This is a genomic window from Cryobacterium flavum, from assembly GCF_900103805.1.
Lineage (GTDB): Bacteria > Actinomycetota > Actinomycetes > Actinomycetales > Microbacteriaceae > Cryobacterium > Cryobacterium flavum.
The window spans coordinates 55717-169127 of sequence record NZ_FNIB01000004.1 but is presented as its reverse complement, the minus strand read 5'-3'; the positions used below and the strand labels follow the sequence as shown (position 1 = coordinate 169127).

The 113411-nt window shown below is 65.5% G+C and carries 102 protein-coding genes, 7 tRNA genes and 2 pseudogenes (1 of these 111 running past the window's edge); 40 read left to right on the top strand and 71 right to left on the bottom strand.

Features of this window, described 5'->3' with window-relative positions; all coding sequences use genetic code 11:
- Position 1: 1 nt before the first annotated feature.
- The 13 genes from yajC to BLS91_RS07000 form a co-directional block, all read right to left on the bottom strand.
- Entirely contained in the window at positions 2-388 is a 387-nt protein-coding gene (yajC, locus tag BLS91_RS07060) for a preprotein translocase subunit YajC (RefSeq protein WP_092340030.1), read from the bottom strand.
- 105 nt (positions 389-493) lie between these two features.
- Positions 494-1558, bottom strand: coding sequence for a Holliday junction branch migration DNA helicase RuvB (gene ruvB, locus BLS91_RS07055; protein ID WP_092340029.1), 1065 nt, complete (start codon positions 1556-1558; stop codon positions 494-496).
- The gene (ruvA, locus tag BLS91_RS07050) at positions 1555-2220 is read right to left on the bottom strand and encodes a Holliday junction branch migration protein RuvA (protein WP_092340028.1); all 666 of its coding nucleotides are present in this window, start codon (positions 2218-2220) and stop codon (positions 1555-1557) included. Before ruvA ends, ruvB begins: the two co-directional genes overlap by 4 nt.
- Positions 2217-2843 (bottom strand): crossover junction endodeoxyribonuclease RuvC, encoded by a 627-nt coding sequence (gene ruvC / locus BLS91_RS07045; protein ID WP_092340027.1) that lies wholly within the window; start codon positions 2841-2843, stop codon positions 2217-2219. The genes ruvA and ruvC overlap by 4 nt, the downstream gene beginning before the upstream one ends.
- 4 nt (positions 2844-2847) lie before the next feature.
- A complete protein-coding gene (locus tag BLS91_RS07040) occupies positions 2848-3612 on the bottom strand; it encodes a YebC/PmpR family DNA-binding transcriptional regulator (RefSeq protein WP_092340026.1) in 765 nt (254 codons plus the stop codon).
- Positions 3613-3687: 75 nt separating this feature from the next.
- Positions 3688-4242: a DUF1697 domain-containing protein gene (locus BLS91_RS07035; RefSeq protein ID WP_092340025.1), complete on the bottom strand. Its 555-nt coding sequence runs from the start codon at positions 4240-4242 to the stop codon at positions 3688-3690.
- 74 nt (positions 4243-4316) lie between these two features.
- Positions 4317-4943, bottom strand: a complete 627-nt coding sequence (pdxT, locus tag BLS91_RS07030; protein ID WP_092340024.1) for a pyridoxal 5'-phosphate synthase glutaminase subunit PdxT — start codon at positions 4941-4943, stop codon at positions 4317-4319.
- Positions 4944-4969: 26 nt separating this feature from the next.
- Positions 4970-5872, bottom strand: a complete 903-nt coding sequence (gene pdxS / locus BLS91_RS07025; RefSeq protein WP_092340023.1) for a pyridoxal 5'-phosphate synthase lyase subunit PdxS — start codon at positions 5870-5872, stop codon at positions 4970-4972.
- 102 nt (positions 5873-5974) lie between these two features.
- Entirely contained in the window at positions 5975-6592 is a 618-nt protein-coding gene (locus BLS91_RS07020) for an HIT family protein (protein ID WP_369827338.1), read from the bottom strand.
- 1 nt (position 6593) lies between these two features.
- Positions 6594-8579: a threonine--tRNA ligase gene (gene thrS / locus BLS91_RS07015; RefSeq protein WP_241983145.1), complete on the bottom strand. Its 1986-nt coding sequence runs from the start codon at positions 8577-8579 to the stop codon at positions 6594-6596.
- A 202-nt stretch (positions 8580-8781) separates the two neighbouring features.
- Positions 8782-8853: transfer RNA gene (locus tag BLS91_RS07010), tRNA-Val, on the bottom strand.
- 60 nt (positions 8854-8913) lie between these two features.
- Positions 8914-8987: transfer RNA gene (locus BLS91_RS07005), tRNA-Cys, on the bottom strand.
- 73 nt (positions 8988-9060) lie between these two features.
- Positions 9061-9132: transfer RNA gene (locus tag BLS91_RS07000), tRNA-Gly, on the bottom strand.
- A gap of 442 nt (positions 9133-9574) precedes the next feature.
- Here BLS91_RS07000 and BLS91_RS06995 point away from each other — a divergent pair.
- The 3 genes from BLS91_RS06995 (at position 9575) to BLS91_RS06985 (ending at position 11140) form a co-directional block, all read left to right on the top strand.
- Positions 9575-9650 (top strand) — tRNA-Val (locus BLS91_RS06995).
- A 95-nt stretch (positions 9651-9745) separates the two neighbouring features.
- Positions 9746-10459, top strand: a complete 714-nt coding sequence (locus tag BLS91_RS06990; RefSeq protein ID WP_092340021.1) for a M50 family metallopeptidase — start codon at positions 9746-9748, stop codon at positions 10457-10459.
- Positions 10460-10495: 36 nt separating this feature from the next.
- Positions 10496-11140 (top strand): SDR family oxidoreductase, encoded by a 645-nt coding sequence (locus BLS91_RS06985; protein WP_092340020.1) that lies wholly within the window; start codon positions 10496-10498, stop codon positions 11138-11140.
- Positions 11141-11160: 20 nt separating this feature from the next.
- On the opposite strand, the gene BLS91_RS06980 is transcribed toward BLS91_RS06985, so the two are convergent.
- Entirely contained in the window at positions 11161-11892 is a 732-nt protein-coding gene (locus BLS91_RS06980; RefSeq protein WP_092340019.1) for a YqjF family protein, read from the bottom strand.
- Between the two features lie 166 nt (positions 11893-12058).
- Between BLS91_RS06980 and BLS91_RS06975 the strand changes: the two genes are divergently transcribed.
- Positions 12059-13240, top strand: a complete 1182-nt coding sequence (locus BLS91_RS06975) for a MarP family serine protease (protein WP_092340018.1) — start codon at positions 12059-12061, stop codon at positions 13238-13240.
- Positions 13241-13365: 125 nt separating this feature from the next.
- On the opposite strand, the gene BLS91_RS06970 is transcribed toward BLS91_RS06975, so the two are convergent.
- From BLS91_RS06970 to zapE, 3 genes and pseudogenes are all read right to left on the bottom strand, one after another.
- A complete protein-coding gene (locus BLS91_RS06970) occupies positions 13366-14592 on the bottom strand; it encodes an ammonium transporter (RefSeq protein WP_092340017.1) in 1227 nt (408 codons plus the stop codon).
- A 248-nt stretch (positions 14593-14840) separates the two neighbouring features.
- Positions 14841-15482 (bottom strand): annotated as a pseudogene (locus tag BLS91_RS06965) (ammonium transporter); the annotation flags it as partial.
- A 230-nt stretch (positions 15483-15712) separates the two neighbouring features.
- Complete coding sequence (gene zapE, locus BLS91_RS06960; RefSeq protein ID WP_092340016.1) at positions 15713-16765, bottom strand: cell division protein ZapE; 1053 nt, start codon at positions 16763-16765, stop codon at positions 15713-15715.
- Between the two features lie 134 nt (positions 16766-16899).
- On the opposite strand from zapE, the gene BLS91_RS06955 reads away from it, so the two are divergent.
- Both BLS91_RS06955 and BLS91_RS06950 read left to right on the top strand, forming a co-directional pair.
- Complete coding sequence (locus BLS91_RS06955; protein ID WP_092340015.1) at positions 16900-17805, top strand: sulfurtransferase; 906 nt, start codon at positions 16900-16902, stop codon at positions 17803-17805.
- Positions 17802-18230 carry a SufE family protein gene (locus BLS91_RS06950; RefSeq protein WP_233197312.1) on the top strand — a complete coding sequence of 143 codons (429 nt, stop codon included), beginning with the start codon at positions 17802-17804 and terminating at the stop codon, positions 18228-18230. Before BLS91_RS06955 ends, BLS91_RS06950 begins: the two co-directional genes overlap by 4 nt.
- A 3-nt stretch (positions 18231-18233) precedes the next feature.
- Here BLS91_RS06950 and BLS91_RS06945 read toward each other — a convergent pair whose 3' ends face one another.
- Positions 18234-19445 carry an alpha/beta hydrolase family protein gene (locus tag BLS91_RS06945; RefSeq protein ID WP_092340013.1) on the bottom strand — a complete coding sequence of 404 codons (1212 nt, stop codon included), beginning with the start codon at positions 19443-19445 and terminating at the stop codon, positions 18234-18236.
- A 64-nt stretch (positions 19446-19509) separates the two neighbouring features.
- On the opposite strand from BLS91_RS06945, the gene BLS91_RS06940 reads away from it, so the two are divergent.
- The 4 genes from BLS91_RS06940 (at position 19510) to BLS91_RS06925 (ending at position 24794) form a co-directional block, all read left to right on the top strand.
- Complete coding sequence (locus BLS91_RS06940; RefSeq protein WP_092340012.1) at positions 19510-20100, top strand: DUF3000 domain-containing protein; 591 nt, start codon at positions 19510-19512, stop codon at positions 20098-20100.
- Entirely contained in the window at positions 20093-21316 is a 1224-nt protein-coding gene (locus BLS91_RS06935) for an HRDC domain-containing protein (RefSeq protein ID WP_092340011.1), read from the top strand. Before BLS91_RS06940 ends, BLS91_RS06935 begins: the two co-directional genes overlap by 8 nt.
- 110 nt (positions 21317-21426) lie before the next feature.
- Positions 21427-22632 (top strand): thiolase family protein, encoded by a 1206-nt coding sequence (locus BLS91_RS06930; RefSeq protein ID WP_092340010.1) that lies wholly within the window; start codon positions 21427-21429, stop codon positions 22630-22632.
- Positions 22629-24794, top strand: coding sequence for a 3-hydroxyacyl-CoA dehydrogenase NAD-binding domain-containing protein (locus BLS91_RS06925; RefSeq protein ID WP_092340009.1), 2166 nt, complete (start codon positions 22629-22631; stop codon positions 24792-24794). The genes BLS91_RS06930 and BLS91_RS06925 overlap by 4 nt, the downstream gene beginning before the upstream one ends.
- A gap of 143 nt (positions 24795-24937) precedes the next feature.
- On the opposite strand, the gene dxs is transcribed toward BLS91_RS06925, so the two are convergent.
- The 5 genes from dxs to dut form a co-directional block, all read right to left on the bottom strand.
- Positions 24938-26887 carry a 1-deoxy-D-xylulose-5-phosphate synthase gene (gene dxs / locus BLS91_RS06920; RefSeq protein ID WP_092340008.1) on the bottom strand — a complete coding sequence of 650 codons (1950 nt, stop codon included), beginning with the start codon at positions 26885-26887 and terminating at the stop codon, positions 24938-24940.
- A 130-nt stretch (positions 26888-27017) separates the two neighbouring features.
- Positions 27018-29864: an aconitate hydratase AcnA gene (acnA, locus tag BLS91_RS06915; protein ID WP_092340007.1), complete on the bottom strand. Its 2847-nt coding sequence runs from the start codon at positions 29862-29864 to the stop codon at positions 27018-27020.
- A 209-nt stretch (positions 29865-30073) separates the two neighbouring features.
- A complete protein-coding gene (locus tag BLS91_RS06910) occupies positions 30074-30892 on the bottom strand; it encodes a DUF3159 domain-containing protein (RefSeq protein ID WP_092340006.1) in 819 nt (272 codons plus the stop codon).
- Between the two features lie 18 nt (positions 30893-30910).
- Entirely contained in the window at positions 30911-31501 is a 591-nt protein-coding gene (locus BLS91_RS06905) for a DUF3710 domain-containing protein (RefSeq protein ID WP_092340202.1), read from the bottom strand.
- Positions 31502-31536: 35 nt separating this feature from the next.
- A complete protein-coding gene (dut, locus tag BLS91_RS06900; protein ID WP_092340005.1) occupies positions 31537-32034 on the bottom strand; it encodes a dUTP diphosphatase in 498 nt (165 codons plus the stop codon).
- 38 nt (positions 32035-32072) lie between these two features.
- Between dut and BLS91_RS06895 the strand changes: the two genes are divergently transcribed.
- A complete protein-coding gene (locus BLS91_RS06895; protein WP_092340004.1) occupies positions 32073-32525 on the top strand; it encodes a DUF3093 domain-containing protein in 453 nt (150 codons plus the stop codon).
- Positions 32526-32534: 9 nt separating this feature from the next.
- Here BLS91_RS06895 and BLS91_RS06890 read toward each other — a convergent pair whose 3' ends face one another.
- Positions 32535-32828 (bottom strand): DUF4193 domain-containing protein, encoded by a 294-nt coding sequence (locus tag BLS91_RS06890; protein ID WP_092112645.1) that lies wholly within the window; start codon positions 32826-32828, stop codon positions 32535-32537.
- A 200-nt stretch (positions 32829-33028) separates the two neighbouring features.
- On the opposite strand from BLS91_RS06890, the gene sepH reads away from it, so the two are divergent.
- Positions 33029-34162, top strand: a complete 1134-nt coding sequence (gene sepH / locus BLS91_RS06885) for a septation protein SepH (protein ID WP_092340003.1) — start codon at positions 33029-33031, stop codon at positions 34160-34162.
- 14 nt (positions 34163-34176) lie between these two features.
- Here sepH and BLS91_RS06880 read toward each other — a convergent pair whose 3' ends face one another.
- Both BLS91_RS06880 and BLS91_RS06875 read right to left on the bottom strand, forming a co-directional pair.
- Positions 34177-34863 (bottom strand): response regulator, encoded by a 687-nt coding sequence (locus BLS91_RS06880; protein ID WP_167552420.1) that lies wholly within the window; start codon positions 34861-34863, stop codon positions 34177-34179.
- Positions 34856-36529 carry a sensor histidine kinase gene (locus tag BLS91_RS06875; protein ID WP_092340001.1) on the bottom strand — a complete coding sequence of 558 codons (1674 nt, stop codon included), beginning with the start codon at positions 36527-36529 and terminating at the stop codon, positions 34856-34858. Before BLS91_RS06875 ends, BLS91_RS06880 begins: the two co-directional genes overlap by 8 nt.
- Positions 36530-36709: 180 nt before the next feature.
- On the opposite strand from BLS91_RS06875, the gene BLS91_RS06870 reads away from it, so the two are divergent.
- The 5 genes and pseudogenes from BLS91_RS06870 (at position 36710) to BLS91_RS06845 (ending at position 42131) form a co-directional block, all read left to right on the top strand.
- The gene (locus BLS91_RS06870) at positions 36710-37708 is read left to right on the top strand and encodes a Bug family tripartite tricarboxylate transporter substrate binding protein (protein ID WP_092340201.1); all 999 of its coding nucleotides are present in this window, start codon (positions 36710-36712) and stop codon (positions 37706-37708) included.
- Positions 37709-37710: 2 nt separating this feature from the next.
- Positions 37711-38250, top strand: a complete 540-nt coding sequence (locus tag BLS91_RS06865) for a tripartite tricarboxylate transporter TctB family protein (RefSeq protein WP_092340000.1) — start codon at positions 37711-37713, stop codon at positions 38248-38250.
- Positions 38251-39855 (top strand): tripartite tricarboxylate transporter permease, encoded by a 1605-nt coding sequence (locus BLS91_RS06860; RefSeq protein ID WP_092339999.1) that lies wholly within the window; start codon positions 38251-38253, stop codon positions 39853-39855.
- 42 nt (positions 39856-39897) lie between these two features.
- A pseudogene (locus BLS91_RS20530) lies at positions 39898-41040 on the top strand (winged helix DNA-binding domain-containing protein).
- 47 nt (positions 41041-41087) lie between these two features.
- The gene (locus BLS91_RS06845) at positions 41088-42131 is read left to right on the top strand and encodes an FUSC family protein (protein ID WP_092339996.1); all 1044 of its coding nucleotides are present in this window, start codon (positions 41088-41090) and stop codon (positions 42129-42131) included.
- A gap of 132 nt (positions 42132-42263) precedes the next feature.
- On the opposite strand, the gene BLS91_RS06840 is transcribed toward BLS91_RS06845, so the two are convergent.
- From BLS91_RS06840 to BLS91_RS06825, 4 genes are all read right to left on the bottom strand, one after another.
- Positions 42264-43007 carry an amino acid ABC transporter ATP-binding protein gene (locus BLS91_RS06840; protein ID WP_092339995.1) on the bottom strand — a complete coding sequence of 248 codons (744 nt, stop codon included), beginning with the start codon at positions 43005-43007 and terminating at the stop codon, positions 42264-42266.
- The gene (locus BLS91_RS06835) at positions 43004-44479 is read right to left on the bottom strand and encodes an amino acid ABC transporter substrate-binding protein/permease (protein WP_233206227.1); all 1476 of its coding nucleotides are present in this window, start codon (positions 44477-44479) and stop codon (positions 43004-43006) included. The genes BLS91_RS06840 and BLS91_RS06835 overlap by 4 nt, the downstream gene beginning before the upstream one ends.
- A 175-nt stretch (positions 44480-44654) precedes the next feature.
- Positions 44655-45689, bottom strand: coding sequence for an NAD(P)H-dependent flavin oxidoreductase (locus BLS91_RS06830; RefSeq protein ID WP_241983129.1), 1035 nt, complete (start codon positions 45687-45689; stop codon positions 44655-44657).
- A gap of 149 nt (positions 45690-45838) precedes the next feature.
- A complete protein-coding gene (locus tag BLS91_RS06825) occupies positions 45839-46426 on the bottom strand; it encodes a DinB family protein (protein ID WP_092339993.1) in 588 nt (195 codons plus the stop codon).
- Positions 46427-46553: 127 nt separating this feature from the next.
- Here BLS91_RS06825 and BLS91_RS06820 point away from each other — a divergent pair, with 127 nt between their 5' ends.
- Both BLS91_RS06820 and BLS91_RS06815 read left to right on the top strand, forming a co-directional pair.
- Positions 46554-46844, top strand: a complete 291-nt coding sequence (locus BLS91_RS06820; protein ID WP_092339992.1) for a DUF4287 domain-containing protein — start codon at positions 46554-46556, stop codon at positions 46842-46844.
- Between the two features lie 207 nt (positions 46845-47051).
- Positions 47052-47906: a phosphotransferase family protein gene (locus BLS91_RS06815; protein WP_092339991.1), complete on the top strand. Its 855-nt coding sequence runs from the start codon at positions 47052-47054 to the stop codon at positions 47904-47906.
- A gap of 50 nt (positions 47907-47956) precedes the next feature.
- On the opposite strand, the gene BLS91_RS06810 is transcribed toward BLS91_RS06815, so the two are convergent.
- The gene (locus BLS91_RS06810) at positions 47957-48517 is read right to left on the bottom strand and encodes a YceI family protein (RefSeq protein WP_092339990.1); all 561 of its coding nucleotides are present in this window, start codon (positions 48515-48517) and stop codon (positions 47957-47959) included.
- Between the two features lie 218 nt (positions 48518-48735).
- Here BLS91_RS06810 and BLS91_RS06805 point away from each other — a divergent pair, with 218 nt between their 5' ends.
- From BLS91_RS06805 to BLS91_RS06780, 6 genes are all read left to right on the top strand, one after another.
- Positions 48736-49509, top strand: coding sequence for an oxygenase MpaB family protein (locus tag BLS91_RS06805; RefSeq protein ID WP_092339989.1), 774 nt, complete (start codon positions 48736-48738; stop codon positions 49507-49509).
- A gap of 6 nt (positions 49510-49515) precedes the next feature.
- Positions 49516-50004: an Lrp/AsnC family transcriptional regulator gene (locus tag BLS91_RS06800; protein WP_092339988.1), complete on the top strand. Its 489-nt coding sequence runs from the start codon at positions 49516-49518 to the stop codon at positions 50002-50004.
- Between the two features lie 109 nt (positions 50005-50113).
- A complete protein-coding gene (gene pdhA, locus BLS91_RS06795) occupies positions 50114-51256 on the top strand; it encodes a pyruvate dehydrogenase (acetyl-transferring) E1 component subunit alpha (RefSeq protein WP_092339987.1) in 1143 nt (380 codons plus the stop codon).
- Entirely contained in the window at positions 51253-52272 is a 1020-nt protein-coding gene (locus BLS91_RS06790) for an alpha-ketoacid dehydrogenase subunit beta (RefSeq protein WP_092339986.1), read from the top strand. The genes pdhA and BLS91_RS06790 overlap by 4 nt, the downstream gene beginning before the upstream one ends.
- Positions 52272-53696, top strand: a complete 1425-nt coding sequence (locus tag BLS91_RS06785; protein ID WP_092339985.1) for a dihydrolipoamide acetyltransferase family protein — start codon at positions 52272-52274, stop codon at positions 53694-53696. Before BLS91_RS06790 ends, BLS91_RS06785 begins: the two co-directional genes overlap by 1 nt.
- Before the next feature lie 400 nt (positions 53697-54096).
- Positions 54097-55491, top strand: a complete 1395-nt coding sequence (locus tag BLS91_RS06780; RefSeq protein WP_092339984.1) for a DUF2079 domain-containing protein — start codon at positions 54097-54099, stop codon at positions 55489-55491.
- Positions 55492-55580: 89 nt separating this feature from the next.
- Here the strand turns inward: BLS91_RS06780 and BLS91_RS06775 are convergent, their stop codons facing one another.
- The 7 genes from BLS91_RS06775 to BLS91_RS06745 all read right to left on the bottom strand — a co-directional run bounded on the left by BLS91_RS06775 (position 55581) and on the right by BLS91_RS06745 (position 65663).
- On the bottom strand, positions 55581-56591 hold the full coding sequence (locus tag BLS91_RS06775) for a hypothetical protein (RefSeq protein ID WP_092339983.1): 1011 nt from the start codon (positions 56589-56591) through the stop codon (positions 55581-55583).
- A gap of 214 nt (positions 56592-56805) precedes the next feature.
- On the bottom strand, positions 56806-57552 hold the full coding sequence (locus BLS91_RS06770) for an enoyl-CoA hydratase/isomerase family protein (protein WP_092339982.1): 747 nt from the start codon (positions 57550-57552) through the stop codon (positions 56806-56808).
- A complete protein-coding gene (locus BLS91_RS06765; protein ID WP_092339981.1) occupies positions 57549-58070 on the bottom strand; it encodes a hypothetical protein in 522 nt (173 codons plus the stop codon). Before BLS91_RS06765 ends, BLS91_RS06770 begins: the two co-directional genes overlap by 4 nt.
- Positions 58071-58128: 58 nt before the next feature.
- Positions 58129-59883, bottom strand: a complete 1755-nt coding sequence (gene treZ, locus BLS91_RS06760; RefSeq protein ID WP_092339980.1) for a malto-oligosyltrehalose trehalohydrolase — start codon at positions 59881-59883, stop codon at positions 58129-58131.
- Positions 59880-62288 carry a malto-oligosyltrehalose synthase gene (treY, locus tag BLS91_RS06755; RefSeq protein WP_241983128.1) on the bottom strand — a complete coding sequence of 803 codons (2409 nt, stop codon included), beginning with the start codon at positions 62286-62288 and terminating at the stop codon, positions 59880-59882. Before treY ends, treZ begins: the two co-directional genes overlap by 4 nt.
- A gap of 10 nt (positions 62289-62298) precedes the next feature.
- Positions 62299-64485, bottom strand: a complete 2187-nt coding sequence (gene glgX, locus BLS91_RS06750) for a glycogen debranching protein GlgX (protein ID WP_092339979.1) — start codon at positions 64483-64485, stop codon at positions 62299-62301.
- A 119-nt stretch (positions 64486-64604) separates the two neighbouring features.
- Positions 64605-65663 (bottom strand): LLM class flavin-dependent oxidoreductase, encoded by a 1059-nt coding sequence (locus BLS91_RS06745; RefSeq protein WP_092339978.1) that lies wholly within the window; start codon positions 65661-65663, stop codon positions 64605-64607.
- A gap of 179 nt (positions 65664-65842) precedes the next feature.
- Here BLS91_RS06745 and BLS91_RS06740 point away from each other — a divergent pair, with 179 nt between their 5' ends.
- Positions 65843-66223, top strand: coding sequence for a hypothetical protein (locus BLS91_RS06740; RefSeq protein WP_092339977.1), 381 nt, complete (start codon positions 65843-65845; stop codon positions 66221-66223).
- A gap of 17 nt (positions 66224-66240) precedes the next feature.
- Here BLS91_RS06740 and BLS91_RS06735 read toward each other — a convergent pair whose 3' ends face one another.
- The 14 genes from BLS91_RS06735 to rplU form a co-directional block, all read right to left on the bottom strand.
- A complete protein-coding gene (locus BLS91_RS06735) occupies positions 66241-66576 on the bottom strand; it encodes a TIGR02611 family protein (RefSeq protein ID WP_092339976.1) in 336 nt (111 codons plus the stop codon).
- Between the two features lie 9 nt (positions 66577-66585).
- A complete protein-coding gene (locus BLS91_RS06730; protein WP_338061553.1) occupies positions 66586-66996 on the bottom strand; it encodes a YchJ family protein in 411 nt (136 codons plus the stop codon).
- A 98-nt stretch (positions 66997-67094) separates the two neighbouring features.
- Positions 67095-67436 carry a histone-like nucleoid-structuring protein Lsr2 gene (locus tag BLS91_RS06725; protein WP_092339975.1) on the bottom strand — a complete coding sequence of 114 codons (342 nt, stop codon included), beginning with the start codon at positions 67434-67436 and terminating at the stop codon, positions 67095-67097.
- Between the two features lie 192 nt (positions 67437-67628).
- Positions 67629-67704 (bottom strand) — tRNA-Ala (locus BLS91_RS06720).
- 73 nt (positions 67705-67777) lie between these two features.
- Positions 67778-68191, bottom strand: coding sequence for a ribosome silencing factor (gene rsfS, locus BLS91_RS06715; RefSeq protein ID WP_092339974.1), 414 nt, complete (start codon positions 68189-68191; stop codon positions 67778-67780).
- A gap of 118 nt (positions 68192-68309) precedes the next feature.
- Positions 68310-69428 (bottom strand): hypothetical protein, encoded by a 1119-nt coding sequence (locus BLS91_RS06710; protein ID WP_092339973.1) that lies wholly within the window; start codon positions 69426-69428, stop codon positions 68310-68312.
- On the bottom strand, positions 69425-70018 hold the full coding sequence (gene nadD / locus BLS91_RS06705) for a nicotinate-nucleotide adenylyltransferase (protein WP_255409998.1): 594 nt from the start codon (positions 70016-70018) through the stop codon (positions 69425-69427). The genes BLS91_RS06710 and nadD overlap by 4 nt, the downstream gene beginning before the upstream one ends.
- Before the next feature lie 15 nt (positions 70019-70033).
- Positions 70034-70249: a hypothetical protein gene (locus tag BLS91_RS06700; protein ID WP_092339972.1), complete on the bottom strand. Its 216-nt coding sequence runs from the start codon at positions 70247-70249 to the stop codon at positions 70034-70036.
- A 131-nt stretch (positions 70250-70380) separates the two neighbouring features.
- Complete coding sequence (locus BLS91_RS06695) at positions 70381-71649, bottom strand: glutamate-5-semialdehyde dehydrogenase (RefSeq protein ID WP_092339971.1); 1269 nt, start codon at positions 71647-71649, stop codon at positions 70381-70383.
- Positions 71650-71693: 44 nt separating this feature from the next.
- Positions 71694-72500, bottom strand: coding sequence for a glutamate 5-kinase (gene proB / locus BLS91_RS06690; protein ID WP_092339970.1), 807 nt, complete (start codon positions 72498-72500; stop codon positions 71694-71696).
- 146 nt (positions 72501-72646) lie between these two features.
- The gene (gene proB, locus BLS91_RS06685; RefSeq protein WP_092339969.1) at positions 72647-73453 is read right to left on the bottom strand and encodes a glutamate 5-kinase; all 807 of its coding nucleotides are present in this window, start codon (positions 73451-73453) and stop codon (positions 72647-72649) included.
- A complete protein-coding gene (gene obgE / locus BLS91_RS06680) occupies positions 73450-75111 on the bottom strand; it encodes a GTPase ObgE (RefSeq protein WP_092339968.1) in 1662 nt (553 codons plus the stop codon). The genes proB (BLS91_RS06685) and obgE overlap by 4 nt, the downstream gene beginning before the upstream one ends.
- A 158-nt stretch (positions 75112-75269) precedes the next feature.
- Entirely contained in the window at positions 75270-75527 is a 258-nt protein-coding gene (gene rpmA / locus BLS91_RS06675) for a 50S ribosomal protein L27 (protein ID WP_035836705.1), read from the bottom strand.
- A gap of 18 nt (positions 75528-75545) precedes the next feature.
- Positions 75546-75854 carry a 50S ribosomal protein L21 gene (rplU, locus tag BLS91_RS06670; RefSeq protein ID WP_092339967.1) on the bottom strand — a complete coding sequence of 103 codons (309 nt, stop codon included), beginning with the start codon at positions 75852-75854 and terminating at the stop codon, positions 75546-75548.
- Positions 75855-76103: 249 nt separating this feature from the next.
- Between rplU and BLS91_RS06665 the strand changes: the two genes are divergently transcribed.
- Complete coding sequence (locus BLS91_RS06665) at positions 76104-76376, top strand: DUF4031 domain-containing protein (RefSeq protein WP_092339966.1); 273 nt, start codon at positions 76104-76106, stop codon at positions 76374-76376.
- A gap of 6 nt (positions 76377-76382) precedes the next feature.
- Here the strand turns inward: BLS91_RS06665 and BLS91_RS06660 are convergent, their stop codons facing one another.
- The 4 genes from BLS91_RS06660 to BLS91_RS06645 all read right to left on the bottom strand — a co-directional run bounded on the left by BLS91_RS06660 (position 76383) and on the right by BLS91_RS06645 (position 82607).
- A complete protein-coding gene (locus BLS91_RS06660; protein WP_134505308.1) occupies positions 76383-77870 on the bottom strand; it encodes a hypothetical protein in 1488 nt (495 codons plus the stop codon).
- The gene (locus BLS91_RS06655) at positions 77860-78633 is read right to left on the bottom strand and encodes a TIGR03943 family putative permease subunit (protein ID WP_092339964.1); all 774 of its coding nucleotides are present in this window, start codon (positions 78631-78633) and stop codon (positions 77860-77862) included. The genes BLS91_RS06660 and BLS91_RS06655 overlap by 11 nt, the downstream gene beginning before the upstream one ends.
- Positions 78623-79597, bottom strand: a complete 975-nt coding sequence (locus tag BLS91_RS06650; RefSeq protein WP_233197307.1) for a permease — start codon at positions 79595-79597, stop codon at positions 78623-78625. Before BLS91_RS06650 ends, BLS91_RS06655 begins: the two co-directional genes overlap by 11 nt.
- Positions 79598-79688: 91 nt before the next feature.
- Positions 79689-82607 (bottom strand): Rne/Rng family ribonuclease, encoded by a 2919-nt coding sequence (locus BLS91_RS06645; RefSeq protein ID WP_241983144.1) that lies wholly within the window; start codon positions 82605-82607, stop codon positions 79689-79691.
- Positions 82608-82946: 339 nt separating this feature from the next.
- Between BLS91_RS06645 and BLS91_RS06640 the strand changes: the two genes are divergently transcribed.
- The gene (locus BLS91_RS06640; protein WP_233206231.1) at positions 82947-83546 is read left to right on the top strand and encodes a vitamin K epoxide reductase family protein; all 600 of its coding nucleotides are present in this window, start codon (positions 82947-82949) and stop codon (positions 83544-83546) included.
- 59 nt (positions 83547-83605) lie between these two features.
- Here BLS91_RS06640 and ndk read toward each other — a convergent pair whose 3' ends face one another.
- From ndk to ileS, 4 genes are all read right to left on the bottom strand, one after another.
- The gene (ndk, locus tag BLS91_RS06635; RefSeq protein ID WP_092339961.1) at positions 83606-84028 is read right to left on the bottom strand and encodes a nucleoside-diphosphate kinase; all 423 of its coding nucleotides are present in this window, start codon (positions 84026-84028) and stop codon (positions 83606-83608) included.
- Positions 84025-84471 carry a DUF4233 domain-containing protein gene (locus tag BLS91_RS06630; protein WP_233197305.1) on the bottom strand — a complete coding sequence of 149 codons (447 nt, stop codon included), beginning with the start codon at positions 84469-84471 and terminating at the stop codon, positions 84025-84027. The genes ndk and BLS91_RS06630 overlap by 4 nt, the downstream gene beginning before the upstream one ends.
- On the bottom strand, positions 84468-85838 hold the full coding sequence (locus tag BLS91_RS06625) for a bifunctional folylpolyglutamate synthase/dihydrofolate synthase (protein WP_092340197.1): 1371 nt from the start codon (positions 85836-85838) through the stop codon (positions 84468-84470). Before BLS91_RS06625 ends, BLS91_RS06630 begins: the two co-directional genes overlap by 4 nt.
- 70 nt (positions 85839-85908) lie before the next feature.
- Positions 85909-89316 carry an isoleucine--tRNA ligase gene (gene ileS, locus BLS91_RS06620; protein WP_092340196.1) on the bottom strand — a complete coding sequence of 1136 codons (3408 nt, stop codon included), beginning with the start codon at positions 89314-89316 and terminating at the stop codon, positions 85909-85911.
- 392 nt (positions 89317-89708) lie between these two features.
- Here ileS and BLS91_RS06615 point away from each other — a divergent pair, with 392 nt between their 5' ends.
- The 9 genes from BLS91_RS06615 to BLS91_RS06575 all read left to right on the top strand — a co-directional run bounded on the left by BLS91_RS06615 (position 89709) and on the right by BLS91_RS06575 (position 99808).
- The gene (locus tag BLS91_RS06615; protein ID WP_092339959.1) at positions 89709-91367 is read left to right on the top strand and encodes an ABC transporter substrate-binding protein; all 1659 of its coding nucleotides are present in this window, start codon (positions 89709-89711) and stop codon (positions 91365-91367) included.
- A gap of 80 nt (positions 91368-91447) precedes the next feature.
- The gene (locus BLS91_RS06610; protein ID WP_092339958.1) at positions 91448-92389 is read left to right on the top strand and encodes an ABC transporter permease; all 942 of its coding nucleotides are present in this window, start codon (positions 91448-91450) and stop codon (positions 92387-92389) included.
- Complete coding sequence (locus tag BLS91_RS20295; RefSeq protein ID WP_092339957.1) at positions 92386-93264, top strand: ABC transporter permease; 879 nt, start codon at positions 92386-92388, stop codon at positions 93262-93264. Before BLS91_RS06610 ends, BLS91_RS20295 begins: the two co-directional genes overlap by 4 nt.
- The gene (locus BLS91_RS06600) at positions 93261-94949 is read left to right on the top strand and encodes a dipeptide ABC transporter ATP-binding protein (protein WP_198412808.1); all 1689 of its coding nucleotides are present in this window, start codon (positions 93261-93263) and stop codon (positions 94947-94949) included. The genes BLS91_RS20295 and BLS91_RS06600 overlap by 4 nt, the downstream gene beginning before the upstream one ends.
- Before the next feature lie 122 nt (positions 94950-95071).
- Positions 95072-97681 (top strand): valine--tRNA ligase, encoded by a 2610-nt coding sequence (gene valS, locus BLS91_RS06595; RefSeq protein WP_092339955.1) that lies wholly within the window; start codon positions 95072-95074, stop codon positions 97679-97681.
- 8 nt (positions 97682-97689) lie between these two features.
- Positions 97690-98136 carry a GNAT family N-acetyltransferase gene (locus BLS91_RS06590; protein WP_092339954.1) on the top strand — a complete coding sequence of 149 codons (447 nt, stop codon included), beginning with the start codon at positions 97690-97692 and terminating at the stop codon, positions 98134-98136.
- A gap of 3 nt (positions 98137-98139) precedes the next feature.
- The gene (locus BLS91_RS06585; RefSeq protein ID WP_092339953.1) at positions 98140-98409 is read left to right on the top strand and encodes a hypothetical protein; all 270 of its coding nucleotides are present in this window, start codon (positions 98140-98142) and stop codon (positions 98407-98409) included.
- A gap of 78 nt (positions 98410-98487) precedes the next feature.
- Positions 98488-99441 (top strand): hypothetical protein, encoded by a 954-nt coding sequence (locus BLS91_RS06580; RefSeq protein ID WP_134505307.1) that lies wholly within the window; start codon positions 98488-98490, stop codon positions 99439-99441.
- Positions 99416-99808: a GntR family transcriptional regulator gene (locus BLS91_RS06575; protein WP_233197303.1), complete on the top strand. Its 393-nt coding sequence runs from the start codon at positions 99416-99418 to the stop codon at positions 99806-99808. The genes BLS91_RS06580 and BLS91_RS06575 overlap by 26 nt, the downstream gene beginning before the upstream one ends.
- A gap of 14 nt (positions 99809-99822) precedes the next feature.
- Here BLS91_RS06575 and BLS91_RS06570 read toward each other — a convergent pair whose 3' ends face one another.
- The gene (locus BLS91_RS06570) at positions 99823-100656 is read right to left on the bottom strand and encodes a methyltransferase domain-containing protein (RefSeq protein ID WP_092339950.1); all 834 of its coding nucleotides are present in this window, start codon (positions 100654-100656) and stop codon (positions 99823-99825) included.
- Positions 100657-100718: 62 nt separating this feature from the next.
- Here BLS91_RS06570 and BLS91_RS06565 point away from each other — a divergent pair, with 62 nt between their 5' ends.
- Both BLS91_RS06565 and BLS91_RS06560 read left to right on the top strand, forming a co-directional pair.
- Positions 100719-102782, top strand: a complete 2064-nt coding sequence (locus tag BLS91_RS06565) for a M3 family metallopeptidase (protein ID WP_092339949.1) — start codon at positions 100719-100721, stop codon at positions 102780-102782.
- Positions 102783-102849: 67 nt separating this feature from the next.
- Complete coding sequence (locus BLS91_RS06560; RefSeq protein ID WP_092339948.1) at positions 102850-103620, top strand: hypothetical protein; 771 nt, start codon at positions 102850-102852, stop codon at positions 103618-103620.
- 116 nt (positions 103621-103736) lie between these two features.
- Here BLS91_RS06560 and clpX read toward each other — a convergent pair whose 3' ends face one another.
- The 5 genes from clpX to BLS91_RS06535 all read right to left on the bottom strand — a co-directional run bounded on the left by clpX (position 103737) and on the right by BLS91_RS06535 (position 108150).
- Positions 103737-105014, bottom strand: coding sequence for an ATP-dependent Clp protease ATP-binding subunit ClpX (gene clpX / locus BLS91_RS06555; RefSeq protein WP_092340195.1), 1278 nt, complete (start codon positions 105012-105014; stop codon positions 103737-103739).
- A gap of 133 nt (positions 105015-105147) precedes the next feature.
- Positions 105148-105831 (bottom strand): ATP-dependent Clp protease proteolytic subunit, encoded by a 684-nt coding sequence (locus BLS91_RS06550; protein ID WP_092339947.1) that lies wholly within the window; start codon positions 105829-105831, stop codon positions 105148-105150.
- A 27-nt stretch (positions 105832-105858) separates the two neighbouring features.
- Positions 105859-106461, bottom strand: coding sequence for an ATP-dependent Clp protease proteolytic subunit (locus tag BLS91_RS06545; RefSeq protein WP_092339946.1), 603 nt, complete (start codon positions 106459-106461; stop codon positions 105859-105861).
- Positions 106462-106626: 165 nt separating this feature from the next.
- Positions 106627-108033: a trigger factor gene (tig, locus tag BLS91_RS06540; RefSeq protein WP_158252797.1), complete on the bottom strand. Its 1407-nt coding sequence runs from the start codon at positions 108031-108033 to the stop codon at positions 106627-106629.
- A gap of 43 nt (positions 108034-108076) precedes the next feature.
- Positions 108077-108150, bottom strand: a tRNA-Pro gene (locus BLS91_RS06535).
- 183 nt (positions 108151-108333) lie between these two features.
- On the opposite strand from BLS91_RS06535, the gene BLS91_RS06530 reads away from it, so the two are divergent.
- A tRNA-Gly gene (locus BLS91_RS06530) sits at positions 108334-108404 on the top strand.
- A gap of 402 nt (positions 108405-108806) precedes the next feature.
- Here BLS91_RS06530 and BLS91_RS06525 read toward each other — a convergent pair.
- The 5 genes in view from BLS91_RS06525 to cpaB are tightly spaced (at most 41 nt apart) and all read right to left on the bottom strand, a layout consistent with a single transcriptional unit that may run on beyond the window.
- Positions 108807-109685: a type II secretion system F family protein gene (locus BLS91_RS06525; protein WP_092339944.1), complete on the bottom strand. Its 879-nt coding sequence runs from the start codon at positions 109683-109685 to the stop codon at positions 108807-108809.
- 10 nt (positions 109686-109695) lie between these two features.
- Positions 109696-110652, bottom strand: coding sequence for a type II secretion system F family protein (locus BLS91_RS06520; RefSeq protein WP_092339943.1), 957 nt, complete (start codon positions 110650-110652; stop codon positions 109696-109698).
- Entirely contained in the window at positions 110649-112103 is a 1455-nt protein-coding gene (locus BLS91_RS06515) for a TadA family conjugal transfer-associated ATPase (RefSeq protein ID WP_198412807.1), read from the bottom strand. The genes BLS91_RS06520 and BLS91_RS06515 overlap by 4 nt, the downstream gene beginning before the upstream one ends.
- Positions 112100-112993, bottom strand: a complete 894-nt coding sequence (locus BLS91_RS06510; protein WP_158252796.1) for a CpaE/TadZ family protein — start codon at positions 112991-112993, stop codon at positions 112100-112102. Before BLS91_RS06510 ends, BLS91_RS06515 begins: the two co-directional genes overlap by 4 nt.
- 41 nt (positions 112994-113034) lie before the next feature.
- Positions 113035-113411, bottom strand: partial view of a Flp pilus assembly protein CpaB gene (gene cpaB / locus BLS91_RS06505; protein ID WP_092339940.1) — the 3' portion only. The gene runs 349 nt beyond the window's last position; the window shows 377 of its 726 coding nt (coding positions 350-726); its start codon lies off the right edge, out of view; it ends in the stop codon at positions 113035-113037.

The following is a 113411-nucleotide window of genomic DNA, read 5'->3' as shown; positions in this document are numbered from 1 at the left end:
ACTACGCGTCACCCTTTTTGGGCTGGTCGGTCGTGTCGGTGTCAAGGTCGGCAACGCGCTGGCCGAATTCCGGCTCGTTCAGCGAGTCGATGGCCTGAACGCTCTCGTCGTCGAGTTCGTCGGCGACAACCGGCTCAACCACGCGAGCGATGGTCTGGCGGTGGATCTCGACGATGACGCCGGGCGCGATCTGCAGCTCGACCTTGTTGGCTTCTTCATCGATGGCAATGATCGTGCCGTACATGCCGAAGTTGGTCATGACGTCGGCGCCGGGAACCATGGTGGCCTGCAGGGCCTCCTGGTCCCTCTTGCGCTTGCGGCCGTTGCGGAACATGAAGAAGACGAGTACGGCCAGGACGGCCAGCATGACGAGAGTCAAAGAATCCATAGAGCGGTGAAACCTTTCGATTGCGGCGCGGGTGGCCGAAGCTGTGAGTGAAGACCCGACAGCAGGCCTAGAGAATATGCCTCTAGACAGGCGGGCCAAATTGAATTATAGGTCAAGAAGGGTCGTACTGCCCTGTGCAGTCGAGCCCGGGGGCGGCACGAGGCCAAAATGTTGCCACGCTGCGCTGGTGGCAACGCGCCCTCGCGGGGTACGCGTGAGGAAGCCTATCCGCACCAGGAAAGGCTCGACGACCGCTTCGACAGTTTCGGACTCTTCCCCCACCGACACGGCCAGGGTATTGAGCCCCACCGGTCCGCCGCCAAAACGAGTCAAAATGATCTTCATGACCTCCCGGTCGAGCCGATCGAGGCCGATCGCGTCGACGTCGTAGAGTTCGAGGGCTGCGTGCACCGCGGCGATGTCGGCAGCTCCCCCGTGCACGAGCGCATAGTCGCGCACGCGGCGCAGCAGGCGGTTCGCGATGCGCGGTGTGCCACGGCACCGTCCGGCGATCTCGGCGAGGGCATCCTTCTTGATCGGCAGCTCGATGAGCTGCGCTGCCCGGGCCAACACCTGTTCGAGCTCGCTCTCGGCGTAGAACTCGAGGTGGGCGGTGAAACCGAAACGGTCCCGCAGAGGGTTCGGCAGCAGGCCAGACCGGGTCGTGGCACCGACCAGGGTGAATGGGGCCAGGTCGAGTGGAACGGAAGTGGCGCCAGCACCCTTTCCCACCATGATGTCGATGCGAAAGTCTTCCATAGCGAGGTAGAGCATCTCCTCGGCGGAGCGTGCCATGCGGTGGATTTCATCGATGAACAGCACCTCGCCGGGAACCAAGGACGACAGCACGGCCGCTAGATCGCCGGCGTGCTGGATGGCCGGACCACTCGACATGCGCAGCGGGCGGTTGCCCTCGTAAGCGACGATCATGGCCAGGGTGGTTTTGCCGAGGCCGGGAGGGCCAGCCAGGAGGATGTGGTCTGGCGTGCGATTCTGCATGGTCGCGGCGGTCAGCAGCAGCTGCAACTGCCCACGTACCTTTTTCTGGCCGACGAATTCGGCCAGACTCGCCGGGCGCAGAGCGCCCTCGAAGGCTAGCTCGGACTCACTTTCGAGCGAGGGGCTGACCAGTTTGATGGCGGAGTTTTCGACAGCGGGATCAGTGCTCATGAGCGCCCCGTTCCGTTGCTCGCGGCCGCCGACCCGGTGGCGTGGTGCGCTGCCGGACCCAGGCGGCCGAGGGCCAACCGAAGCACTGCGGCCACCGCCGGCGGCGCAGCGTCGTCATCGGCGACATCCGCCAACTCGGTGAGGGTATCGTCGACGGCCTCGGCCGCGACGCGCTCCGACCAGCCGAGGCCGATCAGCGCGGCCTGCACGCTGACAGCAACCGAGGTGGCATTTGGCTGGCGGGTTGGAGACGTCGCCGCGGTGACGGCGAGCTTGCCGGCCAGGGAGAGAACGATGAGTTTGGCGGTTTTCGGTCCAATGCCGCTGACCTTGCGGAAGGCGCCGTCGTCGTCGCCGGCGACGGCCTGCGCGATCTGGTTGGGGCTGAGCACCGCGAGCACGCCCAGGGCGGACTTGGGACCCACACCGGTCACACCGACGAGGAGTTCGAAGACCGCAAGCTCATCGGCAGTGGGAAAGCCATAGAGAGTGAGCGAATCTTCACGCACGATGAGGGTGGTCACCAGCCGGGCTTCGTCATTGATGCGCAGGCCGAGTGCGGTGGCCGGCGTCACCTGGATGCCGAGGCCGACTCCCCCAACCTCGATCACGACGGTTGAGCCGACAGCTGAAAGGACAAGGCCACGTACGGAAGAGATCACCGCTTAAGACTACGGGGCACCGCTGACGCTGCTGGCACCGACCCACGTTCGGCGGCACGCCAGGCCCTCTGCGCTGGCGTCAGCGCGCCCGTCGTGACCGTGGCAGCTTTTACCGAGGCGACGGTCGGCAGGGTGCCACCGGATGCTCCGGTGCGCCAGGCGTGGCAGATCGCGAGGGCGAGGGCATCCGCTGCGTCAGCTGGTTTGGGAATCTCGGTCAGCCCGAGGATGCGGGCGACCATGGTGCCGACCTGCTTCTTATCGGCGGCACCGTAACCGGTGATGGCGGCCTTCACCTCGCTCGGAGTGTGCAGGGTTACCGGCAGACCGCGCTGCGCGGCGAGCAGCAGGGCGACCCCGCTGATCTGCGCTGTGCCCATGACGGTGCGCACGTTGTGCTGGGCGAAGACCCGCTCAATGGCGATGAACTGCGGCCGGTGGCGGTCGAGCATCTCTTCCAGACCCTGGGACAACAACAGCAGCCGCCGCTCCAGCGGAAGGTCGGCGGCGCTCCGCAGCACGGTCACATCGACCAGACGGGCGGAGCGGTTGCCCTCGACATCGACCACGCCCACACCGCAGCGGGTGAGGCCCGGGTCGATGCCGAGAACCCTGACCGCCATCGAACTACTCGGACTCGGCTGCGAGTGCGGCCTGAACCTCGGCCGACAGGTCGTAGTTTGAGTACACGTTCTGCACGTCGTCGAGGTCTTCCATCGCGTCGATCAGGTGGAACACTTTGCGGGCGGTTTCGGCGTCGACCTCAATCTTGAGCGACGGAATGAACGCGATGTCAGCTGACTCATAGTCGATTCCGGCGGCCTGCAGCGCGGTGCGGGTGGCGACGAGATCGCCAACGGAGGAGTGGACCTCGAAGGTGTCCCCCTCGTCGATGACCTCTTCGGCGCCGGCATCGAGAACGGCGAGCATGATGTCGTCTTCGGTGAGTGTCGGCAGGTGCTTGACCACAACGACGCCCTTGCGGTGAAAGTTGTAGGCGACACTGCCCGGATCGGCCATGGCGCCGCCATTGCGGGCCATTGCTGTGCGCACCTCGGCTGCGGCACGGTTTTTGTTGTCGGTGAGGCACTCGATCATGATCGCGACACCGTGCGTGGCGTAGCCCTCGTACATAATCGTCGTGTAGTCCACCTGCTCGCCCGACAGCCCGGCACCGCGCTTGACTGCGCGGTCGATGTTGTCGTTGGGGACCGAGGTCTTCTTGGCCTTCTGGATAGCGTCAACCAGCGTGGGGTTACCCGAGAGGTCAGCGCCGCCCAGTCGGGCCGCGACCTCGATGTTCTTGATGAGCTTGGCGAACGCCTTGGCCCGCCTGGAATCGGTGACCGCCTTCTGGTGCTTGGTAGTGGCCCATTTGGAATGCCCGGACATACATCTCCCGTTGTTGTGCTACGTCAAAATTAAGTGAGCGCTGCGAAGTCGGTGCACGCTTAGTGCCGGATCAGTCTATCCCGGAGTGACTTCCAGCAGCTTGTGCAGCGTGTGCAGGTTACGGGTGGTCGTCGTGTCACGGTACTTGAGCTTGGCGCTCTTCTTGCTGAAGGCGCTCTTGATGCCCACGGCCTTGCGAACCTCCCAGTACAGCACGCCGTGGCCGAGTTCGATGCGTTCGTCGGACGGCTCGAGCTCCTTGGCGTGACCGGCCAGTTCACTGAGATGACCGGGGTCGGAGGAGAACATGACATAGGAATGCCAGCCGTCATGATCGGCGGTGAAGGGAAAGGCACGCACGATCCGGTCGAGCGATTCGGCGTCGACCAGCACGATCCAGGCCTCGTACTCGAACCGGGCGGTCAGGGCCGCTTCGATGCGCGCCTTGAGGGCCGCGGCATCCGCTTTGTCGACGAGCGGACTGTCGATGCTGAAAATGACGTTGCCGCTCGCCAGCACGGTTTTGACGTCGGTGTAACCGAGGTCGTGAAAGGTGTCGGCAAGATTGGCCATGGCGATGGTGATGCCGTTGACGTTGATGCCACGGAGCAGTGCTACATATCGGGTCATCGTTGACCACCGGGTGTCTGAGTCATGTCTGAACCCTAGCCACACTCGCGCGCCCGGCACAATTGGGCCTGGCATCAGCGGGCGGCGGCGACCAGTTTCCGCAGGAAATACTGATGAAAACGGTATTCACCGGTGATCTCAGGGTGAAAGGACGTGCCGAGCAGGTTTCCCTGTTCCACGGCGACGCACCGGCCGTCGTCGAGGGTGGCCAGGGCGGTCGCCAGCGGGCCGACGGTTTCGACCACCGGGGCGCGAATGAACACCGCGTGCACCGGTTTGTCACCGAGCGCTGCAATGTCAAGGTCGGTCTCGAAGGAAGCGGTCTGCGAACCGAAGGCGTTGCGGCGCACGGCGATGTCAAGTCCGCCGAGGCTCTGCTGGCCGTTCATGCCATCGAGAATCGTGTCGGCGAGCATGATCAGCCCCGCGCAGGTTCCATAGACGGGCAGCCCGCCGCGGATGGCTGCGCGGAGCGGTTCGGCTAGGCCGAAGGTACGGGCGAGCTTGTCCATGACGCTCGATTCGCCACCCGGAATGACCAGACCGTCGACCTGGAGCAATTCTTCCGGACGGCGCACCAGGGCGACGTTCGCGCCGAGCTCGCGCAGTACCTGCGCGTGCTCACGAAAATCGCCCTGCAGGGCGAGCACCCCAACCCGCAGTCCTGCCGTTACAGCAGCCTCTGCCGGTCGGGTGCCCATCGAGAGAATCGTCACGAACGGTCTGGCTACCAGCCGCGCGTAGCGAGGCGGTGCGGTGCGGGGATGTCCGACACGTTGATACCGACCATGGCTTCACCGAGGCCGCGGGAGACCTCAGCGATGACCTTGGCGTCGTCGTAGAAGGTGACAGCCTTCACGATGGCGGCGGCACGCTGTTCGGGGTTGCCCGACTTGAAGACGCCGGAGCCAACGAACACACCGTCAGCGCCGAGCTGCATCATCATTGCGGCGTCGGCCGGGGTGGCCACGCCTCCGGCGGTGAACAGAACCACCGGCAGCTTGCCGGTGGTGGCGATCTCGGCGACGAGCTCGTAGGGAGCCTGGAGTTCCTTGGCGGCGACATAGAGTTCGTCACGGCTCATCGAGGTGAGGCGCTTGATCTCGCCGTTGATCGTGCGGATGTGCTTGGTGGCTTCGGAGACGTCGCCGGTGCCGGCCTCGCCCTTGGATCGAATCATGGCCGCGCCCTCGTTGATGCGGCGAAGCGCCTCACCGAGGTTGGTAGCGCCACAGACGAAGGGAATGGTGAAGTTCCACTTGTCGATGTGGTTCATGTAGTCGGCCGGGCTAAGCACTTCGGACTCGTCGATGTAGTCGACGCCGAGCACCTCGAGAATCTGTGCTTCGACGAAGTGGCCGATGCGGGCCTTCGCCATGACCGGAATGTTGACCTCGGCGATGATGCTGTCGATCAGGTCGGGGTCGCTCATGCGGGCCACGCCACCCTGCGAGCGGATGTCGGCGGGAACGCGTTCGAGAGCCATGACGGCGACAGCGCCGGCGTCTTCAGCAATACGAGCCTGGGCAGCGGTGACGACGTCCATGATGACGCCGCCCTTGAGCATTTCGGCGAGTCCACGCTTGACGCGGCTCGATCCGAACTGCTCGGCAGAGGTTGATTCAGTCATAACTACGATCCTATTCCTTGCATGGTGGTGGTCTGGTCGGAGCCTGGTGGGTGTGAGCCGAAGACCGGGGCGCACCAGCACGCGCCCGGCCGTGAGAAAAAGCTAGAGAGTGCTTGTGGCGGCAGCCGTAGGCGCCCCGGCGACGGGCCAGACCTCGGCGATTTCCCGACGCACGTCGCCGAGCAGGCGCGGGATGGCCTTGGTACCGGCGATGATCGGAAAAAAATTAGAGTCTAGGGCCCAGCGCGGAACGATGTGCTGGTGCAGGTGCTCGGCGATGCCTGCCCCCGCGATACGTCCCTGATTCATACCGATGTTGAAGCCGTCACAGTTCGACACCTGCGTGAGCACCCGCATGGCGATCTGGGTGAACTCGCCGATTTCGGCGATCTCCTCCGGCGTGGCCTGGTCGTAGGTGGCGACGTGCCGATACGGACAGACCAGCAAGTGGCCGCTGTTATACGGAAAAAGGTTGAGTAGCACGTAGGCGTGGGTACCCCGCGCCACGATCAGCGCCTTCTCATCGTCCAGGGTCGGCGCGATGCAGAACGGGCAGTCGTCGGGGTGCGGCTGCTGCCCATCCTGGATGTAAACCATCCGATGCGGCGTCCACAGCCGTTGAAAGGCATCCGGAACACCGGCGAACTCGGCAGCGGTCTCCCCCGCGCCGGCGTCGACGGCGTCGGAACCGCGCAGTCGATCTGCGGGAATGGCCGGCACGCTACGCCTGCACTTCGGTCACAGCAGGGGCGACCGGGGCGACCGGAGTCGTGGTCACCTGCGCGCGGTCCTCGATCGACTCCACGATAATTTGCACGGCCTCGTCTACCGGCACCCCGTTCTGCTGCGTACCATCGCGAAAGCGAAAGCTGACCGCGCCGTTGGCCTGGTCATCTTCGCCCACGATGAGCTGATACGGCACCTTGGCCTTGGTGTGCGTGCGGATCTTCTTCTGCATGCGATCGTCAGAATGGTCAACTTCGGCGCGCACGCCGGCCCTCTTCAGGGTGGCGATCACGTCGTCGAGGAAGGGACCGTACTGCTCCGACACTGGAATTCCGACTACCTGCACCGGGGCCAGCCACACCGGGAAGGCTCCGGCGTAGTGCTCGGTGAGCACGGCAAAGAAACGCTCGATCGAGCCGAACAGGGCGCGGTGGATCATGACCGGGCGCTGGCGGCTGCCGTCATTCGCGGTGTATTCGAGGTCGAACCGTTCGGGCAGGTTGAAGTCGAGCTGGATGGTCGACATCTGCCAGGTGCGCCCGATGGCATCCTTGGCCTGCACCGAGATCTTGGGGCCGTAGAACGCGGCTCCGCCCGGGTCGGCGACCAGATCGAGACCGGATGCCTCGGCAACCTCGCGGAGCGTTACGGTGGCTTCCTCCCACGCCTCGTCGGTGCCGACGAACTTTTTTGGGTCTTTGGTGGAGAGCTCGAGGTAGTAGTCCTGAAGACCGTAGTCGGCGAGCAGCTGCAGCACGAAGTTGAGGGTGCTGGTGAGCTCCTCCTTCATGCCTTCCTTGGTGGTGTAGATGTGGGCGTCGTCCTGCGTCATGCCGCGGACGCGGGTAAGGCCGTTGAGCACGCCGGACTTCTCGTACCGGTAGACCGATCCGAATTCGAACAAGCGCATCGGCAGTTCGCGGTAGCTGCGACCGCTGGACTTGAAGATGAGGTTGTGGAATGGGCAGTTCATCGGCTTCAGGTAGTAGTCGACGCCCTGGCGGGTGACATGGCCGGTGTCGTCGCGTTCCTCGTCGAGGTGCATCGGGGGGAACATGCCCTCGCGGTACCAATCGAGGTGGCCCGAGGTTTCGAACAGCGTCGACTTGGTGATGTGCGGCGAGTAGACGAAGTCGTAGCCAGCCTCGGTGTGGCGCTTGCGGGAGTAGTTCTCCATCTCCTGGCGGATGATGCCGCCCTTGGGGTGGAACACCGCGAGGCCCGAACCGATCTCCTCTGGGAAGCTGAACAGGTCGAGTTCGGCGCCAAGCTTGCGGTGATCGCGCTTGGCAGCCTCTTCCTGACGGGTCTGATACGCGCGCAGCTCATCTTTGGTGGGCCAAGCGGTGCCATAGATGCGCTGCAGCTGAGGGTTCTTCTCCGAGCCGCGCCAGTACGCTGCGGCCAGGCGGGTGAGCGAGTAGCCGTTGCCGATCATGCGGGTGTTCGGCAGGTGCGGACCGCGGCAGAGGTCCTTCCAGACCGTCTCCCCCGTCTTCGGATCGACGTTGTCGTAGATGGTGAGTTCGGCACCGCCGACCTCGACCGATTCTTCGTCGGCCGTCGGACTGTTGTTGGCGGCAGCCTCGCCGCCCTCCCCGGGGCCGCCCTTGATGCCGATGAGCTCAAGCTTGTACGGTTCGGCAGCCAGCTCGGCGCGTGCCTCATCGTGGGTGACCACTCGGCGCACGAAACGCTGGCCCTGGCGGATGATGCGGTCCATCGCCTTTTCGAGTGACTTGATGTCGTCGGGCGTGAACGGGTCGGCCACGTCGAAGTCGTAGTAGAAACCGTCGGTGACGAACGGGCCGATGCCGAGGCGGGCGGCCGGGTTGACGGTCTGCACGGCCTGGGCCAGCACGTGGGTGGCAGAGTGGCGCAAAATGTTGAGGCCGTCGGGAGAATTTATGCTGACCGGTTCGACAGCATCCGTCGGCAACACGGTGGCCGCCAGATCTTTCAACTCACCGTTGACGCGCATCGCGACAACAGATCGATCGGTGAAAAGCGCAAAGCCGTCAGCCACGTGTATAACTCCCTATTGATTGCCTACCCGTCAACTTTAGCGGCGCGCGTGGGGTTGTTCGTCGGTCGGCATCGAGACGGGGCGTGCGTTCGTGCACCGGTGCGGTTTGGGTACAAAAAAACCCCGGCGAACCGGGGTTTCTGTGGGAAGTGCTCTGTGGGCGATACTGGGATCGAACCAGTGACCTCTTCCGTGTCAGGGAAGCGCGCTACCGCTGCGCCAATCGCCCAAGATTCTGGGAAGTGCTCATTCTCTCGTACATGCTCATCTTTAGGACGTGCTCAAAGAATGGAGGTGGATACGGGATTCGAACCCGTGTTAACGGCTTTGCAGGCCGCTGCCTCGCCTCTCGGCCAATCCACCATGTGGGTTCACACCATATGGGTTCATACCAAACGAATTGGAACCGGCCAATTGGCCGATTCCAGTTCATTTGAGCGGATGACGAGATTCGAACTCGCGACCCTCACCTTGGCAAGGTGATGCGCTACCACTGCGCCACATCCGCAACTGTCCGCATTTCTGCGTACTCAGAGACTCTAGCTGAATAGCAAGACGGAAACCAAACCGAGCCGTCTACGGCGTGTTGCGCCGTGTGGTGCGGGCGGGATCGGGGCGGCCCGGTTGCCCCTGAGGTCGCCTCCGGGCCGGCACTGGAGTTGCGTCAGTACGCGGGACTTAGGCCAGTACGCGCGCGTGCGGTCCTGGCCGCAATACCCGCGTAATGCGAGGCGCTGGAGCTGCGCCGCTGCGCACCAGTTCCGCCTCGCGCGCAGCGACGTAGCTCCCGCGCGCCCGAAAATTGTGGTCGACCGCGCCCGAAACACGGCCTTCACCGGGCCAGGGGCGCACGCGCCACACCCGGCTCGGGGTCGATGTGCGGCGACACTCCAGTCTGGGCTAGTATCAAAAGTCGCAAGATAAACTTCGGTTTCCCTGCGACTGCAATTGGGCGATTGGCGCAGCTGGTAGCGCGCTTCCTTCACACGGAAGAGGTCGTGGGTTCAAGTCCCGCATCGCCCACCACGAAAACCCCCTGTTACGAGGGGGTTTTTTGCGTTGCCTACCCCCTGCGTGCACGAGAGCGGGGAGAGCGGCCTGGGCAACCTAGTCTGAGGGACATGGACGTGCTTCTTGACATCTGGCTCCGCATGACGACACCGCATACCGGATTGGAACCGATAGTCGCGTGGCGGACCGTTGCAGCGGCCGCCGTGATCGTGCTGTTTCCGCCGGTGTGGCGCCTCGCCCGTCACGCCGTCACCATCGTGCACGAGGGCGGCCACGGCGTCGTCGCACTGCTCTGCGGGCGGCGGCTGGGCGGCATCCGATTGCATTCGGACACGTCAGGGCTCACGGTGAGTCGAGGGCGACCGAGCGGACCGGGCATGATCTTCACCCTGCTGGCCGGCTACCCGGCCGCTGCGCTGCTCGGTCTGGGCGCCGCCTGGCTGCTCAGCCTCGGCTACGACGTGGGCCTGCTCTGGGTACTCCTGGTGCTGTTGGCCCTGCTCCTCGTGCAGATTCGCAACTGGTTCGGACTCTGGTCGGTGGCCGTGACCGGCGCCGCGGTTTTCGGTGTCTCCTGGTTTGGCTCCCCCCAGGTGCAGGGGATTTTTGCATTGCTGGTCACGGTGTTTCTGCTCCTCGGTTCGCTGCGAACGTCGCTGGAGCTGCAGCAATCCCGGTCGCGGCGGGCTGGTTCCTCATCGGATGCCGACCAGCTTGCGAGGCTCACCCATATTCCGGGGATCGTCTGGGTAGTCGTTTTCGTCGTCGTGCAGGTGGGCTGTCTGGCTTTCAGCGCGCGCCTGCTCGGCTTCATCCAAATCTGAGTACCGTACGCAGCCAACCGTGGCAAGGTTGATGACATGACAAAAATTGCGATCATCGGCGGGCACGGAAAAGTTGCCCTCCACCTTGCCCGTTTGCTGACGGCTGACGGCCACGACGTCAGCTCGCTTATTCGCAACCCCGAGCACGCCGCCGACGTGAGCGCGACCGGTGCTACGCCGGTCGTAGCGGATGTCGAGAATCTGACCACAGACCAGCTCGCTACTGCACTGGCCGGGCACGACGCTGTGGTCTGGTCGGCCGGCGCGGGAGGAGGCAGCGCGGACCGGACCTACGCGGTCGACCGTGACGCGGCCATCCGCTCGATCAATGCGGCCGCGCAGACCGGCATCTACCGTTACATCATGGTGTCCTATAAAGGGTCACGCGCCGACCATGGCGCCTCCCCCGACGACGGCATGTTCGCCTACTACGAGGCCAAGGCCGCAGCAGACGACTACCTGCGCGCTACGTCGCTAAGCTGGACCATTCTCGGCCCGAGCGCGCTGACCCTGGACGCCGCGACCGGCGCCATCACGGTTGGTTCCGACGCCTCCGGCACGACGTCACGCGAGAACGTGGCACTCGTAGCCGCCGCCGTGCTGGCCAACGACAACACCGTGGGCAAATTCATCGAATTCACCGACGGCGACGTGCCGATCATCGACGCCATCGCCGGTTAGTCCGGGGCTCAGATCCAGAGTCAGGTGCCGCGACCGAACCAGGTCGTGACGCCGGGCGAATAGAGCACGGAATCCGGCGCGCGATCGGCTAAGCCAGCGAAACTGGCCGCGGCCAACAGAGTGTCATCGAGGCTCACGAGCTCGGCACGGTACAACGGCCACGGCTCGTGATGGTTGCGGAGATGCACGGTGCGACCACGGATGCTCGTGAACAGCGCCCAGCGCGCCGTCAGAAAGTCAGCCAGCGGGTCATCGACCACGGCGACAACTCCAGGGCGAGCTACGACCTCGGTGCGCCTGGTGGCGTCACCGTGGCGCGTCGACGTGTACCGGTACTGGCCGGAATCCACCCGGAGGCGGGTGCGCGACCAGACGTAGGGCAGCGAGAACAGAGCCCGGGCGGCCAATACGGCCGCGAGGCGGCTCGCCTCGAGCGACACGAACACGACACCGCGACGGCCCCGGGAGTCTTTGGCATACAGCCGCACATTCACTTCGACGAAGGTGCCCACGTATGGGATAGGCGGGCTGCCGAGGATGGTCGCGCGATCGAGCACGAACGGAATCAGGCCGACCCAGCTCGAACCGTCGTATTCATCGGGCACCAGGCCGGCCGGCAGGAGCGGCGCGACCAGCGCAGCATCTACTCGCCAGTGCAGAAATACAAGGTGCGACCAGCGCTGACTCGCCACGGCCCGTCCGGCCAGCGGCGGCGCAATCGCTGAAATGGGGTAAGCCCCGGCGTTCGTCACGTAATTCCTCTCTCACTGGTCTCACGGTACTCGCTGGGCACCCACTGCGCCTGTTGATCGCCCGGGAATGCGGGCCCCGAGGCCGCCCCGCTCAGCAATAGCGGAGGCGGTCTGTGTAAACATGAAGAAGACGGAATCGTCGATATAAACCAGATGAGGGAGACGAATGCCGGGCTCGACCGTTCTCGACCTCTTTCTGATTCTGGTCTTATTCGTTGCCCTCGTTAACGGCTACCGGAGCGGGCTGCTGCAGAGCCTCACCGGAATCGTCGGAGCAGTGCTCGGCGGCATCGCCGCTTTCTTCGTGGTTCCGCTCGTCGGAGGCTGGATTCCCGCCCCGGAGTGGCGCACCCCCGGCACCATCGCGGTCGCTGTTCTGCTCGTGCTCATTGGCCACTCTCTCGGTGCATCGGCCGGCGGCATGGTCGGACGCCGAAAGAAGCGTTCGCCCCTCGGCACGATCAATCGGGTGCTCGGCGCCGCCTTCGCTGCCGTCGCCTCCGCCCTGGTCGCGTCGATGGTGGCTTTCAGCATCGGCGCCCTCGGTATTCCTTTCCTCTCCCCCGCGATCGCCTCATCCACCGTCGTCTCCGGTATTGACTCGCTCACCCCTGACCCGGTGAAGTCACTGATGGCCGAGCTGCGCTCGGTAGCAGTGCAGCAGGGGCTGCCGCGCATCGTCGACGCGTTCACCGGACCGACACCGGATGCAGCCGAAGCCGATACCAGCAGCCCGGCACTGGCCGTGGCCGCGCAGTCGGTCGTGCGCATCACCGGAACGGCCTATGCCTGCGGACAAAGCCAGTCCGGCAGCGGTTTCGTGGTCTCTGACGGCCGCGTCATCACCAACGCGCACGTGGTCGCCGGAGTAGGCCAGCCCGTCGTGGAAACCCCGGCGGGCGAATCGATGGCCGGGGAGATCGTGTATTTTGACCCGGTCGACGACCTTGCCATCATTTCGGTGCCGGGCCTCGGCGCTGCACCACTCACCGTCGGTGCTAATCTCGCTGCGGGCAAAGGAGCCGTCGCCGACGGGTATCCCTTTGGCGGACCGTATGTCTCCGACCCGGCGCAGGTCATCTCGATCGGCACCATCAGTGTCGCCGACATTTATGGCCAGGATCCGACGCCCCGCCAGGTCTACACCGTGGCGTCCGACGTGCAGCAGGGCGAATCGGGCGGGCCGCTGCTCAGCGAATCCGGTCAGGTCGTTGGCGTCATCTTTGCCAAGGCCAGCAACACCGAGAACGTCGGCTATGCCCTCGCGCTCGAAGAGGTTCAGCCGGTCATCAGCCTCGCGCCCAGCCTCGACGCCCCGGTCTCCTCCGGAACCTGCGTTCGCGGCTGAGCCGCGGCATCCGCTCGTCCCTGGAGCAGTAGAGCGGGCCTGCACCCAAACGGGGCGGTACCGAGCCGGGATCAACCCGAACTCTGTACCGCCCCGTTGCCCGAGAGCCGGGCGGGAGTCAGAAGCTAGACACGCTCGAGGGCGTAGCCCTCTTCGCCGTGCACGCTCGTGTCGATTCCGGCCAGTTCGTCTTCGTTCTTGATGCGGAAGCCGATGGTCTTCTCGATTGCGAAACCGAGAACATAGGCAACGACGAAGGAGTAGGCGAGAACGGCGAAGGCTGCGATGGCCTGCACAAGGAGCTGACTCAGGTCACCGCCGGTGAGCAGACCGGTACCGATGGCAAAGAAGCCGAGGTAGAGGGTTCCGATGACGCCACCGACGAGGTGGATGCCGACCACGTCGAGCGAGTCGTCGAAGCCGAACTTGAACTTGAGTTCGACGGCAAGGGCGCAGACGGCACCGGCGACGGCACCGAGCAGCAGTGCCCAGCCAGGCTCGAGGTTGGCGCAGGCCGGGGTGATGGCGACCAGGCCCGCGACCGCGCCGGACGCGGCGCCGACCGACGTGGCCTTGCCGTCCTTGAACTTCTCGACGAGCATCCAGCCGAGGATGGCCGCGGCCGTGGCACCCAAAGTGTTGACGACGATGATGCCGACATTCTCGAGGCCGTTGAGCCATTCAGCTCCGGCATTGAACCCGAACCAGCCGAACCAGAGGATGGAGGCGCCGATGAGCACGAGCGGCACGTTGTGCGGCTTGGTGATGCCCTTCTGAAAGCCGACGCGCTTGCCGAGTACCAGGGCGAGAGCGAGTGCTGCAGCACCGGCGTTGATGTGCACGGCGGTACCACCGGCGTAATCGATCACAGCGATATCACCGAGGCCGAGAGTCTCACCGAGTTTCATGATCCAGCCACCGCCCCAGACCCAGGCTGCGACGGGGAAGTACACGAGGGTTGCCCAGATGCCGGCGAAAATCATCCACGAGCCGAACTTGGCCCGGTCAGCGACGGCACCGCTGATGAGGGCGACCGTGATGATAGCGAAGGTGGCTCCGTAAGTGGCGCCGAGAAGGTCGATACTTCCGGTCTCGCCCATCGCCAGCTTGCCGAGGCCGAAGTCGGAGAACGGGTTACCAGCGAATTCCGTGGGGCCGTTGACGGCGCTCATATTGAAGCCGTACAGGATCCACAGGACGCTGATCAGGCCCAGCGCGCCGAAGCTCATCATCATCATGCTGATGACGCTCTTGGCCTTGACCAGTCCGCCGTAGAAGAAGGCGACACCTGGTGTCATAAACAACACGAGTGCGGTGGCTGTGAGCCCCCATGCGATGCTTCCGGTATCCATAGATTGTCCTTACGCGTCTCGAATGTGCAGGGTGTTGATCAAATGCGGTAGCGCAAGGACTAATTTCACAAACGGATCGTTCGCAGCCCCATCCTCGGCTGGCATTAGTATTACCGCTCGACGTTTCAGCAAACACACCGGGGTGTTTCGCGCAGGTTACGGATTGAAAATGCCTGGTTGACTCCCCTGTGATCACTCAGCCGGCATCGAGTACGTACCCCTCTTCACCGTGCACCGTGGTGTCGACGCATGGTCAGCGGCACGTTGTGCGGCTTGGACAGACCCTTCTTGGACCCGACCCGTTTGCCGAGCACGAGCGCGAGGGCGAGCCCGGCTGCTCCGGCATTGATGTGCACGGCCGTGCCGCCGGCGAAGTCGTTGACGCCGAGCAGAAACACCGACCAGCCGCCATCGGTCATCTTGCCGTCGCTGCCGACGGTGAAGTTGAACACCCAGCTCGCCACCGGGAGGTAGACGAGCATGGCCTAGAACCCGGCGAAGACCATCCACGGACCGAATTTGGCCCGGTCGGCGATCGCGCCGAAAATTAGCGCGACGGTGATGATCGCGAACGTCGCCTGAAAACCGGCGAAGGCGAGAGCGTTGGTGCCTGCAACATCCGCTGTGGCCAGAAAACCGTCACCGTCGATGCCGAGAAAACGGCTGAGCCCCAGATTGGCGAACGGATTGAGCAAAACGTGGGGAATCAGCCAGTCATCACCCGCCCCAAACGACAGGGAGTAGCCGTAGGCGACCCACAGCACGCCGATCAGGCCCAGGGCACCGAAGCTCATCATCAACACGCTGATGACGCTCTTCGCCTTGACCATTCCGCCGCAGAAAAACGCGACGCCGGGCGTCATGACCAGCACCAGGGCGGCGGCCACCATCAGCCACAACGAACTCAAATTGGTGTTGGTGTCGGCTGCCGCGTCAGCCCGAACGCTTATCGGAAAAGCTGTGAAGTCGACCATCAGCCCAGTTGCCTTTCGCCCGAAAAAATGAATTGGGCGAAACTATTCCGGCAGTTGGTTTCAGCCGCCAACGACGAATGTTTCCGGCAGGTAACAGAAATGAGCTCAATGTTAAAAGCGTGTTTCGTGCACCTCGACTGGCGTGGTCAGTCGGTGTGCGGCGGCAGTTCTCCCGTGGTGAGCGCGACCATGCGCGACTGGGAGCGCTGGTATTTCTTGCGGTACCCGCCTGCCATCATCTCGTCGTCGAAGACCTCATTGAGTGGGCGCCCACTGGCGACGATCGGAATCTCAGCGTCGTAGACCCGGTCGATGAACGCCACCAGCCGCAGGGCGTCTGACTGATCGGTCAGCAGGAAAACGCCGCGCAGGGCGATGACCTCGACGTCGCGAATGACCTTGACGTACTTCGACGGATGCACCGTGCCGAGGTGACGAATCAGGGATCCGAAATCGTCTTCGGTGACCTTGGAACCGCGCCCGAGCAGCGTGTTAACCAGGTGTTCACGTGCCTCAGGCTCCACAGCCACGGCCTGACCGGTGACATTGCGGCGACGGTAGTCGAGGCCGTCGATGCGCAGGGTCTCGAAGTTGGCACTCATGGCCGAGATCTCGCGCAGAAAGTCCTGGGCGGCGAACCGGCCCTCGCCGAGCGAGTTGGGCGGGGTGTTCGACGTGGCAGCGACGCGGGTGCCGGTGGCGACCAGTTCGCCGAGCAACCGGGTCATCACCATGGTGTCGCCCGGATCATCGAGCTCGAACTCGTCGATGCAGATGAGCTCCGCGCTGCGCAGCTCCTTGATGGTCTCCTGGTAGCCCAGCGCCCCCACCAGGGCCGTGTACTCAATGAAAGTTCCGAAATATTTCGGGCCGGTCGCGGCATGCCAGAGCGCGGCGAGCAGGTGCGTCTTGCCGACACCGAACCCACCGTCCAGGTAGATGCCGGGCAGGTCGTCCTTGGCCTGGCGGCGACGAGAGAAGAACCCGGCCGGCCGGGGATTCACGAACTCCTGCAACTTTTCGACGGCCGCGACCTGAGATGGGTAGTCATGATCGGGCCGGTAATTCTCGAACGAGGCGTGTTCAAACTGGGGAGGCGGCACCAACTCGGCCACGATTTCCCGGCCCGTGATGCTGGGGGTGCGTTCGGCCAGTTGCGGAACCGTGTGCTGTGCCTTCTGGTGGGCCTCTGGTGCCATTGGAAACGCCCGTTCTCGTTCTGCTGCTGCGAATGCGCTGGATGCCGGCACCGCGTAAGTTTAAGTGGTGGGCCAGATAAGCCTAATCCGCGGTCAACCCGAATCCGTATGCATCCGGTCCACATGGAGGTTACATGTCTGCCCCGTTCGACCCGACCGAAAAGTTTGCCGCCTACGCCCACCCATCCAAACTGGTTTCGACCCAATGGCTGGCCGAACACCGCGGTGACGCCGGACTGGTCGTTGTGGAGTCCGACGAAGACGTTTTGCTCTACGAGGTGGGGCACATCCCCGGCTCGGTGAAGATCGATTGGCACACCGACCTCAACGACAAGGTCAACCGTGACTACATCGACGGTGCTGCCTTCTCCGCGCTCATGACCAGCAAGGGCATCACCCGCGACAGCACGGTCGTCATCTATGGCGACAAGAGCAACTGGTGGGCCGCCTATGCCCTCTGGGTGTTCACCCTGTTCGGCCACGACGATGTTCGCCTGCTCGACGGCGGACGCACCAAGTGGCTCGCCGAAGACCGCGAGATCACCACGACGGCATCCCCGGTCACCCGCACGGATTACCCCGTGATCGAGCGTAATGATGTCCCGATTCGTGCGTTCAAAGCGGATGTTCTCGCTCACTTCGGTAACCCGCTCATCGACGTGCGCTCCGACGAGGAATACAGCGGCGCCCGCACGACGATGCCCGCCTACCCCGAAGAGGGCGCCCTGCGCGGCGGCCACATTCCTTCCGCCGCCTCTGTCCCGTGGGCCAGGGCCGCGGCCACCGACTCCACTTTTCGTACCCGCTCCGAACTCGACGGCATCTACCTAGGCGAAGCTGGACTCGCCGCGGGCGACGACGTGATCGCCTATTGCCGCATCGGCGAGCGGTCGAGCCACACCTGGTTCGTGCTGACCCACCTGCTCGGCTTCGACAACGTGCGCAACTACGACGGTTCCTGGACCGAATGGGGCAACGCCGTGGCCGTGCCGATCGCGGTCGGCAGCGCGCCCGGAACTGCACCGGCGCCGCGCCCGTGAGCACGGACCTGCTGAATGAGATTCGCGAGGACTTTCTCGCGCTCGAGCAGAAGGACCGTTTGCTCCTGCTGCTGGAGTTCGCCAACGAGTTGCCCGAACTTCCGCAGAAATTTCAGGACCACCCCGATCTGCTCGAACGAGTCATTGAATGCCAGTCCCCAGTGTTCATCTTCGTCGAAGTGGATGCCGACGGCGCGTTTCACCTGCACGCGACAGCACCGCGAGAGTCGCCGACCACCCGCGGGTTCGCGTCGATCCTGGCCCAGGGCCTGGACGGCCTTAGCGCCGAGGAGGTGCTGGCGGTTCCCGACGACTATTCGCAGTCGATCGGTCTGAGCGAGGCAGTGTCTCCGCTGCGCCTGCGCGGCATGAGCGCGATGCTCGGCCGGGCCAAACGTCAGCTCCGGGATCGCCTCGCCGCCTGATCCTCAGACCGCGGAACTCGGCAGCGCGGCCAGCCAGGCCGCGATCTCGGCGTTCCACCGGGCGGGATCGTAGTTCCACAGTTTGGTATGCCGGGCTTCGCTGAACGCCACGAAGGTCACTGTGTCGGGCCGGAGCCCGGCCAGCCGGCGCGACCCGGTGGCCGGCACGAAGCCGTCGTCGTCGCTGTGCAGCAGCAGAATGGGCCGGTGCAGGTCGCGCGCCCTGGCCACAAAGTCGAGCCGCTTGAAATCGATCGGCTCGGTCTGCCCGGTGAGGCGCCTGGCCCAGCCTGCGCCCATAACTGCGACCGCGCCGCGGGCGATCAGAACCGGCAGCCGCCGGTCTCTCGCCTGCGCTGCGACAACGTCGGTCCAGTCGATTACGGGAGATTCCAGCACGACACCGCTGATCCGGTGCGGGTGCGCGCTGCGGGTGAGGGTCTGCAACACCACGGCGCCGCCCATCGACCAGCCCATCAGCACGATGCTCGTCGCACCGTGCGCGGCGGCGTAGTCGATCGCGGCGTCCACGTCGGGCCATTCGGTGTCGCCGAGGCCGTACCGACCGTCAGCGCTCGCGGGGGCGTCGCCGTCGTTGCGATAGGAGACGAGCAACGACGTGTAACCGGCCGCGCGAAAGACCGGCACCGCCCGCAAGGCCTCCTCGCGGCGCACCGCCCGACCGTGCACCTGGATCACCCACCGTGTCGACCGGGCCTCGGCATCCGCTGGAAAGAGCCACGCGGGAGCGAGTCCGAGGGGTGCGGGAACGGCGACCTCGGTCCATTCGAAGCCCAGATCGGCAGGGCCCTGATAGAGCCAGCCGCTGAACCGGCCACGGCGGGCCACCTGGAGGTCACCGTAGTCGACAGCGAGGATGCGCCGGGTGACGGTCGTCGCCGTGCGCGCGGTGATCTCACCGACCCGGGCGTGGCCGGTGCCGGCGCTGAAGAAGAAGCTGTAGTCGCCAGGCAGCACGGAATCGCGGTGGCGTTGCAGCGTGATGGTCGCGTTCGGCAGGTCGACCGCGACGACCCTGGTGTCGTCGGTCCGCGCTGTCGGCGGGGTGACGATGGTCTTTGCCATGACCGCAGAGAGCACACCGACGGCGCTCACGACAGCTACGGCGGAGCCCGCGACGACGATACCGGTGAGGCCGAGAATCGCACGCAGAACGTGGTGGTGGCGCTCGTTTGGGGGCTGTGGGTCGTGCATGTGCACCTCCGACTGGTCGGCGTGCCTCACGGACAACACCCAGAAAAAACTCTAGTCTGCAGACGTGCCCGAAACAGATCAATCGCTCCCCGCGGAGTTTGCCGCGGCATTGACCGCGATTCGCCGCGCCACGAGCCGGGCCGAATTAGTCGTCACCGAAATTGCCGCGCCCGCCCAGCTCGCCCCGTATTCGATCGCCCTGGCCGCGAATATCCAGCCGGTGCGGCACGGAAGCGATTCCGACCTGGGTACCGGTCGCTTCATTCTGCTCTATGACCCGGAGGAGCCCGAAGGCTGGAACGGAGCCTTTCGCGTGGTCTGTTTCGCGCAGGCACCGCTCGAAGTGGAGATCGGCCTCGACCCGTTTCTGGCCGAGGTCACCTGGGCCTGGCTCGTCGACGCTCTCAACTCCCGCAAGGCCCGGTACACCGCGGCCTCCGGAACGGCGACTAAAATAATCTCGTCAGGCTTTGGCGAACTCGCCAAACAGGGGGATGGCGCGCAGATTGAGCTGCGCGCGTCGTGGACACCCCTGGATCACAATCTCACCGCCCACGTCGAGGGCTGGGGCGAGCTGCTCTGCATGCTGGCCGGCCTCCCTCCCGCTGGGGAAGGAGTCAGTATGTTGTCAGCACGCCGAGCAGCCCGTGGCTGAATTGCAGTCCAAGCAGAGCACCGTCCAACACCAGGTCGTTGACACCCGCGAGGCCTACCTCGCCGCCACCGCCGCCCTGGCCGCCGGTAACGGGCCGGTCGGGGTCGACGCTGAGCGGGCATCCGGTTTCACCTACTCGCAACGCGCGTACCTGATTCAGATCTATCGCCGCGGCGCTGGCACGTTTCTGTTCGACCCGCCGCCGATCGGCGATTTCTACGAGCTGAACGAAGCGCTGGCCGATGAGGAATGGATCCTGCACGCCGCGAGTCAGGACCTCGCCTGCCTGCGTGAGGTCGGCCTCGACCCGGCACACATCTTCGACACCGAGCTTGCCGCGCGGCTGCTCGGTATTCCGCGGGTCGGCCTCGGCGCCGTGGTGGAAGAGCTGCTCGGAATTCACCTCGCCAAGGAACATTCAGCGGCGAACTGGTCGACGAGGCCCCTGCCCGAATCCTGGCTGGTTTACGCCGCCCTCGACGTCGAGCTCCTGCCCGACCTGCGCGATCGCATGGTCGACCTGCTGGTCGAGTCCGACAAGACCGAGATTGCCGCCCAGGAATTCGCCGCGACCCTGTCCAAGGAGGCCAAGGCCGCCCGAGTCGACCCGTGGCGGCGACTGTCGGGTCTGCACTCGCTGCGCAGCCAGCGCAACCTCGCTGTCGCCCGGGAACTCTGGTTGGCCCGCGACGAGTTCGCGCGCGACGTGGACGTCTCCCCCGGCCGTCTCGTGCCCGACGCCTCCCTGCTCGCTGCCGCCCGGGTTCTTCCGGCGACCCGGCAGGCGCTCTCCGACCTGCGCGAGTTCAATGGTCGGGCGAGCCGCAACGAGCTCGACCGCTGGTGGGCTGCGATCCAGCGCGGCCGCGCCACCACTGACCTGCCCGCGCTCAAGGCGAGCAACGACACCCTGCCACCGCCTCGGGCGTGGGCCGACCGCAATCCGGAAGCCGACGTGCGCTACAAAGCGGCACGCGCCGCACTGCAGGCCCTCTCAGACAAGGTCGAGATTCCCCTGGAGAATCTGCTCACGCCCGACTACCTGCGTCGGGTGGCCTGGACGCCGCCGGAGCCGCTGGATGCGGCATCCGTTGGACAAGCCTTGACCAATTTGGGAGCACGGCACTGGCAAGTTGACGTGACCGCACAATTAATAGCGGATGCTTTTGTAGAAGTTCCACAAACGGCCGACCCGGCCTCGGATCTGGAGTCGTAGAAACCGGCAAACGATTCGGGCGGCCATTTTTGCCACTCTAGGATCGGACCAGACCTTGCAGATGCGATGCCAAGCGGCCGCGTCTGCGTGAATCATCTACGGGAGGCATTGTGGCCGAGAGAGCAGAAGTCGTTTTTGTGGACGGAGTTCGAACCCCGTTCGGACGCGCCGGCGAAAAGGGCATGTATTGGAACACCCGAGCCGATGACCTCGTGGTCAAGGCGATTATCGGGCTGATGGAACGTAACCCCGGCGTCCCGCCGGAACGAATCGACGACGTCGCGATCGCGGCCACGACCCAGACCGGCGACCAGGGACTGACCCTGGGGCGCACGGCCGCGCTGCTGGCCGGCCTGCCGAAATCGGTTCCCGGTTTCGCCATCGACCGGATGTGCGCCGGGGCGATGACCGCCGTCACCATGATGGGATCATCGATCGGTTTCGGCGCCTACGACCTCGCCATCGCCGGCGGCGTCGAGCACATGGGCCGCCACCCGATGGGGTTCGGGGCCGACCCGAACCCGCGGTTCCTCTCCGAGCGGCTGGTCAGCGAGGACGCCCTCAACATGGGCGCGACCGCCGAACGCATTCACGACAGGTTCCCGTCGTACACCAAGGAACGCTCCGACCGGTTCGCACTGCGCAGCCAGCAGAAGGTCGCCGCGGCTTACGAGGCCGGAAACATTCAGCCGGACCTGATTCCCGTTGCCACGCGCAGCGAATCCGGCTGGGGCCTCGCGACCCGGGACGAGGCACCGCGCCCGGAGACCACACTCGAGGGCCTCGCCGGTCTGCGCACGCCGTTCCGTTCGCACGGCCGCGTTACGGCCGGCAACGCCTCCGGCCTGAATGACGGCGCATCCGCTTGCCTGCTGGCCAGCGGCGCCACGGCCGAGGAACTTGGCCTCGGCGTGAAGATGACCATGAAAAGCTTCGCCTTCGCCGGCGTTGAACCGGAGGTCATGGGCCTCGGGCCGGTGCCCTCCACCGAGAAGGCGCTGCGCAAGGCGGGCCTGTCGATCACCGACATCGGCCTGTTCGAGCTCAACGAAGCCTTTGCCGTGCAGGTCATCTCCTTTCTCGACCACTTCGGCATTGACGACGAAGATCCCCGCGTGAACGAGTATGGCGGGGCGATCGCGCTGGGGCATCCGCTCGCCTCCTCGGGCGTTCGCCTGATGAACCAGCTCGCCCACCAGTTCGAGTCGCACCCCGAGGTGCGCTACGGTCTGACCGCCATGTGCATCGGCCTCGGCCAGGGCGGCACCGTGATTTGGGAAAACCCGCACTTCAACAAGAAGGCAGCCAAGCGATGACCGACTACAGTTCCCTCGATTTCTCCTCGCTCGTCGCGATCTCGGCCGACGAGGTCGTCACGCATTCCTTCGTGCGCGACGTGCCGCTCGGTGGCGGCCGCACCCTGGCCCTGGTCACTCTCGACAACGGGCGCGACCACACCCGGCCAAACACGCTCGGCCCGGTCACCCTGCTCGAATTCGCCGCCACCATGGACGAGCTGACAGCCCGTGCCGGACGCGGCGAGATCCACGGTGTCGCCGTCACCGGCAAGCCGTTCATCCTGGCCGCCGGCGCCGACCTCAGCAAGGTGGCCGAGATTCCCTCGCTCGAAGCCGGCAAGCTGCTCAGCCAGCTCGGTCACCACGCCCTGGGCAAGCTCGACACTCTCGGCGTACCCTCGTTCGTGTTCATCAACGGGCTCGCGCTCGGCGGCGGCCTCGAAATCGGCCTGAACGCCGGCTACCGCACCGTCGACGCGGCCGTGCCAGCGATCGCGCTGCCCGAGGTGTTTCTCGGCCTGATCCCCGGCTGGGGCGGATCCTACCTGCTGCCCAACCTGATCGGCATCGAGAACGCCCTCAAGGTCATCATCGAGAACCCGCTCAAGAACAACCGCACCCTCACCGGAGCGGATGCCCTCGCCCTCGGAATCGCTGATGTCATGTTCACGTCGGCGCGGTTCCTCGAAGACTCCATCGATTGGGCCGACGGCGTCATCGCTGGCACGACGACGGTGGCCCGCCCGAATGTGCCCGGCAAGATCGAACGCCTGGTGAAGTGGGACGTCGCCGTCGGCATCGCCCGCAAGATGCTGGTGAACCGTATTGGCGAGGTCGCGAAGTCGCCGTACGTGGCACTCGACCTGCTGCAGGCGGCCAAGAGCGGCACGCGCGCCGAGGGCTTCGAGCGTGAGGACGTGGCCCTGGCCGGTCTCATCGCCGGAGACCAGCTGCAGGCCAGTATCTACGCCTTCAACCTCGTGCAGAAGCGCGCCAAGCGCCCCGCCGGAGCGCCGGACAAGAAACTGGCCCGCCCGATCACCAAGGTCGGCGTTATTGGCGCGGGCCTCATGGCCAGCCAGTTCGCGCTGCTCTTCGTGCGTCGCCTCCGGGTGCCAGTGGTCATCACCGACCTCGACCAGGCACGCGTCGACAAGGGTGTGGCGTACATCCACGGCGAGATCGCGGCCCTCGAGACCAAGAGCCGCATCTCAGCGGATGAAGCCAACCGGCTTCGCGCGCTCGTCACGGGAACCACCGACAAGTCGTTGTTCTCCGACGCCGACTGGGTGATCGAGGCCGTCTTCGAAGAGCTCGGCGTGAAGCAGTCGGTGTTCGCCGAGATCGAGAAGTACATCTCGCCCGAGGCCATTCTGGCCACGAACACCTCGTCGCTCTCGGTCGAACAGATCGGGTCGAAGCTGGCCCACCCGGAGCGCCTGGTCGGGTTCCACTTCTTCAACCCGGTGGCGGTCATGCCGCTCATCGAAGTGGTCAACACCCCGCAGACCGACGAGGTCACCCTCGCGACCGCGATGGTGATCGCCGGCAAGCTGCGCAAGAACGCGGTGATCACCAGGGACACACCCGGCTTCGTGGTGAACCGGGTGCTGGCCAAGCTGCTCGGTGAAGCGATGCACGCCGTCGACACCGGAACCCCGTTCGAGGTCGTTGAGGCCGCTGTGGCGCCGTTCGGGCTGCCGATGACCCCGTTCGAGCTGCTCGAGCTGGTCGGCCTCACCGTGGGCGCTCACGTGCTCGACACGCACCATGCGGCGTTCCCCGACCGGTTCTTCGAGAGTGACAACCTGCACAAGCTCGCCGAACACGGCAAGATCCTCGAGCGCGATGGCAAGGGCCGCCGCACGGGCTTCGACAAGGGCGCGCTGAAGATCGTCGCCGGCGGAAGCACTCCAATGACGGCCGAGCAGATTCTGCAGCGGGTCGAAGATGGCCTGGTCGACGAGATCAAGCGGATGCTGGACGACGACGTGGTGCACGCGGCCGAGGACATCGACCTGTGCATGATCCTCGGTGCCGGCTGGCCGTTCCAGATGGGCGGGATCACCCCGTACCTCGACCGGGTCGGCGCGAGCGAGCGGGTCTTCGGCGGAACGTTCCACACCCCGCCGATCCGCGGGATCGGTGCTGCGGTCGGGGCGGCATCCGCTCAGAACTAGCGAGCACTGCACTAACGAGAACAGGGCCCGGTCTGCACGACCGGGCCCACCCTATGGCCACGGGCCCAGTTTATAAGCTGGGCCCGTGGACGGGGCCTGGGCCCCGTCCCGTCCGTATTCGGGACGCGCGTGCCGGGCGGGAGTTAGTCGCGGCGGGTTACCTGGATGGCACCGGTGTCGGTGTGATCGGCCGGCAGCGGTCGGGCGTTTGGAATCTTGCTGCCGAGCACCATGGCAACGACATCGCGAGCGATGCGTTGCGGGGTGAGGCCGACCCGCTCGAGAATCTCGGCCCGGGTACCGTGATCGAGGAACTGGTCGGGCAGGCCGAGTTCGGTCACCGCTGTGTCGACGCCGGCCTCGCGCAAATCCTGACGAATTCGCGTGCCGATCCCGCCGACTCGAATGCCATCTTCGATCGTGACGACGATGCGGTGAGCGGCGGCGAGGGTGATGATGCTCTGCGGCACGGGAACGACCCAGCGTGGGTCGACGACCGTTGCGCCGATCCCCTGCGCTGCCAGCCGGTCGGCCACGTCGAGCCCCATCGCCGCCATCGGACCGACCGTCACGATGAGGACATCCTGCTGGGTCGCCTCCTGGAGCACGTCAACGCCGTCGTCGAGACGGCGAATGGCATCGTATTCGTGGCCGACCGTGCCCTTGGGGTTGCGCACCACCGTTGGTCCGTCGTCGACCGCGACGGCCTCAGCCAGTTCTTCACGCAGTCGCGTGGAATCGCGCGGCGCGGCCAGGCGGATATTGGGTACGACCTGCAAAATGGCGAGGTCCCACATACCGTGGTGGCTGGGACCGTCCGGCCCGGTGACGCCGGACCGGTCCAGCACGAAGGTGACGCCGGCTTTGTGCAGGGCCACGTCCATGAGCACCTGGTCGAAGGCCCGGTTGATGAACGTTGCGTACAGTGCCACGACGGGATGCAGGCCACCGAAGGCGAGCCCGGCCGCACTGGTCACCGCGTGCTGCTCGGCGATTCCCACGTCGTGCACGCGGGACGGGAAGCGCTCGGCCATCTTGTGCAGCCCGGTGGGCCGCAGCATGGCGGCGGTGATCGCGACGATTCGATCGTTCTCGATAGCGAGCTTCAGCAGCTCGTCGGCAAAGACCGACGTGTACGACTGGGCGCCGGGTTCTTCGACCGATTCCCCGGTCTCCGGGTCGATCTGTCCGACGGCATGAAACTGGTCGGCCACGTCCTGCACGGCTGGGTCGTAGCCCTTGCCCTTTTGGGTGATGGCGTGCACGATGACCGGCGCTCCGTAGCCCCTGGCCTGGGCCAGGGCCTCTTGCATCGCGTGCACGTCGTGGCCATCGATGGGGCCGATGTATTTGATGTCGAGGTTGGAGTACAGGGCCTCGTTGTTGGTGACGCGGGCGAGGAACCCGTGCATGCCGCCGCGTACGCCGCGCCAGACGGCCCGCCCGGGCGCACCGAGGCGATCGAATACGTCCTTGCTGGTGAGGTACGCATCCCGGTAACTGGCGCGAGTGCGGATGGTGTTGAGGAAGCGGGCCATGCCGCCGATGGTCGGCGCGTAGGAGCGCCCGTTGTCGTTGACCACGATGATGAGCTTGCGGGTGTTGTCATCGCTGATGTTGTTGAGCGCTTCCCAGGTCATTCCCCCGGTCAGTGCTCCGTCGCCGACGACGGCGACGACGTGGCGGTCGTTCTGGCCGGTGATCTCGAAGGCCCGGGAGATTCCGTCTGCCCAGGACAGCGAGCTGGAGGCGTGGGAACTCTCGACGATGTCGTGTTCGGACTCGGAGCGCTGCGGGTAGCCGGCCAGGCCGCCCAACTGCCGCAGCTTGCTGAAGTCCTGCCGCCCGGTGAGCAGCTTGTGCACGTAGGACTGGTGCCCCGTGTCGAAGACGATCGCGTCGGTCGGCGAGTGAAAGACCCGGTGGATGGCGATGGTCAGTTCCACCACGCCGAGGTTCGGCCCGAGGTGGCCACCCGTCTTGGAGACCTCGCGCACCAGAAAGGCGCGAATCTCCGCGGCCAGCTGCGGCAATTGCTCTTTCGAGAGACCATCGAGGTCCCGGGGACCATGAATCGTCTCCAGAAGAGTCATCCGTCGTCCTTTCACGTCGTGCGTTCCCACGACTGCTCATCAAACCAAACCAGCGCGCAGACTCGAATGAATCGAGTCTACGCGCCGCTGTCGTACTGGTGGAGCGCCCACCAGCAGTGCGCGTGCCGGTCTAGACGAGCGAGCGCAGAACGTACTGCAGGATGCCGCCGTTGCGGTAATACTCGGCTTCGCCTGGGGTATCGATGCGCACGATGGCGTCGAATTCGACCGCTGCCTTGCCGGCGGCCGAGAATTCACTCGGAGCGCAGGTCACGTGCACGGTCTTCGGGGTCGTGCCGTTGTTCAGCTCGGTGATGCCCGAGATAGAAACGATCTCGGTACCATCGAGGCCGAGCGAGTCGGCGCTCTGCCCCACCGGGAACTGCAGGGGCACAACGCCCATGCCGATGAGGTTCGAGCGGTGGATGCGCTCGAAGCTCTCCACGATGACGGCCTTGACACCGAGAAGGCTCGTGCCCTTGGCTGCCCAGTCACGGCTGGAGCCCGAACCATACTCCTTGCCACCGAAGATGACGAGGGGGGTACCGGCGGCCTGGTAGTTCTGGCTGGCATCGTAGATGTCGGCCTTCGGGCCTCCGGCGACGCTGAAGTCACGGGTGAAACCACCCTCGACGTTGTCGAGGAGCTGGTTGCGCAGACGGATGTTCGCGAACGTTCCGCGAATCATGACCTCGTGGTTGCCCCGACGCGAGCCGTAGGAGTTGTAGTCGCCGCGCTCGATGCCGTGCTCGGCCAGATAGCGACCGGCGGGGCCGTCTGCCTTGATCGAACCAGCGGGGCTGATGTGGTCAGTGGTGACGGAGTCGCCGAGCTTGGCGAGCACCCGAGCACCAGAGATGTCGACAACCGGGCTGGTTTCCAGGCTCATGCCGTCAAAGTACGGGGGCTTGCGGACGTACGTGGACTCGGCGTCCCAGGCGAAGGTATCGCCGACGGGAGTCTCGAGCGACTGCCAGCGCTCGTCGCCGTCGAAGACGCCGGCGTACTGGGTCTCGAACATGTTCGAGTCGATGGACTCGTCGATGGTCTTCTGCACCTCGTCGGCGTCGGGCCAGATGTCCTTGAGGAACACATCGTTGCCCTCGTGGTCTGTGCCGAGCGAGTCGGCGTCGAAGTCGAAGTTCATCGTGCCGGCGAGGGCGTAGGCGATGACGAGCGGCGGGCTGGCCAGATAGTTCATCTTCACGTCGGGGTTGATGCGTCCCTCAAAGTTGCGGTTACCGGAGAGCACGGCGGTAACGGCGAGGTCATTCTCCTGCACGGCAGAAGAGATTTCGTCTTCGAGCGGGCCCGAGTTGCCGATGCAGGTGGTGCAGCCGTAGCCAACCAGGTAGAAGCCGAGGTCTTCGAGGTAGCCGTTGAGGCCTGCCTTCGCGTAATACTCGGTGACGACCTTGGAGCCGGGAGCGAGCGTGGTTTTGACCCACGGCTTGCTCTTGAGGCCCTTGAGGCTCGCGTTGCGGGCCAGCAGGCCGGCCGCGAGCATGACGCTCGGGTTCGACGTGTTGGTGCAGGAGGTGATGGCGGCGATGGCAACCGAGCCGTTGTCGATCGTGAACTCACGGCCGTCGGCAAGGGTGACGTCGGTGGGCTGCGGGTGCGACTGCGTCGGGTGGCTGGTGTGACGGGTCAGACCGCTTTCGAACGCGTGGTTGTGCGCGCTGTGTTCGTCCTGGGGGGTGAGGCCGATCGGGTCGGAGGCCGGGAAAGTACCCTCTATTGCCGCGTCCACGAGGGAGACGGGCGCGTTGGCGTAGTTGTCCAGGTCGCGTTCGAACTGGGTCTTGGCTTCGGAGAGGATGATGCGGTCCTGCGGGCGCTTCGGTCCGGCGATCGAGGGGACGACCGTGGAGAGGTCGAGCTCGAGGTACTCGCTGAAGATCGGCTCCTGGTCGGGGTTGTGCCAGAGGCCCTGCAGCTTCGAGTAGGCCTCGACCAGCGCGACCTGCTCCTCGCTGCGACCGGTGAGGCGCAGGTAGCCGAGGGTGACATCGTCGATCGGGAACATGGCGGCCGTAGAGCCGAACTCGGGGCTCATGTTGCCGATGGTGGCGCGGTTCGCGAGCGGAACGGATGCCACACCCGATCCGTAGAATTCTACGAACTTGCCGACTACTCCGTGCCCCCGGAGCATCTGCGTGATTGTGAGCACGACATCCGTTGCGGTGACGCCGGCCGGGATGATGCCCGAAAGCTTGAAGCCGACAACCTTGGGGATGAGCATGGAGACCGACTGGCCGAGCATTGCTGCTTCTGCTTCGATTCCGCCGACGCCCCAGCCGAGCACTCCGAGGCCGTTGACCATGGTGGTGTGCGAGTCGGTGCCGACGCAGGTGTCGGGGTAGGCCTGCAGGACGCCACCCACCTCGCGGGTCATGGTGACGCGGGCGAGGTATTCGATGTTGACCTGGTGCACGATGCCGGTTCCCGGGGGAACGACCTTGAAGTCGTCGAACGCGGTCTGGCCCCAGCGGAGGAACTGGTAGCGCTCACCGTTGCGCTCGTATTCGATCTCGACGTTGCGCTCGAACGAGTCGGACGTTCCGAACAGGTCGGCGACGACGGAGTGGTCGATGACCATTTCGGTCGGGGCGAGCGGGTTGATCTTCTTGGCGTCGCCGCCGAGTTCGACGAGTGCCTCTCGCATTGTGGCGAGGTCGACGATGCAGGGAACGCCGGTGAAGTCCTGCATGACGACGCGAGCCGGCGTGTACTGGATCTCGGTGTCGGGCTCCGCGGTGGGTACCCACGCGCCGAGGGCACGAATGTGCTCGGCGGTGATGTTGGCGCCGTCTTCGGTGCGGAGGAGGTTCTCCAGCAGCACCTTCAGGCTGTATGGCAGCTTTTCGTAGCCGTCGACCGCGTCCAGACGAAAGACTTCATAGTCCGTCGAACCGACGCGCAGGGTGTCTTTGGCTCCGAAGCTATTAACCGCGGTCTTTGTTGATTCCGACACAATGCCCTCTCCGTTGTGGGAGCCGACGGGATACCGGCGGCAGTCCTCAATTCTTGTGGCAGGCACAGCCTCGTGCCAGCAAGGCAAGCCTAACCAGCGGATGCCAGGGGCTGCCTTTTTCCATCGAGTTGCGCTGGCGACTTCTCACCGAACAACTATCTTGACGTCAAGATAACTCTAGCAGGGCGCGGGGGTCTCTCCGTCGTCATTCAGACCGCGTCAGCGGCATCCATTCTGCGATAAACCGATCGCACCATGAGCCAGGAGACGACGAGTAGCGGCGCGTAGAGCGGGATGCCCATGAGCAGCTTCATCGAGGCGAGCAGTTCGACGTTGTCGGCCAGGTAGAGCGGCAGCTGAACGGCGAGGCGGCCGAGAAACAGTCCGGTCCAGCACAGAGTCAAAATGGTCAGGACCCGACGCTTGCTCGCGTCGAGGCGCCAGGCCACGCCGTCGCCCATCAAGAACCCGACGGCCACGCCGATGAGTGGCCAGCGCACGAGCACCGAGATGAGCAGGGCGGCGCCGTAACCGGCGTTGGTCCACAGGCCGACCAGAAAGAAGTCGGACGGTTTGCCGGAGAACAGTGCGAGCGCAACGCTGATAATGGTTCCGACCAGGCCGCCGAGAGCCGGGGTCGTGGTCTGCTTGGTGATCGCGCGCAGCGCGACGAAGATGACGCCGATCACGAGGGGTGCAATCAGCGACGGCAACAACGTGCCGATCGGATCGCTCGTCACATCGGTCGACGGGTCGATGGTGATCGAATAGGTGACCAGAAAAACCAGGCCGGGCAGCACTGCTTCGATCAAGCCGCGGATGCCGCCCATCGCCTTCAGCAGGGCCTGGCCGCTGATCGGCTCGCCCTCCGTCGCCGCACCGAAGCCGGCGCGGCGGGCCGCTCCGGCCATCGACTGGGCGAACAGCGCGGAGGTGGACGGCGGGACGTCAGTGTCCGGCGAGCCTGCTTCACCCGGCACGGTTGGCAGCTCCGGCTGATCGGGCTGGTCTTTGGCGGTGTCACTCATGGCGTGGCAAGACGCCGGTCAGACTGCGGCGGTTTCGGTTGTGCCAGCGGGGGTGGCCGGCATGCGCAGCGGAATCAGGTCGCGCGGCGGCATCGGGGTCGAACCGCGCACCACGACGATGCTGCGGAACAGGTCTTCGATCTGCAACGCGGCATCGGGATCGATGGCGCCCTCACCGGCGATCACGCCGCGAAGAAACCAGCGCGGGCCGTCGACGCCGATGAAGCGGGCAAGGCGCGTGACGCCACCGGCTTCCTGGCCGGCCGCGACCGGGATTTCGGCGACGAGTTCGGGGCCGAACGGGCCTTCGCGCGGAGTGGTGGTGCCGCCCTGCTTGCCGATCTGGTCGGCGATCTGGTCGCGGATCTCGTGCCATAGGCCGCTCGAACGCGGCGCGGCGAACGGCTGAACCTGCAGGGTGGAGCCGGCGAAGTCAAGTCCGATGGCCACGACCCGCTTGCTGCCCTCTTCAATTTCGAGGCGCAGGTGCAGTCCTTCGCGCGGCAGAATCTTGATACCGCCGAGGTCGACGTATGGACGCACCGGGTTGGCCTCTGACTCGTCGAGCGGGCCCTCGGTCTCGCGGTCTTCGGGTGCCGATTTCGGCATGGATTCGGGGATCTCTCCCGAGTTCGTGAGGTCACTCACCGGTTATCTCCTGTCTGCGGGGCGGCTGCGCCCGACATTGGTGCATTGTCTTGAGTGCGCGGCAGAACGCCGGTCGATCCGAAACCGCCCTCACCACGCTGGCTGCCAGGCAGCTTGTCGACGGCGATGAAGGTGGCGCGGGCTACCGGCATGACGATGAGCTGGGCGATACGATCGCCCACCGCGATGGTGAACGATTCGCTCAGGTCGGTGTTGAGCAGGGCCACCTTGATTTCGCCGCGGTAGCCGGCATCCACTGTTCCGGGAGCGTTCACGATGGTGATGCCGTGCTTGACGGCCAGACCGCTCCGGGGAACGACGAACGCCGCAAAACCATCGGGAAGGGCGATCGACACGCCGGTAGCGACCAGTGCACGGCTTCCAGGGGCGAGCACGAGAGCCTCGGCCGCGTGCAGGTCTGCCCCGGCATCACCGGGGTGTGCGTAGTTCGGGAGGATGGATGCCTGGATCAGGACTTCGACGCTTTCTGCCACGTGTCGAGGGTAGTGCAGTTATCTGATCGAATAGAGCCATGCCTGATTACCGTGAAAAACTGTGGCCCAACGCCTGGGCCTTCATCGTCACCGCTCTGGTGATACCAGCGAGCATTCTCGTGCTCGTGCCGATCTCCCTGTTCGCCGGAATTGTTACGGCCGCCGTATTGTACGGCGGCTGCGTGCTGCTGCTCGTGCTGGCGTCACCGGTCGTTCGCGTGCAGAACGGCGAGTTGATCGCCGGCCCCGCCACAATTTCGACCACGTTGCTCGGCCAAGCGACGGTCTTCGACGGGGCCGAAGCCACGCAGGAGCGGGGTCCTCGGCTGGATGCCAGGGCCTGGCTGCTCATTCGCGGCTGGATCAAGCCGGTCGTACGCGTGCCCATCGTGGATGCGACCGATCCGGCCCCGTACTGGGTCATCTCCAGCCGCCACCCAATAGAGTTGGCCGCCGCGATCAATGAATCGCGAACGGCCAACGTGGGGTAGAGCTGAGCTTTAGGAGTCGCACTCCAGACAGACGGTGCCGAGCTTGGTCTCGTGTCCCATCTGCGAGCGGTGCTTCACGAGGAAGCAATTCACGCAGGTGAACTCGTCGGCCTGCGCGGGCAGAACGACGACATCAAGGTCCAGGTCGGACAGGTCGGCGCCCGGAAGGTCGAACCCACCGGGGTTGTCGGAGTCATCGACATCAACGCTGCCGGACATCTTGTCTGGCACACGTTCCTTGAGGGCCTCGATCGACTCAGAGTCGTCTTCAGTCTTTCGGGGTGCGTCGTAATCGGTTGCCATGCCCATCCATTTCAGTTACGCCGATAAACGAAATCGGCGGGCACAGTTTCCAACAATCCAGACGGAATAGCAAACCGTCCGCCAATGTTTTTATTCGGACACGAAGAAACAACTTGCGGCACGCCCGGCGTATTCCCGCAAAAAGGCATCAACCCGTGGCAGTCTTGCAACCAACGGTAATCGCGAGAGGGCTTGTCTTCATGCAGGAATTGAAGGTTATTGGGGTTGAGAACGGTGCGCTGCTCGCAGCGTCCGAAGATGGCGACCGGTATCGCATCGCCATCGACGAGGTTCTCCAGTCCCGGCTTCGCCAAACCCAGACGGAACGCGTCAACGCTCCCAAGCTTTCCCCGCGGGAAGTTCAGGCGCACATTCGCTCCGGCATGTCCGCCGAGGATGTCGCCGCGGTCACTGGCGCATCGCTCGAGTACGTGCGCCGTTTCGAAGGCCCGGTCGTGGCCGAACGGGAGTACATCGTCTCCTCGGCGTTGAGCGTTCCGGTGCACACCGCCATCGATCCGGACCCGATCGACGAGAATGTCAACTTCGGTTCGGTTATTCGGGAACGCCTCGCCTCACTCGGTGCCACCGGTGAGCGCTGGGCGAGTTGGAAGGAGCCCGGCGGCGGGTGGATCGTCAAGTTGTCGTTCACCGCCGACGAGATCGACCACGACGCCCGCTGGGGTTTCGAACCGAAGAAGAACTCCCTGTCTCCGGTCGGCAGCGAGGCCGTCGCACTGTCGCAGCAGGGCGAACTCAAGGGCTCCTTGATTCCGCGCCTGCGCGCCGTCGGCTCCGAGACGAGCGCCGCCGACGTGTCCCGGTTCGACAGCAACGCCTTCAACTTCAAGGAATCCCTCGCCGACGAGATTCTGAACGACACCAGCCCCAACCTGGAGGTAGTGCCGTACTCCCGCTCACTGAGCCGGGACGACGCGGTGTCGAAAGCTGCGATCAAGCGCGCTGCAGAGCCGGCCTCGAACATGAGCGAAACCGCCGACCTGCTGGAGTCTCTGCGTCGCCGCCGCGGCGAACGCGAGGCGGCGTCGAGCGGGGAGACGGCATCCGTTTCGGTGCCCGCCCCAGCACAGCCGTTGCGCCCGCGTCGGGCGACGCCGGTCGACGCTGCACTCACGGATGCCGCGGCCACCGATGAGTCCAGTGCTGCTCCGGCCACCACACCGGAGCCAACCGGCAACGCCTGGGCCAACCAGGCGGCCAGGGCCCAGGAACGCACCAACCACGGTCGCACCACGCCCAAGCGCGGCCGAGCCTCGATGCCGAGCTGGGACGAGATCGTGTTCGGTGCCCGCACCGACGACGACCTCAGCTGAGCCGTAGCCGGCGTTCAGCCGGCCAGCCAGGCGTAGCGACGCTGCGGCCGGCCGGTCTGGCCGTAACGCAGGCTGACCGCAGCCTGCCCTATCGTCACGAAATACTCCAGATATTTGCGAGCGACTACGCGCGACAGGCCGAGAAGTTCGGCGCACTCCGAAGCGGCCAGGTCGGGGTCGCTGGCCGACAGGGCGGCAGCGGTCAGCGCTGCCGTCTCCTTGCTCAGGCCTTTCGGCAGCGCGGAGACTGCCTTGTCGATCGAAAGAGCGGATGCGCGCCCGAGCGCCTGGTCGAGATCGCTCTGGCTCAAATCACCGGTGCCATCGAGCAGTCGGCGCCGCTCGGCGTATGCGGCCAACCGGGCTTGCAGCTCGGTAATCTTGAACGGTTTGAGCAGATAACTAACGATGCCGCCCTGCAGCGCCGCGGTGACCATTTCGGCCTCCCGGGCGGCGCTGAGCACGAGAAAGTCAACATCGCGTCCGGCTTCGCGTGCCCGGCGGATCACGTCGAGCCCGGTCATATCGGGCAGGTACATGTCGAGAAGCACGAGGTGCGGCGCCTTCTGGGCAATTTGAGCCAGCGCGTCCGACCCGGTCGCCGCAACACCGACCACGGTGAAACCGCGCTGCTCGGAAACAATGCGTTCGTGGGCACGCGCCACCATGAAATCGTCGTCGACGACCAGCACGTCACACACGGGTCGGTTCCTCGCTCTCGACCAACCCGGCCGCGTCGTACGGCAGCACGGCCTCGAACACGGTGCCCTGATCGGCCCGATAGCCCACCGTGCCCCCGCGACGCGTCGCGATGAGGCGCACGATAGCGAGTCCGTAACCATGGGCGTCCCCCCCGGCGAGTGCCGATTTGCTCGTGACTCCCACCTCGAACACCCGGTCGATGAGGGCGACGTCGATGCCCGGCCCTGAATCCCTCACCCTCACCCGCACGGCGCGGACGCCAGGGTCGGTCTGCACATCGATCCGCACATCGCGTTCCCGAGCGCCGGTGACGGCGTCGAGGGCGTTGTCGACCAGGTTCCCAAGCACGGTGACCAGGTCGGTGGAGAGCTCGGCATCGACCCGGCCCAGGTTCGATTCGGGCGATAAGACAAGCGTCGCGCCGCGTTCGCGGGCCAGGGACGTTTTGGCGATCACGAGCGCGGCTACCGCCGGCTCCTGGAGCCGAGTCAAGACCGAATTGTCGAGCTCGGTGCGGTCACGGGTGACGGCGTCAACGTATTCCACCGCCGCTTCGGTGTCGCCGAGCTGCATGAGCATCGAAATGGTGTGCAGCCGGTTGGCGAACTCGTGGGTCTGCGCGCGCAGGGTGTCGGTCGCCTGTCGGCTGCTGCCCAGGTCGTGCTGCAGCGTGACCAGCTCGGTGCGGTCACGCAGGGTCGTCACAACCTCCGGCCGGGACCGAGGCGGGTGGATAAGCGTCTGGTTGAGCACGAGCAGCACCCCGCGGTTCACGAACACCGTATCGATTTCACCGACCTCCAGCGGGCGCAGCGCCCGCACCGCCTCGTCGTCGAGGCCCACCGTGTCGATCGCCCGGCCTTCTGCATCAGCCGGCAGACCGAGCAGTGTGCGGGCGCTGTCGTTGGCGAGTGTGATGAGCCCGTCGGTGTCGACGGCGATCATTCCCTCCCGGATGCCGTGGATCATGGCATCCCGGTGCTCCACCAGCCGGCCGATCTGCTCCGGCTCGAGCCCGAGCGTCTGCCGTTTCACCCGCGCGGCCAGCAGCAGCGACCCCGTCACGCCGAGCACCCCCGCCACCCCGACATAGGTCAGCAGGTTCGGCACCGCGCTCGCGAGCAGATCGGCTAGGGCTGGGAACTGGCGGGCGGCGACCACGGAGCCCACGACCTCCCCGGCATTGGACAGCACCGGAACCTGCGCGACCACATAATCATTGGTGCCGATCGGCGCGATGCCGGCCCACGCGGCGTCCGACTCGTCGGGCGTCGGGTCGATAGCCAGGTCAGTGGTGAGCAGCCGCGGATCGGCGGGTGAGGCGATCACGCGGCCGTCAACATCCGTTATGAGCAGTTGGTCTACCCCCGTGGTGGTACGGAGGGACTCGACCGGCACCGAGAACTGCTGGGGCACCGCCTTACTGGAGAGCAGGCTGCGTACGAGCGGGTTGGCTGCGGTGTATTCGGCGACGGTGAGCATGCGACGTTGGGCGCCGCTCTCGAAGCTGGTGCGGGTCTGTTCCAGCGAGATGGCCGTGACAGCGACCAGAACGAGCCCGATCAGGCTGAGTTGAAACAGCAAGAGCTGGCGGGTGAGGCTGAGACGGCTCGAACGGAAGCCCGACCCGCGCCGGGTCAGCTGCTCTCGATCGTCTTTGGCCATAAGAGATAGTGCCCCATGCAAGGGGCAAACCGAAATCACTGATCGCAACCGCAAGCTACACAACGTTCACTAAGGCCACAAGTTGTGTCCGACCGGCCCACCACACAGGCTGATCTCGGCCAGCAAAGAGGCTCGCCAGAAATCGAAGAGGATTCAAGCATGCCAATCACAGCACGCACCATGCGTTCACGCCGCACGGCCGGCACCGTTGTTCTCGCCGGGGTCGTGGCACTCGCCCTCAGCGCCTGCGGAGTCACGAGCGCGAAGAACACCGAGGCCGCCGACAGCGGCCCGATCGAGAACCTGCAGGTCATGATCCCCAATGCCGCGGGCAGCGGTTATGACGTCACCGGCCGCGCCGCGGTCAAGGTGATGGACGACCTGGGTTTGGCCACCGGTACAGAGGTCACCAACCTGGCCGGTGCCGGCGGAACCGTGGGCCTGGCCCGCACCCTGACCGAAACCGGTAACGCCAACTTTCTGCTCATGATGGGGCTCGGCGTCGTCGGCGCCGCGTACACCAACGAGGGCGATGCCAAGGTGGCCGACGCGACCCCGATCGCCGGACTCATCGAAGAAGCCGGCGCCATCTTCGTCGCCGCTGACTCCCCCTACCAAACCATCGACGACCTCGTCACCGCGTGGAAAGCCGACCCGGCCACCTTCGCCGTCGGCGGCGGTTCCTCCCCGGGCGGCCCTGACCACCTGCTGCCGATGCAGCTCGCGGATGCCGTCGGCATCGACCCGACCGCCGTCAACTACGTGGCCTACGACGGCGGCGGCGAACTGCTGCCGGCCATCCTCGGCGGCAAGCTGCAGTTCGGCGCCTCGGGTTACGGTGAATTTCTGGAACAGGTGAAGTCGGGCGACCTGCGGGTACTCGCCGTCACGAGCGAGGAGCGCGTTCCCGTCATCGACGCCCCCACCCTCACCGAAGAGGGCATCGACCTGGTCTTCACGAACTGGCGCGGACTTTTGGCCGCACCCGGACTGACCGACGCTGAAATCGCGCGCCTCGTCGGAGCCGTCACCGCCATGCACGACAGCCCGGAGTGGAAGCAGGTTCTGGAGGACAACAGCTGGACCGACGCATTCATCACCGGCGACGACTTCAGCACCTTCCTTACCGAGCAGGACACCCGCGTCGCGGACGTGCTGAAGACCCTGGGCCTAGTCTAAGAATGACCGCCCCCACTACAGACGCACAATCCGGGCTACGAGGACGCCTGCAGGCTCGCCTGCACGGTCGCTCCGAGCTCGGAGTCGCCGCCCTGCTCGCCGTAATCGCGATCGTGATCGCGGTCGATACCGCGAACATCCGTCACACCGCCATCAACGCCGGCGTGATGGGACCGCAGGTCGTTCCCACGATCATCGCGATCGGCCTGGGCCTGTGTGCGATTGCCCTCGCGATCTCTGTACTGCGGGGCGGCCACGCTGAGGCCGAAGACGGTGAGGACATCGACCTCTCACAGAAGGCCCACTGGCCGACTGTCTTCGGCCTCGGCGGCCTGATTCTGGTCTTCGCCCTCACCATGGACTTTCTCGGATTCGTGATCGGCAGTGCGCTGCTGTTCTACGGCTCCGCCCTGCTGCTCGGCTCAAGGCGCTTCGTCTGGGCGCTCGTGATCGGCATTCTGCTCGCCGTCGGCACGTTTTACGGCTTTGTACTGGGCCTCGGCATCAATCTGCCGGCCGGCCTGTTGACGGGAATTCTCTAAATGGACAACCTCACCCTTCTGATGGAGGGCTTCGGCAACGCGCTGACCCTGCAGAACCTGCTGTTCGCCCTCATCGGCGTGCTGCTCGGCACCGCCGTCGGCGTGCTGCCGGGCATCGGCCCGGCCATGACCGTTGCCCTGCTGCTGCCGCTCACCTACGCGCTCGACGTGACCGGCTCTCTCATCATGTTCGCCGGCATCTACTACGGCGGCATGTACGGCGGGTCGACGACCTCGATTCTGCTCAACACCCCCGGTGAATCCTCCTCGGTGGTCACGGCGCTCGAAGGCAACAAGATGGCCAAGGCCGGGCGCGGTGCCCAGGCGCTGGCGACGGCCGCGATCGGCTCCTTCGTTGCCGGCACACTGGCCACCGGAGCGCTCGTACTCGTCGCCCCCTTCGTTGTGGCGGTCGCCATCGGCCTTGGAGCTCCCTCGTACTTCGCACTGATGGTGTTCGCGTTCGTTGCGGTGAGCACCGTGCTCGGTTCCAGCCGTATTCGCGGGCTCGCCTCGCTCTTTATCGGCCTCACGATCGGACTCGTCGGACTCGACGCAACAACCGGCCAGGCACGGCTGACCTTTGGGCAGCCGTTGCTCTCCGGCGGCATCGACGTCGTCGTGATCGCCGTGGCCCTGTTCGCGATCGGTGAAGCCCTCTGGATCGCCGCCCACCTGCGCCACGGCACGCCGGCAACGATTCCAGTCGGAGTGCCGTGGATGGGCAAGGACGACTGGAAGCGTTCCTGGAAGCCATGGCTGCGCGGCACCGTCATCGGCTTTCCGTTCGGTGCGATTCCGGCCGGCGGCGCGGAGATCCCCACATTTCTCTCCTACGTGGCCGAGAAGAAGCTGTCCAAGCATCCAGAGCAGTTCGGCCACGGCGCGATCGAGGGCGTCGCCGGACCGGAAGCAGCCAATAACGCCTCCGCCGCCGGAACTCTGGTGCCGCTGCTGACGCTCGGCCTGCCGACCACGGCGACCGCCGCGGTCATGATCGCCGCGTTCAACCAGTACGGCATCCACCCCGGTCCGCTGCTGTTCCAGACCGAACCGGTGCTGGTCTGGACCCTGATCGCGAGCCTGTTCATCGGCAACACCCTGCTACTCGCGCTCAACCTGCCGCTCGCACCGCTCTGGGCCAAGCTCCTGCGCATCCCGCGGCCGTATCTCTATGCTGGCATCCTGTTCTTCGCGACCCTCGGCGCCTACGCGGCCGGCATGCAGACCTTCAACATTCTGATCCTGCTGCTGCTCGGTGCGCTCGGCTACATGGCCCGCCGCTTCGGGTTTCCGGTGCTGCCGATCATCGTCGGTGCCATCCTCGGCCCGGAGATGGAACGCCAGCTGCGCCGCGCACTGCAGATCAGCGCCGGCGACCCGGCAGCGCTGCTGAGCGAACCGCTCGCGGTCGTCGTGTACACCGTGATCGTTCTGTTCCTCGTGGTTCCGCCCGTGATCAAGGCGCTGCGCCAGCGGTTCGGTCGTGGGGCCGGGCCGACCGACGGTCCCCCTGAGGACCAGTTCGATGCCTTCGGCACCCAGACCTCCGATGGCAGTGCCCGGGTGATTCGGGCGGTGCGCCCGAGTCGGCGCGGAAACTAGCCCAACCGGCTACGACGGCGCGGGAGTCGGCATACTGGTGTCATGCCAGCTGCCCTCTCCCGCGCCGACGTCGTTCGCCTTCGCCTCGGAGCCCAGGGGCTGGCCGGGCAACCGCTGGCCGATGCGATCGCGGTCACCGAGCGGATGCTCGCGGTGCAGGCCCAGGACTACCCGGCCGGACAGTGGGCCCTCGGGGTGCGCTCCCCCGGCACGACGCGCAGCCAGCTGCAGGCATCCGTTTCGGCCGGCGAGATCGTGCGATCCTGGCCGATGCGCGGCACCCTGCACTTTGTGCCGGCCCGGGAACTGGGCTGGATGCAGGGACTGACGACCCCGCGCCTACTCCAGAAGACGCGCACGATCAATGAGCGGCTCGGACTCGACGCAACCGTGCTGGAGCGGGCGCGGGAGGCCGCTTTCGCCGCCCTGACCGGACAGAAGCAACTCAGCCGCGCCGAATTCATGACCATGCTGCAGGCAGCCGGGCTGTCGACCGAGAGCCAGCGCGGCTACCACACGATCGCCCACCTCGCCCTGACCGGAACCCTGTGCTGGGGCCGTCAGATCGGTACCCAGCAGGGGCTCGTGCTGCTCGATGAATGGGTACCGAACCCGCGCCGCCTCGAACGTGACGAAGCGCTCGGTGAATTCGTCTACCGCTATTTTCTGGGCCACGGCCCGGCGACCCTGGTCGACTTCGCCTGGTGGTCGCAGCTGACGGTCGCCGACGCGAAAACCGGCCTCGCCGTGGCCAGAGAGCGGCTCACCGAAGTTTAGGTCGACGGCGTCGCCCACTTTCTCTCTGACGAGACAGCGGATGCCGGAGTGCCGGCCGGCCTGCGCCAGCACACGCCGGTGCTTGCGCTGCCCGGGTTCGACGAGTACCTGCTGGGGTACCGGGACCGCACGCACGTGGTCTCCGCGGAGAACCTCCTGCGGGTCGTGCCGGGGCTGAACGGCATCTTTCTGCCGCTCGTGGTCACGAACGGGCAGATCGTGGGCACCTGGCGCAAGAAGATTGCGGCGTCGGGGGTCACCTGCGAGGCCTCGCTGTTCGAGGAGCCGGGCACTGCCGCGGCACGGACGCGGGCGGAGAAGACCCAGCGCGACTTCGAACGGGCCGTCGCCGACTACGCCCGGTTTCTCGACCTGCCGGTTCGGCCGGAACCGACTCCGAACAGGTAAGAGCCGGCATCCGTCTCACTCTGCGGTCTACGGGTTAGCCTTGACCAGTGAAACTAACCTCGGCCCTGCGCATCTCCAAACGACTCCCGATGCTGCAGGTCGTCAAGATGGCCGTCGCCGTCGGACTGGCCTGGCTCGCCTCCCAGTTGCTCCTGCCGAGCGACCTGCCCATTTTCGCTGCGATCGCAGCCCTGCTCGTGGTGCAGCCGAGCGTCAACCAGACCCTCGGCCGCGCGATCGAACGCACCGCCGGGGTCATCGGTGGCGTCATCATCGCCTCCTCGATCGGGTTCTTCCTGGGCCAGTCCAGCTGGGTCGTGCTCGGCACGATCGTGGTGAGCATCCTCGTAGCCTGGGCGCTGCGACTCTCCCCGGTGTCGGCCAGTCAGATTCCGATCAGCGCCATGCTCGTGCTCGCCCTCGGTGCCACGACGCCCGGCTACGCCCTCGACCGCATCATTGAGACCTTCATCGGCGCCGGAATCGCCCTGATCATCAATGCGCTCATCGTTCCCCCGGTGCTGGTCGCGCCCGCGCGCGACGCCGTCGGCCTGCTGGCACGCGAGCTGGCAGACACTTTCGATCGCATCGCCGAGGCCCTGCGCACCCCGCAGACCCCGATCGACCTGATGGAACTGATGATCAAGGCCCGGCTGCTGCGGCCGATGCTGGTGTCGGCGGAGAAGGCCATCGCCCAGGCCGAGGAGAGCCTCATGCTCAACCCGCGCAAGGCCAAGCTGCGGGTAGCACTCGACGCCGATCACGACATGATCGAGCGGTTGCCGACGCTTGTGACGCGCGCGATCGGCATGACCCGGGCCCTGCACGATCACTACGACGAGTCGCTGCAGTACGAGCCGAGCGTTCAGGCCTTCTCCCGGGAGCTGGCGCGGGCGGCGCACGACCTCGCGCTGCTCGCCCGAGCCGAGGGCGACCTCTCGGTCGTGCCGGAACCGCCGGCGCCCGAAGTTCTCGCCCTGACCGCGCCGCTGCGCATCGTGACGCCGCACCCCGACCACTGGATTCTGATCGGTTCGCTGATGGAAGACCTACGCCGGGTGCGCGAGGAGATCGTCGGCGACCGCGCCTAAACGCGGTCGCACTGGCCGCGCGGCCATGAACGCGCCCGAAACGGGTGACCGCTACGGCGGTTCCGTAGCGGCCACCCAGTATCGGGCGCGGCCATGAATGAGCGACGCCGAAGCGGGCGCGGTCGGAACCCGCTAGAGCACCTTGGAGAGGAAGTCCTGGGTGCGCGGTTGTTGCGGGTTGCCGAACAGCTCGGCCGGGGTGCCCTCCTCGACGATGACGCCGTCGGCCATGAAGATGACCCGGTCGGCGACCTCGCGGGCGAATCCCATCTCGTGGGTGACGACGACCATGGTCATGCCCTCGGCGGCGAGGTCCCGGATAACCTGCAATACTTCGCCGACCATTTCGGGGTCGAGCGCGCTCGTCGCCTCGTCGAACAGCATGATGTCGGGGTTCACGGCGAGCGACCGGGCGATCGCAACGCGCTGCTTCTGGCCGCCGGACAGCTGCGCGGGGCGGGCCGTCGCTTTGTCGGCGAGGCCTACCCGGTCGAGCAGTTTCAGGGCGCTGGCGCGGGCATCCGCTGTGGATTCCTTCTTCAGCTCGACCGGGGCCAGCATGATGTTCTGCAGCACGGTCATGTGCGGAAACAGGTTGAAGTGCTGGAAGACCATGCCGATGTGCTGACGCACCTCATTGAGATCGACCGTCTTGTCGCTCAGGTTGAAGCCGTCGACGATGACCGTGCCCGCGCTCAGCTCATCGAGCTTGTTCAGGCAGCGTAGAAAAGTGGACTTGCCGGAACCCGACGGGCCGATCACGCAGACGACCTCGCCCTCGATAATCTCGACGTCGAGGCCCTTGAGCACCTCGTTGGAGCCGAACGACTTGCGGAGACCACGTACTGAAATCTTGCTGACGCTGATCTTGCTCATTTGTTGAACCTCTTGTCGAGCTTGTTGGAGAGCATGGTGAGCAGGTTGATGACGATGAAGTACAGCGCGGCCACGATCAGCAGGGTCTCACCGGTGCGGAAGTTCGCGGCGTAGATCTGCTGGCCCTGGTAGGTGAGTTCGGCGAATCCGATCACGGCCAGGAGCGAGGTGTCTTTCAGGGTCATCACGAACTGGTTGATGAAGGACGGCGTCATGATTTTCACGGCCTGCGGCAGTACGACGCGGCGCATGGTGGTCACGTAGCCGAGACCGAGGCTGCGGCCGGCTTCGGTCTGGCCGGGGTCGACTGACTGGATGCCACCGCGCACGATTTCGGTCATGTAGGCACCGGCGTTGAGGCTCAGGGTGAGCACACCGGCGGTGAGCACGTCGATGGACTGCCCGGTGAGCTGCGGCAGGCCGAAGTAGAAGAAGAACGCCTGCACCAGCAGCGGGGTGCCACGGAAGATGCTGACGTAGACGCTCGCGATACCGCGCAGCACGCGGCTCTCCGAGACCTTGAAGAATCCGAACAGCACGCCCAGCACGAGGGCAATCACAATGGAGAGCGCGGTCGCGAGCAGGGTGAGCCCGAGGCCCTTCATCAGGGCGGGCAGGCTGTCGCTGAGCAGGCCGAAGAATCCCGATGACGCGGCCGGTGCCGGCTGCTCCAGGTAGGTATCGAGAATGTCCTGGTACTCGCCGCTGGTCTTCAGTTCGGCGAGGCCGGTGTTGAATGCGGCGAGGAGTTCGGGGTTCTGGCCCTTGTTGACGGCGAAGCCGTAGGAACTGCCCTGCTCCTTCTCGGTGACCGACTTCAGGCCGTTGTTCTGATTGATGCCGTAGGCGAGCACCGGATAGTCGTCGAAGACCGCAACGGAGTTGCCGGCCTTGACGTCGTCGTACATCGTTGCCGAGTCGGCCAGAGCCTTGACAGTGAAGCCGTACTCGTCCTTGATCGAATTGGCGAAGGTCTCGCCCTCACTGCCCCGCTTGGCGACGACGTTCTCGCCGGCCAGGTCGGCGTACCCGGAGATCTTCGTGTTGTCTTCGGCGACGGCCATCTGCACGCCGGAGTCGAAGTACGGGTCGGAGAAGTCGAAGATGAGCCCCCGTTCATCGGTGATCGACATGCCGGCGATGACGCCGTCGACCTGGTTGGACTGCAACGCTTGCAGAGCGGCGTCGAAGCCGAGCGACTTGATCTCGACGGTGAAACCCTGGTTCTTTGCGATGTCGCGAATGAGGTCCATGTCGATGCCGGTCAGTTCACCGTCTTTGCGGTACTCGAACGGCGCAAAGGTCGTATCGGTTCCGATGACGTAGGTTTCGCCGGTGACCTCGGTGTTCGGTTTAGCCTGGGGCTGGCTGGCGGCTGCGGCGCTGATGCCGACGAATCCGCCGGCGAGAGCCAGCAGCGCCGTGACGGCGACCGTGAGCTTTGCCGCCCGGAATTTAGTTATTTTGCGCAAAGGAGAGCCATTTCTTGTCGTACGATCTGATCGCACCTAGCGGCCAGAGGGGTGTTTCGCGCCGATCGACGCTGATCTACCGGGTAGCGGATGCTGCACACCCTGTCGAACGAGCCTACCTTGGGGTGCACGCCGCTCAGGTTTTCAGCGGACCTCAGGCCGGTCAGGCATGTGTCTACGAGCTGACGGCAGCGCGCGCATCGATCCAGAGACCCAAGAGCACCGCTGCCGCGGGGCCGGTGCTCGCCTCACGAAAGCCGGTGCCGGCCCAGAGAGCGAGGCCGTGGGGGTCGCCGCGACGGGCGGCATCCGCTCGGAGGCCCTTGGTGAGGTGATGCACCTGCGGATACTCGTGCGGCGCGCTGGCATCGTGGGCGGTGATGAACGCGTTGCTCAGGCCTCGCGCCGGCCGGCCGGAAAAGGCCCGGGTGATAACGGTCTCGGTGAAGCGCGGGTCGAGGAGGGCGCTCTGGTGCGCCGGGTTCGCGCCCGACTCGTCGGTACGGAGGAACGCCGTGCCGAGTTGCACGGCCGCGGCGCCGTTGGCCAGCAGCGACGCGATCTGCCCGCCAGAGTGGATGCCGCCCGCCGCGATCAGCGGCAGCGTCACGACCTCGCGAATCGCGATCAACAGCTCCCCCAGTGCCAGGGTGCCCGGTTCGTCGCTCGTCGTGAATGTTGCCCGGTGCCCACCGGATTCCGGCCCCTGCACGCAGAGCGCGTCGACGCCACGGTCCACGGCCTGCAGGGCTTCGGCCACCGATGTCACGGTGGCGATCAGGAACGAACCGGCCGTGTGCATCCGCTCTGCTGCATCTCGCGGCGGCAGACCGAAGGTGAAGGAGAGCACGGGGACCCGGTGCTCGATGACCACGGCCACCTTCTCAGCGAACCAATCGTCGTCGGCGTCGGCGATCTCGCCGAACGTGGCGGCGGAGTACTCGCGACCCAGCGCATCGCGGTAGGTCTCGACGGCGGCGCGGTCGGTCAACGGTGGCTGCGGAATGAACAGGTTGACGCCGAACGCGTGGTCGGTGCGCTGCTGCACGTCGACGATCTGCTCAGCGAGAGCCTCTGGCGTCTTGTAGCCGCCGGCCAGAAAGCCCAAGCCGCCGGCCTCACTGACGGCACAGGCGAGGTTCGGAGTCGAGGCTCCGCCGGCCATCGGGGCCGCAATGATAGGAATCTCAAGGGCTGTCAGGGTGAACACGGGGCTCCTCAATAGATTAGACCGTTGTTCCAGCAGCTGGAATGATGATCTATTTGGCGTCGGACTGTAGCGGCGGGCCCGAATCAGCCGTTCCCCTCTTGCACCTTGGCACAGATCGGGGCGGTGCCACGACCGCTGGGGCATCCTCTCTAGAGTCGTACCGACCGGGCCGCCGCTTCCAGCCGTTCCCGATAAGCCTGCCACCAGGCAGCATCACCGGGCGGGAGGTTGCTATTGTCGGCGCGCAGGCCCATAGCGCCATCGATGAGTTCGCGCACGATGTCGGCGTGCCCCGCGTGCCGGTGCGTCTCGGCGAGGATGTGCACGACAATCTGGTGCAGCGTCACGTTGCTGCGCTCCGGCGGCCACCAGGCCACGCGTCCCGGCGCGTTGAGCGGCAGCGCCTCAATGGTGGCGGCGGAGTGCTCGCCGACCCTTCGGAACAGGTCGATCACCCAGCCCCTGGATTGCTCGGGCGTTGCCCACATATCCGCATTGATCTCGGCCTCATCGTCGAGCCAGGGCAGCGCCTCCCCGAACGGTCGCCCGAAGGTGTCGCCCAAGTAGCCGGCCTCGACGCTCGCGACGTGTTTGATCAGGCCCAGGAGGTTGGTGCCGGTCGGCACGAGCGGGCGCCGCACGTCGTACTCGCTGAGCCCGTCGAGCTTCCAGATGAGGGCCTCACGACCAGAAGCCAGGTAGTGCATGAGCGTCGTCTTCTCCGCAGAATCGTCCATGTCCTTAGCTTTGCAGTATGCCTCGGTCCCGCATAGGCCGGAAGCGGACGCCTGCCGTCGCCATCACCCGGTCGGGCGCGAAATCTGCGTACTATCTGACAACAGGCTGTTCACTCAGGAGGCTCCCATGTCGTTTCAGGCTTACCTCGACGCGATCGAGGAGAAGACCGGGCTGACGCCGCGCACCCTGGTCGGCATCGCCCACCAACGGGGTTTCGATGACCCAGCGACGAAGGCCGGCACCATCATCGACTGGCTCAAGTCCGATTACGGTCTGGGGCGCGGCCACGCGATGGCGCTCGTCTACGTGATCAAGAACGGCACAACGATCAGCGAGAAGCACGTCGGAACCGACGGCGTGCACCGCGACGAGTCCGTCGAACTGTGGCTCGACGGCAAGTCCTCCCACCCGGCGTGACTCCTGCGAGGGGGCGCGGTCGGGCTCACCGACGCGGGGAACGTTCGCGGGGCCAGACGACACGTTCGGCCCCATGGACGTTGGACGTCAACGTCGAGACGACACCTTCGGCCCCGTGGCCAGGGACAGCACGGAACCGAAGTTGTCATCTCGCGGTGCCTCAACTCGACCGCAGGTCAGGCAGCTTGAGACGCGTAGCTTTAGAGCATGAATTCCGTCTCCGTCTCCCCCGGCGTGCTCGAGTGGGTCGCCCGGCAACTCGCCGTCTCCGAGCTGCACTGGGTGCGCACGCTTCCCGGCGGCACCCACGCCACAACGAACGTCGTCGGAACAGTCGATGGCGCCGAGTTCGTGCTGCGCGAGTTCCCGCCCGGTGACAACGCTGTGCGCCGCGAGATTCAGGTGCTTGCAGGGCTGGGCGATCTTGGTGAGCTGTCACCGCAACTGCTCGCCGCCGACCCAGACGGCACGGCGAAAGTTGACGGGATACCGAACGGATGCCCGCTCATCGTCACGACGCTGCTTCCGGGTCGGGCTTCGATTACCCCGCAGGACCCGCAGGACTTCGCCCGGCAACTCGGGCAGGCGCTTGCGCGCATCCACTTTATGGCCGTTGACTCGTCGCTCCCCGAGCTGTTCACCGAGCCAGCGGCCACGTCACCGATGCATCCGGTCTGGACAGAGCTCCACGACGAACCGCGAGTGCTCACCCACAACGACTTCTGGTCGGGCAATACTGTCTGGCATGAGGGCCACCTCACCGGGATCGTGGATTGGTCGGGAGCCGGCCGCGCGCCGCGCGGCTACGACCTGGCCTGGTGCCGCCAGGACCTCGTGTTTCTCTACGACGTGACCGTGGCCGAGGAATTCACCCGCGCCTACGACGATGCCTTCGGCTCCCCCACCCCCGAGGTTGCCCGCTGGGACCAGTTCGCCGCCCTGAAGGCCTACCCCCGGGTGGAAACCTGGGCGCCCAACTATCAGGACCTCGGTCGCATCGACCTGGATGGTGCCGGGCTGCGTCGACGCCTGACCGAATGGATACTCCTGCTGGCTCGTTAACGAAGCAGGGCCCCACCGAAGTGGGGCCCTGCTCACGAGAAAACTACGGGTTACGCGTTGAGCGCGGCCTGCAGTTCGAGGGTGATCGTGACCTTGTCGCCGAGCAGCATGCCGCCGGTTTCGAGGGCAGCGTTGTAGGTGAGGCCGAAGTCTTCGCGGTTGACCTCGGTCTTGGCCGTGGCGCCGAACTTGTAGTTGCCGTAGGGGTCTCCGCCGAAGCCGCCGAACTCGAACTCGAAGGTGGCCGGCTTGGTGACGCCCTTGATGGTGATGTTGCCGTCGACAAGGTACTCGTCCTTAACCACGCGCACGCCGGTCGACACGAAGCCGATAGTCGGGTAGGTCTCGGCGTCGAAGAAGTCGCCAGTGCGCAAGTGACCGTCGCGGCCCGGCTCGTTGGTGTTGATCGAGACAACCTGGGCGGACGCGGTGACGCTCGTCTGGAGCGGGTTCTCGCCGGTGACGAAAGTGGCGTCGAAGTCATCGAAGGTGCCCTTGACCTTGCTGATGACGATGTGGCGAATGCTGAAACTGACGGAGCTGTGGGTCTTGTCGATGGTCCAGGTTCCGGCCTTGTAGCCCGGGATGCTCAGTACGTTAGTGTCGCTCATAAAAGTTCTCCTCAAGTGTGTGGGCCCAGGATTTGTCGCCCTCGGATACATGCAAGCGCATAGAAGACGGTGGTATTCCCCGAAAGACAAATATTCATGTCCCCCTATTCGGGCGTTCAGACGAGACCTAAACTCAGCCCGACCGAATAGGCTCACCCTGTCACGGGGTTCTGCGTGTTTATTGGGAGGTAGCTGTGAGACAACGAGGCGCACCGAACATGCAGGGGGTCGCTGGCGAGGGCATCCTGATCGCTGCCGGAGGCCGCGCCATCCTGCTACAGCTGGCCAATCCGGCGATCGGACACGGTGTGGCCGACCACAGCAACTTCGCTGCCCGGCCGCTCGACCGACTGAACGGCACCCTCAGCTACGTCTACGCGATCGTGTTCGGCGATGCCGACCAGGCCGAAGCGATGACCGCACGGGTCAACCACGCGCACGGTCCGGTGCATTCGCGCGGCACGAGCCCTGAGTACAACGCATTCACCCCCGAACTGCAGCTCTGGGTCGCCGCAACGCTGTACGAATCGGCCACTCACCTGCACGGCCTGGTCTACGGGCCCCTCGATGACGACACCGCCGATGCGGTTTACCGGGAGTATTCACGCCTGGGTACGTCGCTGCAGGTGCCGCCGGAGCTCTGGCCGAGCGACCGGGCAGCATTCGGCCGCTATTGGAATGAGCAGTTGACGCTCCTCACCACGGATGCCGCCACCCGCACTGTCGCACACGACCTGTTGCACTCCCGCAGGGCGCCGCTCTGGTATCGCGCCGCCCTCCCCCTGGCCCGTCTCATGACCGCCGGGTTACTCCCCCCGCACGTTCGCACACTCTTCCAACTGCCGTGGTCGACCCGGCGGCAGCGACGATTTGAGCGGGTGCTGGGCGGCATCCGCTTGGTCTATCCGCGGCTGCCTCAAGCGCTGCGACACTGGCCGAAGAATCACTACCTGCGCGCCCTCCACGCTTCCGCGCTGGCGCCGGTAGTGTGAAAACTCATGACGCAACCGCAGACTCCCCACCCCGGACTCGACAGCACCGATCGCCAGATCATCGCCGAGCTCAGCCGTGACGCCCGCCTCTCCATGCGCCAGCTGGCCCTGCAGGTGCACATCTCGCGCACCGCAGCCCACACCCGGGTACAGAAGCTGGTCAACCACGGCGTGATCACCGGGTTCGGCGCCCAGACTGACCGCAAGGCGCTCGGTCTCAACGTGTCAGCGCTGGTTGTCGTGAAGATCGGCGACGTGGCCTGGGGTGAAATTGCCGCGCAGCTGGCGCAACTCCCCTTCGTCGAGAAGGCCCAGGCCGTGAGCGGCGACATCGACATTATCCTCACCGTCAGCGCGCCCGATCACGAGCAGCTCAGCCAAGCCATCCTCCGCGATATCCACACCATGCCGGGAGTGATCTCGACCCGGTCACACCTGATTCTCGACGAAATCACCGGGCACGCTCCCGGAGCCACCCCGGACGCCTGGCACTGATTCACGATTCCAAAACGCCGTTTGGCCGCCGTCTGGCAGCGGATCGGCCAATCGTTCACAACTGCGAAAAAGCGCAGCCGCGCCGGTAAAAAGGGCGCACCATTGCCTGATGAGCCTCAATGTCGAGAACCCGAGCCTGACCGCCGAGTTGGCACCCCCACCCCTGCGTCTGATCGACGATCAGGGCCGTGCGGCCGCCCAGAACGAGAGTGGCGGCTTCGCCCTCCCACCCGTGGAGACCCTTCTCGATCTGTACCGCCAGATGGTCGTGGCCCGCCGATTCGACGTGCAGGTGACCGCCCTCACCCGGCAGGGCCGCCTGGCCACCTACCCGTCCGCGCTCGGGCAGGAGGCCTGCGAGATCGCCGCCGTCGCGTCGCTCGCCCCGCAGGACTGGTTGTTTCCCACCTACCGCGACAGCATCGCGCTGCTCACGCGCGGCGTCGAGCCAAAGGATATTCTCGCCTCGTTCCGCGGCGACTGGCACAGCGGTTACGACTACCAGCAGCACCGTATCGCCCCGCAGGCCACGCCGCTCGCCACCCAGGCGCTGCACGCCGTTGGCCTCGCCACCGCCGCGAAGCTCAAGCGCGACGACACCGTGGCCCTCACCCTGCTCGGTGACGGTGCCACGAGCGAGGGCGACGCCCACGAGGCATTCAACTTCGCCGCCGTCTGGCAGGCCCCGGTGGTCTTCGTCGTGCAAAACAACCAGTTCGCCATCAGCGTGCCGCTCGACAAGCAGATGGCCTGCCGCACCATCGCCGACAAGGCGATCGGCTACGGCATGCCCGGCTACTACGTGGACGGCAACGACGTCGCGGCCATGTACGCCGTCGTGTCGGCGGCCATGGACCGTGCCCGCAGCGGCGGCGGCCCCACGCTCATTGAAGGCCTCACCTACCGCATCGAAGCCCACACCAACTCGGATGACCCCACCCGCTACCGCAAGACCGCCGACGTCGACCTGTGGCGCAGCCGCGATCCAATCGAACGCCTGGAAAAGTATCTCGTCGCCCAGGGCGCACTCACCGAGGAGGTGCGGGCGTTGATTCTGGCCGCCGCCGAGGATCTCGCTACGACCACCCGCGAGTGCATGACCGAGCAGGCGGTCATCGACCCGCTTGAACTGTTCGAGCACGTCTATTCCACCCCGCGGGCCGCCCTGGCCGAGCAGCGCGCCTTTCTGGCGGCCGAACTCGACGGCGATGCCGCGGCATCCGCTATTGCTAACGAAGAGAGCATCCGATGAGCCCGCAGCAGACCCTGGAGACGGGCACCGCCGTGCGCGCGCCCGAAAGCCTCACCATGGCTGCGGCGCTCAATGCGGCCATTCGCGACGCGATGGTCGATGACCCGACGGTCGTTCTGTTCGGCGAAGACGTCGGACCGCTCGGCGGCGTATTCCGGGTCACCGACGGGCTCTACGCTGAATTCGGCGAGACCCGGGTGAGCGACTCACCGCTGGCCGAGGCCGGCATCGTCGGCACCGCGATCGGAATGGCCATGTACGGCCTGCGCCCGGTAGTGGAAATGCAGTTCGACGCGTTCAGCTACCCGGCATTCCAGCAGATCGTGTCGCACGTGGCGAAGATGCGCAACCGCACCCGCGGCAAGATCCCGCTGCCAATCGTCATCCGTATCCCCTACGCTGGCGACATCGGCGGCGTCGAGCACCACTCCGACTCCTCCGAGGCCTACTGGACGGCAACGCCAGGACTCACCGTGGTGAGCCCGTCGAACCCGGCCGACGCCTATTCCATGCTGCGCGACGCCATTCGCAGCGACGACCCGGTCATTTTCATGGAGCCGAAGAGTCGCTACTGGAGCAAGGCCTCCCTCGCGCTGCCGGTGCAGACCGAGCCCTTGAACCGGGCCGTCGTGCTGCGGGAGGGCACCGACGTCACGCTCATCGCGTACGGCCCGACCGTGAAAACGGCTCTCGCCACCGCCGAGCAGGCCGTGGCCGAGGGACTCTCGATCGAGGTCATCGACCTGCGCTCGTTGTCGCCGTTCGACGACGAGACGGTGGGGGCATCCGTTCGTAAAACCGGTCGCGCCGCCATCGTGCACGAGGCCGCGCAGTTCGGCGGCTACGGCGCCGAGGTCGCCGCGCGCCTGACCGAGCGCAACTTCTTCTACCTGGCCGCGCCCATTCTGCGCATCACCGGCTTCGACATTCCGTACCCGTCGCCCAAGCTCGAGGAGTACTTCTTGCCCACCCCCGACCGTATTCTGGCCGCACTCTCCACCTGGGAGTGGTCCTGATGAGCCGCGAGTTTCTGCTGCCCGACCTCGGCGAGGGTCTCACCGAAGCCGAGATCGTGGCCTGGTTGGTCGCTCCCGGTGACACGATCGTCATCGACCAGGCCGTGGTCGAGGTCGAATCGGCCAAGTCCATCGTGGAGCTGCCGTCGCCCTACGGCGGAGTCGTGGCGAGCCTGTTCGGTGAGCCCGGGCAGGTCATCCACGCCGGGCAGGTGCTGTTGACGGTTGCCGATGCCGTCACCGATGTGTCCGCGGCTGGCGCCACTGTGGGAGTTCCCGTCGCCGCGGCGCCGAACAGTACCTTGTCCGAAGGTTCCGGCGCGGTTCTCGTGGGTTACGGCACCACCGAGAGCACCCGGCCGCCGCGCACGGTGGCCGCCGGTCGATTCGGCACGGTCACCACAGCGGATGCCGCGGCCCGGCTGAAAGCACCAACGCCCACGCCGATTCCCGCGGCGGTCGAACCGGTCCGTATCGATGCGGCCCGCCGCTCCCCCGTCGTGTCGCCAATCGTGCGCCGACTCGCACGAGAGAATGGGTTCGACGCGAGCATGCTCGCCGGCAGCGGCCAGAACGATCTGGTGCTGCGCAGCGATGTTGAGGACCACATTCGAGCGTTGACGACGTCCGCGTTGACCACGTCGGAGCCGCCTACGTCCGCGCCGCCCGTTCTCGTGGTTGCGGCGACGGGTGCGGCGGCCAGCGCAACGCCGGCCGGTCGCGACGACGTGAGCGCCGACATCCGCATTCCTATTTCCGGTCTGCGCAAGGTCGTCGCACAGCGGCTGACCACGTCCCGGCGGGAGATCCCCGAGGCCACCATCTGGCTCGATGTCGACGCGACCGCCCTGTTCGCAGCGCGAGATCAGCTGCTCACAGCCACCGGCGAACGATTCAGCGTGACGGCGCTCATCGCGCGTTTCGTCGTGGCCGGCCTGCGGCAGTTTCCGGTGCTCAACTCCTCGGTCGACACCGCGAGCCAGGAGATCCTGCAGCACGGCGCCGTGAACCTCGGCATTGCCGCGCAAACCTCGCGCGGGCTGATGGTTCCGGTCATCCACGGTGCACACGCGATGAGCACCCGGCAATTGCGCGACGCCATCGCCGCCCTCGTGGCCCAATCCCCCGACGGCACCTTCGCGCCGAGTGCGCTGACCGGCGGAACGTTCACCCTGAACAACTTCGGGTCGCTCGGCGTCGACGGTTCGGCGGCGATCATCAACCATCCGGAGGCGGCGATCCTCGGCATCGGGCGCATGATCGAACGCCCCTGGGTCATCGACCACGCACTCGCGGTGCGTACCGTCGTTGAGCTGTCGATGGTGTTCGATCACCGCGTCTGCGACGGCGGAACCGCCGCGGGGTTTCTCACCTACGTGGCCCGTTGCATCGAAAACCCGGTGAGCCTGCTCGCCGATCTGTAGGGGCACAGAAAGAAACACCTTCGCATGGGGCATGCGAAGGTGTTCCTGTTGTCCTCGACGGCGCGGGGGACGACGGGAGGATGAGCGGGGTGATGCGGTGAATCAGACGCCGACGGCGTTTGTGGCCCGCTGGCCGCGAACCGGGGTGACGCGCACACTAATGTGGTCGCATCCGGAACACTTGAGAATGTAGACGGGAAGTGAATTGCGCTCGGCGTGGGCGGGATTCGGGCTCAGTCGGGCTTGTGAACGGCAGAAGGGGCAAGTGAGTGTCATGCGATCTCCGAATGTGCCGTTGTTTGGGGCACGTTCTCAGTGTGTCGCCTGCCGGATCGGTCCCATAGGGCCAAAGGTCCCGTACTGCTACAGGATCAGCCACGGGGTGCGTTAGCGTGGTCGGATGAGGGGAATCCGCCGCGGCCAGTTCGGACCCGCGCTGGCTCCGTTCGTGCTTCCGGCCGCTGTCGGGCTAGTGACGACCGCGCTGTTCACCGTGTTCTCGGCCCTGCAGTGGCGCAGTTTCGCCGCACCGTCCTGGGACCTGGGAATCTTCACCCAGCTGGCCCGGCAGTACGCGGCGCTCGAGGCGCCCATTGTCACGATCAAGGGCGAGGGCTTCAACCTGCTCGGTGATCATTTTCATCCGCTCCTGGTGTTGCTCGGCCCCATTTTCGTAGTCTTCCCGCACGCGTTCACCCTGCTGGTGGTGCAGAACGCGCTGTTCGGCCTTGCCGCCGCCGCCCTCACTTTTGCCGCCATTCGGCTGATCGGTGCGTTCACGGGCACGCTGTTCGGGTTGGCGTTCGCGTTCAGCTGGGGACTTCAGGGGGCGGTCGAGGCGCAGTTCCACGAGATTGCCTTCGCCGTTCCGCTACTGGCGCTGTCGCTGTGCGCCTTTCTGGGGCGCCAGTGGGTGGCCTGCCTGCTCTGGGCGATGCCGCTCGTGTTCGTGAAGGAAGACCTCGGACTCACCGTGGCCGCCTTGGGCATCGTGCTGGCCGTGCGCAGCCGGCATCCGCTCGGCGTGTGGCTGGCCGTCTGGGGCGTGGCCTGGTTCGCCCTGGCCAGCCTGGTCATTCTGCCGCTGCTCAACCCGAACGGCGCCTGGGCCTATTCGAGCAGCATCGACCTGCTCGGCATTCTGCAGGACCCGGCCGCACTATTTCAGCCGCAGAAGAGCGTGACCGTGCTGCTGCTGATTGTGGCGGGCGGGCTCATCGCGGTGCGGTCGCCGCTGGCGCTCGTGCTGCTGCCCACTCTGGCCTGGCGGTTCCTGTCGGAGAATTCGGGCTACTGGGGTCCGACCTGGCAGTACAGCGCCGTGCTGATGCCCATCCTGTTTGCTGCCGCGCTCGATGGAATCGCGCTCGCTCGCGGCAGCCTGCGGGGCTGGCTGCGCGGATACGGGCGGCTGGCGGCATCCGTTTCGATTGTCGCAGCGCTCGTGCTCGCGACGACGCTGCCGCTGTTCAAACTGGCGGATGTCCCGGCCCATTTTTCGACGCATCGCGCCGCCGCTGCGACCGCCGCGCTGCGGGTTGTGCCCGACGGGGCGCTGGTCGAATCAGACATCGGGCTGATGAACTATCTCGTGGAACGAACGGATGTCTACTGGCTCGGCAATAAGAATCCGCTGCCGGATTACCTCGTGATCGATCTTGCCGCCGGCGGTCTGCCCGCCGAGTGGACGTCGGCGCAGGTGGTGGGCGAGGCGCTGCACCCCGGAGTGGAATTCACCACGATCTATGCCGCCGGCGGGTACGAGGTGGCGCGCCGCGACGCCAATGCGCCCTGATCCCCTTGCGTCCATTTTCCACGCTGTACTTCGCGACCCACGGTGCCAGTTTAGAAACTGGGCCCCGGGCCATAAGGTGGGCCCGGGCGCTAGTGCGCCGTCGGGTTCGCGGCACTGAGGCCGGTCAACAGGGCCGCGGCGGCCTGCGGGTCGTCGACGGTCACGGCAAACTGGTTACCGCGCCGCAGATTCACCACGAGGGCTGGCCCGCCACGCATGACCACGGCCGAGCGTCCGCCGGTCAGTCGGTATCCCCAGCCACCGGAGTGAAACGGGCTCACGGTCTCGGCGAACGCGGACTCCACCTGGTCGAGCGGCACCTGCTTCAAACGGATGCCCAGCAACCGCGACACCACGCGCAGCCCGCGTTGGTCCACGCTCACCCGAACCTGCACGAAGAGCAGCGTGGCCGTGAGGATGAGAACGACGATCGCCACCGCCATGGCGCTGGCCGCGGCTGCACCGGTCAGCCCCTCGTCGCGCAGTTGGGCCACGATTCCGATGGCCCCACCGAGCACGATGAGCCCGCCGATCGTAGCCATGACCGGGCTCGTCACGACCTTGGTCCAGGTGGCGGAGGGATCGGCTGTCGCTGTCGCGGCGGTCGTTGTCTCGGCGGTCGTCTCCGGGAGTTCCGTTACGGTCGCCGGCGTCACCCATTTCTGGGCAATCAGAAACGGCAGCAGACCATACCCGCAGGCGGCGAAGGTGAGCAGCACCCAGGCGCCCATTTTCGGTTCCGCGGCTCCGGCAGCAACGGTGATGCCGGCCGTGGTCAGCCACAGGCTCGACGACAGCCCCGCAGCGAAGCCGAGCCCGAGGTAGACCTGGCGGCGATTGGGCGCACCCCGCTCGCGGAGCCAGTAGGTGGCCAGACTGGCAGCACCCAGGCTCACCACGAGCGCAATCACGGCCATTCCCCAGGTGGGCATCGTCGAGCTCACCGCGCCGTCGCGCCCCCACTGCCGTGGCAGCACGCCCGGCAGGCGATCGATCCACAGCAGCCAGGTGACGACGACCGCCATGAAAGGCAGCCACAGAGTCAGCGCTGCAGCGATATCCCGCGGGCGGGTCGGTGCCGAACTGTTCACCAGTGTCATGAGGTCCCCCGATCGAGTGCGGGCAGACCAGTCCGCCCTCGCACTCCCTCCATCCAAGCACAGGCCTTTCCCGTGGCGAATTCAGGAAAACGAACCGGCACAGACCAGAATCGCCCGTACCAGCGCCGCGCCGCGCCGGCCGAGCCTCCGGATTTCCTGAATTCGCCACCGAGATTCGTCGTGAGAACTCCGGCGGTCCAGGCGGGCTGGGCGGTCAACGCTTGCGACGGGCGAGGAAGGCATCCATTCGGGTGAATTTGGCCTCCGATTCGAACAGAATGGCCTGGGCCGTGTTATCGACGAGCGGATGCGCCGCGCGGGGAGCGTGGAACACCTCTTTGGCCAGCCGGGTCGCGAGGGGATCCTGCGCCGCAATACGGTCGGCCAGCGCGTGCGCGGCGGCCAGCAGGTCGTCGGGGTCGTGAACCTCGGTGACCAGGTGCACAGCAAGGCACTCCGCGGCGCCGAGGATGCGCCCGGCCAGGATGATCTCCTTGGCCACCGGCTCCCCGACCAGCTCGGCCAGGCGCCACAGTGCGCCGGCGGCCGGCAGGATGCCGAGTGCCGTCTCGGGGTTGCCGAGCCTGGCGCTCGTCGACGCGATCCGAAAGTCGGCCGCGTAGGCTAGTTCGGCGCCGCCGCCGAGCGCCCAGCCGTCGATTGCCGCGATGACCGGCATCGGCAGCTTCGCGATGCGGGAGAACAGCCCGGAGTTGATGCCGAGCAGCGCGTCATCGCGACGCCGTTCGCGCAGCTGGGCGATGTCGGCGCCCGAGGCGAAGACACCGTTCGCGCCACTGATGATCAGGATGCGAGGCTGCTGCTCGAGCTCGGCGCAGACCGCGTGCAGCTCGTCGATCATGGTCTGGTCGATGGCGTTGCGCACGTCGGGTCGGTTGAGTTCGACGTGCAGCCGGTCGGCGCGGCGTTCAATCGTGAGGGTGGTCGGGGTACTCGTCATAGTGGGACGTCTCCATTGATGTCGGGGCGGGAATCGGGACTGGATTCGAGGTCGGGCGTGCCGGCCGGGAACACGCGTTTGTAGCTGCGACCGTCGGGCAGGGTCACGGTGCGACTGACCAGGGTTCCGCGGCGCACCTGCAGATAGATGGCCTGGGCGCTCACTCCGCGCGCGGCTGCCACCTCAGCGACGGACAGGCCGGGAAGTTCGGTGGGTACGCTGCTGGGCCGCACTGATCGTTTGCGGCCGGCTTCCAGGCGGGCACTGATCTCGTCGTCGGTACCGCCCCAGCGCCATTTGGCCGCTGGCACCTTGAGACCGGTCGCGTCGGCGATCTCGTCCCACGACGTATCTGCCGCGACAGCATCTCGCACGGCGGCGAGCGTGGCGGGGTCGTGGTCGAGCGCTGCTTGCAGCGAGCGGATGGCGCGCAACCGTTCCAGGGGCGCGGCATCCGGTTGCAGGTTGAGCAGGTGCTCGAGCGCAGTGGCTGTTGTCGGCGACAGAAACGATCCCATGCCTGGTCCTCTCTGCTGCCTGGTCGTGCAGCAGTCAGCCCCATCTTGCCAGACGAGATCAGGCCAGAACGACCACGGAGTGCGGTGCCAGCTGCAGGGCGTTGGGCAGCCGACCCTGAACGGCTTCGCCCTCGGCCGCAAAGGACAGCACGATGTCACCGCCCCCCGCCGGAACGCGCACCGGCTGGGTGCCGAGATTGAACAGGATCTGGGTGCTGCCGCGGTGCAGCCGCAGCCAGCCGGCTGCCGCATCGAATTCCACGGCGATCTGGTCGAAGCGGGGATCGGTGAAGTCCGGGCGGGTGCGGCGCACAGCGGCCAGGTCGCGGTAGAACCTGAGCAGGCGAGCATGCTGTGGTTCGGCGGCTTCGTTCCAGTTGAGCTTGGAGCGCTCGAAGGTCTGCTCGTCCTGGGGATCGGGAACCAGCGCCGGATCCCAGCCCATGCGGGCGAATTCGTTGATGCGACCACGGGCCGTGGCGGCGCCGAGCTCCGGTTCGGGATGCGAGGTGAAGAACTGCCACGGTGTCGTGGCTCCCCATTCTTCGCCCATGAACAACATCGGTGTGTACGGCCCGAGCAGGGTCAACGCGGCGGCAATGGCCAGCTGGCCGGTATCGAGCTGCTCGCTCAACCGGTCGCCGACGGCACGGTTGCCGATCTGGTCATGGTTCTGGGAGGCGACGACCAGCCGCCAGGTGGGCATGCGCTCGAGGTCGATGCGGCGGCCGTGCGTGCGCTCGCGAAAGCTCGAGTAGGTGCCGTCGTGGAAGAACCCGTGGGTGAGCACCTTGGCGAGGGCGTCGAGGGGTTCGAAATCGGCGTAGTAGCCGGTCGTTTCGCCGGTCAGGGCGACGTGCACGGCGTGGTGAAAGTCGTCGCTCCATTGTGCGTCGAGTCCGTAGCCGTTGGCCTCGCGCGGCGTCACGAGCCGGGGGTCGTTGAGGTCGGATTCGGCGATCAGGGTGCGCGGCCGGCCGGTTTTGGCGCTGAGCGCTGCGACCTCGACGGCGAGCTGCTCGAGCAGGTGGGTGGCGCTGGTATCGCGCAGGGCGTGCACCGCGTCGAGGCGCAATCCGTCGACGTGATAATCGTCCATCCACATCAACGCGTTGTCGAGAATGTACCGGCGCACCGGGTCGGAGTGCGGACCGTCGAGATTGAGGGACGAGCCCCAGGTGTTACCGGCCGCCTCACTGAGGTACGGGCCGAACTGGGGCAGGTAGTTGCCGCTCGGCCCCAGGTGGTTGTAGACGACGTCCTGGATGACGCCGATGCCGCGCTGGTGGCAGGCGTCGACGAAGTTCTGGTACCCGGCCGGGCCGCCGTAGCCCTCGTGCACGGCGTACCAGAGCACGCCGTCGTAGCCCCAGTTGCGCGTGCCGTTGAACGCGTTCACCGGCAGCAGCTCGATGAAATCGACGCCGATCGAATGCATGTGATCGAGCCGGCTCGCGGCCGCGTCAAAGGTGCCCTCCCGTGTGAAGGTTCCCACGTGCAGCTCGTAGATGATGGCTCCGGCGAGCTGGCGACCGGTCCAGTCGGCGTCCTGCCAGACGTGGGCCGAGGCGTCGAAGGTGCGCGAGAGGGCGTGCACCCCGGCCGGCTGGTGCCGCGACCGGGGGTCGGCGAACGGTCCGCGCCCGTCCACGATGAATCCGTAGTCGATCGGGCCGGTGACCGGGGGTTGAGCGGATGCCGGCAGCTCCCACCACCCGTCGTCGCGCGCCGTGAGCTCGAGCTGGCGGAGGCCGAGTTGCACCTGCACGGCGCGCGCGCCAGGAGCCCAGACGGCAAATTTCTGATCGTTCATGCGTGTCGTCCTGTGTGGGTAGAGACGGGATTTCGGTCATCGACGGCCGCCAGGAGCGCCACCGGGTAGTGCGCGAGCACCTGGGCGACGTCGAGGTTCGGGCCCTCGAAGCGCTCCTGCGTGAGCAGATCGATATAGGCGCGCCCCGCCACAGCAATCGTCGTGTCTCCCCAACCGCCCGCCTCCTGCAGCCCGATCGGCAATCGGGTGGCCAGGGTGATCGCTCCCCCGCGATCAAACGCCACGAGGTGGCTCGCGCCCGACCCGAAAACCGGAACCGGGGCGTAGCGAGTGAACTGGTCCGGCCGGTCGCGGCGCAGCCGCAGGGCCCGGGCGGTGACCAGCAGCTTGGCGGCACCTGTCTCGTCTACCTCGGGAAGCCATCCGCTGTCGATGCGGGTCAGCAACTGACGGCGCAGCGTGTAGTCGACCGTGCGACGGTTGTCGGGGTCGACGAGTGAGGTCTCCCACAGTTCACTGCCCTGGTACACGTCGGGAACGCCCGGCATGGTCAGCTGCAGCAGTTTGAGCGCGAGCGAGTTGCTCCAGCCTGCCTGCTGCATCCGCTCGACCAGCGCAGCAATCAGATCGTGGGTAGACCCCGGGCTGGTAGCGAAAGCGACGAGGTCCCCCAGTTTCGCTTCGAATTCGGCGTTCTGCTCTGTCCACGTGGTGATGGTTCCGGCCTCGCGCGCCGCCTTGAGCGCGTAGGCGGCGAGGCGCTCCCGGCTGGCCGGCCAGGAGCCGACGATTGCCTGCCAGAGCAGGTTCTCAAACGGTGCGTCCCCGAGCGGATGCGCCTCCCGCAGCTGGTCCAGGGCAGCCTCCCACTCGGCGGGAATCTCGGCGAGCACCGAGATACGGGCGCGCACGTCTTCGCCACGTTTGGTGTCGTGGGTGGACAGCGTCGTCATCGACCGCGGAAAGCTGGCCTGGCGCGCGCGCTGCCGGTCGTGAAACTCGGCCACCGTCACCGCAAACTCGTCGGGGTCGGCTCCCACCTCGTTGAGCGAGGTCAGCCGACCGAACCGGTAGTAGGCCCGGTCCTCGACCCCCTTGGCCATCACCATGCCCGAAGTCTGTTGAAAACGTACGGCCGCCGGATGCCCCGGGTCTCCCAGCAGCGGCAGCAGCCGGTCGATCTCGGCCTCCAGGTGCGGGCGGTGCGTGATCGACCGCCCCGCCGCCACCTGCAGGTCGCCCTGGCCGAGGGGCAGGTAGGAGCGGTAGACCGGAAACCAGGCCAGCAGTTCGGCCACGGCGTCGGCGGTGGTGTCGGCCTCCTCGTCGTTCGGTACCAGACGGGCGATGCGCAGCACTTCCGAGCGAAGGATGCCGTCGGCCACCGCACGCTTGTTGCGAAAGACCAGATCGTTCCAAGCGACGGTGTCGCCCTGCAGCCGTGATTCCAGGGCGTCAAGGGCAGGCTGACCGGCCGGATCGACGAGCACCCGGTCCACGTCGGCGAGGGCGTCATACCCGGTCGTCCCGGCCGTCGCCCAGCTCGACGGAAGTTGTTCCGGACCCTCGAGAATCTTCTCGACCAGCACGTACGCCCCGTCGGTGGCGCGGCGCAGGGCTTCGAGGTAGCCGGCCGGGTCCGCGAGGCCGTCGGGGTGGTCCACCCGGAGGCCCTGAACCAGACCGTCCTTGACCCAGCGCACGATCTCGCGGTGCGACTCTTCGAACACCCACGGCACGTCGACGCGAATGCCGGCCAAACTGTTCACGGCGAAGAAGCGCCGATAGTTGAGCTCCGCGTCAGCGCGGCGCCAGTTCACGAGCTCATAGTGTTGGCGGTCATGCACGTCGGCCGGGCTGGCACCGTCGTCGGCGGTTCCGGACGCCAGCGGATACCGGTTGTCGAAGTAGCGCAGTTCGCCGTCGACCAGCTCAAGCCGGTCGAGCTCGCCGCGGCCCTGATCGTCACCGCGCTGAACGTCGCCGCCCTGATCATCACCGAGCACCGGAATGCGGATTCTGCCGCTACCGAACTCCCAGTCCACATCGAAGGCCTCGGCGTACCGTGACTGTTCGCCGTTCTGCAGCAGGTCCCACCACCAAGGATTCTGCCGCGGCGTGGCCACGCCCACGTGGTTGGGCACGATGTCCACGAGCACGCCCTGCCCGACCCGATGCGCGGCAGTGGCCAGGCGACCCAAGGCATCCGCCCCGCCGCGTGCTGGGTCGACCAGGCAGTGGTCGACGACGTCGTAGCCGTGATCCGATCCGTCTTCGGCCTTCAACAGCGGCGACAGGTAGACCCAGTCGGCACCGAGATCGCGAAGGTAATCGACGATCCCTGCGGCCGCGTCAAGGTCGAAACCCGCAGTGATCTGCAGGCGGTAGGTCGACAACGGCGCGACGACGGGCACCGTCACGAAAAGATCTGCGTCAAGGGTCACCGAACGGCCCTCAGCTGTGGCCCGGCAGCGTGATCAGACCGGTGGCACCGGCCAGTGACGCGGCGACGGAGTGATCCGGTGCAACTTCGGGTTCGTGATAGGCGCGCAGGACCACGAGGGAACGACCGGCCACGGTCTGGATGGCTCCGGCCGGACGGGCGATGGAATCGGCCCCCTCACCGGCGGTGTCGACCACAATTTCCCAGGCCGGGGCATATTCGTTGGGTGGCAGCGTGAATTCGACGTCTTCGGCGTCGGCGTTGAACAACAGCAGAAAGTTGTCGTCGGTGACGTCCTGACCGCGCACGTCTCGTTCACGGATTCCGTTGCCGTTGAGGAATTTGGCGACCGTGCGAGCGAGGTTTTCGTCCCAGTCTTCCGACGCCATCGGTTCACCATCGGTGCCCAGCCACACGATATCGGGCAGCGATTCGCCCGCGACGCGGTTACCGGGGCGACCGTCGAAGAAGCGACTGCGCCGAAACGTCGGGTGCTCGCGGCGGAGGCGGGAAACGGCCGCCGTGAATTCGATCAGCGGCACATCCGCTTCGTCCCAGTGCACCCAGGTCAGCTCGGAATCCTGCGCGTAGGTGTTGTTGTTACCCTGCTGGGTTCGCCCGAGCTCATCGCCGTGCAGCAGCATCGGAACCCCCTGCGACAAAAGCAGCGTCGCGATGAAGTTGCGTGCCTGCCGCGCGCGCAACCCACGAATCTCCGGATCATCGCTGAGACCTTCGACGCCGGAGTTCCAGGAGCGGTTGTGCGACTCGCCGTCTTTGTTGTCTTCGCCGTTGGCGTCATTGTGCTTCTCGTTGTACGACACGAGATCGGCGATGGTGAAGCCGTCATGCGCGGTGACGAAGTTGATCGACGCCATCGGACGGCGCCCGGAGTGCTCGTACAAGTCGGCCGATCCGGCGACGCGGGAGGCGAATTCGCCGAGAGTGGATGGCTCCCCCCGCCAGAAATCACGCACGGTATCGCGGTACTTGCCGTTCCATTCCGACCACTGGGAGGGAAAATTGCCGACCTGATAGCCGCCGGGGCCGACGTCCCACGGCTCGGCGATGAGCTTGACCTGCGAGACGATCGGGTCTTGCTGCACGAGCTCGAAGAAGGTGGAGAGCTTGTCGACCTCGTAGAGGTCGCGGGCCAGGGCGCTGGCCAGGTCGAACCGAAAGCCGTCGACGTGCATCTCGAGCACCCAGTAGCGCAGCGAGTCCATGATGAGCTGCAGCACGTGCGGGTGCCGCACGTTGAGGGTGTTGCCGGTCCCGGTGTAGTCCATGTAGTAGCGCTTGTCGTCGTCCATCAGGCGGTAATAGGCCTCGTTGTCGATGCCCTTGAACGACAGGGTCGGACCCATGTGGTTGCCCTCGGCGGTGTGGTTGTAGACCACGTCGAGAATGACCTCGATGCCGGCGGCGTGCAGGCTGCGCACCATTCCCTTGAATTCCTGCACCTGCTGGCCGAGATCACCGGTCGAGGAATACGCGTTGTGCGGCGCAAAGAATCCGATCGTGTTGTAGCCCCAATAGTTGCCCAGGCCCTGCTCCACGAGGGTGCCGTCATTGACAAACTGGTGCACCGGCATCAGTTCGATGGCAGTCACACCGAGCTTTTGCAGGTGGTCGATCACCGACGGATGCGCCAGGCCCGCGTAGGTGCCGCGCTGGGTTTCAGGCACGGACTCCTGCAGCTTGGTCAGGCCCTTCACGTGTGCCTCGTAGATGAAGGACTCGCTGTAGGGCGTGCGGAGGGATCGATCACCGGTCCAGTCGAAGAACGGGTTGACGACGACGCCGAGCATCATGTGCGAGGCGGAATCCTCGTCGTTCGCCGAATCCGGGTCGTCGAAATCGTAGGAGAACAGCGACGGGTCCCAGTCGATGGCCCCCGTGGTGGCCTTGGCGTATGGGTCGAGCAGCAGCTTGCTCGGGTTGGTCCGGTTACCGGCCGCCGGGTTGTAGTCGCCGTACACCCGATACCCGTAGCGCTGCCCCGGCTGCACCAGCGGCAGGTAGCAATGCCAGATATAAGCGGATGACTCGCGCACCTCAACTCGCGTCTCACCTCCATCTTCATCGATGAGACAGAGTTCAACGCGTTGAGCGGCTTCGCTGAACAGTGCGAAGTTGGTACCGCTCCCGTCGAACGTTGCGCCAAGGGGGTAGGCGGTTCCGGGCCAGGTTTCCATGAGACTCCTCGGGATGAAGACGGGACACGGTCAGGTGTGACAGAGGCGACAAGACAGCGCCGACGGATGACCGAATCGCGCTTGGAGAACACGCTACAGGCATCCGCCGACATATCCGGTCATCCGAGCCGCTCCGGGCAGGCGTAGCCGAGTTCTTCGCGCACGAGCGGTGCGACCCGGGTACCAAAGAGCTCGATGCTGTTCATCAATTTCTCGTGCGGGAGCGTGCCGATGCTGTACTTCAGGTCGAACCGGCTGAGCCCGAGTCCCTGCACCACCGTGGCGATCTTCGTGGCCACGGTCTCGGGTGAACCCACGAACACGGCGCCGTCGGGGCCGGCATCCTGCTCGAAACGTTCCCGAGTGGCCGGGCCCCAGCCGCGTTCCCGACCGATGCGGTTCTGCATCGCCTCGTAGTGCGGCCACATTTCGTCGCGAGCCTGAGCATCCGTCTCGGCGATATAGCCGGGCGAGTGCTCACCGATCGGCAGCGTGGGCTTCTCGAACTGCGCCAGGGCGCGGTGGTAGAGGTCGACGAGAGGCGCGAAGGCGAGCGGCGCACCGCCGATGATGGCGAGCATGAGCGGCAGACCGTAGTGCGCGGCGCGAATGACCGACTCAGGGCTGCCGCCCACACCGATCCAGGTCTTGATCGCTCCGGACTCGGTCGGCGGAAACACGGTCTGGTCGTTCAGGGCTGCCCGGGTCTGACCGGACCAGGTCACCGGCTGTTCCTTGAGCAGTTCGGTGAACAATTCGAGCTTCTCCTCGAACAATTGCTCATAGTCACCGAGATCCAGGCCGAACAGCGGAAAGGATTCGGTGAACGAACCGCGCCCGAGAATGATCTCCGCGCGTCCAGACGACACGGCGTCGAGCGTGGCGAAGCGCTGGTAGACCCGCACCGGGTCGTCGGAGCTGAGCACGGTCACGGCTGAGCCCAGTCGAATCCGGCTGGTCTGGCCGGCGATCGCGGCGAGCACCACTTCGGGTGCTGACACGGCGAAATCGGCGCGGTGGTGCTCGCCGATGCCGAAGAAATCCAGGCCGACCTGGTCGGCCAGCACGGCTTCGGCCACGACGTTGCGCAGCACCTGTGGCTGAGCCAGCGGCCGCCCATCGGCGTCGAAGGTAACGTCGCCGAAGGTATCGAGTCCCAGTTCAAGTTTGTGCGTCACGCGGGTACAGCCTCTCAGAACGAGTCTTTTCTATGCACATGCATACACCGGTGGAACCTTGGCCCGGCCGCTGTTATTCCGTTTCACCCAGACTCGCACGGTTGAAAGAGCCGTACGATCTGCCGGAGCGGCCAGAATAGAGCCAGGTGCCGTGCGGCACCCGAAGAATGGAGCCAGCCATGACCGAATCCGAGCTCATCACTGCCTGGGTGAAAGCCCGCGGACACATCATCGCGTCCCAAGCCGCGCCGACCTTCCTGCTCACGGCCATCGTGGGCTTTCTCTCCCTGGGCCTCGGCACGACAGAGCTCTCCGTGCGCATCGCCGCGGCGGGCATTCTGCTGGCCTCGGGCATTTTCGGAGCTTTGGCCCAGATTGCCGCGGCCAATGAAGGCCTCGCCGTCATCACCGACCTGCGTGGCCTGGAGACGCCCAGCGCGCTCACCCGGAGCATCGTGGCCATGGCTCCCTGGGTCAATGTCGTGCGATTTGTCACGCCGGCAATTTTCGTCATCGTCTACATCGCGCTGCTGGCCGCGCTGTTTCTGACCGCTCGCTGAGCGCGCCGGCGGTCAGATCAGCCGGCCACCGGACGGTCGCGACGCGAACGCCACCAGGCCCAGACCCGCGTGACAATCTGTTTGAGTACCCCGCCGAGCCGACGCGCTGAAGCGAATTCCGTTCCGAGCACGGCGAGTCCCAAGAAGACGATCAGCCACCCCGGTCCAGGCAGGGGAATCAGAATAATGCCGATAACAACAATCACTGTGCCGAGCAGCCCGACCCCGAGGCGATAGGCGAAGAGTAGATAGGGGTGCCCGTCAACCCACGCGCGAGCTCGTCGCAGGGCCCGCCGCGCCGGATGCCGCGGGTCACTGCCACTGGCGATATCGCGGGAGAGATGCTCAGACATCTGCCCAATCTAAGCCAGATTTCTGGGAGGTGGCCGCCCGATATCGACCGCGGTGACGCGCCCTCTGAGATTCCATCCCGGCCATGCGGCTGGAAGTGGCTGTCTGGAGTTCAGTCTGTCTGGAACGGCATCGAGGTAATACCATTGGCGGTCAACCTTGAGAAAGCGGCTCACTTCTTTCTGCTGACCCGCTATGCCGTTTTCACGATAGTGCGCTGTGAATTGCACGACGCCCTCACTATCGAGTAAACCACCGCGCTCTGTACGCACGATATCGAGCCGTCGCCAAGTTATCGCCGGGTCCAGTTCGAGTGATTCCGGTCGGGTCAACGGATGCCACGTCTGAAGCAGATACTGCGCGTCATCCCGGCAGAAGGCGCTATACCGAGATCGCATGAGCCATTCGGCCGTCGGCGGCAGCGCAGCACCGCTGTGAAATCGGCCGCAACAGACGGCATAGGTGCCCTCGCTCAGGCAGGGACACCGCTGATCCGGAGTAATGGTCTGTTCGGGCTCTGCTAGGCCTGCGCCCTGGCATAGGCCTCGCGCACGGTGCCGGCAATGCGCCCACGGTCGGATACGGCAACGCCGTTGGCGGCAGCCCAGGCACGAATGGCCTGGAGCTCGGCCCGGTCCGAACCGGCCGAACTGGTGCCGCGTGACTTAGCGGGCACATAGCCAACGCGTCGGGAAACATTTGTGTATGGCTTGATCGCGGCGCGAAATTCAGCGAGGTTTTCGGCGGACAGATCGATCTCGTACGATTCCCCTTCGAAAGCATAGGAAACGGTTGCTCCGGACCCATTTTCAATAACGGTGCCGTCAAGGTCATCCAGCAGCTGAACCGTGGTCTTCTTCATTCTGAGATTCTCCAATGAGGTGTCGAATACATTCGGGATGGATACATTCGCGTGTGGCGATAACCACTAACGAATTATGGCTGCCGAACTCTTTTTCCGATACCCGCCACGCGGTATTTCTTTTGCATTCACAACTTTTACACGATGGATCACAAAAAAGTAGCCCCGACAATGTCGGGGCTACTTCATATTTGGTGGATCCGAGGGGATTCGAACCCCTGACCCCCTGCATGCCATGCAGGTGCGCTACCAGCTGCGCCACGGACCCAGATTGTTGTTTCGAATTGCTCCGAAACAACTTTGTTAGCTTACAACACAGATTGGGATCTGCGAAACCGAAGCTACTCCGCGACCTCGTCGGCAGCCTCATCGGCGGCCTCGTTTGACGTCACTTTGGCGGGAATCCCGGTCGGAATCACCGGGCAGTCCTTCCACAATCGCTCCAGGGAGTAGTACTGGCGCTCTTCTTCGTGAAAAACGTGCACGACCAGGTCACCGAAGTCAACGAGCACCCAGCGGCCGGCAGCGCGTCCCTCGCGCCGCAGCGGCTTGTGGCCGGCCTCGATCAGCTTGTCTTCAATCTCGCCGGCAATGGCTACAACGTTGCGCTCCGACCGACCAGTGACGATGAAGAAGATGTCGGCGAGGGGAAGCGGGTTCGAGACGTCGAGGGCAACGAGGTCTTCGCCTCCCTTGGAGTCGGCGGCGGCGACGGCGATGGCAAGCAGCTCGAGGGCGTGGGGTGACGTGGTCATGAATGAATCCTTGAGATTGTGCCGCGAGGCGCGAATGCGCTTGTGGCGATGATGGGGGAAACGAGCGAGCCGGAGAGGCCCGCGAGGAAGGAAGGACACGGATGCATGGCGCGGGGCACTAGAAGAGACCCAGCAGGTAGCCGGTCACGAAGAGTGCCAGAACACTCACGGCCAGTGCGGCCGTGGCGATGACCAAAACGGTGGGAAGTGAGGCACGCTGATTCTTCGGCGGGGTCAACATCCCGCGGGTAGACGCGTGCGTGCTCACGGCGCGACTCGCACTGACCGGGGCCGAGTCCCCGCCTAGCTGATCGGCGTCGAGCTGGTCCATCAGGTGGTCCATCTCGGACGAATCGAACAGATTCGGGTGGGCGCCGGTCGAGCCAAGACTGCGCGGCAGGTCGAATGACCCCGTGATCATGATCTCGCCCGTATTGGAGATGGGACTCACGCTGCTCGGCTGGTGGGGAATCGACGGCAGGATGAGCGCGTTCGTGGTGGTGGGAATGCCCCCGGCCCCGATACCACGGTTGATCAGTTCGTCGAGCGACTGGTCAGGCTGCGATACGTCGACGCGCGGAGCATCCGCATCGACCGACCAGTGTCCGATCGGCGGCATCCATCCGGTCTTGTCACTGAGGGTCGGATCCGGCGCCTCGATCGGCTCGGCCTCGATCGGCTCGGCCACGACCGGCTCGGCCATGATCGGCTCGGCGTACATCTGCTCGGATTCGACCGGGTCGACGGCGACCCGCGTGGTGGGCTCGGGCTCGATCAGCTCGGCCTCGACCAGCTCGGCCTCGACCAGTTCAGGGTCAACCGGCCCAGCATCAGTAGCTTCAGCGTCGGCGGGCTGATCGGCGGGGGTCGTGAGGTCCCCAGTATTGAGAGCCCGTTCCTCATCTTCACGTGCGTGCAGTGCGCGCAATTCCCGGCGACTCAGGGTGTGCGGTGCCGGAACCGACGGGTCGGGCTCGGCTGCACCCGGGGTTGGAACTGGATCGACGGTGTCCTGAGGCTCTTTCGGATCGGGAGCCGTGTGGTGCCGGCTCGTTCGCCGTGATGTCGAGGTCTGTGCCGATGAAGCAAACGGTGCCGGGCGAAGCGCGGCCGGGACTAGCACCGGAACGTCGAGGGTCGGGATGGCGTCGTACACCGCGGCGGCTTCGTCACCCTGTTCGCGGGCGAGTTCGCGCGCCTGACGTCGGCTGAGCGGCTGAGGGTCTCCCGACGTCATGCCACACTCCGATACAGATGATGCTTTGAGATGTACTGGACGACCCCGTCGGGGACCAGATACCAGACCGGGAATCCCCGATTGACCCGTGCCCGGCAGTCAGTGGACGAAATAGCCAGTGCCGGAACTTCCAACAAGCTTACGTCTTGGTTCGGTAATCCCGAAACGCTCAGCTCATGGCCCGGGCGACTCACAGCCACGAAATGTGCCAGCTGCCACAGTTCACGCACGTCTTTCCAGCCGAGAATCTGGGTGATCGCATCCGCTCCGGTAATGAAGAACAATTCGGCATCCGGACGTTCTTCGTGCAGATCACGCAGCGTATCAATGGTGTAAGTCGGGCCGACCCGGTCAATATCCACCCGACTCACTGTGAACCGCGGATTGGACGCGGTCGCAATCACCGTCATCAGGTAGCGATGTTCGCCGCGGGTGACGCCGCTTTTCTGCCACGGCTGCCCGGTGGGCACGAAGATCACCTCGTCGAGGTCGAAGCTCTGTGCCACCTCGCTGGCGGCGACGAGGTGCCCATGGTGAATGGGGTCGAACGTTCCGCCCATCACGCCGATGCGAAGGCGACGAACTGTCACGTTAAGATCAGGCTTCTAGTGGCCACCGGTGCCGGTGGTACCACCGTGTCCGCCATGCGCGGCTGCGTAGGCGTCAGCCTTGCCGCTGTGGCGGTTGGACACATCACGAAAGCTCCACAGCACGACGCCGAGGGCCAGGAACAACACGGCGGCCACCATCGGGTAGATGATGAGCGGCAACGGCAAGGCGATGTGCTCGACCTCGGTTAGCACGGCACTCACAAAAGACATCGGTTCTCCATTCACGCGCCGCGCAGTCGGGCGCGGCCCCAGTTGGCCGCGACGGGTCGCGCGCCTGACGGCTCACGCCGTCGACTCATCCTAGCTTGACCGGCGCACTTGACCGGCACCCGCGTGTGAACCTACGCGCGTACCTGGCCGGTGCCGCGCACGATCCACTTTGTGCTGGTCAGCTCTGGCAAACCCATCGGCCCACGAGCGTGCAGCTTCTGGGTGGAGATACCCACCTCGGCACCGAAGCCGAATTCTCCGCCGTCGGTGAAGCGAGTGGAGGCGTTGACCATGACCGAGGCCGAATCGACCTCGTTCAGAAAGCGCTCAGCGTTCTGCAGATCGTTGGTGATGATCGACTCGGTGTGCCCGGTTGAATAGCGACGAATGTGGTCCATGGCCTCATCGAGGGAGTCGACAATCGCCACCGAAATGTCGAGGCTCATGTATTCGGTGCCCCAGTCATCGTCGGTCGCCGGGACAGCGGCCGGATAGAGCGCGCGGGTGCGGGCATCCGCATGGATGGTGACACCGGACGCCGTGAGCTTGTCCAACACATCGGGAAGCAAGCGTTCAGCTGCGCTGCGGTGTACGAGCAGGGTTTCCAGGGCATTGCAGACGCTCGGACGGTGCGTCTTGGAGTTGTGCACGATATCGATCGCCCACTGCTTGGTAGCCGTCTCATCGAGGAAGACGTGCACGACGCCGGCACCGGTCTCGATGACCGGCACCTGGGACTCACGAACCACGGTCTGGATCAGGTTGGCGCTGCCACGGGGAATGAGCACGTCGACGTAGCCGCGAGCCTTCATGAGCTCGGTCGCGCCGGCCCGGCCAAAGGGGTCGATGGTCTGCACCGAATCAGGGTTGAGTCCGGCGTCGGTGATCGCCGCCTGCACCAGGTCGATGAGTATTCGGTTGCTGTTCTCGGCAGCCGAACCACCGCGGAGCACGACGGCGTTGCCACTCTTCAAGGCGAGGGCGGCCAGATCGACGGTGACGTTCGGGCGAGCTTCGTAGATGACTCCGATGACGCCGAAGGGAACACGCACCTGGCTGATTTTGATGCCGTTGGGCAGGCTGCTGCCGCGCACGACCTGGCCGACCGGGTCGGTCAGCAGCGCGATCTGGTCGACGGAGTCGGCGAGGGCCATAATGCGCGGCGGGTCGAGCTTGAGCCGGTCGAGCAGTCCGGCACTGAGGCCGTTGGTGGCGCCGGCAGCGAGGTCGACCTGGTTGGCCGTCACGATCTGCGCGGCGTGGTCGCGCAGCGATTGCGCAATCAATTTCAGCGCTTTATTCTTTAGCTCTGTCGGCGCTGAAGCGAGCGGCAGGGAGGCGGCGCGAGCGGCCTCGAGGGTGGGCGTGAGCTGGGCTACATCGTTCAGAGACTGCAACATGAACCTAGTTTACGGGAGGCGAACCATGAGACTATTCTCGGCTCTCAGGAAATACGCAGTGCTGACGGTGCTGGCGACGGTTCGAACCAGGTTCCCACCGGATCCCCGCGCAGCGCCTCGGCCACCAACCCGGTCGCCGTGACCAGCACGGCGGTTCCGGCCTGGGCCGCGATGCGCGCCGCCGTCACCTTGGTGCTCGCTCCCCCGGTGCCGACCCCGTTGACGGCAGTCGCGCCGAATTCCATCCCCACCAACGGGTCACCGGATGCCACGTGGCTGATGCGCTCAGCACCGGGCAGGTCCGGCGGGCACGTGTAGAGGGAATCCACATCGCTGAGGAGCACGAGCAGGTCGGCACCGATCAGGGTGGCGACGAGGGCGGCCAGTCGGTCGTTGTCGCCGAATCGAATCTCGTGGGTGGCTACGGTGTCATTCTCGTTGACGATCGGAAGAATACGCAGCGCCATCAGGCGCTCCATGGCGCGCTGGGCGTTGCCGCGGTGGGTGGCGTTGTCGAGGTCACTCGCCGTCAGCAGCACCTGACCGGCCACGATGTCGTAGCGGTCGAGGCTGTCCTGGTACCGAAAGATCAACAGATTCTGACCAACGGATGCCGCCGCCTGCTGGGTCGCCAGGTCGGTCGGCCGTTCCTGCAGCTGGAGGTACGGCATGCCGATGGCAATGGCGCCGGACGAGACCAGAACCACCTCGGTGCCCCGGGCATGCGCTTCAGCCAGGGCATCGACCAAGGGCGCGATCTGCCCGGAGTTTTCGCCACTGATCGACGAGGAGCCCACCTTGACCACGATACGCGCGGCGGATCGAACAACCTGCTGCGAGTGCGCCCTCATCGGGTGATATTTCGGTTGGCTACATTAACGCTGAAGCCATTCACGCTGACCCCAATAAGGACGTGCAACCCCACATGAATCTGGCCCTCCGGCAAGAATAATGGACGCGCCGTGCGACCACCGGCAGTTTAGCGCAGCTGGTGCGGTCAGAGCAGCGCGCGACGCTCTTCGCTTGCCGTCGGCTCGAACCAGGTGCCGACGTGCTCGCCACGCAGGGCTGCAGCGGCCAGTTCGGTCGAGGTGACCAGAACGGCGGTGCCAGCCTTGGTGGCGAGGCGGGCGGCGACCACCTTCGTGCTCGCTCCCCCGGTGCCCACTCCGGTTGCTCCGCTCGAACTGAACTCGAACCCGTCGAGCGGGTCGTCCGCGGCGATGAAGTCGAGCTTCTCAGCGCCCGGCAGGTGCGGCGGCTTGGTGTAGAGCGCGTCGACGTCGCTGAGCATGATCAGCAGGTCGGCTTGGATGAGGGTTGCGACCAGGGCGGCGAGGCGATCATTGCTGCCGAACCGCAAGCCATAGACAGCCACGGTGTCGTTCTCGTTGACGACCGGCAGAATGCGCAGGTCGAGCAGTCGTTCCAGTGCGCGCCGGGTGTTGCTTCGGTGCGGTTCCTTTAGAGCGTCGCCCTCGGTCAGCAGCACGGTACCGGCAGCGATGCCGTACCTGTCGAGGCTTTCCTGGTACCGAAAGATGAGCACATTCTGCCCGACAGCGGCGGCGGCCTGCTGGGTGGCTACGTCGCTGGGGCGTTCATCAAGGTTCAGGAAGGGCATGCCGGTGGCGACCGCGCCCGAGGAGATGAGTACCACCTCGGTGCCGCGACCGTAGGCCTCGGCCAGGGCGTCAACGAGTGGGGTGATCTGGTCGGAGTTCTCGCCGCTGATCGACGAAGACCCGACCTTCACCACGACGCGTTTCGCGCCCGCTACGTTGTCCCTGGCTAAGCCACTCACTTCTGTACTTCTTCCGTTGGGTCTGTCTCAGTCTCGTCAGCATTGGCATCCGTTTCGATGCCGGTGTCTGGCGCGGTTTCGGGCTCAGCGGCGCCGGCCAGCGTGGAGAAGTTCAATTCCACGTCGGCGAGGCGAACGTCTTCGTTGTGTTCCTCCTCGCCGGTCTGCCACATGCCGGCTTCGCGCTCACGAATGAGTTCGGCGCGGGCCGAGGACTTGGCGTCCATTCGGCCGAAGTACTCCTCGCGGCGTTCGTTGCTGGTGCGACGTTTAGGCTCGTCAAGGCGGGCGTCGGTGCCTCGGGGAGCCGTGATGAGTTCGGCGGTGGAGGTGAGCGTGGGCTCCCAGTCGAAGACGACACCGTGGCCGGGGCCGATGATGACGGTCGAGCCGGCGATGGCTCCCGACTTGTACAACTCATTCTCGATGCCGAGCTTGGCGAGTCGGTCGGCGAGGAAGCCGACGGCCTCATCGTTCGTGAAGTCGGTCTGCTGAATCCAGCGTTCCGGCTTGGTACCGAGAATGCGGTAAATGTTGCCGAAGGTGCCACCCTCGACCTTGATGACGAAGCCGCCCTCATCGACGGCCTTGGGACGGATGATGATGCGCGGCTTCTTCGCTTCGGCTGCGGCAGCCTCGGCGCGGCCCTGTTCGACGACCTCAGCGAGGGCGTAGTTGAGCTGTTTGAGACCCTCGTGGGTGACGCTGGAAATTTCGAATACGCGGTAGCCACGGGCTTCGAGGTCGGCCTTGACGAAGGCGGCCAGTTCGCGGCCTTCCGGCACGTCGATCTTGTTCAGGGCGATGAGCTGGGAGCGCTGCAGCAGCGGCTTTTGGCCGTCGGGCACCGGGTAGGCGTCGAGTTCGCCGAGAATGACGTCGAGGTCACTGATCGGGTCGCGACCGGGCTCGAGCGTGGCACAGTCCAGCACATGCAGCAGGGCGGTGCAGCGTTCAACGTGGCGAAGGAACTCGAGGCCGAGCCCCTTGCCCTCGCTCGCGCCCTCGATCAGGCCGGGCACGTCGGCAATGGTGTAGCGCGACTCACCCGATTCGACGACGCCGAGGTTGGGGTGCAGCGTGGTGAAGGGGTAGTCGGCGATTTTGGGGCGAGCCGCACTCATGGCGGCGATCAGGCTGGACTTACCAGCCGAAGGGTACCCGACGAGCGCGACATCCGCTACGGTCTTGAGCTCGAGGTAGACGTCGCCTTCCCAGCCGAGCGTGCCGAGCAGGGCAAAGCCGGGGGCCTTGCGCTTGGTCGAGGCGAGGGCGGCGTTGCCGAGCCCGCCCTGGCCGCCGGGCGCGACGATGAGGCGCAGGCCGGGTTCGTCCATGTCGAGGAGCTGGTTGCCCTCGATGTCCTTGACCACGGTGCCGATGGGAACCATGAGCTCGCGCATCTCGCCGTTGTGGCCATTGCGGTGGTCGCCCATGCCGGGGCCGCCGTTGTCAGAGCTGCGGTGCGGTGACCGGTGGAAGCCGAGCAGGGTGGTCGTGCTGGGATCGGCCACGAGCACGAGGTCTCCGCCGCTGCCGCCGTTACCGCCGTCGGGACCGGCGAGAGGTTTGAACTTCTCGCGCTTGACCGAAACGCATCCGTTTCCTCCATTGCCCGCTCGTAAATGCAGCGTCACGTGGTCAACGAATGTGGCCATGGAGTGCCCCTTTCAGGTGGCGCAAGAAATGCTTCAAAACGAGGTGCTATGAAACCCGTGCGTGGAACGATGTGCTACAAAAAGTGCTGAACAAACACGTCAGGGCGGACCGAAGCCCGCCCTGACGTTGTGTACGAAAAATACTGTGCTGTAAAAACCTACTCGGCTGCAACCACGATGTTGATGACCTTGCGGCCACCCTTGGCGCCGAACTGCACGGAGCCGGCTTCGAGAGCGAAGAGGGTGTCGTCGCCGCCACGGCCGACGTTGACGCCGGGGTGGAAGTGCGTGCCGCGCTGCCGAACGATGATCTCGCCCGCGCCGACAACCTGACCACCGAAGCGCTTCACGCCGAGGCGCTGAGCGTTCGAGTCACGACCGTTGCGAGTGGAACTCGCACCTTTTTTATGTGCCATCTGTCTATCTCCTCTGGCCTAGGCGATGCCGGTAACCTGAACGCGAGTGAGCTCCTGACGGTGCCCCTGACGCTTCTTGTACCCGGTCTTGTTCTTGAACTTCTGGATGACGATCTTCGGACCGCGAAGGTTGTTCAAAACCTCAGCAGTGACCTTGACCTTGGCCAGTGACGCCCCGTCAGAGGTGATCTTGTCGCCGTCGACGAGGAGCACAGCGGCCAGCTCGACGTTGCCGTCCTTGTCAGCCTTGATTCGGTCCATCGTCACGATGGTACCGACCTCTACCTTCTCCTGCCGCCCTCCGGCGCGCACAACTGCGTAAACCACTTTACGTACCAATCTCTGGGGAGCCTGAGGCTCCAATTTGCGGAAACTCACTGCTCAAACTTGACTGCTGCATTCACTGCAGTACACGGACCGGTTGGCCCAGCGCACTCAGAAAACCTTGGTATTCGCGCTTATTTATCTAACGCACACCAAGGGTTGACTTTACCTGATCCGCTACCCGTGGTCAAACCAACGGCACGGCGTGTCTGAACCACTTCTGAAACACAGGGCGGCTCGTAGACTTCGATCATGGCAATACTTATCGACCAGCCTAGCTGGCCGGCGCACGGAACGGTGTGGGCACACCTCGTGAGCGACTCGAATCTGCACGAATTGCACGCTTTCGCCGCTCAGGCCGGTATTCCCCGGCGTGGCTTCGACCTCGACCACTACGACGTGCCTGAAGGCCGCTACGCGGACCTGGTGGCCGCCGGGGCCGTGCCGGTGAGCTTTCGGGAGATGATCGTGCGGCTGCGCTCCAGCGGGCTGCGTGTGACCGCCCGGGAGCGGCGCGGACTGTAGCCTCGGCTACTGCCAGGTGGCATCGAAGCCGAGCACGCTGCGGCGCACCGCGCCGGTAGCCACGTTCACGAACAGGGTCGTTGCATCCGTTGCCTGAGCATTGACCGGGTATCCGTCAGAGCGCTCGGTCTCACGGTTCGGCACGATCTGCACGGCCAGGAACTGGTCGTTCGGCGAGAGCTCGAATCCAACAATGGTTTCGTCAGCGGATGCCGGCGCATAGACGGTGCGCGCCTCACCACCCTGCACCAGCGAGAGATATTGCCTGACCGAACCGGTAGCGGCGTCGAACTCGGCGACGCGCTGCACGTAGCTGTCGGAGTCCGTGCCGGCTCCCCCGGCAAGGAAGCGCAGCTCGGCGGTGTACTGGGTGGTGCCTTCCACGCTCTGCGGCACGATGGCGGACTCTGTGCCCTGCGACAGATCAAGCACGTACTGGCCGTCGCGGTCCGACACGGCGATGCGCACGCCGTCGGGCGCGAACGCGGTGAGGTTCGCGAATTGCCCGAGCGGTACCGGCGGGTCGAATTCGGGTTCATTCTCGAGCGGGTTGCCGCCGGACTGGTTTAGCGGATTGATCAGCAGCAAGGTCGAATCGTATTGCTGTGCAACGATGTCGGCGCGATTGGCCATGAATCCCCAGGTCGTAACACTCAGCGGGCCACCCTCGAGGGCAGGGACCGCAGTGGCATTGTTGGTGCGCAGGTCGAGCACGAACAGCACGTTGTCGTAGTGCGGGCCTGCGGCATCCGCTGCGCTGGTGAAACGAAAACCGAGCAGGGACTGGCCGGGCGCGGCTTGCAGATCCTGCACGAGGCCGACACCGGGCAGGTTGAGAGCTTCGGCGGTACCGTCGGCATCAACGCGATAGAGCGCGTTGGCCAGATCGGGGTTCACCGTGACCACGGCGAGTTCGCTGCCCATCGGCACGAACTGCTGGATGTTCGCCGACTCGAAGGCTACCTCGGTGTCAGCCCTGCCGGTCGTGGTACGCAGGATGCGGTCCGTGCCGCGCGTGCCGGCTTCGGCGGCCGACGCCGCGCGACTGAGGTAGTACAGCGAGGGTTCGCTCGTGCTGAAGGCTGCCCTGACTGTCGATTCTCGGTCGACGGCCGTGCCGGTAATGCCCCGCACGGAGACCGCGTAGTCGGTGTTGTAGGCGAGTGGCTGCGGGAAGGAGATCACGACGGAATTCGCGCTCGTGGTGACCTGAAAGGCTGCGGACGGCTCGATACTCACCTGCTCCGGGGTGATGTCGGTCAACTGACGGTTCGTCGCGAGCACGAGGCGCGCGTTCGCGGAAGAGACCACGGCGGTGGTGTCGACGTCGACGCCGGTGAGCCGGGGGCCGGTCAGCAGGTTGACGGCGACCAGGGCAACGCAGGCCGCGACCAGGCCGCCGACGAGTATCCAGAGGGTACGGCGGAATGGGCGGGTCGACCGTGCCGGGAGCGGTTGCCCGGTCAACAGGTCAGCAGAGGGGTCAGTAGACATAGGGGTCATTCGGCTGGTCGACGGGAAGGATCTCGACCGGGGTGATCGCGAGTGGATCGCTCGCTGATGCGCTCACGCTCAGCTCGAACCGGCCGGTGACCTGCACCCAGTCATCGACCTCGTACTCGGCCTGCCAGCCCGGCAGGTAGACCGGAACGCCGATCGGCTGGGCGTCGACCGCGCAACAGGTGACGACGAACCGGGCCAGATAGAACACGTTATCGGGGTCTTTGGCGTCAGGCGTGACGAACCCGGTGATCTGAGCGGTTTTGTCGGCGTAGAAGGCCGGATCAGAGGATTGCGCGAGCAGAGAGACCCACTCGCGCACGCTGAGCTGCTCAAAGTCGCCGGTGCCGATGAGCGCCGCGGCCTGGTCGGCGTCGTCGTCGGTGCCGAGCCCGCCGGAATTGACCTCGCGCTGGGTTGCCGTGGCGCTGGTCAGGGTGGTCGGCGGGACCACGACCATGGCGACGCCCATGATCAGCAGCAGCCCGACTCCGACCCCGGTCAGAGTCGTTTGGACCCGACCGCTGCGTTCGACCTCAAAACCGCGTCGACGGGCGAACCCGGCGGCGACGAGCACAAGCCCGACCACGGCCATGGCGATCGTGAAAGCGAAATAGCGAGGGTGGATATAGAGGCCGAGCTGGCCGCTCAGGGCCAGCCACAGGGTCGCGACAACGACCACGAGGCTGAGCAGCACACCCTGCCAGCGCTCAGCCCAATAGCGGAGGGCCCCGGACAGCTTTCGGTCAGGCAACATAGTTCACCAGCAATCCGAGCGCGGCGCTCATGAGGCCCACCACGACCGTGATCTGCACCAGGGTGCGACTGGTGAAGGTCGTGCGCATGAGGGCGAGCATCTTGACGTCGATCAGGGCACCGAACACGAGGAACGCCACGATTCCGCCGGGCAGAAAGGTACTGCCAAACGACAGCACGAAGAACGCGTCAACGTTGGAGCAGACCGCCACGATGAAAGCCAGTGCCATCATGGCGAGCACCGACCAGACCGGGTTGCTGCCGAGCGCGAGCAGCACCGACCGCGGCACGAACACCTGAGTGAGGGCGGCTACGGCGGAGCCGATGAACAGGGCCGGCATGATGACCGACGTTTCGCGAATGAAGATCTCGGTGGTCTGGCTGAACCGGCTCTCCCTGTGGTGTGCATGATCGTGCCCGCTCGTGGACCCGACCGCGCAGGCGGCCGCGAACCTGGTCGTCAGCAGGCTCTGCGGGTCGGGGTGCTTGCTGAACAGCCAGCCTACGACGTTGGCGATGAGGAATCCGCCGACCAGCCGCGCGACCAGAATGTGGCCGTCCCAGCCGAAGGCCTGGTGCGTGGTGATTATGGTGATCGGGTTGAGAATCGGCGCGGCGAGCAGAAAGGTGATCGATTCGGAGACGGTGAACCCACCGACCATGAATCCGCGGGCGAGCGGCACGTTGCCGCACTCGCAGACCGGAAAAAACATGCCGAGCAGCGAGATCGTGGCGCGCCGCAGAATGGGGTTGCGTGGCAGATGCCGGGCCAGAACGCCGTGCGGCAGCCAGACCTGCACGACCGCCGAGAGTAGGATGCCCAGAAATACGAACGGCACCGACTCGATGATGACGCTGATCGCCAGGGTCAGGGTGTCCTGCACCCGGTCGGGCAGTTGGAAATCGCTCAGCTGCTCGTCGACGAAGGCGGGCGAAAGCGCCCGCACGACGAAAACGGCGAGCACCACCAACACCCCCGCGGTGAGGCCGAGAGGCCATCGCCGCAGGAGAGGGAGCTGCCCGCCGATTGCGTTACCGTCTAACTTCTGTTTGGGCCTAGTCGCCGTGCGGCGGCTGGCTGGACGTCGACGCGGAGGTCGCCGAACCGGTCGCGGTCAAAATGGCCTGGCCGGCGGAACCGCCGGCGGTCGTGACGCGACGGCTGCGCGCGCGTCCCTGACCGGGAAGTTTCGGTTCCGGCAGCGAGTCGAGCACCGAATCCAGCAGCTGGTCGGTGACCTGCTTGCTGGGGCGCCGGGTGGTGCGTGTGGACTTCTTCACCGGAATGTCGAGGATGTCAACAGACTCCGATGTGTCGGGGGCGGGGGTCGGCACGATCGGTGTTGAAACGGTCGGCGCTCCGGCTGCGAGGGTGCTGCGCCCACCGCGGGTGCGGGGTGCGGTATCCGTTGCTTTCGTCGCGACGAACTGCTCAGTGACGGGGGCAGCGGATGCCTCGGGCTCGGCCTGCTGCGTGCTCGACGGTTCCGTGCCGGCCTGCTGCGTGTTGGCCTGCTGCGCGTTGGCCAGTTCCGTGCTGGCCTGGCGGGCGCGGGCCTGCTCGGACCGCGACTGCTGGGTGCGCCCGTTCTGGCCGCGCGACCGCGACTGCCGACCGCGTGAACGCTCGGTGCTCACCGGTTCGGCGCCTGCCGGTCCGGCCTGCTCGACGTTCGCCGTGTCGGCGTGCTCGGCGTCGGCGTGCTCGGCGTCGGCGTGCTCGGTGCCGACCTGCACGGTGCCGACCTGCTCGGTACCGACCTGCTCGGTACCGGCTGAATCGGTGTGGGCAGATTCGGTCGTGACCGGCGCTAAGGTCGCTGCGTCAGCGTCCGCTTCCCTGCTTTCGAGCGGAATGATCGAGATCGAGCCGGTGCGGGTGATGGTGCGCGCGGCGATCAGCGCGAGAGCCTGCTTGGCGTCCTCGGTGATGCCGTGGGTGCCCTGGCCGCTCTTCGGCGCGTCAAAAGCGCTGTCGCGCTGACCCGAGTTGTGCCCGTTGTCCCGGTTGCTGCCGGAGCCGCCAGTGCTGGAGGCGTTGCTGCCGCCACTGTTATTGGGGGCGGAGCTGCCGGCCTTGGCGCGCGGTCGGCGCTCCTGCGGCGGCTGCGCGGTCTGGCGGTGCTTGATCACCGGGTCGTGGTGCACGATGATGCCGCGACCTGCGCAGGCCTCGCAGTTTTCACTGAACGACTCCAGCAGTCCGAGGCCGAGCTTCTTACGGGTCATCTGCACGAGTCCGAGCGAGGTGACCTCGGCCACCTGGTGCTTGGTGCGGTCGCGGCTGAGGCATTCGATCAGCCGACGCGACACGAGGTCGCGGTTCGATTCGAGCACCATGTCGATGAAGTCGACCACAATGATGCCGCCAATGTCGCGCAGGCGCAGCTGGCGCACGATCTCCTCGGCCGCTTCGAGGTTGTTTTTGGTGACGGTCTCTTCGAGGTTGCCGCCGCTGCCGACGAACTTGCCGGTGTTGACGTCGACGACGGTCATGGCCTCGGTGCGGTCGATCACGAGGGATCCGCCGGACGGCAGCCAGACCTTGCGGTCGAGAGCCTTCTCGATCTGCTCCGAGATGCGGAACTCGTCGAACGCGTCGACCTCGCCCTCGTAGGTTTCAACGCGCTCGAGCAGGTCGGGAGCTACCTGGCTGAGGTAGGTCTCAATAGTGGCGCGCACGTCGGGGCCGGCCACGACCATCCGCTGGAAATCTTCGTTGAAAACATCGCGCACGATCTTGACCAGCAGGTCGGGCTCGCTGTGCAGCTCGGCGGGGGCCTGGGCCGATTCGACCTGCTCCGCGATGTGCGCCCACTGTTCGCGCAGTCGGTTGACGTCGACGGTGAGCTGCTCGTCGGTGGCGCCCTCGGCGGCGGTGCGCACGATGACTCCGACATTGTCGGGCAGAACCTCCTTGAGGATCTTCTTCAGGCGCGCACGCTCGGTGTCGGGGAGCTTACGGCTGATGCCGTTCATCGAACCGTTGGGCACGTAAACGAGGTAGCGGCCAGGCAGGGACACCTGGCTGGTGAGGCGGGCGCCCTTGTGACCGATCGGGTCCTTCGTGACCTGCACAAGGACCTTGTCGCCGGGCTTGAGGGCCAGCTCGATGCGGCGGGCCTGGTTGCTGCTGCCGGAGTTCTCGGCGGCAGCGTCCCAGTCGACCTCACCGGAGTAGAGCACGGCGTTGCGGCCGCGTCCGATGTCGACGAACGCGGCTTCCATGCTCGGGAGCACGTTCTGCACCCGGCCGAGGTAGACGTTGCCGATGAGCGAGGCGTCCTGATTCTTGGCCACGTAGTGCTCGACCAGCACGCCGTCTTCGAGGACGCCGATCTGGATCTTGTTGTGCTTGGCGCGCACGACCATGAGACGGTCGACGGACTCGCGGCGGGCGAGGAACTCGGCCTCGGTAATGACCGGGCGACGGCGCCCGGCATCACGGCCGTCGCGGCGGCGCTGCTTCTTGGCTTCAAGCCGTGTGGATCCCTTGATGCGCTGGGGTTCGGTGATGAGCTCGGGTTCGCGCGGGGCGCGCACCTTGACGACGGTGTTGGCCGGGTCGTCGGTGCCTGAGCGGCTCTCGTCGCCGGTGCGACGACGGGCACGACGACGAACCGTCGTGGTTTCTTCTTCGTCGTCGTCATCGTCCTGATGCGACTGGCGGATGCCGGTGCGCGCCGGCATCGGCAGGATCTCCGGCGCCTGGAACAGCAGGGAGAACGACCGGCGCACGGGTGCTGTCGCCTTGTCGTCGGCGAGATCGGGCGTGACGTCGGTCATCTGCTGCGCTCCGGTGACGTTGTTGTACTCCGCGATGGTGACCCTGGCGGGCTCTGGCTCGGCGACGACCGGCGTTGCGGGTGCCTCGGCTGCTGGGGCGGCGGTCGACCGGGTGACCGGCGCCTTCCGGGTTGATTTGCGAGTGCCGAACAGGCTCTTGCGTTTCTTGTTTTCGTTGTCTTCCACCATCACTGGTGCGCTCCTTGACCGCTGTGGATGACCGCGCCACCCACCGGTTACTCTCTCGTGCGAGGTTGTCACCTTCGTGAAAACCCCGCGAATTTTTTACTGCGGCAACCGGCTTTGCCCCCCGGTCTTGGTCGAAACTGTGCTCGGGGACTGTGCTCTGGCTGCAAATACTTCGGATCGTGGGACCCTAATTCTGGGCGACTGTTGCCCAGGCAAGCTCTGTACTCATTAAGACTCATTAAGCTCAGTGGCGTCTGCTTGAGCGCGGCTCAACGACTACCCACGATTATCGCATGTAATCGCACAAAGCCGTGCAGCGCGAGTGGCATAATCACAAGAGTGCCAACGACAGAGCGTTCTCAGCGTCCAACCGGCCTGGCTATTTTCCTGATCATCGCCGGGATCATCGCGTTTACAGCGGCATTCGCGCTCACGCTCGACAAGCTCCACCTGCTGGAAGACAAGAACGCTCAACTGAGCTGCAGCTTCAGCGTTCTCATCGGCTGCGCGACCAATCTCGCCTCCCCACAGGGCGCCATCCTCGGCTTTCCGAACCCGCTGATCGGACTCGCCGCCTGGAGCGTGGTCATCACGATCGGCGTGGCCATTCTGGCCGGGGCCCGATTCGCCCGCTGGTTCTGGGTGGGCTTCAACATCGGTATGCTCGCCGCGATCATATTCGTGATCTGGTTGATCGGCCAGAGCATTTTCGTGCTCGATGTGCTGTGCCCATGGTGCATGGTGACCTGGGCGGTGACCATTCCGGCTTTTCTGGCCGTGACCCTCTACAACTTCAAGGTCGGGAATCTGCCGGGCGGGGCATCCGTTCGCCGGTTCGCCGGAGCCGCGTATTCCTGGATCTTCGTCATCACGATCGTCTGCTACATCGTGTTCTTCATCGTGGCGCAGGTCAACATGGACGTGCTCAACCGCCTTTAGTTGCGAAACCAGCATGGCCCCGCCTCGAAAACGAGACGGGGCCTTTCGTGACGCTCTGGTTAGTCGAACCAGAGCGCGAGCTCGCGAGCGGCGGATTCGGGCGAATCGGAGCCATGCACGAGGTTCTGCTGAACCTTCGAACCCCAGTCACGACCGAGGTCACCGCGAATGGTGCCGGGAGCTGCAGTTGTCGGGTCGGTGGTACCGGCCAGGGCTCGGAAACCCTCGATGACGCGGTTGCCTGCAATGCGGAAGGCGACGATGGGGCCGCTTTCCATGAATTCGACGAGGGGTTCGAAGAACGGCTTGCCCTCGTGCTCGGCGTAGTGCGCGGCCAGCAGCGAGCGGTCGGGTTCAACCAGCTTCAGGTCAACCAGGGAATAGCCCTTGGCCTCGATGCGGCGCAAAATCTCGCCGGTCAGGTTGCGCGCAACGCCGTCGGGCTTGACCAAGACGAGGGTTTCTTCGATCGGGGTGTTCATGCAATCTCCTTGGGTTGATCTGGATTCGTGTGATCTATTCGAGAGCCGGTGATCATGCAGTAGGCCCACATGGCGGCAAAGAGGGCGCCGACAAAAAACATGGCCGGGGTGACGAACCCGGTGGCGATGATGATCGCCTGCAGCGCCCAGCCGATCGGGTAGGACCAGCTGTAGCGGAGCAGTCCGATCAGGCCGACCATGGCCAGCACGAGCAACACGCCTCCGATGATGACGGCCAGCGGCGAGACCGGTGTGGGTTCGGTCGCCACCGACACGAGACCCAGGGTGACGACGGCACCGAGAAAGACAACGATCGTCTCGAAGCCGAGCAAAATCGTGGCGAGCGACCGTTTCACCGAGCGCGGCCCCGACGACCGGCGAGGCCGGCCTGCGCCGGACCTGCCTGCGCCAGACTCGTCAGCGCCGTCGGCCACGAGGCTCACTTCTCCATCCATTCCCCGGCGGCGGCGAGCGTGATCGCTTCGCCGACGAGCACGATCGAGCCGGTGACCAGCACAGCGCGTTTGGGCGCCTCGGCCGCCCACTCGCGGGCGCTCTCGAGCGCAGCGGCCAGATCGTCGAAGCGGAAGGTGACCTCGTCGCTGGTCCACTCGGCGATGTTGTCGGCCAGGTCGTCCATGCGCACGGCCCGCTCGGAGTGCGGCTCCGTGACGTAGAAGCGGTCGACCTGAGGGGCGAGCGCCGCGACGATGCCCTCGGCGTCCTTGTCGGCGAGGACTCCAACGACCACGGCGATCTCGTCAAAGTCGAAGTAGGCCTCGAGCGCGGCGGCGAGGGCCATCGCTCCGTGCGGGTTGTGCGCGGCATCCACGAGCACCGTCGGTTCAATGCCGACGAGTTGCAGGCGGCCGGGCGAGGTCGCCGTGGCGAGGCCCTCGGCGAGCAGGTCACCGACCAGGGCCTGGCTGCCAGCGCCGAGGAACGATTCGACGGCGGCGATGGCCACCGCGGCGTTCTGCGCCTGATGGGTACCGTAGAGCGGCAGGAACAATTCGGTGTAGGTGCCGGCCAGACCGCGCACCGAGATGACCTGGCCGCCAACGGCCACGGTGCTCGAAAGCAGTTCAAAGCCTTCATTCTCGTGGGCCAGGGTCGACTCGCTCAGTTTTGCCGCACGATCCAGCTCGGCCCGCACGTCGGCGCTTTGCGCCGCGGAGACAACGGATGCCGCCGGCTTGATGATGCCGCTCTTGGTGCGGGCGATCTCGGCGACGGTGTTGCCAAGGCGCAGCGTGTGGTCGAGCGCGATCGGGGTAAACACCGCGACCTGGCCGTCGGCGACGTTGGTGGAATCCCACTCACCGCCCATGCCGACCTCGATCACGGCCACGTCGACCGGTGCGTCGGCGAAGCAGGCGAAGGCCAGCACGGTCAGCGCTTCGAAGAAGGTCAGCGGGACATCCCCGGCAGCTTCGAGTTCTGTGTCGACGAGTTGCAGGTAGGGCTTGATATCGGCCCAGTTCGCGGCCAGGATCTGGTCACTGATCGGTTCGCCGTCAATGACGATGCGCTCGTTCAGACGCACCAGGTGCGGGCTGGTCAGCAGGCCGGTGCGCAGCCCGTACGCCCGCACGATGCTCTCGACCAGGCGGCTCGTGCTGGTTTTACCGTTGGTGCCGGCCACGTGAATGATCGGATACGAGCCCTGCGGGTCGCCGAGAAAGTCGAGGGCACGCCGGGTGGGCGCCAGGCGCGGCTGCGGCTGGGCCTCCCCCACCCGCTGCAGAAGCTCGGCGAAGACGGCGTCTCCGGCTTCGCGGAAGGCGTCGAGCGGGGCAGGCTGATTCATCGGCTCCTCGTCGTCGCCGCGACCGGTGATGTTCTTCCAGTCAGCGGTGTCGTCAGTGGGATTGTCGTTGTCAGACAAGGATTGCTCCATTCACGCGTGCGACGGCCACGATGACGGCGCCCAGATTGACATAGTGGTCGGCTTCAAAGCGGACGTAGTGCTCGACGGGCGCGCCGACCCGGGCTTCCAGCCACTCCGACGGCAGCTCGGCCGAGAATTCGCCGGTTGACGGGCGGTGCGTTGTGAAACTCGTGGCGAGAGTTTCCGCCGCGACGTCGACGCCGAGGGCGAGGTCGAAGCTGTCGGCATCCGCTTCGCTCTGAAAGATCAGATCGAGACGGATGCGGTCGCTCACCTGAAAACCGGCCGACTTGCGGGTGTCCTGCACGGCGCGAATCAGGTCGCGGGCGAACCCCTCAGCCTCGAGTTCAGGCGTGGTATTCGTGGCGAGCAGCGTGAATCCGCCGCCGGGCAGCAGGGCGAGTGCGGCTCCGCCGTCGTCGGCGTCACTGTTCGCCTCGAGGGTCAGCTCGTACTCGCTCGGTTCCAGGGCGATGCCGCCGGCCGTGACACGGCCGTCGGTCTCGCTCCAGTCGCCGGCGCGGGCGGCCTTGATGACCTGCTGCACCTGCTTGCCGAGGCGCGGACCGGCGGCGCGGGCGTTCACGACGAGCTTGCTCGCGACTCCGTATGCGGCGGCACTGTCGTCTTCGAGCTCGATCAGGGTGACCGTCTTCACGTTGAGTTCGTCGCGCAGGATGCCGCTGAAGGCTCCGAGCGCCGCGGTGTTGCCGGTGACGACGGTGAGGTTGGTCAACGGCAGGCGCACGCGCAGGCCGGCCTGCTTGCGCAGCGAGAGCACCGTGCTGCTGATCAGGCGCACCTGGTCCATCGCCGTGACGAGGGTCTCGTCGGCGGGAAACAGGGTCGCGTCCGGCCAGTCTTCGAGGTGCACGCTGCGACCGCCGGTGAGGCCCTTCCAGATGCGCTCGGTGACGAGGGGCAGCAGCGGCGCGGTCACCCGGCAGACGGTTTCGAGCACGGTGTACAGGGTGTCGAAGGCTTCGTGCTCGGTGGCACCGAAAGCCGCGCCACCCCAGAACCGGTCGCGCGACCGGCGCACGTACCAGTTGGTGAGCACGTCGGCGAAGTCGCGCAGGCGCGCCGCGGCGACCGTGCTGTCGAGGGCTTCGAGGTCGGCCGTGACGCCGACGATCAGGTCCCGGGTCTTGGCCAGAAGGTAGCGGTCGAGCACGTCGGTCGAATCGGTGCGCCAGGTGGCCTCATAGCCGGTGGCACCGTCAGTACCCGAGGCGTTCGCGTACAGGGTGAGGAAGTAGTACGTGCTCCAGAGCGGCAGCATGACCTGGCGAGCACCCTCTCGAATGCCTTCCTCGGTGACGACCAGGTTGCCACCGCGCAGTACCGGCGAGCTCATCAGGAACCAGCGCATGGCGTCGGCGCCGTCGCGGTCGAAGACCTCATTGACGTCGGGATAGTTGCGCAGCGACTTCGACATCTTCTGGCCGTCGTTGCCGAGCACGATGCCGTGGCTGACCACGTTCTTGAAGGCCGGCCGGTCGAACAGGGCGGTGGAGAGCACGTGCAGCAGGTAGAACCAGCCGCGAGTCTGTCCGATGTACTCCACGATGAAGTCGGCCGGGTTGTGCGCTTCGAACCATTCCCGATTCTCGAACGGGTAGTGCACCTGGGCGAACGGCATCGATCCGGAGTCGAACCAGACGTCGAGCACGTCCGTGATGCGGCGCATCGTCGACTGGCCGGTGGGGTCGTCCGGGTTCGGACGGGTCAGTTCGTCGATGTAAGGGCGGTGCAGGTCGGTGGGGCGCACCCCGAAATCGGCGGCCAACTCGTCGAGCGAGCCGTAGACATCCGTTCGGGGGTAATCGGGGTTGTCGCTCTTCCAGACCGGGATCGGTGAGCCCCAGTAACGGTTGCGGCTGATCGACCAGTCGCGGGCGTTGCCAATCCACTTGCCGAACTGGCCGTCCTTCACGTTCTCGGGTACCCAGTTCACCTGTTGGTTGAGCTCGACCATGCGCGGGCGAAAGTCGGTGACGCGCACGAACCAGCTCGAGACGGCCTTATAGATGAGCGGGTTGCGGCAGCGCCAGCAGTGCGGGTAGGAGTGCTCGTAGCTGGCCTGGCGCAGCAGCCGGCCGTTGGCCTTGAGCAGCGCGGTGAGCGGCTTGTTGGCGTCGCTCCAGAGCGCTCCGGCGACGTCGGGAACGTCGCTGAGGAACTTGCCGCCGTCGTCGAGCGAGAGGATCACCGGGATGCCGGCGGCCTCACCGATCTTCTGGTCCTCCTCGCCGTAAGCGGGAGCCTGGTGCACGATGCCGGTACCGTCGCTCGTGGTGACGTAGTCGGCCACGAGGATGCGCCACGCATTCTGCGTGCCCCAGACCGACTCGTCGGCGTAATAATCGAACAGGCGGTCGTAGCTGACGCCCTCGAGCTCGCTGCCGATAATTGTGCGCGACACGGCAGCGGATGCCTCGGCGGCACTCTCGTAGCCCAGGTCCTTCGCGTAGTTGCCGACCAGATCGATGGCGATGAGGTATTCGGCACCGAGCACAGTCGCTGCGGTATCGGTGGCTTCGCGCAGCACCTCGGCGTCGGGCGTGCCGTTCGGGCCGGCCGGAACGACGGCGTAGACAATCTCGGGGCCAACGGCGAGCGCGAAGTTCGTCGGCAGGGTCCACGGGGTCGTGGTCCAGGCCAGGGCGCGCACGGCGGTGAGGCCGAGCGTCTCCGCCTTGGCGCCGATCAGCGGGAAGGTCACGGTGACGGTCTGGTCCTGGCGCATCTTATAGACGTCGTCGTCCATGCGCAGTTCGTGGTTGGACAGCGGGGTCTGGTCGCGCCAGCAGTACGGCAGCACTCGGTAGCCCTCGTAGGCGAGGCCCTTGGTGTGCAGCTGTTTGAACGCCCAGATTACCGATTCCATGAAGGTGATGTCGAGGGTCTTGTAGTCGTTCTCGAAGTCAACCCAGCGGGCCTGGCGGGTGACGTACTCTTCCCAGTCTTTGGTGTATTCCAGCACCGACTCGCGGGCGACCGCGTTGAACGCGGCGAGGCCCATCTCTTCGATCTGGCTTTTGTCCGTGATGCCGAGTTTGCGCTCCGCCTCCAGCTCAGCGGGAAGACCGTGGGTGTCCCAGCCGAACCGGCGGTGCACCTGCTTGCCGCGCATGGTCTGAAAACGGGGGAACAGGTCCTTGGCGTAGCCGGTGAGCAGGTGGCCGTAGTGCGGCAGACCGTTGGCGAACGGCGGGCCGTCGTAGAAGGTCCATTCCTCGGCGCCGGCGCGTTGGTCGATGGAGGCCTGGAAGGTGTCGTCGTTCTTCCAGAATTCCAGCACCTCGGTCTCGACGGCCGGAAAATTCGGCGACGGAACGATGGCTTCGCCGGGTGTGGCACCGTTTTGGGTATTGCGGCTCTTGGGGTACAAAATGCTTCTCCTACCGGGACGGGTCACTGGGCCCTGCTCCACGAGGACGAACGATTCTGGAGAAATCGCCGCGGTACCACCTCGCTTGCCACCCGAAACTGCCGGATGACCGCTTGTTCACAGGCTGTAACGGGCCCGACTCGTTCGGTTCTACTGAGCTGGCTGCCCGAGGGCTTCCAGCTGTTCTTCCGAAGACTTCCCGGTGATGGCCGGGTCACTGTCATTCGTTTTAATCGTACCGGATGAATGCTCGTGACTGATATGTCGGCAGAAGAACGGATGCGCGTAATGACTGTCCCCCGTTGGCCCGACGTAGCCTAACGTTGAGGGGTGCCCCGCAAGGCATACCTGTGAACGCAAACTCGGCGCGCATCCGCCGGGAAAAGAGATTCTTCATGCCCTTTCGGCACCCCTGGCGCACCCGTCGTCTGCTCGCCGCCACCACCGGCATCATTGCCCTGGGCTTGCTCGTCGCCGGCTGCACCCCGGCCGGCTCGAACGAACCGGTCGGGGAACCGAAAACCGGCGGAACGCTCACCTATGCCTCGGGCGACGCCGAACCGACCTGCCTCGACCCGCACGTCGGCGGCAACTTTCCTCAGGCGCTGGTCAGCGCCCAATACCTGGAATCCCTCGTTTCCCGGGACACCGCCGGCACGATCATCCCCTGGCTGGCCGAGTCCTGGATCCCGAGCGAGGACGGCCTGACCTGGGACTTCACCCTGCGCTCTGACGTGACCTTCACCGACGGCACCGTGTTCGACGCGGCGGCCGTGCAGGCCAATATCGCCCACCTGCAAGACCCGACAACCCTGTCGTCGACCGGCTATCTCGGGCTCGGTAAGGTCACCGGCACCGAAGCGGTCTCCCCCACCGTGGTGCGCTTCACCCTCAGCGAACCGGACAGCGCCCTGCTGGAATCGCTCTCCCAGACCTGGCTCGCCATGGAATCGCCGACCGCACTCGAGCGCAGCCAGGACGAGAACTGCGCGAGCCCGGTCGGCACCGGCCCGTTCCTCGTGGACAGCTGGGTGAAGCAGAACGCGATCACCCTCGTGCGCAATGACGACTACGTCTCCCCACCAGCGGATGCCGCCCACGCCGGCCCCGCCTACCTCGACAAGGTCATCTGGCGGTTCATCCCCGACTCCGCCTCCCGCTACGCCGCCCTGCAGTCCGGTGAGGTCGACGTGATCGACAACGCCCAGCCCGACACCATCGTGCAGGCGAAGCAGAGCGATTCGATCGAGCAGCTCGACTCTCCGCGACCCGGTGCCTCCAACCGCATTGAACTGAACTCGGGTCAGGCCCCCTTCAACGATGTGCGCGTTCGTGAGGCGTTCATCCGCTCAGCCAACGTCGACGACGCCGTCTCGAGCCTCTTCCAGGGCACCGCCACCCGGTCGTATTCGGCCCTGTCGAGCGCAGAGAGCACCGCCGTCTCGAACCCCGCACTGTTCGACTACGACCCGGCCGCCGCCGTTACGCTGCTCCAGGCGGCTGGCTGGGGCCAAACGGATGCCGACGGCTACCGCATCAAAGACGGCGTGCGGCTGAGCGTGGAGTTTCCGGTGAGCACGAACCAGTCGATCCCGGCCGAGCAGAGCGTGTTCGAACAGATTCAGGCCACGGCGAAGGAGACCGGCTTCGAGGTCAAGCTGGCCCCGATGGACCTCTCGAGCTGGTACGCCGCCCTCGCCAGTAACGACTATGACGCGGTGAGCGCGCCGTACACCAAGGTCGGCCCCGACGTGCTGCGCATTCTGTACCACTCCGCCAGTATCGTGCCAGCGCCGAGCGGGTACTTCGCCAACCTGGCCCAGGTCAATGACCCCGCCATCGACGAGCTGCTGACGACCGCGGCGCGCACCACGGATGTCGCCGAGCGCGCCTCGCTCTACGCCGACGCCCAGAACCGCATTCTGGAGGGTTTCTACATCTTGCCGCTCTACGACCAGCAGAACCACTACCTGCTGCGCAGCGATGTCATAGGCTTGCGCACCCTGCCGACCGTGGCCGTGCCCACGCTCTACGACACGTGGCTGAACCGGTAGCGCCGCCCGATCGGCCCGGGGCGGGGTCGGTTCGACCGGCCTCTGGCAGCGCTCCCGGTCGACGCCGGGCCGTGCTGCGGATGCCTGTGCTCCGCCTGCTGAGACGCGTGCTCGCCCGCCTGGGCGGAGCGGTCTTCGTGCTGTGGGCGGTGGCGTCCGTCACCTTCTTCGCGGTGCGCCTTATTCCGGGCGACCCGGCCCAGGCCGTGCTCGGCGGCCCCGGATCGCAGGCTTCCCCGGAAGCCCTCGGCGCGGTCAACGCCGAGTACGGCTTTGACCAGCCCGTGATCGTGCAGTATTTCGCCCAGCTCGGCCGGCTCGCAACCGGCGACCTGGGCCGGTCCTACGCCCTCAACCAGGACGTCGGGTCGCTCATGCTGAGCCAGCTCGGCGGCACCCTGCTGCTGGCCGTGCTCGCTCTGGCCCTGGCCTGGCTGCTCGCCCTCGCCCTGGCGACCTGGTCTACCCAGAGCGGCCGGATCGCCTCCCGGGTGGGGTCGGCGCTCGAAATCGTCGCGGCAGCGCTGCCGCATTTCTGGCTGGCCACCTCGCTCATCGTCGTGTTCAGCATCTGGCTCGGCGTGCTGCCGCCGATCAGCACCGGCGGCGCCCTCGGCCTGGTGCTGCCGGTACTCACCCTGGCCATACCGCTGGCCGGATTTCTCGGCCAGATCATGCGCGAATCCCTGCTCCGCGCCCTGGAGAGCCCGTTCGTGCTCTCGGCCCGTGCCCGCGGCGAAAGCGAGAGCGGCGTGCGCTGGATCCACGCGCTACGCCACGCCTCCCTGCCCGCGATCAGCCTGTCCGGCTGGGCCTTCGGCTCGTTGATCAGCGGCGCGGTCGTGGTCGAAACCATTTTCGCTCGCCCCGGCCTCGGCCGCACCCTGCTGAACGCGGTCACCCTGCGTGACGTTCCCGTGGTGATCGGCGTCGTGATGATCGTCGCGGTCGCCTACATTCTCATGACCCTGCTGACGGATGCCGTCAGTCGCTTGGTCGATCCCCGATTGCGCCTCTCATGAGCGACCTGGAGGTGCAGGTCGGGCTGGCCGCGCAGGCCGGCCAGCCCGACCGGGCGGCACAGTCTGGTCGACGACGACGCTTCGGCGTCGCCGAGACAGCGGCCGCAGTGCTCGCCCTGTTCCTGCTGGCATCGGCCGTGGTGCCGCAGCTGCTCGCCCCGGGCGACCCGCTCGGCATCGACCCACTTTCGGCCTTTCAGCCGCCTTCCGGCGCGCACGGCTTCGGCACCGATGAATCGGGTCGAGACATCTACACCCGGGTCGTTCACGGCACCCAGTACTCGCTCCTGATCGGCGCCGCCGCCACCGCGATCGGATTGGGGCTCGGCATCGTGCTGGGCACCCTGGCCGGAATGCTCGGCCGCGTCGTTGACTTCACCGTGAACCGAGTTCTCGAGGTGCTGTTCGCTTTTCCCGGACTGCTCCTGGCCCTGCTGTTCATCCTGATCTTCGGCCCCGGCGTGGCGACCGCCACGATCGCCGTCGGGCTGTCGACCGCGCCCGGGTATGCCCGCATTATTCGGGCCCAGCTGATCTCGGTGCGCTCCGCTGCCTTCGTCGAGGCCGCGACCGTGCTCGGACGCACCCGCTGGCAGATTCTGCTGCGCCACATCCTGCCGAACACCCTTGCTCCCCTGTTCGTGCTCGCGACCCTCGGCATCGGCCAGGCCATCGTCTGGGCTGCCACTCTCAGCTACCTCGGGCTCGGAGCCGAACCGCCGACCGCGGAATGGGGCGCCATGCTCTCGGCCGGACGCACCTACATCACGTCGGCCTGGTGGATGAGCTTCTTTCCCGGTCTGTTCATCGTGCTGACCGCCGTCACCGCCACTGTGCTCGGCCGCAGCATCGACCGTCGAATGAGGCACGCATGAGCGAGGCAGACACGAGCGCGGCACGCCGGAACGGCGACACATCTCGGAGTGAGCGCGCTGCCGCGTTGTCCGTACGTAATCTGCGGGTGGGATTCGGCGCAGCCGCACCGGTTGTCCGGGGCGTATCCTTCGATATCGCGCCGGGCGAGTGCCTCGCCATCGTCGGCGAATCCGGCTCGGGAAAGAGCGTGACCGCCCGCAGCCTGCTCGGTCTGGCCGGTGCGAACGCCCGGGTCAGCGCCGACCGGCTCGAGCTCGGCGGCCACAGCGTGCTCGGCCTGACCGAGCCTGCCTGGCAGGCCCGCCGCGGCAAGGACGTCGGACTGGTGCTGCAGGATGCCCTGGTCTCGCTCGACCCGCTGCGACCGATCGGCCGGGAGATCGCCGACTCCCTCCGTCTGCACACCGGTCTCGGCGCCTCCGCGCGGGCAGAGCGGGTGCTCGAGTTGCTCGACGCCGTCGGTCTGCCAGACCCCGAGTTGCAGGTGCAGAAGCTCTCCGGGCAGCTTTCCGGCGGGGAACGCCAACGCGCCCTGATTGCCGCGGCGATAGCGCTGAGCCCGCCGCTGCTCATTGCCGACGAACCGACGACGGCCCTCGATGTGACCGTTCAGGCCCAGATCCTGGCGCTGCTCGAGCAGATCACCGGTGCCGGTACCGCCGTGCTGCTGATCAGTCATGACCTCGCTGTGGTCAGCCGCATCGCGCACCGGGTGGCAGTCCTGCACGATGGCGTGCTGGTGGAGACCGGCCGTACCGAGCGGGTTTTGGGGTGGCCCGAGCAGGAACAGACCCGGCGCATGGTCGCCGCGATCCCCGCCGACAAGCCGCGCGGCACGAGGCTGAGCGAGGCCGACACCCCGAACATTCCCGATACCGCGATCGACTCTGTTCGAAAGACTCCCGCCGACAACACCATCGTGCTCGAAGCCATCGGCCTGTCCAAGAGTTTTCGACACCCCGACGGTACCCGGCAGCTCGCCGTGGATACGGTCTCGTTCGCCCTGCCCCGCGGCAGCACCCTCGGAATTGTGGGCGAATCCGGCTCCGGCAAGACCACGACGGCGCGACTTCTGCTCGCGCTCCTCACGCCGGAGCACGGCGAGGTTCGGGTGTTCGGCCAGCCCTGGAGCACGGCCCGCGAGAAGACGCGGCGTGCTCTGCGCCCCGGCGTTGGGGCGATCTATCAGGATGCCCTCGGCTCTTTCGATCCGCGCTGGAGCGTCGCCGAGATCCTCAGTGACGCCCTGAGCCTTGGCCGACAGCGCCGCACGCCGCAGACGACGGCGCGGCTCGCGACCCTGCTCGACGAGGTCGGCCTCGCCGCCACGGTGCTGCTCCGACGTCCGCTCGAGCTCTCCGGCGGGCAGCGGCAGCGGGTCGGTATCGCCCGTGCCCTGGCCGGGAAGCCCCAGATTCTCATCTGCGACGAACCGGTCTCCTCGCTCGACGTGACCGTGCAGGCCCAGGTGCTCGACCTGCTCGACGACGTCCAGCGGGAACGCGGGCTCAGCCTCGTCTTCATCTCACACGACCTCGGTGTCGTGGCGCACGTCAGCGATCAGATCGCGGTCATGCGTGCGGGCCGCATCGTGGAGCTCGGTCCAGCGCTGCGCGTGTTTGCCGAGCCGCAGCATCCGTATTCAGCACAGCTGCTCGCCGCCGTGCCCCGTTTGTCGGCCTGATCCCACGCCGACAAGCCGTACCGGAAGCCCCCGTTCGGGGAAAAAGAACCGATCAGGTAGATTAGATGGGCACACGAGGCACCTCACCATCGACACGGTGCCGAATACCGAACCGGAGAAGTATGACCACCACCGATCGCGCCCCCGCATCCAACGTTCCCGAAAAGCCCGCCCTCGAAGGGCTCGAAGCCAAGTGGGAATCCCGCTGGGACACCGATGGAACCTACCGCTTCGCCCGGGAGAACGCCACCCGCGAAACGATCTACTCGATCGACACTCCCCCGCCGACCGCCTCCGGTTCGCTGCACATCGGGCACGTGTTCTCCTACACCCACACCGACGTCGTCGCCCGGTTTCAGCGGATGCGCGGCAAGAACGTCTTCTACCCGATGGGCTGGGACGACAACGGCCTGCCCACCGAGAGGCGCGTGCAGAACTACTACGGCGTGCGCTGCGACCCATCGCTTGGCTACACCGAGAACTTCGTGCCGCCGTTCGAGGGTGGCGACGGCAAGAGCACCAAGGCTGCCGATCAGCTGCCCATCAGCCGCCGCAACTTCATCGAGCTGTGCGAAACCCTCACCAAAGAAGATGAGAAGCAGTTCGAAGCCCTCTGGCGCACCCTCGGTCTGAGTGTCGACTGGACCCAGACCTACCGCACCATCGGCCCGGAAGCCCTGTTCACCTCACAGCTCGCCTTTCTCGGCAACGTCGAACGAGGCGAGGCCTACCAGGCCATGGCGCCCACCCTCTGGGACGTCACCTTTCGCACCGCGGTGGCCCAGGCCGAACTCGAAGACAAAGACATGCCGGCCGCATACCACCGGGTGTCGTTCGCAAAGCCCGACGGAACGACGATCGAGATCGAGACGACCCGTCCCGAACTGATGCCGGCCTGCGTGGCCCTGGTGGCGCATCCGGATGACGAACGCTACAAGCACCTGTTCGGCACCACGGTGACGACCCCCGTGTTCGGTGTCGAGGTTCCGGTACTCGCCCACCACCTCGCCCAGAAGGACAAGGGGTCAGGCATCGCCATGATCTGCACCTTCGGCGATGTGACCGACGTGGTCTGGTGGCGCGAGCTCGACCTGCCCAATCGTGCGATCATGGGCTTCGACGGCCGAATCATTGCCGACGTGCCAGAGGCGATCACCTCCGAAGCCGGGCGTGCAGCGTATGCGCAACTCGCTGGCAAGACCGTGTTCGGCGCGAAGGCCGCCGTGGTCGAGCTGTTGAAAGCCAGCGGCGACCTGATCGGTGACCCGAAACCGATCGTGCACGCGGTGAAGTTCTTCGAAAAGGGCGACAAGCCGCTCGAAATCGTTTCCACCCGGCAGTGGTATATCCGCAACGGTGCTCGCGACGAGAAGCTGCGCTCGCGCCTGCTCGAGCACGGCACCGAGCTGGCCTGGCACCCCGAATTCATGAAGGTGCGCTACGAGAACTGGGTCAACGGTCTCACCGGCGACTGGCTCGTCTCCCGCCAGCGTTTCTTCGGCGTGCCGCTGCCGGTCTGGTACCCGCTCGACGCCGACGCCAACCCCGTCTTCGACCAGCCGATCGTCGCCACCCGCGACCTGCTGCCGGTGGACCCGTCATCGGATGCCGCACCCGGCTACACCGAAAGCCAGCGCGGCCAGGCCGGCGGCTTCGTCGGTGAGGTCGACGTCATGGACACCTGGGCCACCTCCTCGCTCACCCCGCAGCTCGCCGGCGGCTGGGAACGCGACCCGGAGCTGTTCAAGCTGGTCTTCCCGTACTCGCTTCGCCCGCAGGGCCAGGACATCATTCGCACCTGGTTGTTCTCCACCCTGCTGCGCGCCGAGCAGCAGCACGGCACGTCCCCATGGCAGCACGTCGCGCTCAGCGGCTTCATCGTGGACCCCGACCGCAAGAAGATGTCGAAGTCGAAGGGCAACGTGGTCACCCCGGCCGACATGCTCGAAAAGCACGGCTCCGACGCGGTGCGCTATTGGGCCGCATCCTCTCGCCTAGGCACCGACGCGGCCTTCGACCCGCAGAACCCGACGCAGATCAAGATCGGCCGACGCCTGGCCATCAAGATTCTCAACGCGAGCAAGTTCGTCTTCATGTCTGCCGGCAGCATCGATGCCCCGATCACCGAGCCGGTCGACCAGAGCATGCTCGCCGGTCTCACCGCCGTAGTCGCCCAGGCCACGACCGCGTTCGAGAACTACGACCACGCGCGCGCCCTGGAAACCACGGAAAGCTTCTTCTGGACCTTCTGCGACGACTACCTCGAACTGGTGAAGGAACGCGCCTACGGCGAGCCCGGCCCGGCGCAGGCATCCGCTGTTGCCGCGCTGCGCACCGCGCTGGCCACCCTGCTGCGCCTGTTCGCACCGTTTGTTCCGTTCGCGACCGAAGAGGCGTGGTCGTGGTCGAACGCGGGCTCGGTGCACACCGCTCCGTGGCCGATCGCGGCCGACCTGCTCGGCAGCGACGAGGTCGCCACCGGCAACATCGCCCTGCTTGATTTGGCCAGCCGGGCGCTGACCGGTATCCGTCGTGCCAAGACTGATGCGAAAGCGTCGCAGAAGTCCGAGGTGGATTCCGCAGTAATATGCGGTGCACCCGCCGAGATCGCACTGCTCACCCTGGCCGCCGCTGATCTCAAAGCGGTCGGTCGGATTCAAGAACTAACCTTTGTCGACGGCAGCGAACTCGCTGTGACCGATATCGTGTTCGCCACCGTGTTGGAAAGCTAGGAGACCAGATGTCCGTAACCGTGCGCCCGCTGGGCGATAAAGACTTTTTCGCCTGGCTGGGCCTGTTCGAGGGCTACAGCGCGTTCTACGAGATCGAACTAACCGATCAGAAAGCCCTGCAGGTCTGGAGCTGGATCATCGACGCGAACAACGAGCTCGACGGCGCCGTCGCGGTCAACGACGACGGTGACTTCGTGGGCTTCGCGCACTACCGCAGCGTGCCGCGCACGCTCAGCGGTGACCTCGCACTGTTCCTGGACGACCTCTACGTCGCCGAGGACGCTCGCGGCCAAGGCGTCGGCACCCAGTTGATGGAGTTCACCAAGGACTACGCCCGACAGCACAAACTCGCCCAGGTTCAGCTGCTGACCGCGGCCGACAACGCGACCGCGCAGGTGCTCTATGACCAGCTTGGCACGCGTACCGACTGGGTCACCTACGAAATCGACGTCTAGACCATGCAACTGGGTACCCGGTGGACCCTCGGCGGCACCCTGCCGACCGGTCTTCCGCACGTTGTCGAAATCGCCGTGCGCGCCGTCGAGGAAGACTCCACAGCTCTCGCCGTCGACACCAGCACCTGGCGTTGGACGCTGACCTGGCTGGAGTCCAAGCCGGTGATCGAGCTCGACGATGGCACCATCATCCGCTACAACCCGGTGGACGACAGCGCCACCATCACGCAGCCGTCGACCACCGTCGATGACGACGACGAGGAATGGATCTAGCTTCGCCCGTGTAGCCTCTCGGTGATACACATGCTACCGTCTGTGTATTATCCTAGTGATACACGAAAGGTGGCCAGCGTGCTCTTTCTCCTTTACTTCGTCCTCGTCTTCATCGTTGTCGGGGTTGTTCGGGTGGGCAGCCGCAAGCGCCTGGCTGGCCTGGTCGTGACGGTTGACGACATTGGCACGGTCAGAGCGCGCCGGTTCGCCCGCTCGATCATAGTGCGCAACATCAGCGCCCTCGCGGCCGGCGGCGTGGTGCTCTGGGCGCTCGACCTGGTCAACCAGGCCCACCGCGGCTGGTACGGCCTGCCGCTGATGATTGCACCCGGCCTCGCCGCGACACTCGGACTGCTGGTCTTCGCGCTCTGCCCCACCAGGATCGTCACCGACCGCGCCAGCCGCCGCTCGGCCGACCTGATGCCGCGACGCGTGTGGAGCTACGGCCCGGCCTGGGGCTTCCTGCTGCCGCTGACTGCCGCAGCCACCGTGGTCGCCTTCGCGATCATCGCCGGCCTGGCCTCCAGCCCACAGCCGGACGGCGCCTTTCGTTCGATCACTATCGGGTCCAGCACCGCGGGCCCGTACCCGGGCTGGTACTACGGTCTGCCGCTGATCGGCCTGACTGTGCTGCTCGCCGCAGCGACTCTGTTCGCGCTCGGCCGCATCGCCTCGGCCGCACGCTCCGAACAATTCAGCGACCTCGATCGTGCCGTGCGCATTCTGGCCACGCGGGTGGTCATGCAGCTCAGTTCCGGAGCGCTGTTTCTGTACTTCGGGGGCGTTCTGCTGTTCGCCGGCTGGACCACCAGCAACGCCGCGACCGTCTTCGCCCCGGGCGGGGTTGCTCTCTCCTCCGTGCAGCCGGCCGCCGCCATCGGCCTCACCGAGGTCATCGCCGGGCTGGTGGTCGCTCTGCTCGGCGGGGTTCTGGTCATCCTGTCTATTCTTGATGCGACCAGGCAGCCACTCGGCCGGGTTGCCGCCGTCGGCACCCCGGCAGTGGATGCGGCATCCGCTCGCGAGTCATGACCGCCCGCGCATGATCACCCTCGACGACGAGCACCCCACACCTCCGTTCGAACAGATTCGCACGCAGCTGGCGGATCAGATCCGGGCCGGAACACTTGCGGCCGACCAGCGCCTGCCGTCGGTGCGCCAGCTCGCGGCCGATCTGCGCGTGGCGACCGGCACCATCGCGCGCGCTTACGCGGCGCTGGAAGCGGCCGGGCTTATCTCAACCAGCCGTGGCAGCGGCACCCGGGTTCGCGCCGATCAGGGCCTCGACGACGAATCCCGGGCCAGCGCTCGACGCTTCGTGCACGCCCTGCAGCGGCGCGGGGTCAGTCTCGACGACGCGCTGAGTGCGGTGCGCGCCGAGTGGCCCCGCCTCCCCTGATTCGCGGCCTCGCGTCAGGCTCGGGCCAGAATCTCGCCGTGCGGCATGCCGAACCAGCCGTTGGGGTCGCGTACCCACTCGCGCCAGCCCACGGCCATCCGTTTGAGATCGGCGAGGTCCACCACCCCCGACTCGATAGCGTGCGCTGCAAAACTTGATTCGGTCACTCGCACCGCCCACGATTCGCCCCACCACTCGCGCTCCGCATCCGACGCGAAGCACCAGATGGATGCGCTGCTGGTCACCGCGGTGAATCCGGCCCGCCGGGCCCAGGCCTTCAGCGACCTACCGGCATCGGGGTCACCGCCGTTCCAGGAGTGCACCTCGCGGTAGACCCGCATCCAGTCGACCAGGCCGTCGATGTTCGGTGCGATCATGACTCCGCCGTAGTCGACGTCGCGGGCGGCGAACACGCCGCCCGGCTTGAGCACCCGGCGAATCTCGGCCATCGCCGCGACCGGGTCGGCCAGGTGCTGCAGCACCTGGTGGGCGTGCACGATATCGAACGTCGCATCGGGCCAGGCGAGTACGTAGACGTCCCCGACCTGGAAACTCGCGTTGTGTACCCCCTCATCGGCGGCCAGGCCGGTCGCGCGCGCGACGATATCGCTCGACGCGTCGATGCCGACCACGCGGCCCGGAGCGAGCCGATAAGCCAGATCGACCGTGATCGTGCCGGGGCCGCAGCCCACATCGAGCAGCACGCTCCCGGCCTGCAATTCTGGAATGAGGTAGGCCGCCGAGTTCGCGACCGTGCGCCAGGTATGCGAGCGCAGCACGCTCTCATGGTGCCCGTGGGTGTATTCGTCACGTGGAGCGGACTCTGAACTGCCGGTCAGGTGGGTCATGGTGAGATCCTACGCGCAGCCGGTGACCGGGCCGGGCCGGCGGGTTTGGCTAGGGTGGAGGCATGGCTTCCACCGTGAACAATCCCTTTTTCGCCCGCAGTACTCTGCCCTACCAGCTGCCGCCGTTCGCGTCGATCAGTGACGAGCACTACCGCCCGGCTTTTCTGCAGGGCATGACCGAGCAGCTCGCGGAGGTCGGGGCAATCACCCACACAGCGGATGCCCCCACCTCCGAAAACACGCTTGTCGCGCTCGAGCGCAGCGGGCAGACGCTGTCGCGGGTGGCCGAGGTCTTCTTCAACAAGAGCTCCTCCGACTCCAGCGACTTCACCAACGACCTCGAAGAAGAACTTGCGCCGCTGCTGGCCGCCCACGCCGATGCCATGAGGCTCGACCCCGCCCTGTATGCCCGCATCGCCGCTCTGCATGCCCAGCGCTCCGATCTCGAACTCGATGCCGAGTCGCTCTACCTGCTCGACCGGTACTTCACCGAGTTCACACTGGCCGGGGCCGGCCTGAGCGACGACGATAAGCAGTCTCTGCGTGATCTCAACTCGCGGCTGTCGACCCTCACCACCCGGTTTGAAAAGAACCTGCTGGCCGACACCAACGAGCTCGCCCTCGTCATTGCCGACCTGGCCGAGCTCGACGGGCTCAGCGATGGCGAGATCTCGGCCGCCGCGGAGGCTGCGCGGGAACGCCAGCTCGACGGTAAGTACCTGATCAGCCTCGTGCTGCCCACCTCGCACCCCTACCTGGCGAGCCTCACCAACCGCGGGGTGCGCGAACGGCTGCTGGCAGCGAGCCGGGCCCGCGGCATCCGCTCAGATGATGCGGGAACTGCGAGCGACAACCGGCCGCTCGTGATCGAGATCACCCACCTGCGGGCCCAGCGCGCCCGCCTGCTCGGGTTCGACAGCCACGCCGCCTACGTGACCGCCGATGAGACCGCCAAGACTCCCGGCGCGGTCTGGGATCTGCTCGGGCGTCTCGCGCCGGCCGCTGCCCGCAATGCCAGCGTGGAGCAGGCCGACCTGCAAGCCGTGATCGACGCCGAGGGCGGCGGTTTCGAGCTGGCCGCCTGGGATTGGGCGTTCTACACCGAGAAGGTACGCCGGGCCAAGTACGACGTCGACACTGCCGCCATGCGTCCCTATTTCGAGCTCGAGAGCGTGCTGGCCAACGGGGTCTTCTACGCGGCCCACCAGCTCTATGGCCTCACCTTCACCGCTCGGCCCGATCTGGTCGGCTGGCACCCCGAATCGCGGGTGTTCGAGGTCACGACCGAAGATGGCTCGGCCCTCGGGCTGTACATCGGCGATTTCTACACCCGCGATTCCAAGCGTGGCGGGGCCTGGATGAACGCCCTGGTCGCGCAGTCCACCCTGCTCGGCACCGAGACGACCGTGGTCTGTAACAACCTCAATGTTTCCAAGCCTGCCGCCGGGCAGCCGACCCTGCTCACCTACGACCAGGTCACGACCCTATTCCACGAATTCGGCCATGCCCTGCACGGCCTGCTCGCCCGGGCCACCTACCCCAAGTTCTCCGGCACCAATGTGTACCGCGACTTCGTCGAGTTTCCCAGCCAGGTCAACGAAATGTGGATGCTCTGGCCCGAGGTGCTGGCCAACTACGCTCGCCACTACCAGACCGGTGAGGCGATGCCGCAGCAGCTCGTTGACCGCATCCAGGCGTCGTCGGCTTTCAATGAGGGCTTCCTCACCAGTGAATACCTGGCCGCAGCGCTGCTCGACCAGGCCTGGCACCGGATCGATGCCGACACGACCGTCACTGACGTTGCCAGGTTCGAAGCGGATGCCCTCGCTTCCGTCGGTCTCGACAACCCCGCAGTTCCCACCCGCTACGCCAGCACCTACTTCGCCCACACCTTCTCGGGCGGGTACGACGCCGGGTACTACTCCTACATCTGGAGTGAAGTCCTCGACGCCGACACCGTGGAATGGTTCAAGGAGAACGGCGGCCTCACTCGTGCCAATGGTGATCGTTTTCGGGACCGACTGCTCGGAGTCGGCGGCACCAAGGACCCGCTGGAGGCCTACCGGCACTGGCGCGGCCGCGATGCCGAGCTGCAGCCGCTGCTCGACCGCCGCGGCCTCAACTAGGGCCTGCAGGTGAACCCTGCACCCTCAGGATTGAGGATGTGCCCGGCTCGGTCTGGCCGTAAGCTCCATGACCATGGACACTCCGGAACCGTCACGCCAGGGCGCGGGCCGGCGGCGCTTCTTGTGGATCGCCGCCATCGTTTTGGCCGGGATACTGCTGGCCGGACTGGTGCTGCATTTCATCCGCGAGAACATCGACAGCTCCGCACCGGGCTGGGCTCTTCTGAGCGGAACGGCGATTCTGCTCTACGCCGATGGTGAAGCCAACCTGTGGGCCTGGATTTCCGGCCTTCTCCTGGCGGGCGTCGGCGTCGCCCTCGGCGTCGTCGGATTCACCGCACGACACGAGGGCAGGGCCGCGCTGCCGTACTTCCTCCTCGGCGCTGTCGCACTTGAGATGTCTGCCGATGAGATCGCCCAGCTGCATGAGAAGCTGGCCCGGTTCAATCTCGGTTCGTCGTTCACGTTCGCGTGGCTCACCCTCGGGGTGCCGCTCGCCATTGCCGCTGGCTTGGTGGTGTTGTGGATTGCTCGACGACTTGACCGCCGTCTTCGGCGGCGGCTCATCGTCGCGGGCACGATCTACCTGCTCGGCGCGGTCGGAATCGAAGCACTCAGCGGGTACATCGTTGGCGGGCGCCAGGATGACCTCGCTCGTGCGAGCCTCGAATACCACGTCCTGCTGGGCGTTGAGGAGAGTCTTGAGGCAGCCGGAGCGCTGCTGGCCCTCGCCGCAACTCTTGCCGCGCTCAGTATCGAACGCACCACGGCCGGCATCGTCGTGCGTACCCGATTCGAGGTCAGCCAGATACGCCGCAACACCTCACATGTCGACTGAGCACCCCCGCAGACTACGGCACACACACCGAATGCACTATGCCCTGCCCACCGCGGCGGCAGGACAGTGCCGGCCTCGCTCAACCCGGAGGTTGACGCACCTGAACGCGTACGCTGCTAGGCGGACTTGACCTGGCGGGTCTTGTGCAGCACCATCTCCGCCGGAGCGTTGTTCAGCACGGTGTCGCGGGTGATGATGACCCGCTCCACGTCGGTGCTGGACGGCACCTCGAACATGACCGGGCCGAGTACCTCTTCGAGGATGGCTCGCAGCCCACGGGCACCGGTCTTGCGCAGCACGGCGAGGTCGGCGATGGCCTCGAGGGCCGGCTGCTCGAACTCGAGCTCCACCCCGTCGAGTTCGAACATGCGCTGGTACTGACGCACCAGGGCGTTCTTGGGAACGGTCAGAATCTGCATGAGGGCCACCTGGTCGAGCTGGGTGACGGTCGTGACGACGGGAAGTCGGCCGATGAACTCGGGGATCAGCCCGAATTTGTGCAGGTCTTCGGGCAGCACTTCGCTGAACAGGTTGATGTCGTCGCCCTTGATGTGCAGGGGTGCCCCGAAGCCGATGCCCTTCTTGCCGGCGCGGGACGAGATGATGTCTTCGAGCCCGGCGAACGCACCGGCCACGATGAACAGCACGTTCGTGGTGTCGATTTGAATGAACTCTTGATGCGGATGCTTGCGCCCGCCCTGCGGGGGGACCGACGCGATGGTGCCCTCGAGAATCTTCAGCAGCGCCTGCTGCACGCCCTCGCCCGACACGTCGCGGGTGATGGACGGGTTCTCGGCCTTGCGCGCGATCTTGTCGATCTCGTCGATGTAGATGATGCCGGTCTCGGCCCGCTTGACGTCGTAGTCGGCGGCCTGAATGAGCTTCAGCAGAATGTTCTCGACGTCTTCACCGACGTAGCCGGCTTCGGTGAGGGCCGTCGCATCCGCTACGGCGAAGGGGACGTTGAGGCGCTTGGCCAGAGTCTGGGCGAGATAGGTTTTGCCGCAGCCGGTGGGGCCGATCAGCAGGATGTTGGACTTGGCGATCTCAACGTCGTCGTGAATGGCCTCAGCGGCGGTGAGCGTGGCTCGTGACCGCACGCGCTTGTAGTGGTTGTACACGGCGACGGCGAGGGCACGCTTGGCGGGTTCTTGCCCGATGACGTATTCCTCGAGGAAGCCGAAGATTTCTTTGGGCTTGGGGAGGTCGAACTCGCCGGCGATGGCTTCAGAGCCGGCTTCAGCCAGTCGCTCTTCGATGATTTCGTTGCACAGCTCGACGCATTCGTCGCAGATGTACACGCCGGGGCCGGCGATGAGCTGTTGCACCTGCTTCTGGCTCTTTCCGCAGAAGGAACATTTGAGCAGGTCGGCACTTTCACCGATTCGGGCCATGTCAGCCTCCTCCATTGGTCTCGCTGCAATTGAGCCTAGCCTGTGCGTGTGACAGTTACGTGCAGCACGCCATAAACCGAAACGGCGCGCCGCCCGCAGGCGACGCGCCGGTCGTACCGGTTCAGGTCACAGGCTATTTGACCAGCATCGGAAGGTTTTTGCGGCTGGTCAGAACCTGGTCGATCAGGCCGTATTCGAGGGCCTCGGCCGCGCTCATGATCTTGTCGCGGTCAATGTCCTTGTTGACTTGCTCCACGCTCCGGTTGGAGTGGTGAGCGAGGGTCTCTTCAAGCCAAACGCGCATGCGCAGAATCTCGGCTGCCTGAATCTCGATGTCCGAGGCCTGGCCGCCGCCCTGGCCACCAACCGAGGGCTGGTGAATGAGGATGCGCGCGTTCGGCAGGGCGAGACGCTTGCCCGCTGTACCACCGGCAAGCAGCACTGCGGCAGCGGATGCCGCCTGGCCGAGGCACACGGTCATCACGTGCGGACGAATGTACTGCATGGTGTCGTAGATCGCCGTCATAGCGGTGAACGAACCGCCGGGCGAGTTGATGTACATGGTGATGTCGCGGTCGGGGTCCTGACTCTCGAGCACGAGGAGCTGGGCCATGACGTCATCGGCCGAGGCGTCGTCGACCTGCACACCGAGAAAGATGATGCGGTCTTCGAACAGCTTGGCGTAAGGGTCCTGGCGCTTGTAGCCGTAGGCGGTGCGCTCTTCGAAGGTGGGGAGAATGTAGCGAGATTCAGGAGCGTTCTTGGTCGAGCCGCCCATCGAGCTGTAGGCCGTTCCACCGAATGTGGGGATAGTCATGATTTCTTCCTGTTCAGTTTCGGTGGACTACTTGGTGACTGCCGCGTCGGGGTCAGTGCCGCCGCCGCCGATGACATCCGAAGCGGATGCGCGGAGGTGATCGACGAAACCATATTCGAGGGCTTCCTGAGCGCTGAACCAGTTGTCGCGGTCACCGTCGGCGTTGATCTGCTCTGGCGTCTTGCCGGTCTGCGCGGCCGTGATCTCCGACAGTCGCTGCTTCATGTCGAGAATGAGGCGCGCCTGGGTCTGGATGTCGGCAGCCGTGCCGCCGAATCCTCCGGACGGCTGGTGCAGCAGCACCCGGGCGTTCGGGGTGATGTACCGCTTGCCCTTGGTTCCACTGGTCAGCAGGAACTGCCCCATCGAGGCGGCCATGCCGATACCGACGGTGACAATATCGTTGGGTACGAACTGCATCGTGTCGTAGATTGCCATTCCGGCGGTGATCGAACCACCGGGTGAGTTGATGTAGAGGTAGATGTCTCGCTTCGAGTCTTCGGCTGCCAGCAACAGGATCTTGGCGCAGATCTCGTTGGCATTTTCGTCACGGACCTCTGAGCCGAGCCAGATGATGCGGTCCTTCAGCAGTCGGTCAAATACACCGTTGGTGGGTGTCGGGTCGGCCATGTCGTGCTCCGTTTCAGTTGTCGCTTCTCAATGAATCTATCGGAGCGCGCGAGCGAAAACGGCTCTGTTCGCCCTCGGCAGATTACCGGGCCGCGCACACGGCTCCCTCAGCATGCAAAAGGCCGACTGGGAAGATTCCAGCCGGCCCTTTCACGCAAACAACCGCTACTTCTTGGCAGCGGCCTTCTTCTTCTTGGGCTTCTCTTCAACCTCGGCGTCGGCTTCGACGACGGGGGCGTCGTCGTCGCTGGTGGCGGCATCCGCTTCGACAGCGGCGTCGTCGGCGGAATCATCAGCGACCGGGCCGGTGAATTCGCTCAGGTCGACCGGCTTGCCGTTGGAGTCAACGACCTCGGCCTTGCCCAGGGCGATGGCGAGGGCCTTGTTACGGGCAACCTCGGCGACCATCGACGGAATCTGACCGTTGGTGTTGAGCGTCTGTACGAACTCGCTCGGGTCCATGCCGTACTGGCTGGCGCCCTGGATGAGGTACTGGGTCAGCTCGTCCTGGCTGACCTTGACCTGCTCCGCTTCGGCGATCGTGTCGAGCAGAATCTGCTGACGGAACGTCTTCTCGCTAGCCTCGGTGACCTCGGCGCGGTGGGTGTCGTCTTCGAGTCGGCTTTCGCCCTCGAGGTGACGGTTCACCTCGTCGAGGATGATCGCGGCGGGGATCGGAACGTCGACCGAACCAAGCAGCGTCTCAATGAGACGCTCGCGGGCCTGGCTGCCCTGGCCGAAGGCCTTGGAATTCTCGACCTGAACCTTGAGGCTCTCGGTCAACTCGGCGATCGTGTCGAACTCGCTCGAGATCTGAGCGAAGTCGTCGTTGGCCTCTGGCAGTTCGCGCTCCTTGACAGCGATGACCGTAATCGTGATCTCGGCCGTCTCACCCTCGTGGTCTCCGCCCATGAGGTCGGAGTTGAAGGTGGTGGTCTCGCCGGCGCTGAGCGAATCGAGCGCCTCGTCGATGCCGTCGATGAGGTCGCCGGAGCCGACCTCGTAGGAAATTCCGCTGGCGGTGTCAACCTCGTCGCCGTCGATCGCGGCGTTCAGGTCGATCTGGGCGAAGTCGCCGGTCTTGGCGGGGCGGTCAACGGTGATAAGCGTGCCGAAACGGCTGCGCAGCTTGTCGAGTTCTTCCGCGACTTCTTCGTCGGAGACCGAGACAGCATCGACGGTGAGCTTGAGGCCGGCGTAGTCGGGCAGGTCGATCTCGGGGCGCACGTCAACCTCGATGGCGAGAAGCAGATCACCGGAGAAGTCGGTGTTGCTCGGCCATTCGACGATGTCGGCTTCGGGGCGACCCAGCGGGCGCAGCTTGTTCTCTTCGACGGCGGCGCGGTAGAAACCGTCGAGGCCCTCGTTGACGGCGTGTTCCAGAACGGCAGCCTTGCCGACGCGCTGGTCGATGATCGCGGGCGGGATCTTTCCCTTACGAAAACCGGGGATGTTGATGTCTTCGGCAATGTGGCCGTAGGCGTGGGTGATGGCTGGCTTCAGCTCGTCGGGGCTCACCGTGATGGTGAGCTTGGCGCGCGTGGGGCTCAGTTTTTCGACCGTGGACTTCACTCGAGACTCTCCTGTGTATTGAAACGGTGTGCTGCGGGTAATGTCGGGGCGACAGGAGTTGAACCTGCGACTTCTCGCCCCCAAAACGAGCGCTCTACCAAGCTGAGCTACGCCCCGGATCGTTCGATCCGCTGGTACTACTTTTGTTGGGGAATCAATCTGTCGGCGCAGGCAGAAGCTTGCGACAGCCGGATTGACCTCAGTCAGTCTAATGCACGGCATTCGAGCGGATACGCCCGCACTGGCATCCGGTGCCCGGTTTCTTGTACTACGCTATTCCAGTGCCCGAATGTTGGGCGTGGGGTCGTAGCTCAATGGTAGAGCCTGAGTTTTCCAAACTTATGACGCGGGTTCGATTCCCGTCGACCCCTCCCAATTGAAGGGACCGAAGCCAGATGGCTTCGGTTCTGCGTGTCTCCCGCAAGGTGAGGCGCAACCCAACCCGTGATTAGCACCGTAGTTTTCTACCCAAGAAGTCCCCGGTACGTGCCCAAGCCGTTCTCACGGCTGGCGCCGTTCTCGGGCTGAGCGCCGTAATGACTTTTGCGCTGTTCACCGACGACGGCTACGTGGCGTCGGCTTCACAATCGTCGTGGCCGCTCGGCACTTCACCAACTGGACGGCACCGGCGGCAACTTATCTCGCCACGGTCAACCCCGGCAACAGTAAGGTGACCTGCAACCTCGCCTGATCCAGGGCCCACCCACACAGAACCGCCTCCCCTGCTGCAGCGGAGGCGGTTCTGTCCACGCCTGGTCACGATCTCCCCGGGCTCAGAGCGAGAAGACCTTCATGATGTTGATCACCGCGGGCGTCAGCAGCACGATGAACAGCACCGGCAGGATGCAGAACACGAGCGGGAAGATGACCTTGACCGGCACCTTCATCGCCTGCTCCTCCGCACGCTGACGGCGGCGCAGACGCATCTCCCCTGCCTGCACCCGTAGGACGTCGGCGATTGCGATGCCGTAGGTGTCGGCCTGGATGACCGACCGTGTGAAGCGGCGCAGATCGGCGGAATCGGTGCGATCGGCGAGCGCGAGGTAGGCATCCTTGCGGCTGCGGCCGATGCTCATGTCCTGCAGAGTGCGGATGAGCTCCTCAGCCAGCGGCCCGGACCCATTGGTTCCGGCCTTGCTCATCGCCGCCTCAAAGCCGAGGCCGGCCTCGACCGAAATGGTCATCTGGTCAAGCGTGTCGGCGAGCGCGTTCTGCATGGCTGCCTGGCGTTCCTGACCACGGCTGTACAGCAGCAGGTCGGGCACGAAGAAGCAGATCACCACGAGCAGGCTTCCGACCAGGATGCGCAGCGGAACGGGGTCGTTGGTGATCCACAGCACCGCGAGCAGCAGGCCGGCTCCGGCCAGGGCTGGTTTGGCGATGAAGATCTTATCGATGGTCCAGGCGGCGGGGCGGCCGGCCAGGGCGAGGCGGTGGTCAAGAAAGCCCACGTACCCCTTTGGTGCCAACTCACGACTGGCCGCGAGCAGTCCCGAGCGATGAGGCAGCAGGCCCGGCCGACCCAATCCGGGCAGCACAATGACCGCGTCGGCGACCGGGTCGGTTCGGCGGGCTCCGACCAGAATGGCTACGACAGCGGCGAGGCCGCCGGCCACAGCAAGGGCGGCGAAAAAGGTGAGTATCGGGGGCATCCGCTTCTCCTTAGAATTTCACTTTGACGACGGCCATCATCCAGAGCGAACCGACAATGAGCAGAACGGCGGCCACGATGATCGCGATGATTCCGATGATGTTGCCGAGGAACCCGTTGAAATAATTGGGCTGGCTGATGAGCAGGAACGCGAACACTCCGATCGGCAGGAGCACGAGCACCCAAGCCGAGAGCTTTCCCTCAGCGGCGAGGGATTTGACCTGACGCCGAACCTGATTGCGTTCCCGAATGGTGTGACCCACCTGGTCGAGCACCTCTGAGAGGTTGCCACCAGCCTCGCGGTTAATCGAGATGGCCTGGGCGACCCACTGAAAATCCTCACTGCGCATGCGCACTGCCGTACTCTCGAGCGAGTCGCTCAGGTCACGGCCGATGCGTGTTTCGTTCACGATGCGCGCAAATTCATCGGACGTGGGCTGTTCGGTTTCGTGGCTGACGGCATCCACTGCCCGCATCAGGCTGTGCCCGGCGCGCAGTCCGCCGGCCAGCAGCCCGAGTGATTCGTCAAGCTGATCGGCGAATTTGGCGCGGCGGTGCCCTGTGCGCAACCGGAGCCAGACCTTGGCGCCGACGACGGCGAGTGCCGCGAACAAAATCATGAGGGGCACCATCCAAACGGTGCCGTCACCGAGAAGCAGGCCGAGCAGGGCTGCCACCGCCGCTGCGGAAATCACCATGAGCACAAAAGCGGATGGCTGCATTCGGATCCCAGCCTGCTCCAGCTCGGCTGCGGTGAACGGCACCACGTTGCGTCGCCGGATCACTCGGTCGATTGCTCCGACGGTGCGGTCGGTGAGCCGGGTCAGCCCGGACACCTCTACCGCGCCGGGAGCGCGGCGACGATCCAGCGGCACGCGAAGCATCGGCGGCGCAATGACAAGAAGCACGACCACGAGCAGTGCGGCAACAACGCACAGCACACCGAACGCAAAGATCGCGGTACTCATCGCAGTGCCTTCGCGCTGCGGGTCAGCAGGTCGGCCTGGAACACACTCGGGTCCAAAACGATACCGAGGTCGGCGAAGCGATCGGCGAAACGTGGCCGAACGCCAGTGGCTATCGCGCGACCGAGCAGGTTTCCCGCAGGATCGACCCCGGCGTGGTGATCGAACACGAACACCTCCTGAAGGGTGACGATCTCCCCCTCCATGGTCTGCACCTCGGTGACATGGGTAATGCGCCGAGAGCCGTCTTTCATGCGGCTGATCTGCACGATCACGTCGATGGCGGAAGAGATCTGCTCGCGGATCGCCCGCACCGGCAGGTCCATGCCCGCCATCAGCACGAGTGTCTCCATGCGCGCGATCGCATCGCGCGGCGAATTGGAGTGCACCGTGGAAATCGACCCCTCATGCCCGGTGTTCATGGCCTGAAGCATGTCAAGGGTCTCGCCACCACGGCACTCACCGATGACGATGCGGTCGGGCCGCATGCGCAGGGAGTTGCGCACAAGGTCACGAATGGTGACCTCGCCCTTGCCCTCGATGTTGGCTGGGCGGGATTCGAGGCGGATGACGTGTTCCTGCTGCAGTTGCAGCTCGACCGCATCCTCGATGGTCACGATGCGCTCTCGCTCCGGAATGAACCCGGACAGTACGTTGAGCAGGGTCGTTTTACCAGTCCCCGTTCCACCCGACACGATGATGTTCAGTTGTGCCTTGACGCAGGCGTCGAGCACCTGTGCCATTTCGATGCTCATCGTTCCCAAGCGGATGAGGTCGGTCACCGTGAACGGTTCCCGGGCGAATTTGCGGATGGTCAGGGAGGAGCCGTCCACAGCGAGCGGCGGGATGATGGCGTTCACCCGGGAACCGTCGGCCAGGCGGGCATCGACGAGCGGAGACGATTCGTCGATGCGGCGACCGACCTTGGACACGATGCGCTCGATCACCCGGCGAAGCTGGGCCTCGCTCGTGAAGTGGGTATCGCTGCGGGACAGCCGGCCGAAGCGTTCCACCCAAATCTGCTCGTGGCCGTTCACCATGATCTCGGTCACGGTGTCGTCGTCGAGCAGCGATTCCAGCGGACCATAGCCGAGCACGTCGTCGCCGATCTCATTGATCAGGCGCGCCCGTTCGTCAGAATTGAGTGGCACCTGCTCGTCGGTGACGATGTTGCCCAGCTCGGTTCTGGCGTAGCTGTGCAGCTGTTCCTCGGTCAGGCTTGAGTCGTTCAGGCGAAACCCGATGCGCTCGAACAGTTCCTGGGCCGCCCGCTCCTTAATGTCGGCAAGCGGATCGACGACGATCGGCGGCGCCGCCGCTGGTGGGGCGGTACGGGCTGCCGGTACGACGCCGTCGTCAGGCACGCTTGGCAGCGGATGCAGCGGTGCGGTGCGGTCAACGCGGGCCAGCGGACCGTCGCGCAGTGCGGCGTCCATTCGTTCATTGAGTCTCATGAGATATCCACCCTCTTGTGCAGCTGAAAGGTTTTCTTGGGGGCACCGGCGTCAAACCGGGCGACCAGCCTGTCGAGGGCGCGGGCGACGGGACTTCGTCCGCCCTCCTGCAACACCGGTACGCCCCGGTTTGTCGACACCGAGACCAGGGTGGAACGGGGCACTGCTACGTCGACCGGCACACCGATGGTCGCCTCGACATCTCGAACGCTCAGCCCACTGCGCCGATCGGCGAGGTTGAGCACGACGTGACGCGCGGGCGGCATGATGCCAATGCGATCGAGCACGGCGAGCTCTTTGCGCAACCCCCTGGCACTGGGTACAGTCATGTCGCAGAGGAAGACGGCATCGGTGGCTAGCTCCAAGGCAGCGAGAGCATGATCGCCGAGCCCCGGCGCTGTATCGATGATGATGTACTGAAAGACGTCAGCGAGTTGATTGATGAGATGACCGAGCTGATCGCCGGTGACGCGATCGCCGGCATCCGGCTGGTCGGAACCGCACACCGTGTAGAAGCCGCTCGAATGTGCGGTCAGCGAGGACTTGAGCACCATGAGATCGTCGACGGCGTTCCCCAAGACGACATCGGGCAGGGTCAGCGCCGGCTCCAGGGAAAGCGCCATTGCAACGTCTCCGAATTGCACGTCAGCATCGATGAGCACGACGGAGTGCGGGGCCAGCCGGGCGAGTCCGACGGCGAGGTTCGTGGCGACGGTGGTCTTGCCGAGGCCGCCTTTCGCCGCGACGACCGCGATGATGCGACGTCTTGGTGGGCTGCCAGTCGGAGGAAGGTCTTGTGCCGCTGGCTGGGTACTCGTCGCCGCTGCCAGGCCGACCGGTCCATCCGGCATTTCGACAATCACCTGGTCGGATACGGGGTTTGCCCCCACTGGGCTACCTTGCGGCAGGGGCCCGAAACTTTGCATTTGCCTCACCGGAACATCTCCGACCCGTCGACGACCCGGGAGCCGGCCTCGGTAGCCTTGTCGGGTTCGATCGTGAGCCAGACCGTTCCGAACTGCTGGCCCCAGACCAGGGACTCGATGTCGGGGGTGGTGCGGGCCAGAGTGACCATAATGACGCTCACCGGGGTGGCATCGGCGCCAGCGTCGGGCGTCGTCGTGGTGCCGGCCTGTACGGCCGTGACCAGCACCTTGTGGAAGACCTGCTTGCTCAGCAGCATTTCCGTTCCGTCGACGGTTTTGGTCGCGGTGATCACCACTCCCACGGTGTCGCCGGCTTTGAGCACGCCGCCCACGACTCGTTCCAGCGGTAACGCGAGGGTGAGCACCTGCATGCCGTCGGGAA

Excerpts from the sequence above, each read along its gene's own strand:
- yajC (WP_092340030.1), bottom strand. The coding sequence starts at position 388 with ATGGATTCTTTGACTCTCGTCATGCTGGCCGTCCTGGCCGTACTCGTC.
- ruvB (WP_092340029.1), bottom strand. The coding sequence starts at position 1,558 with ATGAGCACTGATCCCGCTGTCGAAAACTCCGCCATCAAACTGGTCAGC.
- ruvC (WP_092340027.1), bottom strand. The coding sequence starts at position 2,843 with ATGGCGGTCAGGGTTCTCGGCATCGACCCGGGCCTCACCCGCTGCGGT.
- BLS91_RS07040 (WP_092340026.1), bottom strand. The coding sequence starts at position 3,612 with ATGTCCGGGCATTCCAAATGGGCCACTACCAAGCACCAGAAGGCGGTC.
- BLS91_RS07035 (WP_092340025.1), bottom strand. The coding sequence starts at position 4,242 with ATGACCCGATATGTAGCACTGCTCCGTGGCATCAACGTCAACGGCATC.
- pdxT (WP_092340024.1), bottom strand. The coding sequence starts at position 4,943 with ATGGGCACCCGACCGGCAGAGGCTGCTGTAACGGCAGGACTGCGGGTT.
- pdxS (WP_092340023.1), bottom strand. The coding sequence starts at position 5,872 with ATGACTGAATCAACCTCTGCCGAGCAGTTCGGATCGAGCCGCGTCAAG.
- thrS (WP_241983145.1), bottom strand. The coding sequence starts at position 8,579 with ATGCGCGTCAACGGTGAGTTGAAAGATCTGGCGGCCACCGTGTTGCCG.
- BLS91_RS06990 (WP_092340021.1), top strand. The coding sequence starts at position 9,746 with ATGGACGTGCTTCTTGACATCTGGCTCCGCATGACGACACCGCATACC.
- BLS91_RS06985 (WP_092340020.1), top strand. The coding sequence starts at position 10,496 with ATGACAAAAATTGCGATCATCGGCGGGCACGGAAAAGTTGCCCTCCAC.
- BLS91_RS06975 (WP_092340018.1), top strand. The coding sequence starts at position 12,059 with ATGCCGGGCTCGACCGTTCTCGACCTCTTTCTGATTCTGGTCTTATTC.
- BLS91_RS06970 (WP_092340017.1), bottom strand. The coding sequence starts at position 14,592 with ATGGATACCGGAAGCATCGCATGGGGGCTCACAGCCACCGCACTCGTG.
- zapE (WP_092340016.1), bottom strand. The coding sequence starts at position 16,765 with ATGGCACCAGAGGCCCACCAGAAGGCACAGCACACGGTTCCGCAACTG.
- BLS91_RS06955 (WP_092340015.1), top strand. The coding sequence starts at position 16,900 with ATGTCTGCCCCGTTCGACCCGACCGAAAAGTTTGCCGCCTACGCCCAC.
- BLS91_RS06945 (WP_092340013.1), bottom strand. The coding sequence starts at position 19,445 with ATGCACGACCCACAGCCCCCAAACGAGCGCCACCACCACGTTCTGCGT.
- BLS91_RS06925 (WP_092340009.1), top strand. The coding sequence starts at position 22,629 with ATGACCGACTACAGTTCCCTCGATTTCTCCTCGCTCGTCGCGATCTCG.
- dxs (WP_092340008.1), bottom strand. The coding sequence starts at position 26,887 with ATGACTCTTCTGGAGACGATTCATGGTCCCCGGGACCTCGATGGTCTC.
- BLS91_RS06910 (WP_092340006.1), bottom strand. The coding sequence starts at position 30,892 with ATGAGTGACACCGCCAAAGACCAGCCCGATCAGCCGGAGCTGCCAACC.
- BLS91_RS06905 (WP_092340202.1), bottom strand. The coding sequence starts at position 31,501 with ATGCCGAAATCGGCACCCGAAGACCGCGAGACCGAGGGCCCGCTCGAC.
- BLS91_RS06895 (WP_092340004.1), top strand. The coding sequence starts at position 32,073 with ATGCCTGATTACCGTGAAAAACTGTGGCCCAACGCCTGGGCCTTCATC.
- BLS91_RS06890 (WP_092112645.1), bottom strand. The coding sequence starts at position 32,828 with ATGGCAACCGATTACGACGCACCCCGAAAGACTGAAGACGACTCTGAG.
- sepH (WP_092340003.1), top strand. The coding sequence starts at position 33,029 with ATGCAGGAATTGAAGGTTATTGGGGTTGAGAACGGTGCGCTGCTCGCA.
- BLS91_RS06875 (WP_092340001.1), bottom strand. The coding sequence starts at position 36,529 with ATGGCCAAAGACGATCGAGAGCAGCTGACCCGGCGCGGGTCGGGCTTC.
- BLS91_RS06870 (WP_092340201.1), top strand. The coding sequence starts at position 36,710 with ATGCGTTCACGCCGCACGGCCGGCACCGTTGTTCTCGCCGGGGTCGTG.
- BLS91_RS06865 (WP_092340000.1), top strand. The coding sequence starts at position 37,711 with ATGACCGCCCCCACTACAGACGCACAATCCGGGCTACGAGGACGCCTG.
- BLS91_RS06860 (WP_092339999.1), top strand. The coding sequence starts at position 38,251 with ATGGACAACCTCACCCTTCTGATGGAGGGCTTCGGCAACGCGCTGACC.
- BLS91_RS06840 (WP_092339995.1), bottom strand. The coding sequence starts at position 43,007 with ATGAGCAAGATCAGCGTCAGCAAGATTTCAGTACGTGGTCTCCGCAAG.
- BLS91_RS06825 (WP_092339993.1), bottom strand. The coding sequence starts at position 46,426 with ATGGACGATTCTGCGGAGAAGACGACGCTCATGCACTACCTGGCTTCT.
- BLS91_RS06820 (WP_092339992.1), top strand. The coding sequence starts at position 46,554 with ATGTCGTTTCAGGCTTACCTCGACGCGATCGAGGAGAAGACCGGGCTG.
- BLS91_RS06815 (WP_092339991.1), top strand. The coding sequence starts at position 47,052 with ATGAATTCCGTCTCCGTCTCCCCCGGCGTGCTCGAGTGGGTCGCCCGG.
- BLS91_RS06810 (WP_092339990.1), bottom strand. The coding sequence starts at position 48,517 with ATGAGCGACACTAACGTACTGAGCATCCCGGGCTACAAGGCCGGAACC.
- BLS91_RS06805 (WP_092339989.1), top strand. The coding sequence starts at position 48,736 with ATGCAGGGGGTCGCTGGCGAGGGCATCCTGATCGCTGCCGGAGGCCGC.
- BLS91_RS06800 (WP_092339988.1), top strand. The coding sequence starts at position 49,516 with ATGACGCAACCGCAGACTCCCCACCCCGGACTCGACAGCACCGATCGC.
- pdhA (WP_092339987.1), top strand. The coding sequence starts at position 50,114 with ATGAGCCTCAATGTCGAGAACCCGAGCCTGACCGCCGAGTTGGCACCC.
- BLS91_RS06790 (WP_092339986.1), top strand. The coding sequence starts at position 51,253 with ATGAGCCCGCAGCAGACCCTGGAGACGGGCACCGCCGTGCGCGCGCCC.
- BLS91_RS06785 (WP_092339985.1), top strand. The coding sequence starts at position 52,272 with ATGAGCCGCGAGTTTCTGCTGCCCGACCTCGGCGAGGGTCTCACCGAA.
- BLS91_RS06780 (WP_092339984.1), top strand. The coding sequence starts at position 54,097 with ATGAGGGGAATCCGCCGCGGCCAGTTCGGACCCGCGCTGGCTCCGTTC.
- BLS91_RS06775 (WP_092339983.1), bottom strand. The coding sequence starts at position 56,591 with ATGACACTGGTGAACAGTTCGGCACCGACCCGCCCGCGGGATATCGCT.
- BLS91_RS06770 (WP_092339982.1), bottom strand. The coding sequence starts at position 57,552 with ATGACGAGTACCCCGACCACCCTCACGATTGAACGCCGCGCCGACCGG.
- BLS91_RS06765 (WP_092339981.1), bottom strand. The coding sequence starts at position 58,070 with ATGGGATCGTTTCTGTCGCCGACAACAGCCACTGCGCTCGAGCACCTG.
- treZ (WP_092339980.1), bottom strand. The coding sequence starts at position 59,883 with ATGAACGATCAGAAATTTGCCGTCTGGGCTCCTGGCGCGCGCGCCGTG.
- glgX (WP_092339979.1), bottom strand. The coding sequence starts at position 64,485 with ATGGAAACCTGGCCCGGAACCGCCTACCCCCTTGGCGCAACGTTCGAC.
- BLS91_RS06740 (WP_092339977.1), top strand. The coding sequence starts at position 65,843 with ATGACCGAATCCGAGCTCATCACTGCCTGGGTGAAAGCCCGCGGACAC.
- BLS91_RS06735 (WP_092339976.1), bottom strand. The coding sequence starts at position 66,576 with ATGTCTGAGCATCTCTCCCGCGATATCGCCAGTGGCAGTGACCCGCGG.
- BLS91_RS06725 (WP_092339975.1), bottom strand. The coding sequence starts at position 67,436 with ATGAAGAAGACCACGGTTCAGCTGCTGGATGACCTTGACGGCACCGTT.
- rsfS (WP_092339974.1), bottom strand. The coding sequence starts at position 68,191 with ATGACCACGTCACCCCACGCCCTCGAGCTGCTTGCCATCGCCGTCGCC.
- BLS91_RS06710 (WP_092339973.1), bottom strand. The coding sequence starts at position 69,428 with ATGACGTCGGGAGACCCTCAGCCGCTCAGCCGACGTCAGGCGCGCGAA.
- BLS91_RS06700 (WP_092339972.1), bottom strand. The coding sequence starts at position 70,249 with ATGTCTTTTGTGAGTGCCGTGCTAACCGAGGTCGAGCACATCGCCTTG.
- BLS91_RS06695 (WP_092339971.1), bottom strand. The coding sequence starts at position 71,649 with ATGTTGCAGTCTCTGAACGATGTAGCCCAGCTCACGCCCACCCTCGAG.
- proB (WP_092339970.1), bottom strand. The coding sequence starts at position 72,500 with ATGAGGGCGCACTCGCAGCAGGTTGTTCGATCCGCCGCGCGTATCGTG.
- obgE (WP_092339968.1), bottom strand. The coding sequence starts at position 75,111 with ATGGCCACATTCGTTGACCACGTGACGCTGCATTTACGAGCGGGCAAT.
- rpmA (WP_035836705.1), bottom strand. The coding sequence starts at position 75,527 with ATGGCACATAAAAAAGGTGCGAGTTCCACTCGCAACGGTCGTGACTCG.
- BLS91_RS06665 (WP_092339966.1), top strand. The coding sequence starts at position 76,104 with ATGGCAATACTTATCGACCAGCCTAGCTGGCCGGCGCACGGAACGGTG.
- BLS91_RS06660 (WP_134505308.1), bottom strand. The coding sequence starts at position 77,870 with ATGTCTACTGACCCCTCTGCTGACCTGTTGACCGGGCAACCGCTCCCG.
- BLS91_RS06655 (WP_092339964.1), bottom strand. The coding sequence starts at position 78,633 with ATGTTGCCTGACCGAAAGCTGTCCGGGGCCCTCCGCTATTGGGCTGAG.
- BLS91_RS06645 (WP_241983144.1), bottom strand. The coding sequence starts at position 82,607 with ATGGTGGAAGACAACGAAAACAAGAAACGCAAGAGCCTGTTCGGCACT.
- ndk (WP_092339961.1), bottom strand. The coding sequence starts at position 84,028 with ATGAACACCCCGATCGAAGAAACCCTCGTCTTGGTCAAGCCCGACGGC.
- BLS91_RS06625 (WP_092340197.1), bottom strand. The coding sequence starts at position 85,838 with ATGAATCAGCCTGCCCCGCTCGACGCCTTCCGCGAAGCCGGAGACGCC.
- BLS91_RS06615 (WP_092339959.1), top strand. The coding sequence starts at position 89,709 with ATGCCCTTTCGGCACCCCTGGCGCACCCGTCGTCTGCTCGCCGCCACC.
- BLS91_RS06610 (WP_092339958.1), top strand. The coding sequence starts at position 91,448 with ATGCCTGTGCTCCGCCTGCTGAGACGCGTGCTCGCCCGCCTGGGCGGA.
- BLS91_RS20295 (WP_092339957.1), top strand. The coding sequence starts at position 92,386 with ATGAGCGACCTGGAGGTGCAGGTCGGGCTGGCCGCGCAGGCCGGCCAG.
- BLS91_RS06600 (WP_198412808.1), top strand. The coding sequence starts at position 93,261 with ATGAGCGAGGCAGACACGAGCGCGGCACGCCGGAACGGCGACACATCT.
- valS (WP_092339955.1), top strand. The coding sequence starts at position 95,072 with ATGACCACCACCGATCGCGCCCCCGCATCCAACGTTCCCGAAAAGCCC.
- BLS91_RS06590 (WP_092339954.1), top strand. The coding sequence starts at position 97,690 with ATGTCCGTAACCGTGCGCCCGCTGGGCGATAAAGACTTTTTCGCCTGG.
- BLS91_RS06585 (WP_092339953.1), top strand. The coding sequence starts at position 98,140 with ATGCAACTGGGTACCCGGTGGACCCTCGGCGGCACCCTGCCGACCGGT.
- BLS91_RS06575 (WP_233197303.1), top strand. The coding sequence starts at position 99,416 with ATGCGGCATCCGCTCGCGAGTCATGACCGCCCGCGCATGATCACCCTC.
- BLS91_RS06570 (WP_092339950.1), bottom strand. The coding sequence starts at position 100,656 with ATGACCCACCTGACCGGCAGTTCAGAGTCCGCTCCACGTGACGAATAC.
- BLS91_RS06565 (WP_092339949.1), top strand. The coding sequence starts at position 100,719 with ATGGCTTCCACCGTGAACAATCCCTTTTTCGCCCGCAGTACTCTGCCC.
- BLS91_RS06560 (WP_092339948.1), top strand. The coding sequence starts at position 102,850 with ATGACCATGGACACTCCGGAACCGTCACGCCAGGGCGCGGGCCGGCGG.
- clpX (WP_092340195.1), bottom strand. The coding sequence starts at position 105,014 with ATGGCCCGAATCGGTGAAAGTGCCGACCTGCTCAAATGTTCCTTCTGC.
- BLS91_RS06550 (WP_092339947.1), bottom strand. The coding sequence starts at position 105,831 with ATGACTATCCCCACATTCGGTGGAACGGCCTACAGCTCGATGGGCGGC.
- BLS91_RS06545 (WP_092339946.1), bottom strand. The coding sequence starts at position 106,461 with ATGGCCGACCCGACACCCACCAACGGTGTATTTGACCGACTGCTGAAG.
- BLS91_RS06525 (WP_092339944.1), bottom strand. The coding sequence starts at position 109,685 with ATGCCCCCGATACTCACCTTTTTCGCCGCCCTTGCTGTGGCCGGCGGC.
- BLS91_RS06520 (WP_092339943.1), bottom strand. The coding sequence starts at position 110,652 with ATGAGTACCGCGATCTTTGCGTTCGGTGTGCTGTGCGTTGTTGCCGCA.
- BLS91_RS06515 (WP_198412807.1), bottom strand. The coding sequence starts at position 112,103 with ATGAGACTCAATGAACGAATGGACGCCGCACTGCGCGACGGTCCGCTG.